This window comes from Janthinobacterium sp. FW305-128 (genome assembly GCF_020858135.1).
In the GTDB taxonomy this organism is placed as follows: Bacteria; Pseudomonadota; Gammaproteobacteria; order Burkholderiales; family Burkholderiaceae_D; genus Janthinobacterium.
This window is the reverse complement of the sequence record NZ_JACYMK010000003.1, coordinates 395,449-490,809: the sequence shown is the minus strand read 5'-3', so window position 1 is coordinate 490,809 and position 95,361 is coordinate 395,449. Positions and strand designations below refer to the sequence as shown.

Sequence of the window (95,361 nt, the reverse complement as noted above, 5' to 3'; positions counted from 1 at the left end):
GTTCGACTTGCATGTGTAAGGCATGCCGCCAGCGTTCAATCTGAGCCAGGATCAAACTCTTCAGTTTAATCTCTGTTACTTTGCCATTTTATTGGCACCGTCATTGCTGACGGGTCGCTCACTTCAAAAACAACTGACAGGCCACTTCTTGCGAAGCGTCCTATTTCATTTATTTATTCGTGAACATTTGATATTTTAAGTTTTACAGCGATCCGAAGATCACTGCTGCACTTACATCAAATGCCCACACTTATCGACTGTTAATTGTTAAAGAACTGTATTCGGTACTGCTTTCGCGCTATCGACAAAGCGTTGTGTTTGTCAGCTGCGAAGAAGGAAGAGTATGAAGCGTTTCGGCTCATTCGTCAACCTTCTTTTTTCACCCTACTTTACTCGGCATTTGCATGCGTCGTTCAGCGAGGGGGCGAATTATAGCCCTGCCCCGCGCGGCCCGCAAGCGCTATTTTCCCACGCTCACCGCCCAGCAAGCCTTGTCTTCACTTCAAGCGCCTTTTTGTGCAGCCTGTCGCAATCGGCTGGCGTAGTTCGTGGTCTTTAGGCACAGTGGCAATATCAGACTCTGACGCTACTCAACAAGGGGTTAAACTTGCCCGCTGCGTCGATTAAACTCTAGTACTTGAAAGTGCCCCCTCATGCTTCCGATTTCCAGCCTGCCCCAATTGTTGAAAACCATCCTCGCTTGGTTACAACGGGCATTCGACGCGACGACGACCTGGGTCACCCAACTGTCTTGGTGGAAATTCTTCCTGTTCGCTGCACTGGCTCTGATCGCCGGCTCCATTTTGCAAGATGAGCTGTTCTCGTCCAGCCCGGACGAAGAAGTGGTCATCAAGTCGCATAAACGCAGCAGCAAGGGTTCGGGGGAAACCAATATCCTGATCGACGATACGGGCATCCATTTCAATCCCCGCAGTGGCAAGAATCGCCGCAGCAGCGCGGCCGAGGCGGCCAGCGATCCAGCCGATGCCGCCGAGGCGGACGCAAAAGCCAGTGCCGTGCCGCCGGAACCGCCGCAACCACCAGCCGCCCCCGCCAAGCCCAACTATCCGGTGACCACCAATGCTTCAGGGGAAGAAGTCCATATCGAATTGCCGCCGCAAATCGGCGAAGAGTTGTCGAATGCCATCGAAGAAGCGGTCGATGATGCCGCCGAGCAAAAAGTGTCGCGCTACCACCAGCAAGCCTCGACATGGTTCAAGAGTTTTGTCTCCTTGCTGGTGTTGGCCCTGTTCGCCATGAAGGCCCTGGTCGGCGGCAAGAAGCGGGCCGAAGCGGAAACCGTCACCGCAAATGAGGCGGCCGAGCGCGAATCCATGCAGCGCCAGCTCAGCGAGGCGAAGATGCAGATGATGCAGGCGCAAGTCGAGCCGCACTTCCTGTTCAATACGCTGGCCTCCGTCGAACACCTGATCCAGGTCGATCCGCCGCGCGCGGCCAAGATGCAGCGCAGCCTGATCCAGTATCTGCGCGCCGTGCTGCCGCAAATGCGCGACAACGCCCTGATTACCAACCTGGGCCGTGAGGCGGACATGGTGCAAGCGTACTTGAACCTGCTGAAAATGCGGATGGAAGAACGCCTGACCGTCGACTTCCAGATTCCCGACGGCCTGCGCAGCGCCGCCTTCCCGCCCATGATGCTGCAATCGATGGTGGAAAATGCCATCAAGCACGGCCTGGAAGTCAAACCGGAAGGCGGCACCCTGCGCATCGTGGCCGAAGTGGCGCACAGCAAGCTGCGCGTGACCGTCACCGATGACGGCCTGGGCTTTGGCGTAGTGCCCAGCGATGGCACGGGACTGGGTTTGCCCACCATACGCGAACGCCTGAAGCTGTTGCATGGCGACGAGGGCAGCCTGACCATTACGCCAAATCAACCGTCCGGCGTGTGCGCCGTGATCGAAGTGCCATATCAATTGTCCAAGTAAGACAGAGTAGTTGATAAAAACGCTAAATCATTGAATAATCAATCTTCGCCTGTTCACACTTGAGACCTATGCCTACCGCTATTATTGCCGACGACGAAAGACTGATGCGCGACCAGCTACGCCTGCGCCTGGGCCAGGCCTGGCCTGAACTGGAAATCATCGGCGAAGCCAAGAATGGCGACGAGGCGATCGAACTGGTGGAACAACTCAAACCCGATTTTGCCTTCCTCGATATCCGCATGCCGGGCAAGACGGGCATGGAGGCGGCGCAAGCAATAGGCAACAAGACGCATATCGTCTTCGTCACGGCCTATGACAGTCACGCCGTCGAAGCCTTCGAGCGGGGCGCCGTCGACTACGTGCTCAAGCCGCCCGAGCATGAGCGTCTGCTGGTGACGGTGGAGCGCCTGAAAACGCACTTGAACAAGCCGGCCCTGGACGTCAACAGCAGCGTCACGGCCATGCTGTCGCAACTGGCGGAAAAAATCACGGCCAAGCCCACCTACCTGCAATGGATACAGGCCAGCATCGGCCAGGACTTGCGCATGATCCCCGTGGAAGAGATCCTGTTCTTCCGTTCTGACGAGAAATACACGTGCGTGCAGACGGCCAAGTATGAAGCGCTGATCCGCAAGCCCGTGCGCGACCTGGCCGAAGAGCTCGACCCTTCGCTGTTCTGGCAAATCCACCGCGCCACCCTGGTCAACGTGAATGCCATCGAAGGCGTGACGCGCGACATCCGCGGCCGTCACCTGGTACTCATCAAAGGCAAATCCGACAAGCTCGAAGTGAGCCGCAGTTTCCTGCACCTGTTCAAGCAAATGTAAGACTCCGCCGCCGCCCGGCCCAGGCCGGTGCGGCGCCTTGATCTCTTCCTTTCCCCTTCCTGCGCCACATCAAGCCGCGCCGCACCAGCAGGCATAGGCTAGATAAAGTCCAACTCTCCATCGCTGTCCTGTCTGCCTTCGTACACGTTCGCAAGGAGAAGCCCCATGCCCGACCGAGGCAGTCCTGCACTGCTGCGCATCTTGCCGCTGGGTATGGCGGCAGCGCTTTTGCTGTGCCTGTTTCCGCCACTGAAAGCCCGCCGGCAGCAGCAGGCGCGCGGACAAGCCATCATCGACAGCGCCAGCGACGCCATCATCAGCATCGACAGCCAGCAAATCATCCTGCATGCAAACGCGGCAGCGGCCAGATTGTTCGACGACACGCCGGCCGGCATGCGCGGCATGCGCCTGGGTCACTACATCCTGCGCGACTTGCGCACCCTCGGCGGCCTGGGCCAGCACGATGGCGAGCCGCCGTTTGGCGATATCAGCCAGGAACTGCGCCTGACGGGCCGGCGCGCCACCGATTACACCTTGACGGGACGGCGCAGCGATGGCGTCATGTTTCCCCTCGAAGGATCGCTCTCGGCCATGCAGGAAGACGGCCACAGCGTCTTTACCATCATCGTGCGCGACATTACGGCGCGTCAGCAGATGCATGAACAGCTGGCCCGCTCCTTTTCGCAATTGCGTGAATTGTCGAGCGCGCTGCAAACCATCCGCGAAGAAGAACGCAAGCATATCGCGCGCGAACTGCATGATGACCTGGGGCAATTGCTGGCCACCTTGCGCGTCGACCTGACCCTGGTGCGCCAGCACACGGACACCACCGCGCCCCTGCATGCCCTGCTGCAAAGCATGGACGGCTTGCTGGTGACGGCCATTACCTCGCTGCGGCGCATCGCCAGCAACCTGCGCCCGCGCGCGCTCGATGAAGGGGGATTGTATTTTGCGCTGCAAAAACTGCGCCACGACTTCCTGCTGCGCCGCGCCATCCATTTCGACTTGCTGGCCGACGAGGCTGACCTCGTGCTCGACGATGCGCGCAGCACGGCCATCTACCGCATCGTGCAGGAAGCACTGACGAATATCGCGCGCCATGCCGAAGCCAGCCACATCACCATCGCCCTGCACCGCATCGACTCCTCGCTGGCCATCACCATCCAGGATGACGGCCGCGGCATTGCCGAACACGACCTGGAAAAAGCCACGGCACTGGGGCTGCTGGGCATGCGCGAACGGGTATGGGGCTTGAACGGCAGCATCCATATCGGCGCCGATAGCGAACTGGGAGGCACGCGCATCGACATCTCGCTGCCCATGAATGCCGAGGCGGCATCCGCGGCGATGCAATAAAAAAAGGCGCCCACAGGCGCCTTTGCTTCGTCACATCGAATGATGCTTAGAATTTGTGTGCCAGACCGATCTGGTACGAAGTCAGCGACTTGACGCGCTCGCGGCCAGCGTAAGCGTACACGTCGGTGCGCTTCGACAGGTGGTAGTCGTAACCGACGCCGAATTCCTTGATGGTGTCCTGATCCTTGAACTTGTTGTTGCTTTGCTCTTGCTTGCCATACGACACTTTGGCATCGCCGCCGCCCACCGTGTAGTTCAGGCCGATCAGGTAGGACTTGAATTCGCCAGTCGTCGCAACCTTGGTGTCGCCTTTCGAGTAGGCGGCCGTGATCTTGGCCGGGCCGAATTTATAGCCGCCACCGATGGACCACAGGTCAGGCTTGGCGGCCGTTGCCGTTGCTTGCACGGCTTTTTCGTAGCCGGCGTGCAGGCTGATCGGGCCATTGTCGTAGGTTGCCAGGCCAATCACACCCGCGTCAGCGCTGTTGACTTCGCTCAGCACGTATTGCAGGCTGCCCACGAAACCTTCAAAGCTTGGGCTGTTGTAGGTGACGGCGTTGTTGACGCGCGACGAGCCGACGCCCGAACGCAGCAGGGTTTCATTGTTCTTGCCGACCACGCCGTAGGTGTTGAATGGGTCGACGCGGGCGATGGTGCCATCGACCAGATTCTTAGTGCGGCCCAGGATGGCGGTACCGAAAGCGCCTTTCAAGCCCACGTACGCTTGACGGTCGAACAACACGCCTTTTTGCGCGCCGGTGTCAGCCAGGAATTCACTTTCCAGGTTGAAAATTGCGGACAGGCCGCCACCCAGATCTTCCGTACCCTTGAAACCGAGGCGCGACGCATTGTTTTCGCGTTGTACCGTCGGCTGGCCAGTGGTCTTGGCAATACCGAGGTCAACCAGGCCGTACACGGTGACGTTCGATTGTGCTTGCGCCGTAGCTGCTGCGAAGGTGCCGATGATCAATGCTGCCAGAGTAATTTTTTTCACTTGAGATTCTCTACATTAGGTTGGACAAGAATGGTGCTGCTTAGCTGCTGAACCGAATCATGCCCACGAAATACTTCAACAATATGACATCGACAAGATGTTGTTTTTTGGAACAACATCTTGTCAGATAAAAACAACAGGCGAAAAAAAACCGCCCGGAGGCGGTTCATGCGGCGGCAAGGCCTATTTACCGTAGGTCGGATTAGCGGGGCAAGGCCACGCGTAATCCGACTAGCACCTTCGGCAACGCCTGTCGGATTGCGCCCTACGGGCTAATCCGACCTACCGCTACCATATAGACAGATCAGCCTTACTTCAGACGGCAGCTCAACAGCCAGTAGTATTCCAGGCGCTTCATGCGGATTTCGCGGGCCGAGTGGGCAAACTTCTTGCGCAGGTGGCTATCCGATGGGAAATTCTTCAGCACTTCATAGCGCTCGCCCGCCTCCGTCGTGCGGAACTGGTGCGTATTGCCTTCCAGGTCGGTGCGCGCGATCACGGTGCTGCTGCCATCGACATACGAGTTGTCGATCAGCACCAGCAGGATGTCCTTGCCCAGCTTCGTGCGCAATTGCTTCAGATATTTGTCCTGGTCTTCGCGCTTGACGTGCGACCACCAGAAGCCCGCGAACACGGCCGTGAACTTGCCCAGCATGTCGTCGGGCAAGTTGAAGGCATCGAGCTTGGCGAAGGTGACGTTGTCGGGCAAGCCGCGTGCCTGGGCCAGCGCCAGCATTTCATCGTTGATATCGGTGGCCAGTACGGACTCGGCCGACTCGGCGACCACTTCCGTCCAGTAGCCGGTGCCGCAAGCCAGTTCCAGCACGGTGTGGCCTTCCAGCACGTCGGCGACCTTGTCGCGCAACACTTCCAGGTCTTCCTGGCGTTCGGGCTTGTCATAGACGCGCTCGTACTGCTGCGCGATGGTGGCGTAATATTTGGCAAGCTGATCGGTAATCATTGTTTCTTCTCTTCTTAAATAATCTTGGCCAGGCACCTCGCCCGGCCGACTTCATGCATTGTTATAGTTCGTAGTGCTCTTTATCACCGCTCATCGCCTGCTCGATGAGCTTGCGGTTCAAGGTCGGCGTCAGCAACTCGATAAAGGTATAAATATAGCTGCGCAAATACGCGCCCTGCTTGACGGCCACGCGCGACACATTCATGCCGAACAGGTGCCCGACAGGGATGGCGCGCAAGCCTTTGTCGCGCTCGGCATCGAAGGCCATACCCGCTATGATACCAATCCCCATGCCCAACTCGACATAAGTCTTGATCACGTCGGCGTCGATGGCCTCGAGCAAGATGTCCGGCTTCAGGCCGCGCAGCACGAAAGCGTGGTCGATCTTGTTGCGTCCGGCGAACGCGCTGTCATAGGTAATCAGGGGGAAGGCGGCGATTTCTTCCAGGGTCACGGACTTCGATTTGAGCAGCGGATGGTCGACGGGCACCACCACCACGTGTTCCCATTGATAGCATGGCAAGGTGATCAGGCCATCGATGGCGGCGATCGATTCCGTGGCGATGGCGAGATCCGCCTGGTCGCGCTGCACCATCTCGGCGATCTGGCGCGGATTTCCTTGCAGCAATGACAATCTGACCTTCGGGAACTTCAGCATGAAGGCTTGCACCACCTTGGGCAAGGTGTAGCGCGCCTGGGTATGCGTAGTGGCAATGGTAAAGCTGCCGCTGTCCTGCGCCGCGAATTCCTTGCCGATGCGCTTCATGCTGTCGATTTCCTGCATAATCAGCTCGACGGACTCCAGCACCAGGCGGCCCGGCTCCGTCAAGCCGCGGATGCGCTTGCCGTGGCGCGTAAAAATATCCACGCCCAGCTCTTCCTCCAGCTCGATGATGGCTTTCGATACGCCCGGTTGCGACGTGAACAAGGCCTTGGCGGCGTCCGTCAGGTTGTAGTTCTGCCGGACCGCTTCGCGCACGAAGCGCAGTTGATGGAGATTCATTGCTGGTTTGCCCTAGATTGCCGTGATTTGCCGAGTTTCCGCCCCACCCATGATTTTGCATGCATGCATATACGCATATCGCATATAAGCAAATGCGTACTTAGTAGTTTGGAATAAACACTAAGTTTATTACTATTGCGAGTACTTTGGGGGTGCAAGCATGACTTTGTCTTATATAGTCTCAGGATTTGCCGTAGGATTACTCGTAGGAATGACCGGCGTGGGCGGCGGCTCGCTGATGACGCCGCTGTTAACCCTGCTGTTTGGCGTACCGCCTTCCGTGGCGGTGGGTACCGACCTGGCCTTCGCCTCGATCACCAAGAGCGCCGGCACCCTGACGCACCGCCTGCGCGGCACCATCCGCTGGGATATCGTCAAGCGCCTGTGCATCGGCGCCCTGCCCGCCGCCGTCCTCGCGACCCTGGCGCTCAAATCGTTCGGCACCCTGTCGCCGCAAATCGGCCAGATCATCCGTTACTCGATCGCCGGTTCCGTGCTGCTGACCGTCGTGGCATTGATTTTCAAGGGCCGCATGCTGGCCTGGATCAATGCCCACCCCGAGAAACAATTACAAGGCAACAAGCTTTCCGCCGCGACCATCATTGCCGGCGCCGTGCTGGGCGTGCTGGTGACGGTATCGTCGATCGGCGCCGGCGCCATCGGCGCGACCTTGCTGGTGATGCTGTATCCACGCATGAGCTCGGCCGAAGTGGCGGGCACCGACATCGCCTACGCCGTGCCCCTGACAGCCATCGCCGCGCTGGGCCACTGGTGGCTCGGCTCCATCCACTGGGAATTGCTGGCTTCCTTGCTGGTCGGCTCCCTGCCCGGCATCACGCTCGGCTCCTGGGTCGCGCGATCCGTGCCGGAACAGTTTTTACGCGTGCTGCTGGCGATGACCTTGACCGGCGTGGCAGTAAAGCTAATCTATTAAGTGGCAAGAGCAGTATCAAGAACATCATCCCAGGCAGTCTTCCAGCACCCCGGCTTTTTTAGGAATTGATATGTACCATTACGATCAGTACGACCACCTCATCATCAAAGAACGCATCGCCCAGTACCGAGACCAGGTTGCGCGCCGTATCGCCAATGAACTGACGGAAGAGGAATTCATTCCGCTGCGCCTGCAAAACGGCCTGTACATGCAACGCCACGCCTACATGCTGCGCATCGCCGTGCCGTACGGCTTGCTGTCGTCCAAGCAGATGCGCATGTTCGCGCACATCGCGCGCAAGTACGACCGCGGCTATGGCCACTTCACCACGCGCCAGAACATCCAGTTCAACTGGATCGAGCTGGAACAGACGCCCGATATCCTGACGGACCTCGCTTCCGTGGAAATGCACGCGATCCAGACTTCCGGCAACTGTATCCGTAATACAACATCGGACCCGTTCGCCGGCGTCGCCGCCGACGAAATCATCGATCCGCGCCCGTACGCGGAAGTACTGCGCCAGTGGAGCACCTTCCACCCCGAGTTCATCGCCCTGCCCCGTAAATTCAAGGTCGCCATCAATGGCGCCGAGGAAGACCGCGCCGCCATCGCCGTGCACGACATCGGCCTGACGGCCGTGCGCAACGAGGCTGGCGAGGTGGGCTTCAAGGTGATGGCCGGCGGCGGCATGGGCCGCACGCCGATCCTGGGCAGCGTCGTGCGCGACTTCCTGCCGTGGCAGCACTTGCTCACGTATATCCAGGCGATCATGCGCGTGTACAACCTGCACGGCCGCCGCGACAACAAATACAAGGCGCGCATCAAGATTTTGCTGAAAGCCATCGGCGTGGAAGAATTCACGCGCCAGGTGGAAGCGGAGTGGGTCGATTTGAAGGATGGTCCGGAAACCTTGACGGCCGAGGAAATGCAGCGCGTGGCGGACTTCTTCAATCCGCCCGCCTACCTTGCCCTGCCGGAACTCGACTACCAGGCCGAACATGCGGACAACAAGGCGTATGTGAACTGGCTGGCGCGCAACGTCAAGCCGCACCAACGCCCAGGCTACGTGGCCGTGGTACTGTCCCTGAAGAAAACGGGCGTGCCGCCAGGCGACGCGACGGCCGAGCAGATCGACTTCGTGGCCGATCTGGCCGACCGCTACAGCTTTGGCGAACTGCGCGTGACGCATGAACAAAACCTGGTGCTGGCCGACGTGGAACAGTCGAAACTGTTTGCACTGTGGCAGGAAGCCAAGGCGCACGGCCTGGCCACGCCGAACATCGGCTTGCTGACGGACATGATCTGCTGCCCGGGCGGCGATTTCTGCTCGCTGGCGAACGCCAAGTCGCTGCCGATCGCGGCCGCCATCGCGGAGCGCTTCGACAGCATCGACTTCCAGCACGACATCGGCGAGATCGAACTGAATATTTCCGGCTGCATCAATGCCTGCGGTCACCATCACGTGGGCAGCATCGGCATCCTCGGCGTCGACAAGGATGGCAGCGAATGGTATCAAGTGTCGATCGGCGGCGCGCAAGGCAACAACGCGGCCATCGGCAAGATCATCGGACCATCGTTCTCTTCCCTGCAGATGCCTGAAGTCATCGGCCGCCTGCTGCACGTCTACGTGCGCGACCGCCATGAAGGCGAGCGCTTCGTCGATACGGCCCAGCGCCTGGGCCTGGCGCCGTTCAAGGAACACGTATATGCAACGCCGATCACGGTCGGCAACCTGGTGGGAGAAGACGAATATGTTTGAAGTACGCGAAGAAATCATCAAGAACGCCGCCGTGGTGCCGAATACCTGGGGCTTGCTGCGCCTCGATGAGACCGACACGCCGGAAACGGTGGTCGTGCCTGCCGGCAAGGTCATCGTCCCCCTGCCCGTGTGGCAAGCCCAGCGCGAGACCCTGCTGGCGCGCCTGCCCGACATCGGCGTGTGGCTGGCCAGCGACGAACGGCCGGAAGACCTGGCGGCCGACGTGGCGCAACTGCCCGTCATCGGCGTGGACTTTCCGAAATTCACGGATGGCCGCGGCTATTCCATCGCGTTCAATTTGCGCGCCCGCCTGGGTTTCCAGGGTGAATTGCGCGCCATCGGCGACGTGCTGCGCGACCAGCTGTTTTCCATGCACCGCGTCGGCTTCGATGCCTATGCGACGCGTCCGGACCGCAGCATCCATGACGCCCTGAAAGGTTTGTCCGTCTTTTCGGAAACCTACCAGGCCTCGTGGGACCAGAAATCGCCGCTGTTCCGCCGCCACCACCGCGAAGGCCAGAATCCTGACCTCGACAACGCGGCCGGCATCTGAGGACCCATCATGAGCGATCTGACTTCTTTGATTCACGCCACCGAGCAAACGCTGACACGCATCGCCGCGGACTTTTCGCCGGCCGTGTTCGCGTCCAGCCTGGCAGCCGAAGACATGGTGCTGACCGACATGATTCTCAAGGCAAAGCTGCCGATCGGCATCTTTTCCCTGGAAACGGGCCGGCTGCACCAGGAAACCCTGGCCGTGCTCGACAAGGTGAAAACCCGCTACGACCACGACATCACCCTGTACCGCCCGCAGCCGGAGCTTGTCGCTTCCTACGTGGAACAGAACGGCCTCAACGCCTTCTACAACAGCGTCGAGATGCGCCGCGAATGCTGCCGCATCCGCAAGGTCGAGCCGCTGGGCCGCGCCCTGGCCGGCAACAAGGCCTGGATCACGGGCCAACGCCGCGCCCAGTCCACCACGCGCGCCGAATTGCACGTGCAGGAAGACGACGCGGCGCATGCGATGACGAAATTCAATCCGCTGGCCGACTGGTCCGAGCAGGATGTGTGGGACTATATCCGCGCGAACGACGTGCCGTACAACGCGCTGCACGACCAGGGCTACCCGTCCATCGGCTGCGAACCATGCACGCGTGCCGTGCAGCCGGGCGAAGATGTGCGCGCCGGGCGTTGGTGGTGGGAAAACCCGGATTCCAAGGAATGCGGCCTGCACATGGTGGACGGCAAACTGATACGCATCAAATCCGTGGCAGCCTGAACAGACACACAGAACAAGAAAGCATCCTATATGAGCAATATTTTGAACCAGCGTCACCTCGACAGCCTTGAATCGGAAGCCATCCACATCATGCGCGAAGTGGCGGCCGAATCGGCCAATCCCGCCCTGCTGTTTTCCGGCGGCAAGGATTCCGTCGTCCTGCTGCGTTTGGCGGAGAAAGCCTTCCGCCCAGGCAAGTTCCCGTTTCCCCTCGTGCATATCGACACGGGCCATAACTTCCCGGAAGTCATCACTTTCCGCGACAAGAAAGTGGCCGAGCTGGGCGAGCGCCTGATCGTCGGCTCCGTCGAAGACTCGATCAAGCGCGGCACCGTGCGCCTGCGCAACCCGGCCACGGATTCGCGCAATGCGGCCCAAGCCGTGACCTTGCTGGAAACCATCGCCGAACATGGCTTTGACGCCTGCATCGGCGGCGCGCGCCGCGATGAAGAGAAGGCCCGCGCCAAGGAACGCATTTTTTCCTTCCGCGACGAATTCGGCGCCTGGGACCCGAAAGCCCAGCGTCCCGAGCTGTGGGACTTGTATAACACGCGCGTGCATCCCGGTGAAAACATGCGTGTCTTCCCCATCTCGAACTGGACGGAGCTGGACGTGTGGCAATACATCGCCCGCGAGAAACTGGAATTGCCGCCGATCTACTTCGCGCACGAGCGCCAGGTGATCCCGCGCAACGGCCTGCTGGTGCCGCTGACGGATCTGACACCGCCGCGCGACGGCGAAACGGTGGAAACGCAAGTCGTGCGCTTCCGCACGGTGGGCGATATCTCGTGCACCTGCCCCGTGTCGTCCGACGCGGCGACGGTGGACGCCATCATCGCCGAGACGGCAATCACGCAAATCACGGAACGTGGCGCCACCCGCATGGATGACCAGACTTCCGAAGCCTCGATGGAAAAACGCAAGAAAGCAGGGTATTTCTAATGAACGCAGCAATCTCCAGCACCACTCTCACCGACAGCGTTGAACGCGGCATGTTGCGTTTTATTACAGCCGGTTCCGTCGATGACGGCAAGAGCACCCTGATCGGCCGTTTGCTGTTCGACAGCAAGGGCATCTTCGCCGACCAGCTCGACGCCATGTCGCGCTCCAAGCACAAGCGCACGGTGGGCGACACGGTCGACCTGTCCTTGCTGACGGACGGCCTGGAAGCGGAACGCGAGCAAGGCATCACCATCGATGTGGCCTACCGCTACTTTGCCACGCCGAAGCGCAAGTTCATCATCGCCGACACGCCGGGCCATGAACAGTACACGCGCAACATGGTCACGGGAGCGTCCACGGCCGACGCCGTCATCATCCTGATCGACGTGTCGAAAGTCAAACTCGGTGACGACGGCAGCGTGGAACTGCTGATCCAGACCAAACGTCATTCGACGATTGCCCATTTGCTGCAGATCGAGCACGTGGTCGTGGCCGTCAACAAGATGGACCTGGTCGATTATGATGAAACGGTGTACAACCGCATCGTCGCCGCCTACCGCGAATTTGCCCAGTCGCTGGGCCTGAAGGACATCACGCCGATTCCATTGTCCGCCTTGACGGGCGACAATGTCGTCGAGCGCGGCGACAAGCTGGGCTGGTACACGGGCCCGACCCTGATCGAGCTGCTTGAGTCCTTGTCCGTCTACGACGAATCGCACGACACGCCATTCCGCTTCCCCGTGCAGCTGGTGGCGCGCCACAACGGCCACGAAGCGAACGACTTCCGCGGCTACATGGGCCGCATCGAGGCGGGCAAGGTCAGCATCGGCGACACCCTGGTGGTGCAGCCATCGGGCCAGACGGCAACCGTCAAGGATATCGTCACCCTCGACGGTTCGCTGCCGACGGCCGTGGTGGGCCAGTCCGTGACCCTGCTGCTCAATGAATATCTGGACATTTCGCGCGGCGACTTGCTGGCCAGCAGCGAGCGCCCCGCCACTTTGCTGAAACAGGTAGTGGCCGACGTGTGCTGGCTGTCGGAAGACGCGCTGGACCTGCGCCGCAAGTACTGGATCAAGCACGGCACCAAGCAGACGGCGGCCAAGGTGACGGCGATCGAGTCGATTCTCGACATCAATACGCAGCAGCGCCATCCTGCCGAAGGCTTGAAGCTCAACGACATTGCCCGCATCAGCCTGAACGTGCAGCAGGCGCTGGCGGCCGATGCGTATGCCGATATCCGCGCCACGGGGGCATTCATCCTGATCGATGAAGTCACCCACCAGACCGTGGCCGCGGGCATGGTTCGGCTGTAACCCGTATCTCGACTGAAGAAGGCTAGCATGAACAACTCCGCATCTCTCCCCGGCAAGGTCTACCTGATCGGCGCAGGCCCCGGCGCGCAAGACCTGATGACCTTGCGCGGCGCCCGCCTGCTGGCGCAGGCCGACGTCGTGCTGCACGACGCGCTGGTCACCGAAGAGATGCTGGAGCTGTGCCCGCAGGCGCAAAAAATCCTGGTCGGCAAGCGCTGCGGCCAATTGTCGACGGCGCAGGCGTTTATTAACAAGCAACTGGTCGACAACGCGCGCAAGCACGCCATCGTCGTGCGGCTGAAAGGGGGCGATCCCATGCTGTTCGGCCGTGCCGACGAGGAATTGCGGGCGCTGGAAGAAGCGGGCATCGCCGTCGAAGTGGTGCCCGGCATTACCACGGCGCTGGCGGCGGCGGCCGCAACACAGCAGCCGCTGACCAAGCGGGGCGTGTCGCGCAGCGTGGCCTTTTTCACATCCAGCACGGCGCCGGGCGAACCGGACCAGACGCGCATTCCCGACTGCGACACCCTGGTGCAATACATGGGTGGCCGCGAAGCCATTGCCACGGCGCAGCGCTTGCTGGCCCAGGGCCGCCGTGCCGACACCCCGGTGGTGGTGATAGAAAACTGCAGCCGCCCGGACCAGCGCATCGTGCGCCTGACGCTGAGCGCCCTGGCGCACGGCCTGGGCGACACCCACGGCCCCGTGCTGGTGATGCTGGGCGACGCCATGGCCGCGCGCACGCACCAGGCCATCGAAGAAACGGCCGCCATTCTGGCGCGCCATGCTTGAATAAACACAGCGTATTTTACCGACTTTAAAGTCAGTAACCGACGTCTTCCGGGGAAACATGATACGATGCTCACGCATCTTTTCTCGAGAAGTTGTTGCGTGATAGCAATAAATTCACGCTTCGCCCCGCCATAGCGCTTGCCGTGCGGTATCCCGGCTGACCCTCCCCGAAAAAAGCTGCGCCCGCAGGCTGCAATACCGCGCCGCGCAACTTTAGCCTTACGACCACACATGAATTTCACCTCCATGCGCGAAGCCCTGACTTCGCTCAGCCGCAGCAATGTCGGCGTCGCCAGCGCCGTGCTGCTCAGCATGCTCGCCTCCATCGCCCTGTGGACGGTCTTCCCGAATATCGACGACGAAAACCATTTGCTGGAATGGCTGCAGGCGCTGTTCCTGGCCCTGGCTTGCACCGTGCACGGCGTGCGCGCCTGGCAAGAGACTGAACGCCAGTCCCTGCGCTTCCTCATGCATGCGGGCCTGTGCGCGCTGCTGTTCGGCTTCCTGCTGCGCGAACTCGATATCGATCAGTTCGGCACGGCGCCCGCCTGGGCGCAGCTGGAAAAAGCCCTGCGTCTGGTGGAGTTGCTGATCCTGATACGCTTGCTGATCTTCTTCGCGCCGCGCGCGCGCAAGGTGTTTGCCCATGCGCCGCAGATTTTCAGCATGCGCATCACCATCCTGACGGCCATCGGCGGCTTGCTGATGGTCGCTGGCTGGCCTTTCGACAAGAAGGTCTTTCATGGCATGCCGGACGCCTACGCGCTGCTCGGTGAGGAAGTGCTCGAATTGGGCGCCTATTTGCTGCTGTTCCTCGCTTCGCTGTCCGACAGCACGGCCGCCGCCCGCATCAGCCTGGCGCCGAAGAAGAAAGCGGCTTAAGCAACTTCAAACGATGACGGCAGCGGCAGCAGCCGCTGCAAGGTAGCGGCCACGCGCAGCAGGCGCGGGTCGTCGTCGCCGGCCTCGTCGCAGGTATCGTTGATGCAGAAAAACGGCAAGCTGCCGAAACGCGCCGCCAGTTCCTCAAGCTGCCGCGGCGCCTGCGCATCGCCGCTGGCGATATGCAGCGGGTCGAGCATGCGCGAGCGCGCAATCCCCTGATGCACCATCCAGCGCGGCACCAGGTCGGGCAGCAATGCCGGCACCTGCCACGAACGGAACACCGTCTCGCGCACAGCGGCAAACATGGCCGGCGCCAGCCCTTCCAGCGCATGCAGCGCGCTTTTCAGCATGGGCCGCGGCGCATGCGCATACAGGCGCGGTTCATGCAGGTAAGCGGGGTACTGCGACGACAGCCATTGCCGCGACAAGGTCGCGCAATTGACGGGCGCAGCCACGTCGGCGCGCAAGCCCGGCACATCATCGTGCAGCGCGCTCTCCGTGAAAACACTCAAACGCCGGTCCCCTTCTCCGCCAAACCAGAATGCAGGCTCGAACGGCGCGCCGAAAAATACGTCGTCGTTCAGATACAGGAAGCGTTCGGACAATCCCGGAATATGGTGCAGGTACGATTCGATATGACCGGAGTCGAACACCGGCAGAGAGGCATCGGGCATCAGGCTCGCATGGTCGATCACCGTCAGGCGCTTTGATGCGCGCAGCCAGCGGGGCACTTGCCGGTCCGTCAGCAGATAGATGTGGCCATGGCCGGGAAAGAAGCGCTCGAGCGCGCGCAGGTTGTAGCGCAGTTCGCCGTTGTCGCGGTAGCGCCCCGCCACGTTGCCGTGCAGGGCCAGCTGGCCGGGATGCGCCTGCGCCCAGGCGGCATAGGCGTGCCGCCGGCGCGCGCGCCAGGCGGGATCGGCGCCGTCTACCCATAGGTAGACGATGTCGATCCCGCTCAAGGCAAAGGGCTGGAACCTGGCGCCGCCACGCAGTAATCGGCGATGGCGGCGAGCACGCTGGCGTTCTCGCCCACCGCCTCGACCACCTTCAGGCGCAGTGCCGGATGCTGCTGGCGCAGTTCTTCCAGCAGCAACGGCAAGTCGCGCAGCACATGCCCGCCCTGCCCCAGGAACACGGGTACCACGGTGACGTCGAGGATAGCGCCGGCGGGCAGCTCGGCCAGCAGGCTCGCCACCAGCTCGGGCAGGCGTGGCGTCATCAGTTCCAGGAAGGCCAGGTGCACGCTGGCGCCGGGCATGCGCGCCTGGGTCAGGTCGCGCAGCCGCTCGAAGGGGGCGGCCCACGATGCGGCGCGCGCGCCATGGGCAAACAAGATCAATGCCTGTTTCACGTTCGTCTCCATCAGTGCCGCTCCACCCACCACAGGGCGCCCAGCGCCAGCAGCAGATACAGGGCGCTCGGCGCCACCGCCGTCAGGAAGGCGGGCCAGGTGCTGAGCAAGCCAAGATGCGAGAACAGGGTGTTGACCAGCATGAAGCTCACGCCGATCATGATGCCAATGAAGATCTTCAGGCTGATGCCGCCGCTGCGCGTATGCATGTAGGCGAACGGCAGCGCCAGCGCCATCAGCACGAAGATGGCCAGCGGATCGATCAGCTTTTTCCAGAAAGCGATGCGGAAACGCTCGGTTTCCTGCTTGTTCTCGGCCAGGTGGCGCGTGTACACGGCCAGTTCGCTGGCCGACATGCGCTCGGGGTCGGACGCCGACACCGTCAGGATCTTCGGCGTCACCTCCGACGTCATGTCCTTGCTGGCGCTCTGCACCGTGCGCACCAGGCTCGTTTCCTGCCCATAGTAGTTCGCCAGCTTTGGCTCGAAGCCGGGCGAGGTGGCCGCGCTGTTCGAGAACGAGGTTTCCGTCACATCGGTCAGACGCCAGATATTATTGCCCTGATACGTCGCGCCTTTGGCCACGGTCAGGGTGCGCAAACGCATATCGGTGTCGAATTCATACAGCTTGACGTTTTTCAGCTGGCCGTCCGCACGCGCTTCGCCTACATTGAAAAAGCGCGAGCCGGTGACGGTACCCGTCAGGCCGTCGCTCTTGACCATGTCCTTGGTCCACAGGCCCGAGCGAAACTCGCTCGACACGGCCGCGCCGCGCGACGTCAGCTTGAGGCGCTCGGCCAGCGGCTCCGTGCGCGGCGTGATCACCTCGCCGAAGATGAAGGTGATGACGACGAAAACGATACCGATGCGGAACAGGAAACCGGCGGCCATCGCCGTCGACATGCTCGATGCCCGCATGATGGTAAATTCGGAACTGGCGGCAAACTGCGCCATCGTGTAGATGGTGCCGATCAGCGCCGCGATCGGCATCACCTCGTACACGTGCCCCGGCACCAGCACCAGCACATACAGGAAGGCATACTGGATGGTGTAGCCGTTGCGGCCCACCTTGGGCAGCTCGCCCGTCAGGTCGATGAAGGCTTGCAGTGCCAAAAAGGCCAGCAGCACGAACAGCACCGCCTGGAATATCGAGACCGCAAAATAGCGCTGTAAAATCTTCATTTCGGTACCGCTTTACTTATATTGCCGGCGCGGCGCGCGCGCTTGAAAGCCGCCAGCAGGACCAGCGGATGATAGCGGTGGTTCACATTCAGGCGCCACGCAAACAGCGCCACCACGGCCAGCGCCGCCAGCAGGTGCAGCGGCCACCAGGCCAGACCGAAGGTCAGGCGCCCCTGTTTCACGCTCGCTTCGACGACCTTGATCAGATTGCTGTAGGTGAAGAAAATCAGCAGGGCGATGATCAGATTGGCCGAACTGCCGGCACGCGGATTGACAAAGCCCAGCGGAATGGCCAGCAGGATCAGCATCAGGCCGATCAACGGCGCACTGACCCGCCACAGCAACTCGGCCATGGTGTAGGGATTCGGATCGGCGACCAGGGCCATGGTGCTCATGGCGCGCACGCCCAGTTCCGCGCCCAGTTCCTGCTGCTTGCTCTCGATGCGCATGATGTACTGCTCGAACTCCATGGTCTGGAAGTCCGCCTGTGTCGGCACGCCCTGGTAGCGGCGGCCGCTCTTGAGCACCAGGAAGCGTTCGCCCTTGGCGTCGGTATTGATCACGCCTTCCTTCGCGACGACGACGACGGCGCTGCCTTTTTCATCGACGGTATTGACGAAGACGTTCTGCACCACGTTCTTTTCGCCGCTGGCGCCCTCGACGAAAAAGATGCGGTTGCTGCCGGCCGATTCGCGGAACTGGCCCGGCGTGACTTTCTGCAGGTCTTCGCGCTTTTCAAAGCGCGCCACATATTCATCGCTTTTCTTTTGCGCCCACGGCGTGGCGTACAAACTCAGGACGCCGGTGGCCAGCACCAGCGGCAGGCCGAAGCTGAGCACGGGCCAGATCCAGCGCGACAGGCTCAGGCCCGAGGCGAACCACACCACCATCTCCGACTCCTTGTAGCTGCGCGTGACGACCATCAGCACCGAAATGAATCCGGTGAGGATGATGATGGTGGGCAGCTGCATCAGGGCGGAAAAGACCATCAGGGACATGACGTCGGCCGACGCGATCTTGCCGCCCGCCGCCTTGCCGAGAATACCGATCAGCATCCAGGTGAGCAGGATGCTGAACAAAACAGTGAAGGTGGCCCCGGCGGCACTAGCCAATTCACGTCGAAGGGCGCGTTGAAAGATCATTCGGAGTTTATAATTCGGGTCAGTTAGTTGAGTAACACGTTACTAGTAAATGAAAACGGAGAACCAAATGGACTTTAGCATAAAAGCATTCGATACCAAGAGCACCCTCGGCACGGCCAAAAGCGGATGCATCGCGGTTGCGGTATTCGAAAACAAAAAACTGTCGCCAGCGGCAAAATCGCTGGACAGCAAGGGTGCGATTTCGGCTGCGCTGAAGTCCGGCGACATCAGCGGCAAGCCTGGCAGCACCTTGCTGCTGCGCGCAGTCGATGGCGTCGCCGCCGAACGTGTTCTGCTGGTAGGCATGGGCAGCGATGACACTGTCAGCGAAAAAAGCTTCGCAACCGGCGTACAAGCCGCGCTGAAGGCCTTCGGCTCGCTGGGCGCTGCGGACGCCATTATCGCATTACCGCTGGCTGAAGTGAAAGAGCGCGACGTAAATTGGGCAATCCGTTGCGTGGTGCAAGCAGCACATGACAGCGAATACCGCTGCGACTCGCAAAAAAGCAAAAAAGATCCGGCGCCGGCAGGCGTGCGCAAGATCGTCCTGGCAGCGCCGGCAACGGCAGCCACGCGCGGCGCGCTGGCGCAAGCCATCGCCATCGCCAACGGTTCCGACCTGACGCGCAAGCTGGGCGACCTGCCGGCGAACATCGCCAATCCGACCTACCTGGCCAGCACGGCCAAGCAGCTGGCCAAGGATTACAAGTTCGAAGTCGAAGTGCTGGACCGCAAACAGCTCGAAGCGCTGAAAATGGGCAGCTTCCTGTCCGTCACCAACGGCAGCGAGCAGCCGCCGAAATTCATCGTCCTGAAACACATGGGCGGCAAGGCCAAGGATGCGCCGGTGGTCCTGGTCGGCAAGGGCATCACCTTCGACACGGGCGGCATTTCGATCAAGGCCGGTCCCGGCATGGATGAAATGAAGTACGACATGTGCGGCGCCGCCTCGGTACTGGGCACCTTCCGCGCCATCGGCGAAATGAACCTGAAGCTGAACGTCATCGGCGTCATCGCCGCATGCGAAAACATGCCGTCGGGCCGCGCCACCAAGCCGGGCGACATCGTCACCTCCATGAACGGCCTGACCATTGAAGTGCTGAACACGGACGCCGAAGGCCGTCTGGTGCTGTGCGACGCGCTGACCTATGCCGAACGCTTCAAGCCGGCAGCCGTGGTCGATATCGCCACCCTGACGGGCGCTTGCGTCGTCGCCCTGGGCCACCACAACAGCGGCCTGTTTACGCGCAGCGATGCGGCGCATGACCAGCTGGCCAATGAACTGCTGGCAGCGGGCAAGCAATCGAGCGACACGGCATGGCGCATGCCGATCGAAGAGGCGTACAACGAACAGCTGAAGTCGAACTTCGCCGACCTGGCCAACATCGGCACGCCAGGCGGCGGCTCGGTAACGGCAGCGGCCTTCCTGGAAAACTTCACCAAGAAGTACACCTGGGCGCATCTGGACATCGCCGGCACGGCATGGAAATCGGGCGGATCGAAGGGCGCGACCGGCCGTCCAGTACCACTCTTGACCACGTTCCTGATCAACCGCGTCTAAGAGAACGCCGGATCAAACCTGCTGCGCGGGGCGATTGGCGGCCGGCGATGCTCGCTGTACATAAAGTACAGCTGCGCTTCTCGGCCACCACTAGCTCCCGCTCGCTACGGTTTTGTCAGGCGTCGTTACGCAAGAAGACAGCCGCCACGGTCACTGACCCTGGCGGTTTTTTCATGCGTAGCGTATTAATCAGTAGACGACGGGATTGGGCAACGGCGACGGTGCCACCTTGGGCTGCACCACCGTTTCCGGCACGGCGGCCGGCGGCGGCTTCACGGCGACGGGTGCGGGCGGCGGCGCCAGACGGGCCGGGTCTTGCATGACGATGGTCAGGATCGATGGGTAGTCGAAGCCGGCGCCCGTGTTGCGGTCGACGAAATAGCCGACGCCCAGGGTCAGGATGACATTGCCCCATACGCTGCCATTGAGCTTGGGATCGATGTGGTCGTCCGTCGCGATGGCGGGCGAACCGTGCTTGCGGCAATCGACTTTCAACGGTTCCTGGCTCTTGCGGATGGTGATGCGTCCCGGCGTGGTGACGAACCACTTGCCCACGTCGTTGCTGAGGATGCAGCCGGCGCCCGTCAGTTCGCGGTTGTCCTGGATGGTTTGCACCAGCACCATCTGGTCCGTGTTGCCCGTCAGGGTGGCGCAGCCGCCCAGGCCAAACAGCAGCAGCGTCCTGGCGGCAAAGGCGGCAAGGGCGGCAGACGATGGCACGCGCATGGGAAGCTCGCTTAACGGACGGGGATCGGCTGGTCGCCAGGCACGGCGACGGCGGTGACGCTGTTTTTCGGGCTGCCCTCGATCAGGCGGTCGGAATACACGAGGTAGACCAGCGCATTGCGCTTGCTGTCGACCATGCGCACGACGCGCACGTGCTTGAAGAAGATCGAGGCGCGCTCGGTGAACACTTCTTCCTGGCGCGGCAGCTTGCCCTTGAATTGCAGCGGCCCCACCTGGCGGCAAGCCACGGCCGCATCGGCCTTGTCTTCGGCCAGGCCGACGGCGCCCTTGATGCCGCCCGTCTTGGCGCGCGACAGATAGCAGCTGACGCCGGCGACGCGCGGATCATCATACGCTTCAACGACGATTTTATGGTCAGGGCCGATCAGTTTGAAGACCGTATCGACCGAACCGATGGTTTCGGCATGCGCCGCGGCGCAGGCAAAGCCCAGCACCAAAGCGGCAGGCAGCAATTTACGCATGAAATAATCCCGGGCACGCACGCAGGCGGCCATCAGTTGATGGGAGCGAAACGCTGGACCATGACGCCTTCGACTTCGATCAGTTGAAAAAACACGTCTTTCGGACGGGTCCAGATGGAACCGTCGGCGGCGCGATAGACGATCATCGGCGTCAGATCCGCTTCCAGCGTGGCTTCGCACACGAGTTCATAAATGCCGCCCTTATAGTGCCGATAACGCATCGCCGTCCCCTCAAGCCGTTGAATCTTCGCTCTTGTCGTCGGCCAGCGCCTTCTGCTTCTGCTTCAGGCCCTGGATCACTTTCAGTATGCCTTCCATGCCGGCCGCGCCATCGGCGCCGCTGAAGGCGTCGAGCACCTCATTGAGCACCTTGTTGCGTACGGTCGCTTCATCGGAGGACATTTCCAGCGCGCGCTGGGCTTTCGCCGCCTTTTCGGCCGCGCTCACGCGCGGCTTGGTCGCCGTCTTGCCATGCGTCAGAGCTGCCTGCCAGATAACCCAGCGGCGCTGGGTCTCGAAAATCAGGTACTCATCCGGTTTGTCTTCTCTTCGCCGCACAATGTGGCCGTCACGCTGCGCCCACGCTTCAAATGCAGTTCGCATTTTCTTCCTTTGCAAATGCTACGCGCAAGTCTCACTATTAAAACTGCAACATTTCAAAATAGTACCATCTATTGATGTCGCAAAACAGTCTCATAGATACAGTACTGCAATTTATATAACAAGTCTGGCGGCGCCAGGGACGGAATTAACGTTCCATCCCCGGCACAGTGGTCATGTAATCGGAATAGCAATTACAACTAATTACAACTGCTTCCTGTTCGGTTCTTAACTTGGCTGTAACAAAGCCATGTGACACAGTTGTTACATTGTGCCATTTTAGTAGTTTTTATCGCGTTTTAGCGAGAAACTTTACACCTTTGTCGCGCCCAACGGCAAGACGCAGCCTGCCATGCCAGCCACTTATGCCAAATCAAACATAGGGGTTGATCAATGATACACAAAAACATAATATTCATGCGCCACGATTGGTTAAATGCAAATACTTTGTTAACACGGCTTTTTCCCCGCCCGTCAATCAAGCCCATGCCCGGCAGGCGGGACAGGACGCCATCGACACGCATGCGGTAAGATTCGCGCCTATCGTCACCTACTCAAGCAAGGATTTTTCCCATGAAACTCGCCACCTGGAACGTCAACTCGCTCAAAGTGCGCCTGCCGCAAGTGCTGCAGTGGCTGACCGACAACCCGGTCGACATACTGTGCCTGCAAGAAACCAAGCTAACGGATGACAAGTTCCCCGTCGCCGAGATCGAGGCGGCCGGCTACCAGGTGGTCTTCAGCGGCCAGAAGACCTACAACGGCGTGGCCATCCTGTCGAAGCTGCCGATCACCGACGTGGTAAAGAACAACCCGCGCTATGACGATGCGCAGCAGCGCATCCTGGCCGCCACCATAGGCGGCGTGCGGGTCGTCTGCGCCTACGTGCCGAACGGCCAGAGCGTCGACTCGGACAAATACGAATACAAGCTGGGCTGGCTGTCCGCCCTGCACGACTGGCTGGCCGAAGAAGCGCAGCAGCACCCGCAGCTGGCCGTCGTCGGCGACTACAATATCGCGCCCGACGACCGCGACGTGCACGATCCCGTCGCTTGGGCAGGCCAGGTGCTGGTCTCGGACAAGGAACGCGCCGCCCTGCAGCGCCTGTTCGACATCGGCTTGACGGACGCTTTCCGCCTGTTCGAACAGGCGGAAAAATCGTTCAGCTGGTGGGATTACCGCCAGCTGGGCTTCCGCCTGAACAAGGGCCTGCGCATCGACCACATCCTGCTCTCGCCCGCTCTCGCAGGCCGCTGCACGGCCTGCGTGATCGACCGCGTGCCGCGCAAGTGGGAACAGCCGTCCGATCATGCGCCGGTGGTGGCGACGATTGATTGAGCACCTAACATAACCTACTGCGCGTCGCGATTTGCGGCCTCCGATGCTCACTGTGCATTCGCACAGCTCCGCTTCTCAGCCACAACTCACTGCCGCTCGCTACGGTTCTGTTAGGCGCTCGAAGTCTTAACAACGCGTTCCAGCAAGGCCTGCGCATTGACCGCCGGCACGGGCGCGGAAAACAGATAGCCCTGCGCATAGCGGCAGCCGTTCGCCTGCAGCAGCGCGAACTGCTCCTCCGTTTCCACGCCCTCGGCCACGGCCAACAATTGCAGGCTGTCGGCCAGCGCGATGATGGCCGACACGATGGCGCGGTCTTCCGCGCTGTGCTCGAGGTCCTTGATGAAGGCGCGGTCGATCTTGACCTTCTTCACGGGGAAGCGCTTCAGGTAGGCCAGGCTGGAATAACCGGTGCCGAAATCGTCGATCGACAGGCGCAGGCCCATGCCGTTGATCTGCCGCAGAATCTCCAGGGTATGCTCGCCGTGCTGCATCAGCGCCGTCTCGGTGATCTCGAATTCCAGCAGCGACGGATCGATCCCCGTTTCCCGCACCACGGCGCCAATCGCCGCCACCAGGCCCTTGTGCATGAACTGGCGCGGCGACAGATTCACGGCCAGCGGCACCGGCTGCAAGCCCTGGCGCTGCCAGGCCATGCTTTGCTCGCACGCCTGGCGCATCACCCACTCGCCCACCGGCACGATCAAGCCGTTTTCTTCCATGATGGGAATGAAGCGGTCCGGCAGCACCAGGCCGTGGCCGGGGCGGCGCCAGCGCAGCAGCACTTCCATGCCGTGCAGCCGGCGCGTGGCGATATCGATGACGGGCTGGTAAAACAGTTCGAACTGCTGCAGCGCCAGCGCCGTGCGCAAGCTGCTTTCCAAATCGAAGTGCAGGGCCGCCGCCTGGTTCATCGTCTGCGTGAAGAACTGGTAGTTGTTGCGGCCATTGCCCTTGGCGTGATACATGGCCGCATCGGCATGGCGCATCAGGGCGTCGACATCGCCGCCGTCGTCCGGATACACGCAGATGCCGATCGACGGCGTCACGTGCAGCACGTGGCCGTCGAGCGGAAAGGCGGGCGTGAGCGCCTCGATGATCTTCTCGGCCACGCGCGCCGCTTCCTCGCCGCCACGGATGCCCGGCACCAGCACGACGAATTCATCGCCGCCCAGGCGCGCCACCGTGTCGCTGGCGCGCACGGCGCCGCACAGCCGCGCGGCCACTTCCTTGAGCAGCAGATCGCCCGTCATGTGGCCCAGCGAATCGTTGATGGTCTTGAAACGATCGAGGTCGATGAACATCACGGCCAGCTTGCGCTCCGAGCGCTGCGAGGCCAGCATGGCCCGTTCCAGCCGGTCCGACAGCAGCGCGCGGTTCGGCAAGCCCGTCAGGTTGTCGTGGTAAGCCATGTGGTGCACCCGCGCCTCAGCCTGGCGCCGCTCGACGATTTCGCCCTGCAGCAGCAGGTTGGCGCCGGCCAGTTCGGCCGTGCGTTCCTGCACGCGCAATTCCAGTTCGTCGCGCGCGCGGCGCACCGCCTCGGCCGCCTCGCGGCGCGCCGTCACGTCGTCGACCAGCCACACGGAACGGCCATGCGCATGCGCCAGGTCGAACGGCCGGCCGGACAGGCGCGCCCAGAAGCGGCTGCCATCCTTGCGCACCAGCTGGTATTCCGACATGTGCACCCTGCCCGCATCGAAATCGCGCGCCGTCTCGCCGCGCGCCACCTTCCACGCGGCCACGTCCGGATACAGGGCCCGCACGGACAGGCCGTTGATCTCGCCCGGTCCATAGCCGAACAGCTCTTCCATCTTGCTGTTGGCGCGCAAATTGTAGCCCCCCTCTATCACCGAGATGCCCAGCACGGCGCTGTCGAGGATGGCCTGGTTTTCCAGCAGCGCGTTGCGCAGCGATTCTTCGGCGCGCTTGGCTTCCGTGCGGTCCTCGATAATCCAGATGGTACCGGCCGCGGGATCGTCGGGATTGACGACGTAGGCGATCAGTTGCGCCCACAAGGTCGTGCCGTCGCGGCGCATCATTTCCACTTCTGTCTGGAAGGGCTTGCCCACCGACAGGAAGGGAAAGGCCGCCGCGCCCAGCAGGTCGTAGGATTGCTGCGACACGTACAGGGCGCGCCCAGGCAAGCCCAGCGCCTCGTCGCCGCTGTAGCCGAACATCGCGGCAAAGCCCAGGTTGTAGCGCGTGATCTGGCGGTTCTTGGTGTACAGGATGCTGACCGAGGCATTCGTCATGATGGCCGCCACCTCCATCTGCGCCTGGCGGCTGGCCGTGATGTCTTCGAGGATCCAGATGGCGCCCTGCTCGCTGTGCGCCTGGTCGACGGCCTTGGCGCGGATGCGGCACCAGAACAGGCTGCCGTCGCGGCGGCGGAACAGCGATTCGTCCTGCTCGTACGGCAAGCCCTGTCCCAGCAGCGGCGTCGCTTGCACGCCGAATGCCTCGTAGGCGGCCGGCGAGGGAAACAGTTCGGCGGCGGGCATGCCCGTCATCTCCTCCTGCGCATAGCCGAACATTTCGGCGAAGCGGGGATTGCAGCGCAGGATCAGGCGTGAACGCGAAAACAGGATGCCGACGGAGGCATTATCGAGGATGGCCTGCTGCTCGAGCATCAGCTGGCGCGTCGCCTCCTCGGCCGCCTTTTGCGCGCTGCGGTCATCGAACAGCCAGATCGTGTCGCGCAGCGCGCGGTCGGGCTGGTTTTCCCGGTTCAGCACATAGCCGTAGGCCAGCGCCCAGAAGGTCGAACCGTCGCGGCGGCGCATCTCCATCTCGCCCTGAAACGGCAGGCCGCGCCGCAGCAGGGGCGCAGCCTGCCGCACGACGTTCTCGTAGGCCGCGCGCGACGGATACAGGTCGGCGACGGCCAGGCCCACGCCGCTGTCGCCGTCGAAGCCGAAGCATTCGGCGAAGCGCCTGTTGTAGCGCAGCACGCCCTTGTCGCGCTGGAAGCCGATGGCCAGCGGCGCGTTGTCCATCACGGCCTGCATTTCCAGCATGGCGCGGCGCAGCTGGTCTTCATCGCGCCGGTGGTCGCTGATATCCTCAATGATCCAGACCGTGCCGTCATGCGTATTCAAGGGATCGACGGCGCGCCCGTGCAGGCGGCTCCAGAACAGGGTGCCGTCCTGGCGCCGCAATTCCAGCTCCGTGCGGTATGGCTTGCCCTTCGACAGCAGCGGCGCCGCTTCCAGTCCCAGCGCGCGGCAATGCTCGGCGGAGCGGTACAGCACCGCGCCCGGCATGCCCGTCAACTGGTGGCGCGCATAGCCAAGCATCTCGGCGGCGCGGATATTGCATTCCTCGATAAAGCCACCCTTGGAAAAGATGATGCCGACGGCCGCGCTTTCCAGGATAGCCTGCTGTTCCAGCAAGGTCTTGCGCAGGGCTTGCTGGTCGCGCTGCTGCACGCGGATGTCGGCAAACACGAGGGTCGCGCCCGGCAAGCCATCGTCCACCAGCAGCGGCCTCGACCATACCTGCACGGCGATGGCGCCCGCCTCCCCTTGCAGGCTGCTGTCCCACTGTCGCTCGCGCCCGGCCGCGCCGAGCGCGCCGCGCAGCATGCTGGTGCTCGACGCGCGGTAGGCGTCCGTAAAACAGTCGGCCAGCAGCCGGCCCGATATATCCCTGCCCAGCAAGGACTGCAAGGCGCCATTCGCGGCCACCACCATGCCGCAGGCATCGCAGGCGCAAGCAGGCAAGGCGATCAGCTGCAAGGCATCGGCGATGAAATCGGGACTGGTCGGTACGCGGTTCATGGACACCATGGTTCGGTTGTTGGCGGTCGAAATGCACCTGGGCAATATATTCATCAGGCATCATAGTGCTGTTAGATCATAAACCAGTTTCCCGGGGTTTTTTCATATTCCTTACTGGCAATATCTGAAACGCCACAGACCACTTGCAACGCGCTTGTTGCAACGCCGTTGCACAGCAAAAATATGAAACAAATCGTTTAGAATAAAGCATGCGCCGCCCTCCCCAACCTCCGCTCGACCACCGCGACAAACCCGTCATCTGGACCGTCTCCGTCTCGCGGCTGTTCGACCTGTTCCGCGACATCACGCTCGAATACGACGACCTGGCGACGATCGAGCCGATCAACCTGGGCTTCGACGACGCCGTGCGCCACATCCGCGAACGCATGGCCACGGAGCGCTGCGACGCCGTCATCGCGGCCGGCTCCAACGGCGCCTACCTGAAAGGCCGGCTGTCGGTACCCGTCATCATCGCCAAGGCCAGCGGCTATGACGTGATGCAGGCGCTGGCGCGCGCGCGGCGCATTTCGCCGCACATCGGCGTCGTCACCTACCAGGACCCGATGCCGGAACTGGGCGAATTTGCCGCCACCTTCGGCTTCCAGATCGCGCAGCGCACCTACGCCACCGAGGAAGACGCGCGCGCGCAGATCAATGAACTGAAGGCCGAGGGCGTCAAAGCCGTCGTCGGTGCTGGCCTCGTCACCGACCTGGCCGAAGAGGCGGGACTGGCAGCCGTCTTCGTGTATTCGGCCACGGCCATCCGGCGCGCCTTCGACGACGCGCTGGAACTGGCGCGCCTGACCCAGATCGAATCGAACCGGGGGCGGCGCACGGTGGTGGCCGACACTCTGCGCGCGCGCCACGGCCTGCACGATTTGCGCGGCGAATCGGAGGCGATGGAAGCGCTGCGCCAGTCGGTGGTGCTGTATGCGCGGTCGCCGGCGACGGTGCTGATCCAGGGCGAGACGGGCAGCGGCAAGGAACTGGTGGCGCAGGCCATCCACCGCGAAAGCCCGCGCAGCCTGGGCGCGAACCGGCCCTTTATTGCCATCAATTGCGGCGCCATCGCCGAGTCCTTGCTGGAATCGGAACTGTTCGGCCACGAGGACGGGGCGTTTACGGGCGCGCGCCGGGGCGGCCATGCGGGCCTGTTCGAAGCGGCCAACCACGGCACCCTGTTCCTCGACGAAATCGGCGAAATGCCGCTGGCCCTGCAAACGCGCTTGCTGCGCGTGCTGGAAGAGCGTGAAGTGGTGCGCGTGGGCGGCACGCGCCCCATCGCCATCAATGTGCGCATCATCAGCGCCACGCATTGCGACCTGGAGCAGCGCATCCGCGAAGGCCGCTTCCGCGCCGACCTGTTCTACCGCCTGGCCGTGCTGCGCCTGCATTTGCCCGCCTTGCGCGAACGCGCCAGCGACATTCCCGGCCTGGCCGAATGGTCGCTGAAAAACGCGCTGGCCGCGCTGGGCGCCCGTCCGCACCCCAATCTGCACGCGGAAGTCCAGGCTTGCGCGCCGCTGCTGCGCCGCTACGACTGGCCCGGCAACGTGCGCGAACTGCGCAACCTGGCCGAGCGCCTGGCCCTGTTCCTGGCAGCCGAACCGCTGCAGGCGCTCACGCCCGCCTTCGTGCTGGGCGTGGCGCCGGAACTGGCCAACGCCGCAGGCACGCCGGCGCTGCCGCCGGCGCCTGCCGCCACCGCGCCGCCGCGCCTGGAAGACGAAAGCGCCAGCGCCGTACTGGCGCGCTTCGGCGGGCGCCGCGACGCCGCCGCCCAATACCTCGGCATCAGCCGCACCACGCTGTGGCGCCGCCTGCGCGCCGGCTGATTTTTCGGCCATACAAAAAAACCGTGGACGGCAGGCCTCACCCGCACGATCTATGGCAGCGCGGCACGGGACACGGCGGCGCGGGCGGCACCAGCGGACTGCCTTGCACCAGGACGTGCCGTCCACCGCCGACCTGCGCCATCACGAGCAGTACGGCTATCTGGTGCCACGCGTCAAGACCGCCTGCAGCCTGTAACGGAATTACTTCAACGCGGGGATCGGCTGCGCCTGGAACGCGGGGCGCGGCTGCTCCTTGAGCTTTTTCGCCAGCATGTCGAGCGCCACTTCCAGCTGGCGGTCGGCGCCATTGAAGGTGGCGTGCGGCGGGTTTTCCACCTCGACGTCCGGCACTACGCCCACGCCTTCGATCAGCCACTGTCCATCGATGCCGAACTGGCCGTTTTCCGCCACGCGCGCCATGCCATTGTCGGCCAGGCGCGTATTGTCGCTGAGCCAGACGCCGGCGCCGGCCGTGCGCTTGCCCACCAGCGGCGCCAGTTTCAATGCCTTGATGCCGGCCGCGAAGGTCTCGCCATCGGAATACGTGAGTTCATCGACCAGCACCACCAGGTGGCCGCGGAAGGTGTTCTGCATGTTCGACGACGGCTGCACGCCCGGCGGCGCCCAGTAGGCCCAGGCCTTGCGCAGCAGCTTTTCGATGATCCAGCTGTCGATATTGCCGCCGTTATTGCGCCGCACGTCGATGATCAGGCCTTCGCGGTTGATGTTGGCGTAAAAATCGCGCGCGAACGAGGCGATGTCGTTGGCGCCCATGGCGCGCAGGTGCAGGTAGCCGATGCGCCCCTGCGAGGCGGCGGCCACCTGCTCGGCGCGGCTCAATTCCCAGTCGCCATAGCGCAGCGCCGTCTGTTTCGCCATGTTGACGGGCGTGACGATGACGGCGCGCGGCGCGCCCTTGCCACGTTTGACTTGCAGCAGCACCTGCTTGTCGGCCTGGTTCAGCAGCAGGTCGCTGATGTCGCGCGCGGCCAGCACGTCCTTGCCGTTGACGGCCGTGATCACGTCGCCCTCCTTCACATCCACCTCGGGCCGCGACAGCGGAGCGCGCGCCGAGGGCAGTTCCGCTTCGCTGCGGTAGACATGCTCGACCCGGTAGCCCTCGCTGGTGCGCGCCAGCACGGCGCCCAGACCAGCCGGCGCGCCTTCCTGCTCCGTGCGGCGCAATTCACCGGGACGTATCTGCGAATGCAGGGCGCCCACTTCGGCCACCATCATGCCCAGCACGTCATTGAGCTCGGCCCGGTCCGTGACCCGCTCGACCAGCGGCGCATACTTGTCGCGCACCGCCTTCCAGTCCACGCCGCGCATTTTCGCGTCGTACAGGAAATCGCGGTGCAGACGCCACGCATCGTTGAACATCTGCTTCCACTCCAGACGCGGGTTCGACACAAACGTCCAGTCGTCGACTTTTACTTTCGCCTTCGACAGGTCGGACGGCAGCTTGGCGCCCGCCTCGATCACCAGCATCTCGCCCGGGCCGGTGGCTGCCGCGCTGGTTGCCGTCCTGTAATACAAATGCTTTTTATCCTGTGCCAGGTCGAATTCGCGCACATTGGCCACCAGCAGTTCCGGCTTGGAACCCGCATTGCCTATGGCCAAGGTTTTCAGGCTGAACTTGTTCTCGCCGCTGTCGCGCTCGAGGAAATACAGGCGCTTGTCATCGATGGCCAGCGCACTGTAATTGCCGGCCGCTAGCGGCACTTCATACAGGCGCTCGGCCAGTCCCTTGAAGACGACGTCCGGCAGGGCGGCCGGCGTTTTCTTCACGGCCGACTTGCCGCCGGCCTTTTCCAATGCCTTTTCCGCCGCCGATTCGGCCGCCTTTTCATCATCCGTTTCGGCCGGCTTCACTCCCGGGCGGCTCAGCTCATCGTCGGGCTGGAACGGAAAACGGTTGCCCGGCTGCAGCGCCAGCGCATACACGCCGATGCGCTTGTCGAACACGGGGCCCATGTTGCGATCGCCCCAAGGCGAGCCATTGGCCAGCTGAAAATTGCGCGCCGACATGAAATACAGCCAGCGCCCGTCCGGCGAAAACACGGGCGAGCCGGAGGTATAGCGGTCGCTGGTGACGAACTGCAGCTGCTTCGATGCGAGGTTGTACAAGCCGATCTGCTCGCGCTGCTCGTTGCTGGCCACGCGCACGATGGCCAGGTTGCGGCTGTCGGGCGACCATTGCACTTCGTCGTGCTTGTCCACGCCCGCCTTGCCCGCATCGTCGATCAGCTGATTGCCCCTGGTCGCCAGGTCCAGCAGCCAGAAACGGCCCTTCTTGTCCGTGTGCGCCAGCCAACGCCCGTCCGGCGACGGATACAGCTTCCAGCGGTGATTATCTCCGTGCGTCGTAAGCTGCTCGCCCTTGCCCGAGCCGTCGGCCGCGTACTTCCAGATTTCGTTTTCTCCGCTCGTGTCGACGATGGCGAACACGGATTTCTCGTCGCTGGAAAAGACGGCATCGCGCGCCCGCGCCCCGTCGGGAATGGCGATGTCGACTCTGCGCAGGCGGCCCGTGCCGGCGATGCTGACCTTGCCGCGCGCCGTCAGGATGATGCGCTCGTCCTTGCCCGACAGCTGCACATTGCTCAAGGTGTCGAGCGGCGAGCGGATCTGGCGCGCGCGCTGCTGGTCGAAATCGGAGACAAGGCTGATCGGCAATGGCGATGAATCCGTCCCTGCGACCAGGTCCAGCACCCGCAGGTCTGCGCCCAATTGATACACAATCTTGCCGTCGCCCAGCTGCGCGTTGCGCACGTCCCACTGCGTGTGGCTGGTCAACGCGCGGCGGTCGGAGCCGTCGGGCAGCATGCTCCACAGGTTGTCGCTGCCGCCCTCGTCACTGATGTAATACACGCGGCCCTGCCACCACATGGGGCGCTTGTTGTTGCCTGCCAACACAGCGGGCTCCGCGTGCATGCGCACGGCCTCGCCCTTGCCGTCGAGCTCATAGCGCCACAAGGTGGCATGCGCGCCGCCCCGGTAGTTGCGCACATTGTCATTCGTCATGGCCAGGCCGAAACGCGTGAAGAACAGGGTCTTGCCGGCGTCGTCGAGCACGGCGTCGTTGGCGTCGGCCACGGGAAACACGCGCCGCGTCTGTTTCACGGGATCGATGGCGGCGACGATGCGGCGCGAGGCGGGACCGTCCGTATTTTGCGTGCTGACCAGCACCTCGCCCTGCGCCGTCCAGCCCAGCACCAGCACGCCGCCATTGTCAAATGAAATACGGCGCGGCAAGCCACCGGCCAGCGGCATCACATACGCTTCCTGCGCCCCCTCATAGGCGGCGGAAAACGCCAGCCACTGGCCGTCGCGAGAAATCGCCGCGTTCGTTTCATAGCCGGGATGCGTGGTCAGACGCTGGGCCGCGCCACCGCGCAGATTGCTTTTCCACAAATCGCCTTCGGCCGTGAAGACGACGGTATCGCCGCGCACGGCGGGAAAGCGGAAATAACTGCCGGCGGGCGCGGCAGCGGCGGCGTTGCCCAGCAAGCCGGCGGACAACAGGAGCAAGGAGAGATTGCGGGAAATTTTCATGTGGCATCCAGATAGCGGTCAGGTGGCATGGACATCATGTCGATACCGGACAGCAATTCTGGCATAACTACGACCAAAGAAAACCTTCTTAAAACCTTCTTTATTGCCCATAAAAACGTAAAAAAACCCGCGCCACTTGCGTGGGCGGGTTTTTCGTTGACGGCAGGAAGCTTACTCGACTTCCACCGTTTCCGGTGCTGCCGTCGGCGCCGCGTCTGGCGGTTCCGGGAATTCCAGCAAGACCTGGTCCTTGTCGTCGAGGTCGACGGTGACCCGTCCACCCGTGACCAGGCGGCCGAACAGCAGTTCGTCGGCCAGCGCCTTGCGGATCATGTCCTGGATCAAACGCGCCATCGGCCGCGCACCCATGAGCGGATCGAAACCTTTCTTGCCGAGGAAAGCACGCAGCTTCTCGGTAAACACGGCTTCGACCTTTTTCTCGTGCAACTGTTCTTCCAGTTGCATCAGGAACTTGTCGACCACGCGCAGGATGATTTCCTGGTCCAGCGCGCGGAAGCTGATGGTCGCGTCGATGCGGTTGCGGAACTCCGGCGTAAACATGCGCTTGATGTCGGCCATCTCGTCGCCCGCCTGCTTCGAATTCGTGAAGCCGATCGACGTCTTTTGCAAGCTTTCCGCGCCCGCATTCGTCGTCATGATGATGATCACGTTGCGGAAATCGGCTTTGCGGCCATTGTTGTCCGTCAAGGTGCCATGGTCCATGACTTGCAGCAGGATATTGAAAATGTCCGGATGGGCTTTTTCAATTTCATCGAGCAGCAAGACCGCATGCGGTTTCTTGGTGATCGCTTCCGTCAGCAGGCCGCCCTGGTCGAAACCGACGTAGCCCGGCGGCGCGCCGATCAGGCGGCTGACGGCGTGGCGTTCCATGTATTCCGACATGTCGAAACGGATCAGCTCGATGCCGAGGATGAAGGCCAATTGCTTGGCCACCTCGGTCTTGCCGACGCCGGTCGGACCGGAGAACAGGAAGGAGCCGATCGGCTTGTCCGTCTTGCCCAGGCCGGCACGGGCCATCTTGATGGCCGAGGCCAGCGCGTCGATGGCAGGATCTTGCCCGAACACGACATTGCGCAAGTCGCGGTCGATCGTCTGCAGCTTGCTGCGGTCGTCCTGGTTGACCGTTTGCGGCGGAATGCGGGCGATCTTGGCGATGATGTCCTCGATCTCGGCCTTGCCGATGGTTTTCTTTTGCTTCGACTTCGGCAGGATGCGCTGCGCCGCGCCCGCTTCATCGATGACGTCGATCGCCTTGTCGGGCAGATGGCGGTCGTTGATGAAGCGCGCCGCCAGTTCGGCCGCCGTCGACAGGGCCGAGGCCGAGTATTTGACGCCGTGGTGCTCTTCGAAGCGCGACTTGAGGCCGCGCAAGATCTGCACGGTTTGCTCGACGGTCGGCTCGTTGACGTCCACTTTCTGGAAGCGGCGGGAGAGCGCATGGTCTTTCTCGAACACGCCGCGGAATTCCGTGTACGTGGTCGCGCCGATGCACTTCAATTGACCATTCGCCAGTGCCGGTTTCAGCAGGTTGGATGCATCGAGGGTACCGCCCGACGCCGAGCCCGCACCGATGATGGTGTGGATCTCGTCGATGAACAGGATGCCGTTCGGATTGTCCTTCAACTGTTTCAGCACGGCTTTCAGGCGCTGCTCGAAGTCGCCGCGGTATTTGGTACCGGCCAGCAAGGCGCCCATGTCCAGCGAATACACGACGGCATTCTGCAGGATTTCCGGCACATCGCTTTGCGTGATGCGGTAAGCGAGGCCTTCGGCGATGGCCGTCTTGCCCACGCCCGCCTCGCCGACCAGCAGCGGATTGTTCTTGCGGCGGCGGCACAGGATCTGGATCACGCGGTCGACTTCTTCCTCGCGCCCGATCAGCGGGTCGATCTTGCCTTCGGCAGCGGCCTTGTTCAGGTTTTGCGTGAACTGGTCGAGCGGGCTTTCCTTCGGCTGGCCATCGACGGGCGCTTCTTCCACGCCTTCGGAGGCTTTCGCGCTTTCCGTCGACTGGTCCTTGCGCACGCCGTGCGAGATGAAATTGACCACGTCCAGGCGTGTCACGCCCTGCTGGTGCAGGTAGTAGACCGCATGCGAATCCTTTTCGCCGAAGATGGCCACCAGCACATTGGCGCCCGTGACTTCCTTCTTGCCGTTCGAGGCGGACTGGACGTGCATGATGGCGCGCTGAATCACGCGCTGGAAACCAAGCGTCGGCTGGGTGTCGACTTCGCCCGTGCCAGGCACGGTCGGCGTGTTATCGCCGATGAAATTGGTGAGGGTCTTGCGCAGGTCTTCTATATTGACCGCGCAGGCACGCAATACCTCGGCAGCGGAGGGATTGTCCAGCAGTGCCAGCAGTAAATGCTCAACCGTGATGAATTCGTGCCGTGCCTGCCGAGCTTCGACAAACGCCATGTGCAAACTTACTTCTAATTCCTGCGCAATCATACTTCCTCCATCACGCACTGCAGGGGGTGCCCCGCCTTGCGCGCATGCGTTAAAACGAACTCCACTTTGGTACACGCTATATCTTTAGAGAACACGCCGCACACTCCTTTGCCGTAGCGATGAACACTGAGCATGATTTGCGTCGCCGTTTCACGGTCCTTGTTGAAATACTCCTGAATGATGGCCACCACAAATTCCATCGGGGTGTAGTCGTCATTGAGCAAGGCTACCTGATAGAGCGGCGGCGGCTTCAGCACTTGCCGCTCCAGCAGGGTTTCTGAGTCGTGCTTGGTTGCCATACGCTTATTCTAATGCTTTCACAGTGGTTGTCATGCGCAATATCTACGCCTTTCCAATTGTTTTCAATCTTACGCGTTTTCTTAATAGTGCGCAGATGGCGACCTTGCTGTCAAAATCAAGAGTTGCTTTTTTGGTCGTCGTGAAGAATTTGTCAATATCGATGGAAAAGCGCTTGACTTCATTATTTATTCCGCCAACAATGCTGTATCGACTGTTGCAGTAATGTACAGCTTGATAAGAAGTGAGACGTCGAGGAGGGGGCAAGAAGCTTCTTGCTTTTATGGCTCGTGTGATTTGTTTTAATTTTGAAAGTTCTTTTTATGGCAACAGGTACAGTTAAGTGGTTCAATGATTCCAAAGGTTTTGGCTTCATCACTCCAGATGATGGCGGCGAAGATTTGTTTGCTCATTTCTCCGCAATCAACATGAACGGTTTCAAGACCCTCAAAGAAGGTCAAAAAGTTCAATTCGAAGTCACGCAAGGCCCTAAAGGCAAGCAAGCTTCCAACATCCAAGCAGCCTAAGCATCGCCGGCCCTCAGATGTGAAAAGCCCCGTTGTCAAACGGGGTTTTTTTTCGTCCGCAGGGTGCCCAGCACCCTGCCCCCGCTTATTACATGTGCTCGATCATCACGTCGCCGAAACCGGAACACGACACTTGCGTCGCGCCTTCCATCAGGCGGGCGAAATCGTAGGTGACGCGCTTCGAGGCGATCGACTTTTGCATCGAAGAAATGATCAGGTCGGCCGCTTCCAGCCAGCCCATGTGGCGCAGCATCATTTCCGCCGACAGGATCAGCGAACCGGGGTTCACGTAATCCTTGCCCGCGTACTTCGGCGCCGTGCCGTGCGTCGCTTCGAACATGGCAACGGAATCGGACAGGTTCGCGCCCGGCGCGATGCCGATGCCGCCCACTTGCGCCGCCAGCGCGTCGGAAATGTAATCGCCGTTCAGATTCAGGGTCGCGATGACGCTGTATTCGGCCGGACGCAGCAAAATCTGTTGCAGGAACGCGTCAGCGATCGAATCCTTGACGATGATGTCGCGGCCCGTCTTCGGATTCTTGAACTTGCACCATGGGCCGCCATCGATCAGCTCGGCGCCGAATTCCTTTTGCGCCAGCGCATACGCCCAGTCGCGGAAACCGCCTTCCGTGTATTTCATGATGTTGCCTTTGTGCACGATCGTCACGGAAGGCTTGTCATTGTCGATCGCGTACTGGATGGCCTTGCGCACGAGGCGCTCCGTGCCTTCGATGGACACGGGCTTGATGCCCAGGCCCGAGGTGGCCGGGAAGCGGATTTTCGTCACGCCCATTTCATTGACGAGGAAATCCATCAGTTTCTTCGCTTCGGGCGAGCCCTGCTGGTACTCGATGCCGGCGTAGATATCTTCCGAATTTTCGCGGAAAATCACCATGTCCGTCTTTTCCGGCTCTTTCACGGGCGATGGCACGCCTGTGAAGTAGCGCACGGGACGCAGGCAGACGTACAGATCGAGCTGTTGGCGCAGCGCCACGTTCAGCGAGCGGATGCCGCCGCCGACGGGCGTCGTCAGCGGGCCCTTGATGGAGACCACGTAATCTTTCAGCACTTGCAAGGTTTCTTCCGGCAGCCACACATCGGGGCCGTACACATTCGTCGATTTCTCGCCCGCGTAGATTTCCATCCAGCTGATCTTGCGTGCGCCGCCGTAGGCCTTGGCCACGGCAGCGTCGATCACCTTGATCATGACCGGGCTGATATCGATGCCCGTGCCATCGCCTTCAATGAAGGGAACGATGGGATTATCTGGTACATTCAGCGAAAAATCGGCGTTGACGGTGATTTTTTGGCCGTCAGCAGGTACAGTGATATGTTGATACATCGTGATCTCCGAAGTGGGACACACCGCTGGCGGGTAACACTGGCCGGCGACGCGCTCTGCGGTTGCAGAGTTTACAAAAACAAGTCCGAACAGGGCGGCAATAAGGCACTTTAGCAGGGAAAGAACAGCCGGGTCATCCGCGGCGCCAAAGAACCTCGTTGCCATATCGCCTACGTCTTCTATAAGACATAAGACTAACGTTTCACATTATGCACCAGTATCTTACAGGGCGCCACGCTTTTGCGGCGCCGACCAGCAGCCACCCTCGTTTGCATCAATTTATCCAGCATGCCACTCATTCTCTTCAATAAACCATTCCAGGTCCTGTGCCAGTTTTCGCCGCAGGAAGGCCGCGCCACCCTGGCCGACCACATCACGATTCCCGGCATCTATCCGGCCGGCCGGCTCGACGCCGACAGCGAAGGCTTGCTGCTGCTGACGGACGACGGCCGCCTGCAGCACGAGATCAGCCACCCGGACCGCAAGGAAGCGAAAACCTATCTGGTGCAGGTCGATGGCGTGCCCGACGCGGCCAGCCTGGCGCGCCTGCAGGCGCCGCTGGACCTGGGCGACTTCATCACCAAGCCGTGCAAGGCCGTGCGCATCGCCGAGCCCGACTGGCTGTGGCCGCGCAACCCGCCGATCCGCGCGCGCGCCGACAAGCCCACCTCCTGGCTGGCGATCACTTTGAAAGAAGGAAAAAACCGGCAAGTGCGGCGCATGACGGCGGCCGTCGGCCTGCCCACCCTGCGCCTGGTGCGCAGCGCCATCGGCCCGTTTTCTCTGGCCAGCCACCCGCTGATGCCCGGCGAATGGTGCGAAGTGCCGGCCGATAACATTGGGAAAACGTGAACGGCACAAGAAAAACGGTTTTCCTTGCTGAAATTTTTCCAATAAGCACTATTTATTTTTAGATAATGCATTAAAATCATCTGACCTTCACATGACGGAAAGGAAAGATGATGACAAAAGTAATATTCACACTGGCCGCCTCCCTGCTTGCCGGCGCCGCACTGGCCCAGTCGGGCGCCCAGGTGCACGCTTCCGCCGCGACCGATGCCGTCAAGCCGCCACCCGCATCGGCAGCCAGCCAGGCTTCGGCCGCCACCGATGCCAGCAAGCCCGTGCCGCCGGCGTCGGCTTCCGTCAACGCGTCCGCCGCGACGGACGCGTCGCGCCTGATTCCCCAGGCGCGCAAGACGAAGCAGCCGGCCGCTGAAACAGGCAAGCCGGTGAAATAAACGTCATTCCCGGGGTGACGGCAGCGACTATGTTGTTGTCACCCCACGCTTTTGACGCGGCCAGGCCGCATGCTTGACCAGGCGGCCGCCAGCATGGCTTAATCGCCGCTTCGCAGCCACCCATCCCGTCCCATGAAAAATCCCCTTCGCCGTCTCTGCCTGTCCATCGCCCTGTTGTCTTGCGCCAGCATGGTCCAGGCGCAAACAAAAAGCGTGCAGCTGTCGGCCGGCATGCATTTGATCCAGGCGGAAGTGGCGGCGACAGAAGAGCAACGCGAACAGGGCTTGATGTACCGTGAAAAAATGCCGGCGAATGCGGGCATGCTGTTTGTCTTTGACAATCCCTCGACGCAATGCATGTGGATGAAAAACACGCCGCTGCCCCTGTCGGTGGCCTTTCTCGATGCCAGCGGCAAGATCGTCAACATCGAAGACATGCAGCCGCATACGCTCGACAGCCATTGCTCCACGAAGACCGTGCCCGTGCGCTATGCGCTGGAAATGCATCTGGGCTGGTTCAAGCAAAAGAATATCAAGCCGGGCATGAGCATCGGTAACTTGCCGGCGCTGCGCTAGACAGTGGCGGCCGGCAGCAAGGCGCTGCCGGAAAACGACTGCCGCGGATAGCCGAAAAAGCATGTGCGCACGCGAAAAAACCCGCTAGAACGAATCTGCGGGTTTTTGCTTTTCAACCAGTGCCAGCGTACCGGCACAGGCAAGGCCACCGTGGTGGCTTGCCTGCTGGCGAATATTAAGCGGACAGTGCTTTCAAAGCAGCTGCCAGACGGCTCTTATGGCGAGCTGCCTTGTTTTTGTGGATGATCTTCTTGTCAGCGATACGGTCGATGGTCGACACGGATGCCTGGAAGATTGCAGCAGCAGCTGCCTTGTCGCCGCCCTGGATCGCTTTGCGAGCAGCTTTGATAGCCGTGCGCAAGGTCGAACGTTGGGACGAATTGTGTGCGTTTTGCTTAACTGCTTGACGAGCGCGTTTGCGCGCTTGTGCGGTATTTGCCATGGAATTTCCTAAAACAGGGTCAAAGTGCGTTTGCAAACATTAGTGTTTGCCAACCGGTGCGTTCTGTGCGTCTGCCGAACCATGTGTGCCAAACCAGTGCCTGTCAAACATTAGTGTCTGCGTAACAGAATTCTGTACAGCCTTCGATTATAGCGATATTTTCAAGCGGGGGCAAATCAAAAAACCGTGTATCACGCCAAAAACACCTGAAAATGGGGCTGGCAAGGGCGAATGCGCAGCTAATCGGCAGCGTTTGTTACCATATTTTAAGCGTTTAACGGTACCGCGCCCGGCTATAATCTCCCCCCATGAACTTGCTTAAAACCCTCGCCGCCATTTCCAGCATGACCATGCTGTCCCGTGTAACCGGATTATTGCGCGAAAGCCTGTTCGCGCGCGCCTTTGGCGCCGGCGCCTACACGGACGCTTTCATTGTTGCCTTCCGCATCCCCAACCTGTTGCGCCGATTGTTTGCCGAGGGGGCGTTCTCGCAAGCGTTCGTACCGATCTTGTCTGAATACAAGAACCAGCACGGCCAGGAAGCGAGCAAGCAATTGGCCGACCATGTGGCCACGACCCTCGTCTGGGCCACCCTGCTCGTGTCCGCCATCGGCATCGTCGGCGCACCGTGGTTCGTCTACGTGATCGCCACGGGCCTGTCCAAGGACCCGGGCGCTTTTGACGCGGCCGTGTGGATGACGCGACTGATGTTCCCTTATATTACCTGCATGTCGTTCGTGGCCCTGGCCGGCGGCATCTTGAATACCTGGCGCGAATTCAAGATTCCCGCGTTCACGCCGGTGCTGCTGAACCTGTCCTTCATCGCCGCCTCGCTGTTCCTCGCGCCATACTTGAAACAGCCGATCTACGCCATGGCCATCGCCGTGTTCGCCGGCGGCCTGCTGCAGGTGGCCATCCAGATTCCCGCGCTGATCAAGATCGGCATGCTGCCGCGGCTGTCGATCAATCCCGCCATCGGCCTGTCCGACGGCGGCGTGCGCCGCGTGCTGAAAAAGATGGGCCCAGCCGTGTTCGCCGTGTCTGCTGCGCAGATCAGCCTGATGATCAACACGAGCATCGCCTCGCGCCTGGCCGAAGGCAGTATTTCCTGGCTGTCGTATGCGGACCGCCTGATGGAGTTCCCGACCGCCATGCTGGGCGTGGCCCTGGGCACCATCTTGCTGCCCAGCCTGTCGAAAGCGAACGTGGACGGCGACAAGACGGAATACTCGGCCCTGCTGGACTGGGGCTTGCGCCTGACCTTCCTGCTGGCCCTGCCCGCCGCCGTCGGCATGGCGACCCTGGCCACGCCGCTGATCGCGACATTGTTTCACTACGGCAAGTTCACAGCCGAATCCGTCACCATGTCGACGCAGCCGCTGGTGGCCTACAGCCTGGGCCTGATCGGCATCATCCTCGTCAAAACCCTGGCGCCCGCCTTCTATGCGCGCCAGGACATCCGCACGCCCGTGAAAATCGCCATCGGCGTGCTGATCGCCACGCAGCTGATGAATCTGCTGTTCGTGCCCTACATCGCCGTGGCCGGCCTGGCCCTGTCGATCGGCCTGGGCGCCTGCCTGAATGCCAGTTTCCTGTACTGGGGCTTGCGCAAGCGCGGCATCTACCAGCCGAAACCGGGCTGGGCCAAATTCTTCGCGCGCCTGCTGCCGGCACTCATCGTGATGGGCGGCGTGGCGTATGCTGGCGCCATGCGCATCGACTGGATCGCCATGCAAGCCCATCCGCTGCTGCGGGCCGGTGCCCTGGCCCTGGTGGTGGCCCTGTGCGGCGTGGCGTACTTTGCGACGTTATTTGCAGTTGGCTTCCGCTTCCGCGACTTCAAGCGCCACGCGTGACAAGCTGCACAGGACGTTGTTGCCGGCGTCTCGCCGTACTGGCGTACTGTCTTCGACTTGGCGCCTAGTCCTGCGCAGCTTGTCCAGATTGCGCAGGATGTTGTTGCAGGCGTGTCGCGTACTCGCATACTGTCTTCGACTTGGTACCTGGCCCTGCGCGGCTTGTCCAGATTGCGCAGGACGTTGTTGCCGGCGTCTCGCCGTACTGGCGTACTGTCTTCGACTTGGCACCTGGTCCTGCGCAGCTTGCCCATATTGCGCAGGATGTTGATGCCGGCGTACTGCCTTGCACAAATGATCCAGACGAAAAAAAACCCGCCGGAGCGGGTTTTTTTCATTGCAGCGAAAGCTTATGCAGCTTTCTTGGCGCGGCGGCGTGCCACGGCGCCAACCAATGCCAGGCCGCCCAGCAGCATGCCATAGGTTTCTGGTTCTGGTACTGGCAGGGCCGAAACCGTGCCTACGTACTGAACATTTTTCACCAGGGTCAGACCCGTGACTTGCACCGTGTAGGTGCCAGCGGCCAATTCGCCTGCCCAGCTCAGATTCTGGATACCGCTAGCCGTGCTCTTGGCCAGATCGCCATAGCCGACCAGGGTAGCGGCGAAATCCTTGATCGCGCCGTTAGCAACGGAGAACGTTTGCAGTGCACCGAACGAAGTCGACGATGGAGCCAGCAACTGGAAGGTCCACGAATCATTGATCTGCGAATTGATCGCGAACTTGGTCGTGAAAGCCGACAGGGTATCGGAACCGGCTGGGTCCAGAATGCCCAGGTCGTAGGTTGCTGCCGACGCGCTGAACGATGCTGCTGCCATGATGCCTGCAGCGATAAATTTCAATTTCATAGCTTATCCCTTAAAAAGTAATTTATGGCTGCAATGCGCAGGCCACCAATAGTTTATTAGTACCGGAAGTACTGAACAGAATGGTAACATAATTGCATTGAATTACTTATAAATTTTTTATCTAAGTTTCACCAAGGATAACTATTTTCGAAATGAACTATTTGCCGGCATCTATGAATTTCCAGGGAAAAATAGTTACCGAGGCATACATTTATTTTTTCCATGTTTTAAGGTAAAACCGTCTATTCGGCAGTGTTTTCGGCGGAATTTTGCGGTTCAAGCTGTTCATTTGGCTCTGGTGGCGTTTGTTCTTGCGGTGGGGTAACAGGGCGAAAAAACAACGGTGACGCGGGCAAGGCGGGCGCGATGCTGTCCTCATCACTCGCTGGCACAGCTGCCGGTCCCGCAGACGGCACGGATGACACCCGTGCATCGACCATGAAGCGCCATTCCGAGAAATGCGCCTTGCCTTCGAAGCCGGCGAACCGGGCCTCGAAGTTGCCAACCTTTAATGGCGCAGCCTGGGACAGGCTGTACACGCCGATGATGCCGTTGCTGCCCGGCTGATACAGCAAGCCCCACTCGGCGCGGCCCGTGATGGGATCGACAAACAACTTGCGCAGGTGCCGGCGCAGCTGGGGCGTACGGGGATCGCGCAGCAAGGCGGCCAGGGTCGGCGGCTGTTGCGGCTGGCCCGGCGGCGTGGCCGCCGCATAACTGTACAGGGCGTCTGAAAACTGCGCGCCGATATCGAGCAATTCCTGCTCGGCCGCCTGGCGCTGCAGCAAGGAGCCCATCTTCAGCCCGGCCGCCCCTACCAGGCCCAGAATAGCCACCAGAATGATCAGGCCCAGGTAAGTAAAACCGCGCTGGCGGCGCGCAGAACGGTACATGGCCGCTACCAGTCGGCGAACGGCGTGCCACTGCGGTCCTTGCCGGGCGCGCCGCTTTTCACGTCATACACCTGGCCCGGCGTGTCGTCCGGTGGCGGCACGATCAGCCAGCTGCTGTCGCTGTCCGTGATGGGATCGATGGGCATGGCGCGCAGGTATTTCTTTTCCACCAGTTGCTCCAGCGAATCGGGGTAGCGCCCCGTATCGCCGTGGAACTGGTCGATGGTGGTGCGCAGGTTGCGCAAGTTATCCGCCAGCACGGTTTCCTTCGCCTTGTCGAGACTGGGAAAGTAGCGCGGCACGGCCAGGGTCAGCAGCAGCGCCACGATGCCGAGCACCACCAGCAATTCGATCAGGGTAAAGCCGCGCCTGCGGCGTGGGGCGTTTTCAGCGGGCATGGTTCACCATAAACGGTAAGGCACGTTGTTCAAGCCCGTCTTGCCGGACGTGCAATACACATCGTAGACATCGTCGCCCTCGCGCGGCTCGGCCGCTTCGCTGGCGTAGCTGCGCTTGCCCCACGTTTGCGCGTCGCTCAGACCAGCGTCGCCGTTGAACGGGTCGCGCGGCACGCGGCGCAGGAAAAACAGTTTGCTGCGCTTCGGGTTGCGCTGGTCCGGCACGCCCTCGACCAGCAGTTCCAGGCTTTTCGGATAACCGCTGGCGTCGGGCGCGCGCAGGATGCGGCCCTCGTCGCCAGCCCGTTTATAGGCGTCGAGCCCCTGGCGGATGTCGCGCAGCGCGCGCCGCAATTCCTGCTCCTGGCGCCGCTGCATCGTCACCTGCGTGACGGGGATCACCAGGGTGGCCAGCACGCCCAGGATGGCCAGGGTCACCAGCAGTTCGATCAGGGTGAATCCGCCCTGCGCGCGCGTCACGCTCATTTGGCGGGCGGCGGCACCACCGGCACCGGCTGGCTCGACGACAGCGGCAAGGGTGCCGCCTGCAGCGGTACGGGCTGGCCCGACGATATCGGCAAAGGCGACGCGGCCGGCTCGGGCGACGGCGCCACTTCCGGCGCCGCCACGCTCTGCGGCAAGGTCGATGGCACCTGGCCCGGCGTCATCATCGGCTGCGCCGGCGCCGGCTGCATGCCGACGGCCGACGGGCCGGAACGCACGATGACCGTGCCCGGCATCTGCGTGGGCGCCTTGGCCGCCATGTCGGGACGGCGGCGGAAGCTGCCTTCCGTGCCGGCCGAGAATTCCGATTCCTTCGCTTCCGGACGCTGCACGGTGCGCACCAGGTGCGGCGTGATCGACAGCACGATTTCCGTCTTCTGGCTGTCGTCCTTGCTGCTGCCGAACAGCCGTCCCAGCACGGGGATGTCGCCCAGGCCCGGCACCTTGTTGCCCGAGCTGCGCTCCTCATTGTTGATCAGGCCAGCCAGCACCTGGTTTTCGCCATCCTTCAGTTGCAGCATGGTCGAGGCCTGGCGCGTGCCGATCTGATACAGGGTCGAGCCGCTGCGGGTGGTGGTGGCCGCCCCCAGGTTGCTCACTTCGAGCGAAATGCGGATGCCCACTTCATTATTCAAATAGATGGTCGGCTCGGCGTTCACCGTCAAGCCCACGTCCAGGTAGCTGATCGACTCGGAAGCGAAGCCGCCCGTGCCCGGCGAAATCGTGGTGGTCACCACGGGCACCCTGTCGCCGATGACGAACTTCGCCTTTTCCCGGTTGCGCACGCGGATGCGCGGATTGGCCAGGATATTCGCGTCGCCATCCGTCTTCTTGGCATTCGCCGTCACGGACAGGTCGCTCACGCCGATGGTGCGCTGGTTCAGGTTATTCAGGTCGTTGATGGTCAGCCCCACGCCGCCCGAGGTGGAAAGTGGCGTCAGGGTCAGGCTCGATGGCCAGGCCACGCCCAGTTCCATCAGGCGGCTGCGCTTGACTTCGAGGATTTCCAGTTCCAGCACCACTTCCGCTTCGGGCACGTCCTGCAGCGCGATCAGGCGCTCGGCCAGGCGGATCGCCTCGGGCGTGTCGCGCACGATGACGAGGTTGAGCTTTTCATCGGCCACCACGTCGCGCGTCTTCAAAATGGTCTTGAGCGTGTTGGCCACCTGCTTGGCATCCGCGTTCGCCAGGAAGAAGGTCTTTACCAGCACTTCCTGGTACTCCTTCAATTTTGCCGCCACGTTCGGGTAGATCAAAATCGTGTTCGCATCCATCACCTGCTGCTCCAGCTGGTTCGTCACCAGCAGGAAGTAGACGGCCGATTCCACCGTGCTGTTTTTCAGGAAGATCGAGGTTTTCGCGTCCGCCTTGACGTCCTTGTCGAAGACGAAATTGAGTCCCGAGCGGCGCGCGATCAGCTCGAACACCTGTTTTAACGGCGCGTCGCGAAATTCGATCGTGATCGGCTGCTTGTACGATTTGGCCAGGCCCGATTCGACCACGGGCGGCGCCGTTTTTTCATCGACCTCGCGCAGCAGCGCGCGCGCGCCGGCGTGATTCGGCTGCTCCGTGAGGATGGCGTTCAGGCGCTGGCGCGCGGGGTCGTAGCGCTTGGCGTCAAGATCCTTCTGCGCTTCGGCCAGCAGCTTGCCCTGGCGCTGCTCTCGTTCGAGCGCGCGCAAGCCGCTGCTGGCCCGCTCGTTCTGCGCATCGATTTCCAGCACGCTCATGAAGGAGGTGCGCGCCAGGTCGCCCTTTCCCGCCTGCGCCTGGCGCTCGGCCTGCTGCAAGCGGCTGCTGGTGGCCCGTTCGCGCGCCTGTAGATACGCGCTGCGGTATTGCGCGTTGCCGGGGTCCTGCTGCAGCGCCTCCTGCAGTTTTTGCAGGCCGGCCGGGATCTGATCTTGCGCAATCAGCTCGCGCCCGTCGCGGTAAGCTTGCTGCCCCGCGCAGCCGGACAGCAGCACCAGCAACGCCAGCAAAGGCGCCGGTGAAAAGGAACGAGACATCACTCGAGTACTCCAATGTTGAGCTGCTGAACCTGGTTCAACGGCAGATAGGTGAGCGTCATGACGGGCGGCGCGATCGTCACGACCTTGTAGGCGCCATCGATGACGGTATTGGCGCGCACGATATACGTCTTGTCGGCGCGCGACAAAAACACTTCCCAGGCGCCGTCGGCGGCCGCCTTGCCCAGGTAGACGAAGGGCAGCGGCGGCGCCGTCGGCGGCGGTGGCGGCGGCGCAGCCGTCACCGCCATTTTCGGCGGCGGCGGATTCCAGTTCTGGCTCTGGAAGACAGCGCCGGCGCCGCCAAAGGTGTCACCATCCTCGCCCGCCACTTCGCTGCGCGGCAGCAGGGCCAGGATGGCCGGCTGCGCTGCCTCCGCTTTGCCGGCCGGCTTACGCGCGGGCGCGACGGCCCGCTCCACGGCTTCCGCCACGTCGGCCACGGGCTGACGCTCGCCGAACAGCAGCAAGGCGCCCGCGCCCAGCACGCCGGCCAGCATGAGCCAATGGCGCGGGGTCATGGTGTTTCTCCCGCAACGCCAGGCGTATCGGTCAGATAAAAGGTCAGGCGCAGGCGCGCTTCGAGTTGCGTATCGGCGATCTGCTCGCGGCGAAAACTCAGTTCGTCGAGCGAGGCAAAGGGGACGGCGCGCAGCGCTTGCAGCGCGAACTGCCACACGGCCGCATAACTGCCCTTCAGCGGCAAGGTCACCTGCCAGGTGGCGACCCGGCTGGCCTTGTCGTAACCGCTCTTGTATTCGCCCTGCGCCAGCAGCAAGCCGTTTTTCGCGGCCAGGTCGAACAGCTGCTTGACCTGCTGCTCCGCATGGCGCTGCGGCCCCAGCGCGGCATAAAAACGGGCCAGGTTCTCGCTGGCCGTCGCCGGCGGCGCCAGAGCAGCCACGGCCAGCGCCGGCTGCGGCAAGGGCCGCGCTTCCAGCAGCGCCGCCACGGCGCGCTGCTGCCAGGCCCACGCCCAGGCGGCGATCCCCAGTGCGAGCAAAAGCACGGCCAGGCAGGCGGGCACGCCCAGGCGACGCAGCAGCAATTGCGCGCGCAGGCGCAAGATATTGATATCGATGGCCGTCATGGCGTGCCCCACTGCGCTTGAAGCTGGAAGCGCAAGGGTTTGTTCGGATCGAGCGCGTTGATTTCATGGCGCAGCAGCTGCACGCGGGAGCCGAACAGCTCCTGCTGCTTCAATTGCGCGATATAGGCCACCATGGCGTCGCTGCCGGTCGTTTCGGCCGTGATCTTCAGCACGCGCTTGCGCGCGTCCGGCTCCAGCGCCAGCAGCGCGATGGCGGGCGGCGTGGCGCTGGCCAGCGCATCCTGCAGGTCGCGCCACGGCAGGTTCAATTGCAGGATGGCCGCATTCACGGCCGCCGCCTGCGCCGGTGCGATGGCCATTTGCGGCGCAGGCGCCGGGCCCAGCGTGGCGGCCAGCACGCGTTGCTGCGCGCGCTGCAACTGCCCCTCGCGCAGCTGCTGGCGCTGCAGCGCAGCGCTGCCGCTGTACGCCGCCGTGACGACCAGCACCATGCCCAGCGCCCCCGTGCCCCATGCCCAGGCGGGCACGCGGTGCAGGCTGCGGCGCCAGCCAGGCGGCGCGAAATCGATATCGAGGCGCGTCATGCCACGCCTCCGCTGTGGGCCAGCCGGGCGGCCGGCGACAAAGCGCCTTCCCCGTCCGGCGTGGAAAAAACCTGGCAGTGGAACTCTTGTGTCGGCGTCAGCCATGCGGGCGGCGGCGTGCCGCACAGCTGCAGCAGCGCCGGTGCGGTCACGCCTTGCAGCAGCGCCTCGCGCGCCAGCGTCTGCACCAGCCAGTCCCTGCCGGCACCAGCCGGCACGGGCAGCGCGCGCACGGCGCACAGGCGGCCATCGTGCCGCACGCCCAGGGTCAAGGCGTTTTCCTGCAACTGGCCGAACCAGGCGCCCGGTTTCAATGCGCCGTGCCAGCGGTTCCAGTGGCGCGCGAATTGCGGCGTAATAAAAATCAGAGCCAGCTTGCGGTCGGCCGCCACACGCGTCAGCTGCGCCAGCAGCGCACGGGGCACGGCGCAGAAAAACGGCACGCGCGCATCCCAGGCACTGCTGCTGTGCCACAGGCCGGGCGCATCGCCATACAGCGACTGGAAGCGCAGCGCGGCGGCCGCCTCGATGTCGGCCAGACGCGCGGCGCCCTGCGGCAAGTCCACCTGCCACAGGCGCGCCAAAGCGTCGTCGAGCACCACGGACAAGGGCCAGCCCGCGTATTGGTCCGTCGGCAGCAGCCGCTCCAGCAACTGCGCCAGCGCCTGGCCCAGGGCGGAAAAATCGCCATGCAGGCCTTGACCGGCGTCCGGCACATACGCGGCTTCGCCCAACGGCGTCCAGGCGGGCGCGCGCCAGCGGCTGCCGCGCCACAAGCTCAAGCCATCCGCCGCCACGCCCAAGCGCAATGCCTGTCCAAATCTCTCAAATCTCAACTTCGCAAAACCGCTACGCATGCAGGGTGACCCTCTTGATTTCCGTGATGGTGGTGGCGCCCCGCTTGACCAGTTCCAGCGCCGCCAGGCGCAAGCTGCGCGTGCCGTTCGCATACGCGGCCGCCTTGATCTGGCGGATCGGTTTTTTATCGACGATCAGTTCGCGGATTTCATCGGTCAGCACGAGAATCTCGGCGATCGAGCGGCGTCCCTTGTAGCCCGTTCCGCGGCAGTCGCCGCAGCCCTTGCCCTGCTTGAATTCATAGCCTGCCACGTCGGCGCGCGCCAGGCCCACGCTGGCCAGTTCTCCATCGTCGGGCGTGTAGTCGGTGGCGCAATGGGGGCAGTTGGTGCGGATCAGGCGCTGTGCCCAGATGCCGTTCAGGGCCGAGACGAAAGCATACGGATCGATGCCCATGTGCGTAAAGCGGCCAAAAACGTCGAACACATTATTCGCATGCACGGTGGTGAGCACCAGATGGCCCGTGAGGGCCGATTGCACGGCGATTTCCGCCGTCTCGCGGTCGCGGATCTCGCCCACCATGATTTTATCGGGGTCGTGGCGCAGGATCGAGCGCAATCCCTTGGCGAAGGTCAGCCCCTTCTTTTCATTCACGGGGATTTGCAGGATGCCGGGCAGCTGGTATTCGACGGGGTCTTCGATGGTGATGATCTTTTCGCGCCCGTTATGGATTTCCGTCAGCGCCGCGTACAGGGTCGTCGTCTTGCCCGAGCCCGTGGGACCGGTCACGAGCAGCATGCCGTAGGCTTCCTGGGCCAGCGCGCGCAGGGCTTCGAGCGAGGGCGCGTCAAAGCCCAGCGCTTCCAGGGTCAGCGCGCCGTAGGCCTCGATCATGGCGCGCTTGTCGAGGATGCGGATGACGGCGTCCTCGCCATGGATGCTGGGCATGATGGAGACGCGCAAATCGATTTCGCGCCCGCCCGCCTCGACGCGGAAGCTGCCGTCCTGCGGCACGCGGCGCTCGGCGATATCGAGTTCGGCCAGCACTTTCAGGCGCGAGATGATGTGCTCGGCCACTTCGATGCCGTTGACGGACGTGGCGTGATCGAGCACGCCGTCGACGCGGTATTTGACGGCCAGGCCGCCGGCCGTGCTTTCCAGGTGGATGTCCGAGGCGCCCGCCTTCAGGGCGTCATACAGGGTCGAGTTGACCAGCTTGACGGCGGGGCTGGCCGCTTCCGACACGCTGGCGAACGACAGCACGGCGGCCGTCTTGCCGTCGCGCCGCGCATCGTTCGCCGCGCCGGGCAGCAGGCTGTCGACGGCGCGCGCCGATTCTTCCTGCTTCGACAGGTAGGCGCCGATGTCGGCCTGCAGCGCCAGGCGCACGTCCAACACGCCCTGCCCCGCGCGCGCGCCGAGCCAGGTTTGCAGGTCGAGGTCGAAGGGGTCGGCGATCACGCCCAGCAGCTGACCGTCGGCGGCGCGCAGCAGCACGCTGTGGCGCGCCAGTGCCTGCGACAGGGGCAGCACATCGAAGGCGGGAGACAAGGCCAGCATGTCGGCCGTTTCCAGCACGTCCAGGCCGAACGGGCGCGCCAGTGCGCGCACCACGGCGCGCGCCTCGATGCCGCTCAGCTCCTGCAATTCCTCGACCAGGCTGCGCTTCGATTGCCGGCTCAGCATGCGCGCGCGCTGCAGCAGCGCGGGGTCGATGGCCGCGATGGCTGCGGTGGATTCGGCTGCGGATGGCATCATGAAATATCGCCGGCAAGGTCAAAGATGGGCATGTACAGCAGGATCACGATGGCGCCCACGACCAGGCCGATGGCGGCCATCAGCAAGGGTTCGAAGGTGCGCGTAAAACGGTCGATCCAGCGGCTGATTTCGCCGTCGTAAAAGGCGGCCGACTGCGTCAGCATGGGCCCCATGTCGCCCGTGCGCTCGCCCACGCGCAGCATGCGCAGGGAAATCGGCGTCGTCAATTGATGCTGCTCGAAGGCGGACGACAGCGGCTGGCCCGCCTCGATGGCGCCGCGCGCGCCTTGCAAGGAGGCCTGCATGCCCGGCGAGACCATCGCTTGCACGGTGGCAATCGCCTGCACGATGGTAATGCCCCCTTCGGCCAGCATGCCCAGGGTCAGGTACAGGCGCGACAGTTCATAGATGCGCACGCGCTCGCCGATGCCCGGCAACTTCGCCAGCAGGCGCGCCACGCCGCCATGGCGCAGCGCGCGCCGCACGGCAGTGAACACGCCGCTGCCGGTGATCAGCAGTCCGAGCAACAGCAGCACGCCATGCTGCGTGACGAACTGGCCCCAGCTGAGCATCACTTGCGACATCCACGGCAGATTGCGCCCGGCGCCCTGGTAGACCTCGGCGAAACGGGGCACCACATAGCTGATCAGAAAGGCGCTGACGCCGCCGCCCACGGCCAGCAAAATAGTCGGATAGATGGCGGCGCTGACGATCTTGCCACGCACCGTATCGATGCGCTGCTGGTAGTCGATGTAGCGCGACAGCGCGCGCGGCAAGTCGCTCGTGCCCTCGGCCGCCTTGACGATGCCGATATACAAGGGGGGAAACAGTTCGGCCTGCTCTGCCAGCACGGCGGAAAAGCGCTTGCCTTCGCGCAAGCCTTCCAGCAGGCGCGTGAGCACGCTGCGCGTGGCCGGCGACGCTTCCTTTTCCAGCAAGGCTTCCAGCGCTTCGACGATGCCCAGGCCCGCTTGCAGCAGCGCCAGCAATTCCTGGCTGAACAGCAGCAGGGGCAAGGCCCGCGCCCGCTGGCGCCCGGCCGCGCTGAACGGCGTGGCCCGCACGGGGCGGATGGCGCTGACGAACAGGCCGCGCGCCTCGGCCTGGCGGCGCGCGTCCGCCTCGTCGCGGCCGTCGATCACGCACGTATGCAAGGTAGCTACGGCCTGGTCCGTGGAAAGCGCGCGTACTTCAAACTGCATGATGGCTTGTCCGTAGGAAAAAGAATGGCGCTGGCGTTATTGCGAGCTGATGTCGGCGTTTTCGCCGCTGCCGCCGGGCTGGCCATCCTTGCCCATCGAGACAATGTCATATTCGCCCTTGCTGCCGGGCGCGCGGTATTGATACGCATGGCCCCAGGGGTCGAGCGGCACGGCTTTTTTCAGGTAAGGGCCATTCCAGCGCGTGCCGGCGGCGGGCGGCGCGGCCAGCAGCGCGGCCAGGCCTTCTTCCGTGGTCGGATAGCGGCCCACGTCGAGGCGGTAGGTGTCGAGCGATTTTTCAAACGCCTCGATCTGCGCCTTGGCCACCGTCACTTCGGATTTGCCCAGCTGGGCGAAATACTTGGGGCCGACATATGCGGCCAGCAAGCCGATGATCACGATGACCACCAGCAGTTCGAGCAAGGTAAAGCCGCGCGCATGGCGCGTTGCCGCAAGGTTCTGCCTGTGTGCTGCATGCATCCGGTAACTCCTTATTGCCTACCTTCAATACATTGCGTCGCTGTGCGCGGCGGATGACCACGCACGGGCGACACGCGCTTGCCTGATGCTTATCAGCCTACCATGCCGGTTATGGTTAATACAATCTTTTCTTTGCTCTGTGAACAACAAATTCCTGCGGAAACCATCCAGTGTGTACGAAAGGGCCACGGCGCCGCGCGCGCCTGGCTGGCTAGTCAATTATTCAACTATTTTCAATGCGGAAACTATCTACTTTTGGTTGTCAAACCATAGTAAATGATGAATTTTATTCATTCATTATTTGTAACTTTCAAATTAAATTTGAAAGAATATCAAACAATGAAATTGCCTCTTTTGCTATAGTAAAAATCAATTTTCTACGCATGGGTCCGCGTTGATCCTATCCGGCCGCGCAGGAGAGAGCATCCAAGACAGCATCCAAGACGCAAAACATATTGCATCCGACATAATCACCAAGGGAAAATTCATGACTCGTATTGTGCATCCGAAGGCAACTGCCGCAGCAAGTCCTTTCTCGGCCAAGCAGTGGACCGGCGCCGCCATCCTGGCCCTGTCCGCCGCCTGGGCTCCCGCCGCCGTCGCGGACGTGATCAACTTCGATAATCTCGACAGCCAGTTCGTCGGCCACGGCGACTCGCTGGAATTCAAAAATTTCCTGCTGACGGGCCTCTCAAATGCCGACGGCGCCAGTAATGGCGACTTGGTCGGCGCAGTCTTCGACGGCACGGACCCGGCCGCCTGCGGCATGGCGTGCCCGACCAACAATACGAGCAATTACTATGCGGCCCTCAACGACGGCATCGTCTACCTGGACCCGCTGAAGACGGGCGGCAGCGTCAGCCTGCAAGGTTTCGATGCCAGCTTCATCGGCTATGCCCAGGGCGTCACCTATCCGGCCGTGGCCGGCCTGCTGCGCGTGCAAGGCTTCTATGCGGACGGCTCTTACATGTATGAAACGTACCAGCTGGGCGGCCCGCTCGGCGGCAACTTCCAGTTCCAGCGCTACAACACCAGCGCCAACTTCGGCAGCCAGCAGTTCGCGTCGCTGGCCTTCTTCGGTTTCACTTGCAACACAGCCGGCAGTTGCAACGCCTTCAACAGCAACAAGGGCCAGTTTGCGCTCGACAATATCGTCGCCTCGGTACCGGAGCCATCGACCTACGCGATGCTGCTGCTGGGCCTGGCAGGCATCGGTTTCGCGGCGCGCCGCCGCAGCAAGCAAGCCTGATTGCCGCCTCTTTTTGACTCCGATACCGATACAGGAAACCCTTACATGACATTCCGTCCCGCCTTGCGTCCCATTTCGCTCGCCGTGCTGAGCCTGTTTGCCAGCCTCAGCTTCCAGGCCCACGCCGACGACCTGCGCCGCCCCTACATCGTGCAACTGACCGACAAACCGATCGCCTCCTACACCGGCTCGGTGGAAGGCCTGAGCGCCACCCAGCCTGCCGCCGGCGGCCGCCTCGACCTGGCCAGCGCGCAAGTGCAGCTGTACGGCGACTACCTTGAGCAGAAACAGGCCCGGGTACAAGCACTCGTCGCCGCCGCGCCCGTGCAATACCAGTACAAGATCGTCCTCAACGGTTTCTCCGCCCTGCTGACGGACGCCGAAGTGCGCCAGCTGCAAGCGAGCGGCGAGGTGGCCAGCATCGCCCCCGACGAGCCGCGCGCCCTGCAGACGAACTACACGCCCACCTTCCTGGGCCTGGACCAGCCGGGCGGCCTATGGAGCCAGCTGGGCGGCAAGCAGCATGCGGGCGAAGACATCATCATCGGCATCGTCGATGGCGGCGTGTGGCCGGAAAATCTGTCGTATGCGGACAAGGTCGACGCCAACGGCGCACCGACCTTCGACCCGAACGCCACCCTGGCCTACGGCGCTCCGCCAGCCGCCTGGAAAGGCAGCTGCCAGACGGGCGAAGGCTTTACGCAAGACCATTGCAACAACAAGCTGCTCGGCGCGCAGTATTTCAACGCCGTGCGCCTGACCGAGACGGACAAGATCCAGCACTGGAGCGAATACACCTCGCCGCGCGATTCCATCGGCGACCCGAATGGCGAAGGCGGCCACGGCACGCATACCTCATCCACCGCGGGCGGCAATGCGGGCGTGCCCGTCACCGTCGGCGGTTCGCCGCTGGGCGCCATTTCCGGCGTGGCGCCGCGCGCCCGCCTGTCCGTCTACAAGGTGTGCTGGTCGTACAACCTGGCCACCCAGCCGACCGGCGCGAAAAACGGCTGCTACGGCGGCGACAGCGTGGCGGCGATCGAAAAAGCCGTACAGGACGGCGTACACGTGATCAATTACTCGATCAGCGGCGGCGGCACCGTCAACGACCCGGTCGAGCAAGCGTTCCTGCACGCGTCGAACGCGGGCGTCTTCGTTGCCGCGTCCGCCGGCAATGCGGGGCCAGCCAATACCGTGGCCCACGTCAGCCCATGGATCACCACCGTGGCCGCTTCGACGCACAACCGCGCCAACCAGGCCAAAGTGACTCTTAGCAACGGCGCCAGCTACACAGGCGCCTCGCTCAACTACAACCCGCTGCCGGCCACCACCCTGATCCGCGCCCAGGATGCGGGCTTGCCCGGCGCCGATGCGCAAAAACTGGCCCTGTGCTACCGCGCCGGCGACAACGGCGGCGTGGCCCTGCTGGACCCGGCCAAGGTGGCCGGCAAGGTCGTCAGCTGCCTGCGCGGCACCACGGCGCGTACCGACAAGGGCGTCGCCGTGCTCGAAGCGGGCGGCGCCGGCATGGTGCTGGTCGACACGGGCATCGGTCTGGTATCCGACCCGCACGTGCTGCCGGCCGTGCACGTGAGCGCCGCCGATGGCGCGCTGATCAATGCCCAGGCGCAAACGGGCACGGCCACGGCCGCCATCTCGCGTTTCGTCACCAACGGCAACGGCCCCGCCGCCCCCGTGGTGGCCGACTTCTCGTCACGCGGCCCGAACCTGTACGACGCCAACCTGCTCAAGCCGGACGTCACGGCCCCTGGCGTGGACATCCTGGCCGGCGGCACGCCTGCCCTGTCGCGCGCCCAGCGCGACGCCGTGCAGGATGGCAGCCTGGTGCCGCCGCAAGCCTACATCTTCCTGCAAGGCACTTCGATGGCCAGCCCGCACGTGGCCGGCCTGGCCGCCCTGCTGCGCCAGCAGCATCCGGACTGGAGCCCGGCCGCCATCAAATCGGCCCTGATGACGACCGGCAGCACCACCCTGCCCGACATCCAGGCGGGCGACGCGCGCGGCATCCTGCCTTGGGGCCAGGGCGCCGGCCACGTGACGCCGAACAAGGCGACCGATCCCGGCCTCGTGTATGACGCCAGCCTGGTCGACTACAAGAAATACATGTGCGGCGTCGGCATGACGGCCGAATGCGCGGGCGGCACCCTGGCCGGCTACAACCTGAACATGCCGTCCATCACCATCGGCAACGTGCTGGGCACGCAAACGGTGACGCGCCGCGTCACCAACGTGGGCAGCAGCAGCGCCACCTACACGGCCAGCGCTTCGGTCAGCGGCTACAGCGTGGCGGTTTCGCCTGCCACCCTGCTGCTCGCGCCCGGCGAAACCAAGTCCTTCACCGTGACCCTGACGCGCACCACGGCGCCGGACAATGCCTGGCAGTACGGCGCCCTCGTGTGGAGCGACGGCGTGCACACGGTGCGCAGCCCCGTCACGGCCCGCTCGGGCCGCGCGGTACAGTCGCCGGCATTGCTGCAGGCCGACAAGGTCAGCGGCCTGCGTTCGCTGACGCTGTCCACCGGCTTTGCCGGCAAGGTGGGCGCGGCGACGGGCGGCCTGAAGGAAGTGGCGCGCAGCGAGCAAACCATCAGCCAGGCCGCGCCGGGCAGCGTCGACACGCTGGAACAGATGGCTGCCGCGTGCAAGGCGGGCGGCAGCGGCGTGCGCGCGGTCAATGTCAGCATTCCCGCCAGCACCGTCGTGGCGCGCTTCGAAATTTTCGACCGCGACACCACGGAAGGCGCCGGCAATGACCTCGACCTGCTGCTGCTCAACAGTACCGGCGCAACCGTCGCCACCTCGGCCACGGCCGGTTCGAACGAGTCCATCACCTTGACCACCCCGGCGGCGGGCAGCTACAAGGTGTGCGTGATCGGCTACGAAGTGGCAAATGGCGTGTCGACCGGCTTCGGCCTGTCGTCGGCCGTCGTCACGACAGCCGACAAGGGCGGCAACCTGAAAGCCACCCTGCCCAGCAAGGTGTACGTGGGCGGCAGCGCCACAGCCGGCGTCAGCTGGTCGGGCCTGGAAACGGGCAAGCGCTACCTGGGCGGCGTAGTCTTCCTTGATGGCAACAATGCGGCCGCGTCCACCACCGTGCTGTCGGTGGAGACCAACAACCCGCTGCCGCTGGCCGTCCCCAGCCAGCGCAACGTGAAGGTGGATGCCAAGCTGTAACGGTATCGCTCCAGGCAATAACACGGCGCGCCCTGCGGGGCGCGTTTTTTTTGCGCGACGCGCGTACAATCGGCGCATGGGCGCCATGCGCCAAGGGAGCTTGCATGTCCGCATTTCGCCTCAGTATTGCCATCCTGGCCGACCTGGCCAGCGTCCATGCGCTGCCTGTCGCGGCGCAGGCCGCCGCGGCGCGGCTATCGTATCTGGTGCAATTGCGCGCCCCGCCGCTGGCCTCGCAGGCGGATGGCGTACATGGGCTCGATACGAACAGCGACGCCGCGCGGCGCTACACGGCCCAGCTGGAAGCGCAGCAGCGCGCGGTGCTGGCGCTGGTACCGGACGCCCCGGTGCAATACCGCTACACGGTGGCTTTCAACGGCTTTGCCGCCATGCTGACGGCGGACGAAGTGGCGCGCCTGCAAGCGAGCCCCGACGTGGCGCGGGTGTCGCCCGGCAGCATCGAACACACGCAGGATGGCGGCGGCAACGGCAAGAATACAATACAGGATCAGCGTTAATGGCTGAGCAGGCGCAGCGCGATGCCGCGCGAGACGGCTTGCGTGCGGTTGCTCACGCCCAATAATTTATAGATGCGCTGCAAATGGCTTTTCACGGTGGTGCCGCTGATGCCGAGGATTTGCCCCACCTCGTCATTGCTCTTCCCCTCGCGCACCCAATGCAGTACTTCCAGCTCGCGCGCACTGGCCGCGCGCGTGGCGCCCGGCCCGGCCAGGGGCGCACGTGTACTGCCTGGCAGCGCCAGCCAGTGCAGGTGCAGGTAGGGCAGCAGCAATTCCAGCGCGTATGCCTGGCGTGCCGCGTCCACGGTTCCCATGGCGAACAGGGCAAAAAAGCTGCCGCCCCCCTCACCCACGCTGCCGTGCACCAGCACGCCATCGATGACGCCCGCCCTTTGGCCGCCCGCGCACCAGGCCAGCGCCAGGCGCGCCAGCTGGCCCTGGCGCTCGCGCAACTGCGCGTGATCGGGCACGATGCTGTGCCAGGCTTCGCTGCGCAGCACGGCCCCGTCGGCGCCCAGCTGCGCGCAGATTAATAGGTCGTGCGGCAACAGCGTTTGCAACGGCCCTTGGCTCCACAGAAAGAAATCGCCGGACTCGGCGATGCCATGCGCGCCGAGTATGGCGTGCAGCAGGTATTCCTGCTCCCGCCCCGTCAGCAGCATCATGCGCGCACGGCGGCGTTGGCGGCATCGGCGGCCAGGTAACGGTAGCCGCTGCCGCGCACGGTTTCGATGCGGTGGCCGCAGCCGCCCGGCTGCAGCGCGTGGCGCAAGCGCCCAACGTGGGCATCGACCGTGCGTTCGTCAAGATACGCCGCATGGCCCCACACCTGGTCCAGCAGGTGCGCGCGGCTATGCACGCGTCCGGGATGGTCCATGAGGAAATGCAGCAGCTTGAATTCCACGCGGCCCAGGCTGACGGGCACGCTGCCGGCCGTCACGCGCTGGGTATGCGGGTCGAGCCGCAAGACGGTGGCGCCGGCCGTGTTTGCGCCTGGGCGCCAGGCCGATGGGGTGCGCCGGCGCAGCAGCGCGTGCACGCGGGCCAGCATTTCACGGGGACCGAAAGGCTTGCACAGATAGTCGTCGGCACCGCTTTCCAGCGCCAGTACCTTGTCCTGTTCGCTGTCGCGCGCGCTGGCCATGATGATGGGCAAGTCGCACAGCTGGCCATCCTGGCGCAACTGGCGCAGCAAGGTAATACCCGAGGCGTCCGGCAACTCCCATTCCAGCAGCAGCAAGTCGGGCGCATCCACGGCCATCAGCGCCTGCGCGCCGCGCGCGTCCGGGGCGCAGCTGACCCGGTAGCCGGCACCTTCAAGGTTATGCAGCAACAAGGCTTGCATGGCGGGCGCGGGATCGAGCAGCAGAATATGACGGCGCATGATGCATCCTTCCGAAAAAGTTGGCGGCCCTCCATGAAAACTAGACGGCCCGACAAGTTTTTTACTATGCATCAAGCGTAAAACGGTGACCAATACAATTTAGTTTCCTGATTTATAGCTATTGCGACTAAATAGGCGAAGCACAGCGGCCCGCAGGCGCGCTGTGTTCTGCTTGGCAAGACTATGCGCGCGTGACAGGCTGGCGGCGGCGCAGGGCAAAGCCGATCAGCGCCAGGCCGCCCGTCAGCATCATCCATTCCGACGCTTCCGGCACGGCCGAGATCGACGCGATGCTGGCATACGTGCTGCCGGCGATGCTGGCAGGCAAGCCGCCATTGAGCGGCGTCAATTCGAATTGCACGAGGTTGCCGTTCACATTGCCCAGGTAGGCCGTGCCGCTGGCGTCGAGCAAGCCCACGCCAAACGTCGTGCCCGCGTTGCCGGCCGTGTTCAGGAAGTCGCCGCCAAAAACGACGTTGAAACCGAACTTGCCGCCCAGGGTCACGTTGTGAAACCAGTCGTTGTATGCACCGCTATTGCCGAAGGTCAAGGTGCCCGGCAAGCTGCCGCTGACATTGCCTTCCTGCGACGCCAGCGCGCCAAAGGCGCCCGAGAAATTGCTGAGCACGGCGCTGGCGCCCGGTGCCGGGCTGTTGCCGGCGATAAAGGCGAAGTCGAGGAAACCGGCGCCCGAGAACTGGCGCGTGTCGATTTCCACGTGGTAGCCGAGCGGGTCCGCCAGTGCCACGCTGGAACTGGCGGCCAGCACGGCGGCCAGGACGGCGCGGTGCAGGGTAAGGTTGAATTTCGTTGTCAACATGGTCAAGTCCTTAGAAGTTGCCGGCAAAAATGCTGGCGGAGTAATTGATCGTCACTTTAGACGGATTGGTGAAGCTGACGGCGAACGACGCCGTCGCACCGGGCGCCAGGCTGGCCGCGTTGACGGTGACATAGGCCGCGCCCGCATGGCTGCCCGTGGCATTCGCCAGGCTGACTCCTGCCGGCAAGCCGCCGAACACCACCTGGAACGGACCGCTGATGGCCGCCGTGCCCGTGTTGGTGAAGGCGAACGTGCCCGTGTACTTTTGCGTCGCGCGGTTGAACGTCAGGCCTGAGCTAGACGTCGAGACGGCGGCCGTGATGTCGCGGTAGGCGGGCTGCAGGTCCAGGCTGACGACGACGGGGTCGTGGTCCGAGGCGCGGTAGGGCAAGGCGTTGTACAGGTCTTGCGGCTTGGCCGCATCGATGTTGTAGTCGATCACTTCCGGCTCGTCCGCATTCACATGCCATTCGGCCACGCCCGCCACTTGCGGACTCAGCGAAGCGCTGGCCAGGGCATGGTCGAGGTAGCCGCTCTGGCCGCCGAATACGTAGGAATACGGCATGCCGGACGGGCGCACGAAACGCTCGAGTTCATTGACGAAGCCGGCGCCCGTGATGACCTGGATCGGGTCTTCCGCGCCATACGAATTCAAGTCGCCGATGACGAGCACGTCCGCGTCGCCGGCAGCGGCCGCCACCTGCGGCACGAAGCTGCCCACCAGGCGCTGGGCCTGCTGCACGCGGGTGGCGTTCCAGCAGCTCTGGCTATCGTTCTGGTCCGCGTCCAGCCCGCTCGAAGGGCAGCTGCCCTTCGATTTCAGGTGGTTGACGACCAGCGAGAATTTCTCGCCGTTGGCGGCCTTGAACGTTTGCGCCATCGGCGGACGGTTGTTGATGGCGTTGGCGTCCGACAGGGCGCCGCCCACCAGGCCCAGCTTGGCTGGCTTGTAGATCATGGCCACGCGGATGGCGTCCGTGCCCGTCGCGGCCGGCTTCGGCACCACGGCATACGTGACGCCGCCGATGGCAGCGTTCAATTGCTCGACCAGGTAAGTGACGGCCGTTTCGCCATTGTTCTGGATTTCCATCAAGCCCACCACGTCCGCATCGATGGCTTTCAGTTCGGCCACGATCTTGTCGCGCTGGCGCACGAACTCGGCCAGGTTGTCGGCGCCGCGGCAGTTCGACTTGGTGGTCGACGAACCCACGGTGCAGCCCTGCCCCGTCTGGCCAAACACGTTATTGCCATTCGTAAAGGTCGTAAAGAAATTCAGCACGTTGGCGCTGGCTACCTTGACGTTACCGGATGGCAGTTCAGGGCTGCCCGTGCGCGGGTTGTCGCGCGAGAATTGCGGCGTCTGCGTCGGCTGCAATTTGTAGGCGGCGCCGCCACCGCCGATGGCACCGAAATCCACCACGCCCGTCAGGTCGGCCACCGTGTCGCCGCTGCGCACGGTGTTGTCCTGGCCGATGTACGGTATCGTCGGCGGCGCCACGAAAATGCCATCATCGAGCACGATCAGGTTGTTCGCATTGGCGGCGATCAAGGCTTGCGCTTCGTTCGATCCAGCCGGATAGCGGTTGGTCGGCACTTCGCGCCGTCCCGCCGACAAGGTCAGTTCGCCGCGCGCGCCCAGGTAGGCGTTTTGCGAGACGGTCAGCGGTTGCGTGAAACGCACCAGCATGCCTTCCACGGCTGCCAGGTTGTCGTTCGGCAAGGTCACATTCGCCGGCACGATGCTGTGGCCCGCGCTTTGCGTGAGGATGGCCGTCACGTCCTTCAGTTCCGTATAGGAATTTTTCGCGCCCGACGGCGTATATTCGAACACCGTGCCCGTCACGCGTACCAGCTCGCCCGGCTGCACGGTGGTAACGGCCGCGCCCGTGTACACGAAGATGCCGTCCGAGGTCGACGGGTCGCCGTCGCCGGCCGCGTCCTGCATGAAGAAACCCGTGCCCACCTTCAGGGTGACGACGCCCTCGGTCGTCTGCACGGAATTGGCGTAGGGGCTGCTTGCACCGCTGCCCTGGATTTGCGGGATCGTGTGGCTGATGGCGGCCAGGCCTTGCACGGCCACGTCGATCTTGCAGCTGGCGCTTTGCTGCTGGTCGTTGCCGAACTGGACGATGACAGGATAATTGCCCACCGGCACGCCAGCGGCCACCAGCAGGCTCACGCTGGCGCTCTCGCCCGCCACGCCGGCCGCGCTGAAATTGGCCAGGCTGATGCCGGCCACGGCCGGCGAGCTCAAGGTAGCAGCATTCACCACGCCATCCGCGTCGGACGCGCGCAGTACGGCGCTGCCGCCACTGCCCAGCGCCAGCGCCAGGCTGGCCGGGCAGCTGGTGATGATCTGGTGCACGACGGGGCCGCCGCAGACGTGGCGCTCGAAAGCGGTGTTGCGCGGCGTCACGCTGCCGGCGGCGAAGTCCACGCTGTTATCGTCCGTGTCGCCGCAGCCGCCATTCGCGCGCGCAATCGACAGGGTATTCGATGGCGCGGGCGCGACGGCGCCCTCAAAACCGTTGGCCGTGCCGAAACCGACGAGGTCGACGACGGCGGCGCCCGTGGGGCTGGTGCCCGTCTGGGCCGTCTTGTTATTACTCAGCAACACCTTGCCGGCCGTTCCAGACATGGCCAGGCTGCCCGAGGCATCCGGCGCGGGCAAGTCCTGCGTGCCGCCCGTCCCCTTGGCTTGCTGGACCAGCAAATACTGGCCCGGTTGCAAATCGATAGCCGGCAAGGCCGTCACGGCCCAGCTCGAACCGGCGGCGGACGCGTATTGCACGCTCCAGTTACTCAGGTTCACGGGGCTGGCGCCGCGGTTGAACAGTTCGATGAAATCGTTGCGATACAGCGCGCCATTGTTGCCGCCACCGCCATACACCTGGCTGATGACGATATCGGAAGCCGCCAGGGCCGGCACGGACAGGCTGGCCAGCAGGGTAGCCAGGACGGTCAGGCGCAGCGGCGTGCGCAAGGGGGAAAACGAGGTGTGCATGAGGATCCCGGTCGGTAAATAGATGGCGCCGGTCCCGCAGGATGGGCCGGCGCGCCACAATTAACAAAAGTATTTCAGACTTGTTATTTGCATATTAAAGGCCGGGGATGACGACTTGATGACATTTGATTAAGCCGAATGGAGTAAGATGGCGTCCATTAAAGTGGCGACCAAGCAACAAATATAATTCTGCAGGACATCAGCTCAGCAGCCACAAGCAAAATATGATATATTTCCTACAAATAAGTTTAATTACTTGCAACGATTAAGTGTTGTCAGCCCATACTTCAGGTGCCAGCAATACAGTCGGAAACGTATCGGGCCCAATCCATGCCTGTTTTTCAGCTATGCACAGCAACGGCGATGTGCGGCATTGGCCCAACGAAGACAGCACACGCTGTCAGCAATAACTCCGCGAGATCAAACATGACCACACCGATCAGTTTCAAATTTTCACTCTTGCTCGTCACGCTGCTGTCCGTGACACACGCGACAGTTAACGCGCAAAACGCGCGCGCGCAACCAGCGGCGGAACAACAGAAACGGTGCGAGGCTGCCGGCGGCAATAGCGCCGGCGGCAAGGCGAACAAAAATGATGATATGGATAGCACATATAGTTCATGCCGTCTGATCGACGGCTATATCGGCATTGATGTCCGCAGCAACGACGGCGTCGGCGAGACAAAGCAATATGGCAGCGATGAAGCAGTCCCCGACCTGAGCAAACCAGCACAGTCCGGACGCACGCATTCGCTTGGCCTGCTCGACGATACCGGGTTGAGCGGCATGAATGGCGGTCAGGGTGGCAAAGGCTTAAAGAACAGCAACTCTGTCAGCAATATCGACCAGTTTACTTCCGTAGCGGCTGCGGACGAGTTTCCCAGCTGGGATGGCTACCACGCGCCAGGCCTCGTGCGTCAGAACATGCCGGAAGACGTTCCGCAATTGCTGAGCTCGGCCTCAAGCAGCGGTAACAGCTTCCCAGCGGGCAGCGGCGTGGGTGGCGGTGGCAGCGGCGGTGGTATCGATACGGGCCGCAATACAGTACCCGCACCATTGGTCCCCACCATTCCTGCCGTTCCTGAGCCACAAACATGGGCCATGCTGATGGCTGGGCTGGCCTTGCTGGGCTTTGCCGCACGCCGCAAGGCATAATAAAAAAGCTCGCAAGAGCCTCTTTCCTCTATCAGCACCATCTCATCGCCGGAAGGCGGCATACGGCGCCGCCAGTGGATCACCGATGAATAATCCCTGCGCCGGCCACGCCACGCTGCCCCAGTAAGCTTCCAACGCCGTCATACCTGTCAGATAGCGACGTAGCAGCACTGTCGGATTGGGAAATTTTTGCCAGTAATTGCATGGCTCGCTGACGGTACCGTAGCTGGCCGTCGCGCCCGCCTCCAGCCAGCGCTGGCTGCTCATTTGCGCCGTCCCCTGCAAATCGCCACCAAACGAAGTCAGGTGGTCTGCGAGGGCACCAGGCAGGAAGCGCAAGGTGTCGAGCTTGGCGACCTTGGCCATGCCCGTCTGATACACCATGATGTCCTGTGCGCCATCGAGTACATCGACCTTCAGGTTCTTGACGGTCAGCTTGCGCTGGCGCACGATCCCGGCAGGCGGGAAAAAAGCGGCACGGCTGTTGCGCGCATTTTCGCTGGTGGTCAGATAATACGCGCTGGCGGCGGGCACGGAAAAACCGCTGACCGTCCCGCGGTCCACCACGGCCTTGGCCTCTTCCACATAGTCGACGGGCAGCAGCATGGACAGGCGCATGCCCATCTGCGTGAATGGTTGCGGCACATTGCTGTTGAAATAAGTACTGGGCTTGCCGGCGTCACACGTCTTCGCGCATTGCGCCGCATCGTAGCCCAGGGTATAGGCGGAAGTGATGGAATTGCATTCGACCGCGTAGGGCGCGCTCCACACCATCAGCACGGCCTGGATATGGGGTGTCAATTGCGCGTCGATACGTTCCTTCAGCTGCGCAAACTGAGCCACGCTGAGCTTGCGCGGGCGGTTCGGGATATTCACGTGCACAACATTTGCAGGAGGAATGCCATGCGCCTGGCGATAATATTCGCCCACCGCGATGCTGTTCGGTTCCGCATCATTGATCACGACAGCCAATTGGAGCGCATTCAATCCTGGCGGCATGGATGGCGCATCGGCATGGGCAATGCCGGCAGCCAATGCCAGCAAAAGGAAGAGAGAGTTATGCAAGGTCAATTTCGTCATTGAAGAAAATCGAAGCAGCCATGCCGCAGCCACCCACTGTGCGTGACGATTATAGCCCCACGTCGGCCGGCGGCAAAAAAAAACGGAGGCCGCAGCCTCCGCTTCATGTACAGAATTTTTTATCTTCAGGCTTGCAGCTTGCGGCGGCGTGCCATGAAGCCGACGAAACCCAGGCCCGCCAGCAGCATGCCGTAGGTTTCCGGTTCCGGCACCGGCGTGACGGCCAGGATGCCGCTGTAGCTGCCGCCAGTTGGCGAGGCAACATAACCGTCAATTTGCAGGAAGTAATTGCCTGCAGCCAAAGGCGCGGAACCGGACTGCAGCGACCATGCCTGGTCTTGCGCCGTGAAATTGATCAAGTCTAGCGCGCCATGAAACAGAATGCCGCTGGCATTGCCCAGGCTGAAGCCGGTCAGCGTGAGGCCGGAGTTGGCGCTCGGCTTGAGCGAGGTCGCCAGTGCGCTCAGGTCGTTAAAACCCGTCACGCTGAACGTGAATTTGTCGCTGAAAAAGTTATTGCCCGCGCCGGCCAACTGGCCTGGGGCCAGCGAAAACGAGCCCAGCAACTCGCTGCTGGAATAATCGAGCAAATCTTGCGTCAGATCCACCGCCGCGTGGCTGATGTCAACCGGCGCCGCATGGGCTGCCAGGCTGCTGCCGGCAAACATGGCGGCCACGAACAGGGATTTCAGGAATTTTTTCATACTTTTCACCAAGATGACTGCAACTGGTTCATGCCAGTTGCGGGATGGAAACGCAAACGAGGATACCAATCAGACAGAGCCGGCTCAGGCCGCCTTCTGACGACGGCGTGCCATGAAGCCCAGCAAGCCCAGGCCCGCCAGCAACATCGCATACGTACCAGGTTCCGGCACGGCCGATACCAGGCTACCGTTCGCGCTGAAGGCCGCGCCCGTGTTCGACACCACGTTGCCGCTGACTTTCAGATAGTAGGACCCGGCAGCCAGATTGGCATACGACAGGCTCCATTTATCATCGATGCCGGTCAACAACTGATTGCCGCCCAGCAGTAAGGTATTGCCGACACTGCTGTACAAGCCGAAACCCGTCAGGTTCAAGCCATTCGTCGCGCTGCTGCTGCGCGAGTTCAGTACCACGCTCAGGTCGCTAGTCTTGCTCACGTTAAATGCGAACAGGTCATTGAAAAAATTGCTTTTTTGATTGTTTTTAAACTTGTCGCCAAAGGTCAGCGAACCGCCCGCAGCCAGATTGACGGCGCCAGGCGTGGAACTGATGTCGACGGGCGCGGCACAGGCTGCCTGCGCGAATAAAGCTGAACCGGCAAAAGCGAGCGCGGCCAGCACTGAATACGTATTTTTCTTCATGCGATTCCACTCAACGTGAATGCGGACGCGATAATGCGTCCGCATGAGTTATCTGATCAAACCAGGCAGAATCATAGCATAAAGTAATTCTATGTGTTAACTATTGTTTAATGAAAAGTTACTTTATAGCATCATTCTTAAAGCCAATAGTTTCACTGAGCTGATATCATGAAGCCGCACATCAGGCGCGTTGATAAACATCCTCCAGGCGCACGATGTCGTCTTCGCCCAAATAGCTGCCCGACTGCACTTCGATCAGGTGCAAGGGCAACTTGCCCGGGTTTTCCAGCCGGTGCGTCATGCCGATGGGAATATAGGTCGATTCATTTTCCGTCAGCAAGGTCACCTTCTCACCGCACGTGACGCTGGCCGTGCCGCTGACCACCACCCAATGCTCGGCCCGGTGATGATGCATCTGCAGCGACAACTTGCCGCCCGGATTGACGGTGATGCGCTTGACCTGGAAGCGCTCGCCGATATCGATGCCTTCATAACTGCCCCACGGGCGGTACACCTTGCGGTGCTGCACGTGTTCACTGCGTCCCGCCTGCTTCAGGTGGTCGACCACCTGTTTCACGCGCTGCACCTGGTCCTTGTGCGCCACCAGGATGGCGTCGTCCGTTTCCACCACGATCAAGTCCTGCACACCCAGCACGGCCACCATGCGGCGCTCGGCGCGCACCAGGCAATTGCTCACGCCATCGAGATACACGTCGCCGCGCACGACGTTGCCGTTGGCATCGCCCTGCTGCACGTCCCACAATGCCGACCAGGAACCGACGTCGCTCCAGCCGATGGCGGCCGGCAGCACCACCGCATGCGACGTATGCTCCATGACGGCATAGTCGATCGAATCGGACGGGCTGGCGGCGAAGGCCTTCTCTTCCAGGCGGCAGAAATCAAGATCGCGGTAGCCGTCGCGCACGGCCGCCTCGCAGGCGGCCAGCATGGCGGGCTGGAATGCCGCCAATTCGCCCAGATAGCGTTCCGCGCGAAACATGAACATGCCGCTATTCCAGAAATAATTACCAGCGGCAAGGAATGACTGCGCCGTGGCCAGGTCGGGCTTTTCCACGAAGCGCTCGACCTGGCAACCCGCGGCACCAGGGCTCACGGGCGCACCGCTGCGGATGTAGCCATAGCCCGTCTCCGGCGCCGTCGGCACGATGCCGAAGGTGGCCAGCGCGCCACCGGCCGCCAGCAGGGCCGCTTCGGCGATAGACTGGTGAAACGCAGCCACGTCGGTGATGACGTGGTCAGCCGGCAAGACCAGCATCAGCGCCTGCGGATCGATGGCCAGCAGGTATTGCGCCGCCACCGCCACTGCCGGCGCCGTGTTGCGCCCCACAGGTTCGAGCAAAATGCCCAGCGGCGACAGGCCGATCTCGCGCAACTGCTCGGCCACCATGAAACGGTGCTCATTGCCACACACCACCAGCGGCGGCATGACTTCGAATTCGGCCAGCGCACTGTCGCCGGCGCGGCGGTTAGGCAGGCTCTGCACGCGCAGCGCCGTTTCCTGCAACATGGTCTTGTCCGTTACCAGCGGCAACAATTGCTTGGGCAATACGGCGCGCGACAGAGGCCATAAACGGGTGCCCGAACCGCCGGACAGGATGACTGGGTAAATTTTCATGGTTTCACTTCGCAAACAGTTTATTGAGGAGCATGCACGCTCGACACTATGAGCGTTCAGGCGATCAGCACGCCGCGTGCGGCGCTTTTGTCCGGCGCTATCAGCGGCCGTCCTTGCTCAAGGTCACCGGAGCGGCGGGCACGGCGGCGGGAAACAGGCGCGCATACGCGGCCAGCAGCTTGGGCGCTTCATATTCCCACTCCAGCTCGTTGATCACGCGATGGCGGCCGAACGCGCCCATCTGCTCGCGGCGGGCCGGGTCGTCCAGCAACTCGACGATCTTGCGCGCCATGTCGACAGGATCATTCTTCAATGCATACAAGGATGCCTGCTGTGCGGAAACCTTACCCTCGACCAGATCAAACTGCACGATCGGCTTGCCCAAAGCCATGTATTCCATGATCTTGTTCATGGTCGACTTGTCGTTCATGTCGTTGGCCACGTCGGGATTGACGCAGACATCGGACGTATTGAGCATTTCCAGCAATTGCTGATCCGGTACGCGCCCCGTAAACGTCACGTAGTCGCCGATGCCCAGGTCGTGCGCCATCTGCTTCATCTGCTCGAGCGAGGTGCCGCCCCCGACCAGGCCAAACTGCACGTCCTCGCGCTTCAAGGTTTGCACGATGTATTGCGCCGCCTGCAGCAGCAGGTCGATGCCTTCCTGCGCGCCCATCACGCCCACGTAACCGACCAGGTAGGTGCGGCCCTTCTTGAGTTCCGGCACGGGCGGCAGCACGCGCAGACGGTCCAGCTTGGGTCCGCTGCGCACCACGTAGACATCCTCGGGCTTCATGCCGCCCCGCTCGATGGCGATCTTCTTGTACGACTCGTTGGTGGCGATCGACACGTCGGCGCTCTGGAACGACCAGCGCTCGAACAGCACCATCAGCTTGTAAAAGAAATCGCGGCGGCCGAACTTGGCTTCGTACAGCTCCGGATTGATGTCATGGTGGTCGAACAGGAAACGCTTGCCCATCGTCAACTTGAAGAAGCCGCCGATGAGGAACAGCAAGTCAGGCGGATTGCAGGCGTGAATCACGTCAAAGCCGCGCGCGAAATGCACTTTCCATGCCAGGCGGAAAGTGTGGAACAGCGCCAGCGAATACTCGACCAGATAGCCCTTCGCCCCTTCCGCTTCCAGCGGCAGGTGGTAGCGGTAGATATGGATGCCGTCGATGGCTTCGTAGCGCGACTCGTAGCCCTTGCCCGTCGGGCAGATGATCGACACTTCGTAGCCATTCGCATGCAGGGTGGTCGCTTCCTGCCACACGCGCCGGTCGAACGGCGACGGCAGGTTTTCCACCAGGATCAGGACACGGCGCGGCTGCCCTGCTACCTTGTTACCAGCAGATGCCGTCATATTGCTCTCCACTTTGTTCTTGGCTGATGCGCACCAGGTCGACGATGTGCTGGTGCGGTTGCAGGCTGGCGGGCACGGTCTTGAATTCGGCCGCGCCATTGCCGATGACGATGGTGTCGGCAAAATCGAGCACGTCCTGCATGTTCGTCACCATCAGCTTGGAAATGTGCGGGATGTGATTGAGGATGTAATCCTGGTTCGCGCCCGTCAAGGCGGCCAGGTTGACGTTCTTGTCGTACAGTTTCAGCTCGTAGCCCTTGCCCAGCAGATATTCGATCACATCGACCAGCGGCGACTCGCGCAAGTCGTCCGTGCCGGCCTTGAACGAAAAGCCCAGGATGCCCACCTTGCGCGCCCCCTTGTCGACGATCATCTTGATGCCCTTTTCCACTTGCCGCTGGTTCGACGGCAGGATGGAGTTAAGCAAGGGCAAATCGAGGTCCAGGCTGCGCGCCTTGTAGGTCAGCGCGCGCACGTCTTTCGGCAGGCACGAGCCGCCGAAGGCAAAGCCCGGCTTCATGTAGTAGGGCGACAGGTTCAGCTTGGTATCCTGGCAGAAGATTTCCATCACCTTGTGGCCATCGATGCCGACGGCCTTGCAGATATTGCCGATCTCGTTGGCGAACGCCACTTTGACGGCGTGCCAGGTGTTGTCCGTGTACTTGACCATCTCGGCCGTCTCGACGTCCGTGCGCACCAGCGGCGCATCCATCTTTTCATACAGCTGCACCAGCAGCGCGCCCGCCTTTTCATCGGATTCGCCGATGACCGTCTTCGGCGGATTGTAGTAATCGTAGACGGCCGTGCCTTCGCGCAGGAATTCCGGGTTGTTGCACACGCCGAAATCGACGCCGGCCACCTTGCCCGATGCCGCTTCCAGAGTCGGAATGACGAGCGCGCGCATGGAACCCGGCAGCATGGTCGAGCGCGCCACGACGACGTGGAAGCTGTCCTTCTCGGCGATGGCGGCGCCGATTTCCTGGCATACCTTGCGCACGTGGCTCAGGTCCAGATTGCCATTCAGTTGCGATGGCGTGCCCACGCAGATGAGCGACATGTCGGAGCCGAAGACGGCGTCGCGCACGTCCGCCGTGGCGCGCAAATGGCCGCTTTTCACGGTGGCGGCGATCATCTCGCCGATGTCTTTTTCGATGATGGGCGTGGTGCCCTGGTTGATCAGATCGACCTTGGTCTTGTTCGGATCGACGCCGATCACTTCATGCCCATCGGTTGCCAGGCAACCGGCCGATACGGCACCCACATAACCCAAACCAAATATGCTAATTTTCATGTTTTCCTCGTATTTTCTGACAGATCAGGGGTAGCTAAACTCAAGCGTAACTCGGTGCGCAAGGCGGTCGTGCCTTGCACCTGTGCGCGCCAGACCAGGGTCGGCGCGGCTTGCTTTTCATCAAAATGATGCGATATCCATCCCAGCGGCGGATTGTCGCTGCCGTGCACCAGTTGCAGGGAGGCATCTGGCAACGATGGCAAATGCATTTCCAGCGAGAAGGCATCGCCGGCCACGCGCAGCACCTGGCCATCCAGCTGCACGCGGCAGCGGGGATCGACGTGCCAGAACAGCTCCACTGCATGCGCGCCCTCGCATTCGAGCACGTCGTCAACCACGATCAGTGCTGCGCCGGGCGCCACGCGCACGTCGCGCCGATGTAGCACAGCATCTTTCAAGCCCAAGTAGCCGTCATGGCTGGCGCTCCAGAATTGCCCCTCAACATCGTCACGCCAGGCCAGACATCGCGCGCGGGCCTTGCGCAGCCACAAGAAGTTGCCGCCCGACTCGGACTGGTCACGGCCATCGATGCGCACGGTGTTGTGCGCGCTGGTGCCGCGGAAATAATCGCGCCACCGCTTTTGCGTGTGGTACGCATAGGTGCCCGGGTCGACCAGCACCATCTGCCCCGCCACCGACAAGGTCAGCGCCAGCGCATCGGCGTGGCCGTGCGCGGCGATGCCCAGGTAACCCAGCGGACCTGCGTCGGCGGTCAAGCGCACTTCGGCCGGCGTATCGAAGCGCGCGCCCATTAGGTAATAACCGCCATCGGGGAAGGCACGCGGCAAGGTATCGGGCACAGCGTCCGGCAAGGCATCAAATGCCTGGCGCCCCGTCTCGCCCAGCAGCCAGGCGCTTTTCTCGTCGAAGATACGCGCCTTGGCCTTGAAGTCGGCGCGGCCAAACAGGGCCGCACCGCTGGCCAGCAGCGAGGTATAGGGATTCGCGCCGGGCGCCTTGTCCCAGTGCGCCAGCAATGCGTCATCGGCGTCGCCGATCATCGGCAGCTCGCCCGCCACGGTCGTCATGGCAGCGATAAAGACCAGTATGGCTTCCAGGCGCTGTAAAAAGGCAGCCGAGCGGGGCCGGCCGTTGGCCCGGCCTGCCAGGACGCACAGCAGCATTTCGTCGGCCACCGTGTGCTGGTAATAAATGGCTTGCTCGCGGTTCACACCGTCCGGACCGTTCTGTTTCAACGCTTCCGCTTCCAGCTCGCGCTCCGTCTGCGACAGCCAGCCTGCACTTTCCGGCCAGCACGGCCATGTGAGCGCGGCGATGTGCAAGCCCGTCAACTCGCCAAACAGGTGGTTGTTGGCCGACGAGTGGCGCGAAAAATGTCCGGCGATGAAATGGCAATGCTGGTAGATGCTGTCGAGCCAGCGCTGCAGGAACGCCTGCCCTTGCGCCCCCTCAAACAGGGGACTATTCATGCCGCCGAGCAAGTGCCACGCGTGCGACCAGCTGACCAGACGCAAGGCCAGTTCCAGCGCGCTGCTCCAGTTCGGCCCCAGCGGATACGGGCACTGCTGCCACCACGATTCCAGCAGCGCTTGCGCGCCGTGCGCATGGCGCAGCTCGCCGCCCAGCCGGTATGCCATCGCGAGGTCGGCCACGGCCAGGTGGCGGTTCGGTTCCCACAGGCATTTGATGTCGCCCACCACCGCTTCATCGCGGTAATTGAGCGTCTTGCCAAAGCCCAGCGGCACCACGGTGCCCGTCTTCGGATCGCGGTTCCATTGGGGCGGGAAACCCAAGTCCGCATCGCGCAGGGCGAAAACATCGAAGCGGCCCGCCAGGATGCGTTCGGCCGCCGCCAGGTGCGGCGCCGCGTCGACGGGTAGTCCCAGCCATGGCGCGCCGAAACGCTGGCGCGCGGCCTCTGGCGGCACCAGGGCCAGGCCATAGCCGCGTGCCTGCAGACGTTGCCTCACGGCATCGTGCACGCGGTGTGCCACCTCGGGCGCGCCCATGGCGCGCAGGCGGTTCAGTTTCCAGGACAGATTGCTCAGCATGCGCATGTCACAGATACTGGCGGTGCCAGATTTCCAGGGTGAGCAAGCTCCACAGCAGCTTCTCGTGGTTTTGCCGCCCGGCCACGTGCTCGGCCAGCACCTGCTGCAGGGCTTGCGCATGGTAGTAGTGACGCGTGCGCGAATCGGCGCCCGTCAAGTGTTCATACAGATAATCCTTCATGGGGCCGCGGAACCATTCGTTGACGGGCACGCGAAAGCCCACCTTCGGCCGTTCCAGGATGGCTTGCGGCAGCAGCTGTTTCATGGCTTCGCGCAAGATCCACTTGGTGGTACGGCCGCGCACGCGGTACTCGTCCGGCAGGCTCGACACATATGCGGCCAGTTCGTGGTCCATGAAAGGCATGCGCGCCTCGAGCGAGGCAGCCATGGTCATGCGGTCACCCCGCTCGAGCAGATTGTCGGGCAGCCAGCTCAGCTGATCGAAGCACAGGATGCGGCGCAAGGCGCTGTTGCCGGCGCTGCCGCAGCCCAGCGAAGGATCGCGCTGGCGCGCCGGCGCCGGCATGGCCACCAGACGCGCGCGCTCCTGGTCGGACATCATGCCGAACCAGCGCGGCATGCGCTCGTCGAACGCTTCCAGGCCCAGGTTCACGATGGCCGTCTTGGCGCGGCGGAAACGATACGGCAAGGCGCCGATGGCCGGTTCGATCAGGCCGCGGCGCAGCAGGCCCGGCAGCATCTGGTAGTTGCCCGCATAGCGCTCGTACACGTGCTTCGGGTAGCCGCCGAGGATTTCATCGGAGCCTTCACCCGTCAAGACCATCTTCACGGTCTTGCGCGATTCTTTTGCCAGCAGATAAATGGGGATGTCGGACGGCTCGGCCACCGGGGCGTCGCGGAAGCGCACAAGGTCGGGCAGCAGCGCGATGACCTGGTCAACCGATACTTCCAGTTCATGGTGATCGGTCTTGAACTGGCGGGCGATATCGGCCGCATATGCCAGTTCGCTGAAGCCGCCCTCCTTGAAGCCAACGGAGAAGGTCTTGACCGGCAATTCCGTATGGCGCGACATCAGCGCCACCACGGCCGACGAATCGATGCCGCCGGACAGGAAAGCGCCGAAAGGCACGTCGGAAATCATGCGGATGCGCACCGATTCATCGAGCTTGTCGAGGAAGGTGACGACAGGATCGGCGGGCAACGGGGCCGCCACGCGCGACCGGCTGTCGGCAGGCGTGAAATACACCTGTTCGCGCAGTGCGCCGTTTTCCCATGTCAGGGTGGAACCAGGCGCCAGTTTGCGAATACCCTGGAACAGGGTTGCCGGGCCCGGCACGTAGCGGTAGGCGAAATAATCCCAAATGGCGGACTCGTCAGCTTGCGCGGCGACACCAGGAACGGCCAGCAAGGCCTTGATTTCCGAGGCAAACAGCAAGCCGCCCGCGTGTTCGCACAGAAACAGCGGTTTCTTGCCGAACGGATCGCGCGCGATAAACAGACGGTCGTGGCGCGCATCCCATATGGCGAAGGCAAACATGCCGCGGAAATGCCGCACGCACTCTTCGCCCCACTGCACATACGCGTGCACGATGGTTTCCGTATCGGACGCGGTTTTGAAGATATGCCCCAAGGCAATTAACTCTTCCCGCAGTGACTGGAAATTGTAGATTTCGCCGTTAAAAATCACTTGCACCGAGCCGTCGGCATTGCCCAGCGGCTGGTGGCCGGTGGCCAGATCGATGATCGACAGGCGCCGGTGCACCAGGCCCACGCGATACTGCGCGTCGCTGCTGACGACATCGAGGATGCCGGTATCGTCAGGACCCCGATGGGCAATTGCCGCCCCCATCGCGGTCATGATGTCACGCTGTCCAGGAACAGATACGGGGAGAATGAAGCCAGCAATACCACACATGAATAACAGCCTCTTGAAAAGTAATCTTATCGACGCAGTGCGCCATAGGTATCGCGAAAATCCTGTGCCAGGCGCTCCAGCGAATACTGGCTTTCGATACGCAAGCGGCAGGCCTGGCCCATGCTTTGCAGCAAGGCACGGTCCCCATCGAGCCGTAAAATAGCCTGCGCCAGTGCCTGTGGATCGCGCAATGCCACGAAAAATCCGTGCACGCCATCCTGCATCACATCGGGAATGGCGCCCACCGGACACACCAGCGCCGGCGTACGGGCCGCCATACTCTCCAACAAGGCATAGGGCAGGCCCTCATGATGCGTTGGAAACCCAAATACATCCGCACATTTCCACAACTGGTCTTTCTCCTTGCCAAACACCGGCCCGAGGAAGCTCACGGCGTCCTGCAAGCCCAATTCGACGACTTTCGCCCGCAAGGAGACCTCGGCTGGGCCACTACCAGCGATCTTCAACGTCGCGGTGACGCCGGCAGAGCGAACCATAGCCAGAGCCGAAAGCAATTCGAATAGGCCCTTGCTTTCCGCCAGCCTTCCCACATAGACCAGCAGCAAGGGACGGACATGCATTCGTTTGTCCTGCGGATCATCGGCGATATCGATGGCATTCGGTATCACCGCCAACGGCAGTGCGTCATCAAAATGTTGATAGGCGCGCAATTCCGTTTGTGCCAGCAACACAACCTTGTCAACAGAACGCAGCACCTTGCGCAACAGGCCTGTAAGCAACGGCCGGTTGCCAAAAAAATTCTCTGGCAGCGCGCCGCCATGGACCTGATAGACGACTTGTTTGCCCATCAGTTTGGCGATAAATACATACACAATATCGCGCCAGTAACTCTTTTGCTCCATCGACGTGTTTACATGGACAATGTCGGGACGTTTCCGCAACAACGATACGGCAAATTGAAACGGGCTGATCATAAGACGCAGCAATTTTCCTGATGCGGACTCCCCGCGCCCTTCGCTGCCCACCTGGAAATGTACAAGATGAAAATCTCGCGACAAGCTGGAACGGTACATTTGATTCAGATGGGTACTGACCCCACTGACCGCATCAAGGGACGGTCCAAGCAACATCACAGTAATCATTTTCATATTATAAATTATTTTTTTGCAATCTAGTTAATCATGTAACCAGTGTGCGCGCGATATCACTTTGCGCAGCGAGAAAAACTGGCGCAAGCATAAAAAACCTGCTTTTCAGGCATGATTCTCAATCGCGTATGCCGGCGGCATGGAGAAAAGCCTCAAAGGATGCGAACTGCGCCTTGTGATTCGCCACATACCGCGGATAGGCCCGGTCCAGTTGGCGTTTCACCGGCACGCGGTCGTCCAGCTGGTCGCCATCCATGAACAACGGAAATTCTTCCCAGAAATCTTCCACCACAGGGCGCCGCCCCAGACGCTCCTGGATGCTGCGCGCATACTCAAAGGCTTCAGCCACACATTTGACTTTGCGCTTTTCATAATATTGCTCGACATTTCCGACAATCCGCGCCGGATTGCCCGCTACGATCGCGCCGGACGGTACGTCCCTGGTGACGACAGCGCCATAGCCGATCACGCAGTTATCGCCGATGGTCACACCCTTGAGTACAGTGCAGTTGCGGGCAAAATACACGTTTCGGCCGATCACCACCTTACCCGAAGAATTAACGAAGTCGCCATGCAAATCCAGGAACAGGTTGGTGACGAAATCATGCGTCAGAATCTCCGTGCCAGAATTGATCGTCGTTCCCGCGCCAATTTCCAGCAAGGTTGGGCGCGTGACATCGATACTGATGGTCTTCAAATTTCCCCAACGAATGTTTTCACCAAGCGCAACGCCGCGCCCGCGAAGCATCTGCTCAAAACGACGTACCCGCCGCGCAGCAAGAATTTTTTTTATGGAAGCAAGCATACCGATTATCCCAAGTCATTAATAACAGAACTATCCACAAGATGCGGGACAGTCGTGCAACTTACAAAATATAGCGCCAGCGTCGCGCCAACAGCACCAGCGGCAGGCTGGCAAGCAACGACAGGAACAGTCCTGCCAAGGTCAGGCTTCCCCAGTCTTGCCATCCCCAATAGACCCCCAAGGCCAGGCAAGCAGGATGAATAAAGTAGACTGCGGATGACATTCTGGAGGCCAGCATGCTGCCGTGCGGGGGGGCATGCAGTGCTGCCATGAAGCATGCTGGTGCTGCCAGGGCCAGCGCAAACACCATGTCGAAACCTTTCTTGGTCGCGCCTTGCAAGAGATAGTTCGCATGCGCCTCCAGCAGAACAAGAAGCAATGCTGCAGCGGCAACGCTCACCATCGCCGCCTGGCTTCGCGGACGCCAGGCATGTCTGGCGATCAAGAAGCCCGCACACAGGAAAGGGAAGCCAAAAAACAAAAAGTTACGGGACATCCAGTTCAGCGCCACGATATTTTGCAGCAGAGAGGATGAGAAATTGTGATAAACACGACAATATTGCAGACAGCCCCCCATCACAAACAAGATGGCGGCCATGGCAGCAAGACGGGCGCTTGCCTGCTTACGCAAGCAATATAGCAAGATACCGGCACAGATCAGGCCCGACATATACCAGAGGTGGTGATACCCCATCACCACCGTGGCAAACAGCATGGCCCAGGCAGTCATACCGGAGAGTGCCTGCGGATGCAGGTAGCATGGCAAATACAGCACCATCCAGAATGCGTAAATACCGGCAGATTTTTTCAACCAAGAAAGAAAAGTGGCTCTGCTCGTACATGCCTTGCTGAAATAATAGCCATTCATAATGAAAAAGACGGGTACCGCTATGCGGAAGAGGCCATTGACCGTCAAATAGGCGCCTTCGCCAACCGCCTCGCTTCCGGCATGCAAAGCCAGTACCATGACGGCCAGCACCATGCGAAATCCATCGAGCACCCCGTCACGCGGGGGGGCACTATTTGCTGGTGACAAAGTTCCCATCCATTGATCTCCTTTGCCTTCGGTACTTGGCAAAAGCCTAGGCGGCTGCGATATGGCGATACTGTTGAGCAACATGCTCAGCAATGATGGCATAGCTGCGCGCGCTGGCAATATACGCCGGCCCATGGCTGGCGCGCAAACGGGCGCGTTCCGGGTTGGCCAGCACCTCGTCCATGGCGCTGGCCATGGCGGCCGGCATGCTAACCGTCAGCCAGCCGGCCTGACTGGCCTCCAGCACCTGCACCTGGTCGGGGCTGTCATTGCCGACGGCGGGCATTGCCAGGGCCAGGTATTCCAGTAATTTGGTAGGAGAACTGACATCGTAGCGGACTCCGCGTGGAATATAGGACAGCGCCAGATCGGCGCCCAACAGCAATTCCCAGGCCTGCGCCGAAGGCAGCCACCCGGTAATGCGGACAGCGTCGGACAGGCCGGCACGCTCCGCGTACTGCAGCAAGTCCTGCTCGTCCTGTACATAGGGAGAACCACCGATCAATAACAGACAGGCACGCGGAACCGTTACGCGCAACAACTGGAGCGCCTCGATCAGGCGTTCGACATTACGCGATTTGTCCAGGGTCCCCAGATAGGCGAGCAGCGGTACGTCCTGCCAGCCTTCCGGACGCCTGCTCGATCGGGGGGCGCCTTCCATGAGTTCCATGTCCACGCCCATCGGCACGGCACTCAGGCGCTCGGCAGGAATTCCTTTTGCGATCATATAGTCACGCATGGCATCGCTTTGCACGAAAATGTGCTTGGCACCCGGCAAGACGAGCCGGTATAGAAGTTGCGCCTCCAACAATCCTTTGACCAGTACCAGCCGCTGACGCAGACTGGGCTGGCGAGCCAGCTGATGGCGCGCGTTTTCTATGCGGCCTTCGCACATCAGGTAGGATACCCAATAGGTAAATGGAATTTTCTTGAAGCGGGCAATACACATTGCAAGCAGGCCGATCGACACCATGTCACGTACCTGGATAATATGGCAGTCGCCACGCCGGGCTGACAGCAGACTACGAAGGCTCAGCTTGATGAACGACCATTCGCGCCGCAAGCGGCTGGAGTGATAAAGGGGACGCTGCGCCGAGGCAAAGTTCTGTTCCTGGAATGGCGCACTGTCCGCCGTCCCCACCAGATCACATACGACTTGATGGCGGGGCAAATATTTACCGAACAGGACAGCCACATCCGGACGAAAGGTCGGCAATGCCTCAGGCACGAGCTGTAGTATTTTGAGAAACATGTATGAAGAGTCGCAGAGGCAAGGTGAATCAATCGTCGAGGACGAAAAATATTATCATAAATGGCATAGAATTATTATAATTGTACCATCCATGCCTGCGAACAATGTCAGTTACACCATATCTTCGGCAGAATGACTCGTACTGCCAGAATAAAGTGTACAGGGCAACAGGCCATACATCCGATATTTCATTGCAATGTCACCAGCTATCCGGTTACGCTGCCGTCTGCCGTCTGCCGTCTGCCGTCTGCCGTCTGCCGTCTGCCGTCTGCCGTCTGCCGTCTGCCGTCTGCCGTCGCCACGCCGCCGTACATACACCGCCAACTTGAAAAGGCCGCGCTCCCCATGCTAAAAATATTTCGCCTGTCTGCTTGGCTACACCGCCATCGCATCCCGTTCCTGCCAAGAATTCTCTACGTGCTCAACCGCATGCTCTTTGCCGTGGTGTTGCCGCCAGGCGTAACAATGGGCAAGGACGTATTGCTGGCATATAGCGGGCTGGGTACCGTTGTGCATGCACGTGCCGTCATTGGCGACCGCGTCAAGATATCGCAGAACGTCACCATCGGTGGGCGCGCTGGATTGCTGAAGGTTCCGGTGATCGAAGATGATGTGGAAATTGGTGCGGGCGCCTGTGTCCTGGGGCCCATTACGATAGGCCGCAGCGCGAAGATAGGTGCCAATGCGGTAGTGCTGCATGACGTGCCAGCCGGTGCCACCGCGGTCGGCATCCCGGCGCGCCCCGTTTTTTAGAACCGCAAGCGAGCTTGCAACACTGCCGGCATGGCGCCGGCAGTGTCATCAAGTTTGCATCAAGGCAAGACGATAGACTGCGTACCCACGGTGAGTTGTCGTCCTGTCGACGTTTGCGTCAGCTGCGATTTGATTCCCTTGCAACCCACATCGAGCACCACCAGAAACTCGCCTTTCAATGCCGCAGCCGGTTTGACGAAGGCCGCGTGGTCTTCTATCGTACCGACCTTCGGTGGCGGACTCAAACGCTTGGCCAGCGCCGTACCGTCAGTCGATAATGATTGCAGACACAGGCTGCGATCAACGTTGACGATCTTTGCCGCATTGGCAGTGGTAAAGGTAATGGGCGCGGCAGCATGCAGGTTCCATTCGAAAATACGCGGTGTCGCCGAAGCGAGCGTATCAAGCACAACTACCATATCCTGACCTCGCAAATACCAGACCTTGCGTAAAGCCGTCGTCAACAATCCGTTGTAAGCGGGCAAGGCATCGCCTTCGGCATAGTCCAGCGTCGGCGACGTGTGGAAGGCAGTAATGCGCCCCTTGCGATCCAGCAACTCCAGCGTGCCGGCGACTGGTTGGCCCAGCCCGCCATCGACCGTCACAGCATTGTGCGCCTTGGTGGTGCGATACCAGCTCATCGCTTGCGGCGATGCAAAATAATCCTGATAACCCGCCTCCGTCAGCAGTTTGCGGCCACCGCTGTTGATCACGATGCTATTTTGGTCACCATGACTATGGTTATAGGAGCCATACGGACTGGACTTGAAGAAAACGGAAGTGCGCGCCCGGTCGGCCATACTGCTATGCATGGCCACCCAGCCGATACTTGGAAACAGCATCGCATTCGGCGGCGGCGCCGGGGCGGTCACTGTTGCCACTGGCAGGGGATACGGCGCCTGCAGCAACGTAATCGGATTTTCCTCTCCCACCGTGTTGTTGACAAACCACGCCGCAGCGGGCGTTTTCTGGCGCGAGATGAACGCTTTCATCAATGCCTGATCAGGCACGCCTTCATGTACGTCGCCAAACACATGGCTAGGGGTGCCAGGCGGAGTGAATTGCATGAAGAAACTGGCAAAGCCCGCTGCCCATGGTTTTTCAAACAGGTTGATGCCGGTTGCCTGGGCCAGTGGCTGCCACACTTGCATCTGCATGTCGATCGTGTACTGCGCATACGCCGTGCCATTGGAATAGCCCCCTTCGGCGCCACTCCAGACATGGATCAAGTGCGCATATGAGCGCACTGCAAAATCGAGCCAGACCTTCGCTTCAGGTGATTCGCCCAGTGCCAGGACAGAAATCAGGCTTAGGTAGCCAAGTGCCTCGATACCGTGCGAGTCCAGCGGTGTCTGGTCAAGCCGGCCATTGCCCACCGCCAGATTATCGTAGATTGGGCGCGCGCGCAGAATCGCCATGTCCATCCAGACCTTGCGCCGTGGGGTATCCAGCTCATTCCAGAGCAAGTCGGCCCCCTTGGCCAGCACCAGCGACATCATGCGCGCCACCTGGTCTTGCGCCGCAAAGCTGGTTGCGCCCTCGGGATCGAGCGAAGCGATCTGGTCGCCTCGCGCAATGGCTTCCTGCAGATACTTCTTGTCGAGGGTGAGTCGATACATGAGCGCCGCAGCTTCCATCTGCCGTATCACGCTCCCCATCGTATTCGACACCAGCACATATTGGGCGGAAATTGCCGCGGCGCCTGCCGTCGATGACAAGGGGGGGAAGTTCGCATTAGATACCGGCGCCAGTGAAATCATGCGCGTATTCACTTCGGTAGTGAGCTTGGCAAGGGCACCGCCGCGATCTGCGCGCATTGCAGCGGACCAGTTGCTTGCCAACTGGAAGTTGGTCGCCAGTTGCCGCGGACGTGGGTGAGCAAGTATCGCCGTACCAATATTATTATTCTCGGGCACGACAAATTGTTTGGATGTCGCATCAATCATGAAACCACGCCAATCCGACCATTCGATAACCGAACTCAGAGGGCGCACCCGCCACGCATACTGGCCAGCCTCAAGGGGCTGCGCTAGCAGGATGAAATTGCGGCTGACCGTATAGGAGGTAGTCGTCCCGCCCTTACGTTGGATTTCAACCACATATTGCGCCGGATAAGTCCGATGACGCGCCCATGTGATGGAAGGGGGATTTTGCGGCTGAGTCTGCAATTGATCTGGCGCAGGGCGTACGATGCCTGGCGTGGCCGACATGACCCAGTCTGCACGGCTGGGCAAACAAGTCACCAGCAGGCTGGCCAGCAACAAGCCCGAACTGGTCATTATTCTTGTAGGCATTTGATATCTCCTGATATAGAGGTGAAGGGCATGATAAGCGCCTCCCAGACTGCAGTCAGGCTTGCCGGTGTCAACTCACCAGTGAACATATCGGACTCAAGGGGGAACTTCTTCAATTAAAACAACGGCAACAGGGAAAAACGGCAGCGCCAGAAACACCTGATTAATGTTGCATTCAGCCGTCACTATACACCAAGGAATTGTAAATAACTGTCGCTTAGAGACAACCACCCCCACAAAAATCATATATGCGCAAAGCCGCTTAGAATGCGACTTAAGCAACCATTTACGAAAATGAAATGTGAAATATGGATAAATATAGCGCTTTAAGCATGACTAACCAACAAGCGAACAAATATCAAAATATTAATTCCAGTTTCCCGGAAAAGGATTGAAGGAAATCTGCCATTTACGGCGAATAGCAAATTTTGCCAAGGCACGGGATAGCAGCCGCTGCAGGCGCCCATCGGCCCAGGAACCATGTAATCCATAGTGATGTACGCCATAGGTTTCCGCCGTAACGTCCGCATACATGAATTGCCGGGGATTGCGCGCGATATCGGGATCATACGGATTAAACGGATAAAACGACTTGGGCGCCAGAATCCTGCTATGGTCCTCGCCTGCCAGGGCGACCGCGCGTTTGAGGATATGCGGTGAAGTGGCAAACATCTGGCGCCTGCTTAGCTCATCAGCAATAAGACTGCGCGCATGCTGCATCGTCAAATCACCAGCCTGACAGGCGATAAATGCGGTGGCGATAGAACGCTTGCTTTCGCGTGCCAGCAGGCAGTCCACGCCAATTAGTAACTCATCAATCGGACGGATCAATTCGAGATCGGTATCCAGATAAATGCCGCCATGCGCCACCAGTGCGTCAAAACGAACCCAATCGGCGACAAATGCCCATTTTTTTTGCCTGATCGCCGCGCGACAATAGGCATTATCTAAATTGGAATTACTCTCATTCCATAGCTTGATTTCATAATCGGGACAGTATTTTCTCCATGATGCCACGCACCGCTCGTGCAAGCCATTCATCTGTCCATCGCCAAACCAGCAATAATGTATTAGCTTAGGTATCATATTTATTGAGGCATCAAACGCCGTAGTAAGAATATTTTTAATATGGCCACAAGAGAAACATGCACGAGAAATGCGCTGACACTGCCAAGCAGGCCGTAGTGCGAAGTCAGCAGCCATAACATCATCAGGTAAAAGACATTCGACCCTATCGCGATAATAGTCGTCTGCCGCAACTTGCCAAGCGACCAATATAGGGCATGAGTCGTTACAAAGGTTCCCGCCAGCATGGCGCTGGCCAGCACCACGGCGAACTCCCATGGATAACTCTGCAGGCCAGAAAATATCAACGGCATCCATAATTTTTGGCTGGCAAAGCACAGCGCTCCGGCGACCAGCGAAACGCCTGAAAGCACGCGCAGCGTTTTCAGCCAGAGCGTAAAAGCACCGCGCACGTCGCCCGCGTTGACGCGTGAAGCAAATTCGGGAATGGAGGCTGAATAGAACGGGGCACTGGCCATATTCACCAGGGCATAAATCCGCTTCAGGATACTAAATACGCCGAGGTACTCTCCCGACAGCGAAAAACCCAGTATCACGCGGTCCAGCTGAGCCACAGGCAAGTCACAGATCGCCTGGAAAGTACTCCAGCGCCCAGCTCTGACTATGCGCCTCTGATCCACGGTGCTGGCCTCGAGGCTGCCATCGAGTCCCTTCCTGGCCAGGTGAATATATAAGAAGAGGCCCGCACAGCGCAGTGCTTCCGGCACAAAATAGGCCAGCACCAGCATAAATGCGCTTGGCGAAAAATGCGCTGCCAAAAATAGTGACAGCAGGCGTAACAGACTGCTCAGCAAACCAGCCAGCATCAACACCTGATATTTGTTAATCAGGCGAAAATAAGCCGTGGGGGTACCCACAATAGGAAAGATGGCCGCCAAGGCCAGCAATATCAGCTGAGACAAAGAAAAGGTACTTAGCTGGCTTAGCTGAAACAGCTTAAGTATCAGCATCACGGCCATGACCCCGCACACCGCGAGCAGCTCGAAACGCGCACTTTTCCAGACAGCCGCACTGAGTGCCTGCGGCAACAAGCGGCGGCCGGGCAACTCAATCAGCAATCCCTGCCAATACTGAAAATTGCACACGGTGAATACGGCCAGCGCAATTGACTGCACCAACACGAGGTGACCGAATGCGGCGATACCGATGATCTTCAGGCTGAGTGGAATGGCAAGTACGCTGACGCCTGCTGAAGCTATGTTCAGCAGAAACATCATCGAACTGTTTTTAAGCAAATTATTAAAACTGCTGCGCGAATGGCTCATCGTCCCGGCAGTGCCCCGGCACGCGCTGTGCGCGGCTTCTGAAGCGGCTGAACAGCTGCCGCATCCGCATGACGGTAACGGCAGAAATGCACAATGCAGCCCAGGCTGAAAAACATCAGCAATTGCAATGTGGATTCATCAAGCAAGGCACGGTTGTAGATCACTGTCGTACTGAGCATGATCATTGTAACCGTACTGACATCCACTATCGCCAGCCGTTCCGGATCGGCCCCCGAGAATTTCACGTAACGCAGACCCGCCACGATACCCGTCAGCGGGATGGCAAGGAAGGCCAGCAAGCCGAGGACGCCGACATCCCATAGCAACGCGGAAATGGCCGTGGCGTTGATGGCCAGGCGACGATAACGCACCGCGACAATACCTTGTCCCGTACCTGCATTCGTCGCGCTTGCGCCCGGCCCGTAGCCGACCAGGCGCTCCACCAGGGTCGGCATGGGGTCGCGATACCAAAGATACATGGAGGCGCCGCGCCCCACCTCGCCGGTGGTGTAGTTGACGCTGCGCGGATCAAAGAAATACCCGCCCGTCCGGTCGAGCTTTTCTTCCACCGTCTTGCCGCCACCGATCACGTCGCCCCAGTACAGTGCCTTGTAGGCGCCATATGTGCCCCCCATAAACAGGCCAATAAACAGGCCAAAGGTAACAAAGGCAAAGATGTTTTTCAGCACGCGCTGGCGCAGGATCAAAAAGAGGGCCAAAGGCAGCCAGACAAAAACTGCTTTAACTTCACCCAGGATACTGATTGCCAGAACCACCGCCAGCATGCCAGCCGGCAGCAAAGGCCCGCTCAGGCCGCGCACCCAGCGCGCCACCACATACAGCAGGCCGCTCGTGCTGAACAAGACCAACGTAGCGCTCATGCCCAGTCCGAAAGAGCCAACGACCCCATCCCAACCCAGGCTGCTTATCATGAAGAAATGCTGGTAAATTACAATTGGCAATTGGATCACTGTGATGATGGCGATCAGTTTCCAAAGCGTCTGGAGTCGGTTCAACGGCCATTCAAACCAGTACAGCGCAAACAACACGCCGAACATGGGTACGCAAAAGCGAAAGGCGGAAATCATCTTGGGCAAACTCAGGTGCCCAATGGCCATGCCGAAGAAAAAGAAGGACAAGTAGAGGAATGAGGCAACGATGACGGCGCTGGCGCCGAAAGCGGGCTTCGGCGCCAGTTCGCGGCGTCCATTGAAGGAACTCAACTCAAGAACGGCTCGGGCGAAAAACAGGGCGCCGAGGCCACTGCCTAGCCACGCCGCCAAACGCAGGTTGAACGCATACTGCGCCATGCCCTGCACCAGGAAAGTAAACACAAACAGGACCGGCAGCAAATTTTTCGTGTTGACCACCGCGACTACCGGCACGATCAGCATGATACCGGCAAGAATGAGGGTCAATTGATTCGAACCGAGCGCCACCACAGCACCGAGCAGCAGCGCCAGGAAAGCCACGCCTAGCGCAATCAATACGGTAGAGGCGCCCGGCATGCGCAAGCCCGCGTTTTTGCGGCGGGAGGAATTCGTTTGCGGCACACCTGCCGGGCTCAACTTAGCTCGAAAAAAACTCATCTTGATTCCAATTTGGGTGCAAGCTCGCACCACAATGATAGTTTGGGCTGCAAACCAGGCAACCTCGCCAGGCAAGCGTTAGCTGCCCTGGCCCGAGAAATGACGACGATGCGCCGGTGTCATGGAAGACAGCATCTGATTGACAAAATCCTGGGCTAAAGTAAAGCCATGCTCATTATCCTGCGTAATCGTCGATACGCGCATCAGAGTAGCGTCAGGAATGCGGCCATCCAGCGCATAGGCCAGCTTGACCTTTTTCATCTGCCAGATGTCGTTAACAGCCTTCTCGCCAACCACGACCCAATAAATGATCGGCTCATTGCGATTATTTAAAGCCGCTACCAGACGCGAGGCTGGAATGCTGCCTGCTACCGTATCCAGTGGTTCATGCGTGGTGGGGCCGACCGCGAAGCCCTGACCACCATAACAGCCTTCGGGGAAGTGAATCGACAAATTGTCGCTCTGATCAGTTCCATAGGCAATCGATAGCATGATGCGTTCGCCTTCACGATTGACATAGGTGCGCGTCAGGGTCTGGTTATAAATTTTGTTGATTTCCTCAAGCGCCGTTGGATTGACAACGGCGGAAATCTGCGCACGGTCTTCCTGCCAGTCGCCGAATGCAGCAGGAATCGCCGTTTCCAGCATAATTTTCGGCCGGCTGTCGGCGATGCGGATCGTGGGGGTAGCTCGCTGCCCGAGCCATAATGCGAACAACATGCACAAGCCCAGTATCACGCCGCTGATCCAGGCCTTGCTCACTTGTGTATGCGTATTCATGGCTGGCCTTCCTGGCTGCGTTTGCTATTGCCGCGGCGCACTATCCATTGCAGCAAGGTGTCTAGACTAATAATCAATATCAATGCGCTGATGAAGAGCACCATGCCGGCAAAACCATGCAGGAAACCTTGACCTGCGGCATCACCAAAATAATATGTAATGAGCGTGAGCGTCATGACGCGTATCACATTGGCGGTAAAGGAAATCGGAATGATCAGCGTCGCCAGGACGATATTACGGAACGGTGAAGTATGGCGCACCAGATTCAGGTAGAACAGGCCCAGTGCCTCAAGCGTCAACAATGTCTGCAAACCGGCACAGGCATCGGCAACCAGCAATTGATATTGTCCGATCTGCAGAATCACGCCACTGCGTGCAATGGGATAGCCGGCCCAGAACAACAGGTGTTCCGTGACATAGGAAACGGCGATTTTCATTGGCAGCGTCAATGCCGAGACGATAGCGCTAGGCAATGGGATCATGAAAAACATGAAGAAAAACGGGAACCACACGGCGCGCAGCGACGCCGCGCCAAACTTGAAGCAGACAATCGACATCGTAACGACGACAAAGGAGCCTATCTCAAACGCCAGGATCTGTTGCGAGACGCCGACGACATACAGCAGCAGGCCAAAGATGAACATGAACGAACCCAGCACAGGAGAGCCGCGGGGATCGGCACGTTCCAGAAGCTTGGCACGCTGGTGATACAGCAGCCACACGGACAGCGCCAAAATGATCGGCCCATGCGCCTGGTCTTCTGTCGCCCAAATGCCATGGAAAAGCGAGTAAAAAGATGGCAGGTACAGCGCCAGGAAGCCAATAATGATCGGCAACCATTCCAGAATGATCGCGCGCGACGGCAACTTGTCACGCACCGATGCAGGATGGCTAAGCGCACTCATCAAAAATCTACCAGCACGGAACCAACGACTTCGACGCCACTTTGTACCATTTGCTCCGTCATCGCATGGATATCATGCAATAGCGTGTAATTCTTGCGCGCCACCAGCAGCACGCCTCCAGCCCGGGTTGCCGTGATCAAGGCATCGGAACCAACGGAAAAAGCGGAGGTATCGTAAAGCACGACATCATAGCGTGACTCCAGCTGCGCATTGAGTCCGCTAAACGGCGAACGACTCAGCATCTCCTGCGGGTTTGGAGGAAGCGTGCCGGCTCCCAGTACGGACAGATCGACAAAAGAGTCGATTTTAGTAACGGCCCCCTGATCAGCGCGTCCGGCCAGCATGTCCGACAGCCCCTGCCGGCCTTTCAAATCAAAGATCTCATGCTGACGCGGCGTACGCAGGTTGGCATCCACCAGCAAGGTATGCTCCCCAAGCTGTGAAAATACCACGGCCAGGTTAGCGGCGAACAGGCTCGCACCTTCACCTGGGTTAACCGACATCACGACCAGCGCCTTATGGCCGCGCGCAAACCAGCGCAACATGAGTTGACTGCGCACAGCGCGCAACGTTTCCACTTGGGCACTGAATGGCTGATAGGCCGCCACCAGCTTGTCGGAAAAATCCCCCTGCCCCGCTTGCAGATAAGGGTAGTCAAACTGGCGCGCCAGAACTTGCTGGATATCGGCTTCCGTCACAAGCCCAAGGCGCTGCGCGGCTTCGCCAAAACGAATGCCCAGCTCTTTTTGCATGCGCAATACGCGCTCGGCATTTTCAGGCGAAATCTTGCCCGATTCAAGCAGCAAGCCGCCAATGCTCGAGTCGCCGCCACGCGGCAGGGTTGGGGTGGTCTGAACAGAATGTGGGACTGGATTCATGATGCTTTCCAAGAAAAATTAATTTGCGCGCAAAGAGCGCGGCAACAGCGACCAGAAACGATTCCCCCGTGTGCGGGCTGGCGCATTCCAGGCAATGCTGCCAAGCATGGGCAACTGCAAGGCATCGGAAAGATCATTTTCAGAACGCACGCGGCGATCCAGCATTTCAGCCAGCAAGGCCACACCGATACCGAACATTGTGCCAAGGAACAGGGCTAGTACCGTATTCAACAAGACCTTGGGGCCCGCCGGCTGGCTGGGTGGCACTGCCGGATTCAACAGCGAGATATCAGACTGCTCAGATTGCCCTTCCAGGCGCGTCTGGGACAAGCGCTGCGACGTCGCCTCGAAAGCACGCTGGGCACTTTCCACATCCTTTTGCAAAACGCCCATCTCGTCCCGGGTACGGTTCAATTCCAGCACTTTCGCCTTTTGCGCGGCAAGCGCGGCACGAATGGCACCTTCGCGCTGCGACATGATCTGCGCATTATTGCCGACACTGTTTGACGTGACGCGCAAGCTTTCCTTCAGGTCGCTGCGTAATTTATCGACTTCAGCCTTTGCAGACTGATACTGCGGGTGATTGGTGCCCAGTCGCTGGCCAATCTCGGCAAGCTTGGATTCAGCGCTACCCAGCCCCACCTTCAGGCTTTGGATCAGCGGGTTGGCCGCCACGTCGGGCGATTCGGCAAAGGCACCGCCCTGTGCCATGCGCTGGCGCGACGTCGCTTCCATTGCCAACCCTTGTGCCGCGACCAACTGCGCCGACAGGTCGTTGAGGCGGTTCGACTCGACATCGAGACGGTTATCAAGGCTAACGATGCCATTTTTTTGTTGATACTCGGACAGACGGCTTTGCGCGCTCTCCAGGGCATCGCGCAACAGCTTCGTCTGTTCCGTGAAATACGTCGATGCCTTTCTCATGGGATCGACTTTAAGTTGAATACTGGTCTTTTGATATTCGTCAGCAAAGGCATTGGCTACAGCTGCAACAAATTGCGGATCGCTGCCCTTGAAACTGATGTCGACCACGCTACTTTCGTGCGACGGAACAATTTCCAGCTTGGCCAACAGTAACTCGGCAAGCCAGTCACGCACATTGCCTACGCCCTTCGAGGCCTCATTAAACTGCGCAATCACGGCTGGACTTTCCGCCAGGTGCAATTGATCGACTACACGCAGTGCAACATTCTTGCTGCTGATAATATCAATCTGCGTTGCCATGTAGCCGGGTAACAACTGTCCAGGCATCGCCATCCCGGTAACGGGATCAATACCTTTGTAGTTCATCAATACCGACGCCGATGCCTTGTATGTCTTGGGCAGCAGCGCGCTGACGATAACGGTCGCCCCCACCGTAATCAGCAAGGTAATGATCAATATCCATTTGCGCGCACGCAGGATCAGTAAAAATTGTGAAAAATTCATGGTACAGCTCTCATATCAGAGAAATCGATTCAGACAAATTATCCGGACGTGCGCGACGCAAATTAAAACAGGCTTTCCCTGACATAAACGACGTCGTCTGTTTGCAGAAGATCATCGTGCTTCGCTTCAATCGTTTCCAATTTACCTGCGCCATCGCGACGCTTGATGCGCATGCTGCGCTCCGTGCCACGCTGCGTCAGGCCGCCACCGACAGACAGCGCCTGCAGGACGGTCATTCCCCGTTCGAGGCGGAAGGTCCCAGGTCGCTGTACCTCTCCATAGATATAGAAACGCGGCGTGCGTTCCACGTAAATCACGTCATTGCCAGTCAGATCAACGTCACGGTCCAGTGAACCGGCGCGCACCATTTCGATAATGTCGATCACTTCCTTGCTGGTCTTGCCATCGCGCTTACGGATCAGATTGATGGTATCGCCCGCTTCGGCTGTAAAGCCGCCCGCCATTGCCAGCACATCCATCAGGCTGCGCTTGCCTTCGAGCGGATAGCGTCCAGGGCGATTCACCTGTCCCAACACGGATACCTGCTGGCTCTGCAACGACGTTACGATGATATTGACCTGTGCCTTGCGCAGAAAACCGCCACCTTCAAGAAGGTTGCCAATTTTCTTTTCTGCAGCGGCAACGGAAAGCCCCCCGATGGGTACGGCGCCAACCAGAGGAAACGTGATCTCACCCGCTTCGCTGACGCGGGTTTCCAGACCAAGGTCCGGGCTACCGTACACGGAGATTTTCAGCACATCGCCTGCACCGAGCAAAACATCGGCGGCACCGGCCACACCAGCGGTCAGCGCAAAAAAGGCTGCCATTATCCACATTGCAAGTCGTTTCATGATTTGCCTGCTTCCATAAAAATTTGCGTTCATCTTATACCTGGCATCACTTCAGCCCGGCTGCTCCACGTTCATTCACGTCGTTCGACACTGCGGCCGGCCCGGCAGGCGCTGACGCCGGCGTCGCCGGCGTAACTGTCGAGGCCGCGTCCTTGCCCGCCGCAGGCTGGTTCAAATATTCGATCTTTGCCGTTGCGCGCAAACGCTTGAGCTCAGCATCGGCCACATCCTTGGTTTTCTTATTAGTAAGAAACTGTTCGATTTGCGGCGCCGCCTGGGCCAAGGTCACAGGACTATCCTTGATATCGGCCAGCGAAATCAGCAAGGTACGGTCACCTTCGCGAATAATGAATAACTGCCCTTTCGGCATGGCCAGCAACTTCCCGCTCAGCTCTGGCGCCAAGTCGGCGCTCGAACGGGATAGTTGCGTACGACCATACTTCACCTGATGCGTATCGAGCCAGGCTGCCACCTCATCGAGCGACTTGGCCGCGTCCATTGCGGCCTTCAGCGCATCATTCATATCGGCGCTGGCAATAATCAACTCGCGCATATCGAACTGCTTGCGCTGGGTGAAATATTGCGGATTCTTTTCAAAATACGCTTCCACCTCGGCCTTGCCCGGACGGGGCAGCGATCCGATCTTTTTCTGCATATAGGCCTGCGCAATGATCAAGGACTTCGCGCGCTCGACCGCCTGCACGACCTTGGGATCGCGGTCCATTTTCTCCTTGACTGCTTCATTCAACAGCAGTTGGCGATCAATCAACGATTCCAGCAGTTGTTTGCTCGCAGCATCTTGCTGCGCAGCCTGTACATTGGCACGCTGCATCTCTTCATTGAGCTGAAGAACAGTAATTTCCTCGCCATTCACACTTGCCAGTGCCTGCCCGGCCTTCTTTTCCTTGTTGCCACACGCGGCCATACCTACAGCGGTCAGCAAGACCAAGGCCGAACACAGCATACGAGAGTTCAGTCCCGGCACGTGCACACTCCAACGTTGTTTATGCAAGAGGTTCAAAATTACTCCTTTAGTTCAGAAAAGAAATCGCTCACGACAATTTAATGACAAAAAATACAACTATACTATCAAAAAATATTGCCAAAATAGCAGATTTCTCATGGAATTATGGGACTAGACCACACAATTGTCAATATTATAAATATGATACACAATGTACAAGAGCTGCCGGAAACTATTTGCTTAAAAATCCATTAAGCAGATTTAAAAACAACTGTTTCCAAGAAAACTTACAGCCAGACGCCTGTCATTCTTTATCTGCTCAGGCTTAAAAATAGCATTTCTTGTACTTGGTACGAATTTAGTTTTCCTGTAAGAACGCTGTAGCGACGCGTTCCCGTGCAGGATCGGCGAGGATGGGGCCGTAGTCTGAAGCGCAGCATGGACAAACACCGGTGCGTGAGATGGCGAAGCCGTGCGAACCAAGCCGGCGGCCGGTAAGGCAACCGAAGCAATACGCGTCGCCAACTGCCGCTACATGATGCTGTCGCGCCTTCTGCTATTGTTCTTTGCATTACGCCCGATTCGCCGGTACAGACCATGGGTCCGTACTTCGAATGCTTGCTTCATTTTAACGCGTATTGATCTGACGCAAAACAAATTCCATGCAGTGTTGCTCGGTCACTTCACTCAATGGGCATTGTCCCGTTTAAGCACAACCTTCACCGTGCGCATGATAATCCACAGATCCAGCCAGAGTGACCAGTTGCGCAGGTAGTCGAGGTCAAAATGAATGCGCGCTTCCATCTTGTCCAGGGTTTCTGTCTCGCCGCGCAAACCATTTACCTGCGCCCATCCCGTGATGCCGGGCTTGACCTTGTGACGCAGCATGTAGCCTTTGATCAACTTACGATACTGCTCATTGTGCGCCACAGCATGGGGACGCGGCCCGACTATGCTCATGCGGCCCTGTAGCACATTGATAAATTGCGGCAATTCATCGAGTGAACTGCGGCGCAGGAAACCGCCGATGCGCGTGACGCGCTGGTCGTTTTTCGTGGCCTGCACCACCTTGTCGCCATCCTCGCTGACCGTCATCGAGCGGAATTTATACACAATAATTTCCTCGCCATACAAGCCGTAGCGGCGCTGGCGGAAAATCACGGGACCTTTCGAGGTCATCTTCACGGCGATGGCGATGACGAGCATCACTGGCAACAACATGATCTGGATCAGCAGGCCCAGCACGATGTCGCTGCCACGTTTGACCATGCTGTTAAAGCCCGTGAACGGCGACTCGCGGATGGCGATCACCGGCATGCCGCCTACGTTGTCGAAACGCGCCTGCATCAGATCGAAGATATAGATATCCGGCAGGAAATACACGGATGCCGTCGTATCCTGCAATTCATCGAGCATCTTGCGGATGCGCGGCTGGGCTGAAATCGGCTGGCTGATGAATATCATCTTGATATTGTGTTCGCGCACATAGGCGGCAATATCGGCCATCTTCCCCAGCATGGGTTCACGCATTTTCTCCGGCCAGCGGTCATCGGTACGGTCGTCGAAGAACCCCCGCACGTTCATGAACAGGTTCGGATTGCGCTCTACGGTCGTGGCAAACTTCAGGCTGGCGTCATTGGCCCCGATGATGACGACCGAGCGCACTTCGCTGTCGCGGCCGGGATCGGCCACCATGCGCCGTGCGGCAAGATGACTGAGCAGCAATATGAATGGCGTCAGCAGAAACCAGGCCAGTACCAGCTCGCGGTCGAAATGGAACGCCAGCCCCGTCGCCGAGCCAAGAAAGATCAGAATCAGGGCGGTAATGGTCCAGCTGACAAAGATATCGCGCGCGTAGGCGAGCATGCGGCCACTACGCCACGTACGGTACGGATCAACATATTGAAACACCGACGATGAAATAAAAAACGCCAGTATCATCAGTACCAGCGAATAACCGGTAAAGGGCGAGCCCGACAAGGCGGACAACAAATACAGCGTGCCCATGATGATCAAAGGATCGAGGATGCGCTGGAAAAACGAAATCAGGGGTATATCATTGACCGTCATAATACTCATCAGAACTGAATGCTGGCGTTAATGGAAGCGCCTTTGGCACGGTAACTACCTGTGTTGATAATGGGAGCGCCTCTGCGCGTATCGCGGAATGCGCTGACGCCCAATTGAATATTTGGCCGCGGCACATACGTCAGACCGATGCTGGCCGTTTTCGTGGTGTCGTCGACATTGACGGGCAGCACCAAGCCGCTCGCCGCGGAAAAATCGCGTTTCTCGCGCCGCAGTTGCGCATCCATGCGCACTTTGGCCGAGATATCCCAGGCAGCAGCGAGGCTGGCGCCATTGTTCAAGCTACTGGTAATCAGGGAATTTTCCACTGCTGCAAATTCATGCCACAGGCTACCCGTAAAACGCACCTTGCCAAGCGGGGCCCAGTTCACAGTGATGCGCCCATTGGCGCCGCTGGAATCACGCCCGGAAAATAGCTCGTTCTTGCGTTTCACCCAGCCGCCAAGCAACTGCATTTGCGTCACGCCGCTGAGATTCCAATAAATATTCGCCTTCACTTCGTCCTGCTCATACCCCTGCTCGATACCGAACGCGGCCAGGTTTGCCCGGTTCGGAAAGCTCCCTTTCAAATGGCGCAGCTGTATGCCGATCCGGCTTCCGCTGGCAGGCAAATAATCGAAGCCCAGTTCAATGGCATCTTCTTGCCTATTGGAAAATCTTTGCGCAATCGAATCATAACTATATCGATCGCGTGAGAATCCCCCCCGCACGCGCCAGCTGGGGTGAAAGCGCCAGCCGCCATTCGCATACTCGCGGCGTATCGTGCGCAGGTTACGTTCCGAGCTTCGCAAATCGCTGAACGGCGTCAGTGTCTGTGCATAGCTGGCGCCCAGGTGGCCTTCGAGGTGATTCGCAATATGCCACTCGAGATCAGCCAGATAGTCTTTGCCCGTGTAATCGAGCTGGTCAAAATGATCAAAGTAGACGCGTGACCACTTTACCTGCCCCGTCAGCAACTGCCGGCCGATGGGACGATTGATCCGGAATCCCGCTTGCACCTGGCGCGAGGTGTCGGAACGCTGCCCATCAAAACCGGGCACATTGTCATCGATGCGGAACAAATTATCGTCATACGAGTACGACGTCGCAATAAAAGGCGAAATCGTATCGCTGATGGCGGCACCAGCCGGCAAACTGCATGCCGCGCCACCGGCTGCCAACAGCGTAGCGGGCAATATGCGGGCCAGAACCGAGGCCAAACGGTTGCGCTGCAATCCGGATTGCCCGATATGGGCCTGGCAATGATACGGTGAAGTCAACATGGGCATTGTCTTTGAAAGAGCAAACAGTTGGTTGGCAATATTACCAGTAAGTCCAGTGGCCGCCAGAAATAATCCAGAGGCCCAACACGCCGTTCGTCACACCATGGGCGAGGATGGGCGACCACAGGTTCTGGCTGCGCATGTACAGCAAACTGTAGGCGGCGCCGGCAACGATACCGGCCAGCCACAAATTGTGTTCGAAGCCAAACAGTACCACGCTGACAACAAAAGCCTTGGCACTGGCCAGGCGTGGCTGAAATTTCAGGAAATCAGGGGCATCGATCCAACGCAGCAGGAAAGAGCGCCAGAACAGCTCTTCCATCACTGGCACCACGAGAGCCGCGCCGGCGATGCGCAGCACCACCAGACTCCATTCGACCTGGCCATCATTGCGCGGGTCGAATCCGTCCGCATTGCCGATCGTCATCCAGCCTGCATCGAGGTTGATCCACAGCAGAAAAACAACAATGCCGGTGGCCAGCGCCGCGGCCAGCGCACGCGCGCCCAATGGCACCCAGGCCAGTTCCGTGTAGCTGCGGCGCCAGTACAGCAACATACCCAGCACGACGCCGATCTTGACGGCGTACAGCCAGCGCAAGTCCTGCGCGGCGAAGCCCGCCCGGCCCAGCATGTCTGCGATAAAGATAAAGGAGAGATAGGCCAGGAATGGCGCTACCCGGGGCAAGGCGGCGCGGTCAAACATACTGATGCGCACCGGAGATGAAACCACGCGCCGGACGCGGTGGTCCGGAGCGCGTGTTTTTGATAACAAACATGCATCCCCCGATGTAAAAAATATAATTATATAATTATATCAAGCAGAACCGTTGCCGTGGCAAATAATCCTAACTTAATTACAACAGGAGAGGCAGAAAACAATCAACCGTTGGCGCGCGCCTCGATCTGCTCCCACTTTTCCAGCGCTTCCAGCAGTTCGCCTTCGATCTCGGCCACGCGCGCATTCAGGCGCTTGCCTTCGGCCGGCGTCTTCTTGTAGAAGTCCGGATGCGACAGTTCGGCGGCCAGCACCGATTGCTCGTCTTCCAGCTTGGCGATCAATTTCGGCAACTCTTCCAGCTCGCGCTGCTCCTTGTAGCTGAGCTTTTTCTGCTTGGCAACGGGTATGGCGGCCTCGACCTTCACGGCCGGCTTGCTGGCCGGCGCTGTGGCGATCGGCAAGGTGCGCACGCGCTCCCAGTCCGTGTAGCCACCGACGAATTCGCGCCACTTGCCCTCGCCTTCGGCGACGATCA

83 protein-coding genes and 1 rRNA gene (1 of these 84 only partly in view) are annotated in these 95,361 nt (G+C 60.9%); 24 read left to right on the top strand and 60 right to left on the bottom strand.

Features of this window, described 5'->3' with window-relative positions; genetic code table 11:
- Positions 1–67, bottom strand: a 16S ribosomal RNA gene (locus IGS60_RS09835); the annotation flags it as partial.
- A 586-nt stretch (positions 68–653) separates the two neighbouring features.
- On the opposite strand from IGS60_RS09835, the gene IGS60_RS09830 reads away from it, so the two are divergent.
- The 3 genes from IGS60_RS09830 (at position 654) to IGS60_RS09820 (ending at position 4,129) form a co-directional block, all read left to right on the top strand.
- On the top strand, positions 654–1,946 hold the full coding sequence (locus IGS60_RS09830; RefSeq protein ID WP_121668793.1) for a sensor histidine kinase: 1,293 nt from the start codon (positions 654–656) through the stop codon (positions 1,944–1,946).
- Between the two features lie 68 nt (positions 1,947–2,014).
- Positions 2,015–2,773 carry a LytTR family DNA-binding domain-containing protein gene (locus tag IGS60_RS09825; protein ID WP_070219462.1) on the top strand — a complete coding sequence of 253 codons (759 nt, stop codon included), beginning with the start codon at positions 2,015–2,017 and terminating at the stop codon, positions 2,771–2,773.
- Positions 2,774–2,938: 165 nt separating this feature from the next.
- A complete protein-coding gene (locus IGS60_RS09820) occupies positions 2,939–4,129 on the top strand; it encodes a PAS domain-containing sensor histidine kinase (RefSeq protein WP_230504060.1) in 1,191 nt (396 codons plus the stop codon).
- 46 nt (positions 4,130–4,175) lie between these two features.
- On the opposite strand, the gene IGS60_RS09815 is transcribed toward IGS60_RS09820, so the two are convergent.
- The 3 genes from IGS60_RS09815 to IGS60_RS09805 all read right to left on the bottom strand — a co-directional run bounded on the left by IGS60_RS09815 (position 4,176) and on the right by IGS60_RS09805 (position 7,087).
- Positions 4,176–5,123: a porin gene (locus IGS60_RS09815; RefSeq protein ID WP_046682561.1), complete on the bottom strand. Its 948-nt coding sequence runs from the start codon at positions 5,121–5,123 to the stop codon at positions 4,176–4,178.
- A gap of 310 nt (positions 5,124–5,433) precedes the next feature.
- The gene (locus tag IGS60_RS09810) at positions 5,434–6,084 is read right to left on the bottom strand and encodes a class I SAM-dependent methyltransferase (protein WP_070219464.1); all 651 of its coding nucleotides are present in this window, start codon (positions 6,082–6,084) and stop codon (positions 5,434–5,436) included.
- A gap of 61 nt (positions 6,085–6,145) precedes the next feature.
- Complete coding sequence (locus IGS60_RS09805; RefSeq protein ID WP_034751505.1) at positions 6,146–7,087, bottom strand: CysB family HTH-type transcriptional regulator; 942 nt, start codon at positions 7,085–7,087, stop codon at positions 6,146–6,148.
- A 160-nt stretch (positions 7,088–7,247) separates the two neighbouring features.
- On the opposite strand from IGS60_RS09805, the gene IGS60_RS09800 reads away from it, so the two are divergent.
- The 8 genes from IGS60_RS09800 to IGS60_RS09765 all read left to right on the top strand — a co-directional run bounded on the left by IGS60_RS09800 (position 7,248) and on the right by IGS60_RS09765 (position 14,991).
- Entirely contained in the window at positions 7,248–8,021 is a 774-nt protein-coding gene (locus IGS60_RS09800; protein ID WP_230504058.1) for a sulfite exporter TauE/SafE family protein, read from the top strand.
- A 70-nt stretch (positions 8,022–8,091) separates the two neighbouring features.
- Complete coding sequence (locus IGS60_RS09795; protein ID WP_070219466.1) at positions 8,092–9,780, top strand: nitrite/sulfite reductase; 1,689 nt, start codon at positions 8,092–8,094, stop codon at positions 9,778–9,780.
- A complete protein-coding gene (locus IGS60_RS09790; protein ID WP_070312124.1) occupies positions 9,773–10,333 on the top strand; it encodes a DUF934 domain-containing protein in 561 nt (186 codons plus the stop codon). The genes IGS60_RS09795 and IGS60_RS09790 overlap by 8 nt, the downstream gene beginning before the upstream one ends.
- Positions 10,334–10,342: 9 nt before the next feature.
- Entirely contained in the window at positions 10,343–11,059 is a 717-nt protein-coding gene (locus IGS60_RS09785; RefSeq protein WP_230504056.1) for a phosphoadenylyl-sulfate reductase, read from the top strand.
- A gap of 30 nt (positions 11,060–11,089) precedes the next feature.
- Positions 11,090–12,001 (top strand): sulfate adenylyltransferase subunit CysD, encoded by a 912-nt coding sequence (gene cysD, locus IGS60_RS09780; protein ID WP_230504054.1) that lies wholly within the window; start codon positions 11,090–11,092, stop codon positions 11,999–12,001.
- Positions 12,001–13,317: a sulfate adenylyltransferase subunit 1 gene (locus tag IGS60_RS09775; RefSeq protein ID WP_121668790.1), complete on the top strand. Its 1,317-nt coding sequence runs from the start codon at positions 12,001–12,003 to the stop codon at positions 13,315–13,317. The genes cysD and IGS60_RS09775 overlap by 1 nt, the downstream gene beginning before the upstream one ends.
- 27 nt (positions 13,318–13,344) lie before the next feature.
- The gene (gene cobA / locus IGS60_RS09770; RefSeq protein WP_070290522.1) at positions 13,345–14,109 is read left to right on the top strand and encodes a uroporphyrinogen-III C-methyltransferase; all 765 of its coding nucleotides are present in this window, start codon (positions 13,345–13,347) and stop codon (positions 14,107–14,109) included.
- 231 nt (positions 14,110–14,340) lie between these two features.
- Positions 14,341–14,991: a hypothetical protein gene (locus tag IGS60_RS09765; RefSeq protein WP_230504052.1), complete on the top strand. Its 651-nt coding sequence runs from the start codon at positions 14,341–14,343 to the stop codon at positions 14,989–14,991.
- Here IGS60_RS09765 and IGS60_RS09760 read toward each other — a convergent pair.
- Genes IGS60_RS09760 through lptF form a run of 4 tightly spaced genes read right to left on the bottom strand, consistent with a single transcriptional unit; the run spans position 14,988 to position 18,671 of the window.
- Positions 14,988–15,956, bottom strand: coding sequence for a Stealth CR1 domain-containing protein (locus IGS60_RS09760; RefSeq protein WP_230504050.1), 969 nt, complete (start codon positions 15,954–15,956; stop codon positions 14,988–14,990). The two genes, IGS60_RS09765 and IGS60_RS09760, sit on opposite strands and share 4 nt — an antisense overlap.
- Positions 15,953–16,360, bottom strand: a complete 408-nt coding sequence (locus IGS60_RS09755) for a sirohydrochlorin chelatase (RefSeq protein WP_070219474.1) — start codon at positions 16,358–16,360, stop codon at positions 15,953–15,955. Before IGS60_RS09755 ends, IGS60_RS09760 begins: the two co-directional genes overlap by 4 nt.
- On the bottom strand, positions 16,360–17,529 hold the full coding sequence (lptG, locus tag IGS60_RS09750; RefSeq protein WP_070219475.1) for an LPS export ABC transporter permease LptG: 1,170 nt from the start codon (positions 17,527–17,529) through the stop codon (positions 16,360–16,362). Before lptG ends, IGS60_RS09755 begins: the two co-directional genes overlap by 1 nt.
- Complete coding sequence (gene lptF, locus IGS60_RS09745; protein WP_230504047.1) at positions 17,526–18,671, bottom strand: LPS export ABC transporter permease LptF; 1,146 nt, start codon at positions 18,669–18,671, stop codon at positions 17,526–17,528. Before lptF ends, lptG begins: the two co-directional genes overlap by 4 nt.
- Before the next feature lie 67 nt (positions 18,672–18,738).
- Here lptF and IGS60_RS09740 point away from each other — a divergent pair, with 67 nt between their 5' ends.
- Positions 18,739–20,232: a leucyl aminopeptidase gene (locus tag IGS60_RS09740; protein WP_230504045.1), complete on the top strand. Its 1,494-nt coding sequence runs from the start codon at positions 18,739–18,741 to the stop codon at positions 20,230–20,232.
- 189 nt (positions 20,233–20,421) lie between these two features.
- Here the strand turns inward: IGS60_RS09740 and IGS60_RS09735 are convergent, their stop codons facing one another.
- The 4 genes from IGS60_RS09735 to IGS60_RS09720 are packed head-to-tail and all read right to left on the bottom strand — an operon-like array spanning position 20,422 to position 22,043.
- A complete protein-coding gene (locus tag IGS60_RS09735) occupies positions 20,422–20,958 on the bottom strand; it encodes a hypothetical protein (protein ID WP_070290518.1) in 537 nt (178 codons plus the stop codon).
- 11 nt (positions 20,959–20,969) lie between these two features.
- A complete protein-coding gene (locus IGS60_RS09730; protein WP_070219479.1) occupies positions 20,970–21,440 on the bottom strand; it encodes a CreA family protein in 471 nt (156 codons plus the stop codon).
- A 32-nt stretch (positions 21,441–21,472) separates the two neighbouring features.
- A complete protein-coding gene (locus IGS60_RS09725; RefSeq protein ID WP_034782199.1) occupies positions 21,473–21,661 on the bottom strand; it encodes a DUF1653 domain-containing protein in 189 nt (62 codons plus the stop codon).
- Positions 21,662–21,671: 10 nt separating this feature from the next.
- Complete coding sequence (locus IGS60_RS09720) at positions 21,672–22,043, bottom strand: hypothetical protein (protein WP_070219480.1); 372 nt, start codon at positions 22,041–22,043, stop codon at positions 21,672–21,674.
- A 570-nt stretch (positions 22,044–22,613) separates the two neighbouring features.
- Between IGS60_RS09720 and xth the strand changes: the two genes are divergently transcribed.
- Complete coding sequence (gene xth, locus IGS60_RS09715) at positions 22,614–23,378, top strand: exodeoxyribonuclease III (protein WP_230504043.1); 765 nt, start codon at positions 22,614–22,616, stop codon at positions 23,376–23,378.
- 110 nt (positions 23,379–23,488) lie between these two features.
- Here the strand turns inward: xth and IGS60_RS09710 are convergent, their stop codons facing one another.
- Positions 23,489–27,160 (bottom strand): bifunctional diguanylate cyclase/phosphodiesterase, encoded by a 3,672-nt coding sequence (locus tag IGS60_RS09710; RefSeq protein WP_230504041.1) that lies wholly within the window; start codon positions 27,158–27,160, stop codon positions 23,489–23,491.
- 209 nt (positions 27,161–27,369) lie between these two features.
- On the opposite strand from IGS60_RS09710, the gene prpR reads away from it, so the two are divergent.
- The gene (gene prpR / locus IGS60_RS09705; protein WP_230504039.1) at positions 27,370–28,995 is read left to right on the top strand and encodes a propionate catabolism operon regulatory protein PrpR; all 1,626 of its coding nucleotides are present in this window, start codon (positions 27,370–27,372) and stop codon (positions 28,993–28,995) included.
- 201 nt (positions 28,996–29,196) lie between these two features.
- Here prpR and IGS60_RS09700 read toward each other — a convergent pair whose 3' ends face one another.
- From IGS60_RS09700 to clpS, 3 genes are all read right to left on the bottom strand, one after another.
- A complete protein-coding gene (locus IGS60_RS09700) occupies positions 29,197–32,550 on the bottom strand; it encodes a S41 family peptidase (RefSeq protein WP_230504037.1) in 3,354 nt (1,117 codons plus the stop codon).
- Positions 32,551–32,721: 171 nt separating this feature from the next.
- Positions 32,722–35,022 (bottom strand): ATP-dependent Clp protease ATP-binding subunit ClpA, encoded by a 2,301-nt coding sequence (clpA, locus tag IGS60_RS09695; RefSeq protein ID WP_034751575.1) that lies wholly within the window; start codon positions 35,020–35,022, stop codon positions 32,722–32,724.
- On the bottom strand, positions 35,019–35,321 hold the full coding sequence (clpS, locus tag IGS60_RS09690; protein WP_070221390.1) for an ATP-dependent Clp protease adapter ClpS: 303 nt from the start codon (positions 35,319–35,321) through the stop codon (positions 35,019–35,021). The genes clpA and clpS overlap by 4 nt, the downstream gene beginning before the upstream one ends.
- Before the next feature lie 321 nt (positions 35,322–35,642).
- On the opposite strand from clpS, the gene IGS60_RS09685 reads away from it, so the two are divergent.
- The gene (locus IGS60_RS09685) at positions 35,643–35,846 is read left to right on the top strand and encodes a cold-shock protein (RefSeq protein WP_010395943.1); all 204 of its coding nucleotides are present in this window, start codon (positions 35,643–35,645) and stop codon (positions 35,844–35,846) included.
- Between the two features lie 88 nt (positions 35,847–35,934).
- Here the strand turns inward: IGS60_RS09685 and icd are convergent, their stop codons facing one another.
- Positions 35,935–37,188: an NADP-dependent isocitrate dehydrogenase gene (gene icd / locus IGS60_RS09680; protein WP_070221389.1), complete on the bottom strand. Its 1,254-nt coding sequence runs from the start codon at positions 37,186–37,188 to the stop codon at positions 35,935–35,937.
- A gap of 288 nt (positions 37,189–37,476) precedes the next feature.
- Here icd and IGS60_RS09675 point away from each other — a divergent pair, with 288 nt between their 5' ends.
- The 3 genes from IGS60_RS09675 (at position 37,477) to IGS60_RS09665 (ending at position 39,005) form a co-directional block, all read left to right on the top strand.
- Positions 37,477–38,040: a pseudouridine synthase gene (locus tag IGS60_RS09675; protein WP_230504035.1), complete on the top strand. Its 564-nt coding sequence runs from the start codon at positions 37,477–37,479 to the stop codon at positions 38,038–38,040.
- A 107-nt stretch (positions 38,041–38,147) separates the two neighbouring features.
- On the top strand, positions 38,148–38,429 hold the full coding sequence (locus IGS60_RS09670) for a hypothetical protein (RefSeq protein ID WP_139143060.1): 282 nt from the start codon (positions 38,148–38,150) through the stop codon (positions 38,427–38,429).
- Positions 38,430–38,561: 132 nt separating this feature from the next.
- The gene (locus tag IGS60_RS09665) at positions 38,562–39,005 is read left to right on the top strand and encodes a DUF192 domain-containing protein (protein WP_230504032.1); all 444 of its coding nucleotides are present in this window, start codon (positions 38,562–38,564) and stop codon (positions 39,003–39,005) included.
- Between the two features lie 175 nt (positions 39,006–39,180).
- On the opposite strand, the gene rpsT is transcribed toward IGS60_RS09665, so the two are convergent.
- Positions 39,181–39,447: a 30S ribosomal protein S20 gene (rpsT, locus tag IGS60_RS09660; RefSeq protein WP_010395935.1), complete on the bottom strand. Its 267-nt coding sequence runs from the start codon at positions 39,445–39,447 to the stop codon at positions 39,181–39,183.
- A 308-nt stretch (positions 39,448–39,755) separates the two neighbouring features.
- Here rpsT and murJ point away from each other — a divergent pair, with 308 nt between their 5' ends.
- Positions 39,756–41,303: a murein biosynthesis integral membrane protein MurJ gene (gene murJ / locus IGS60_RS09655; RefSeq protein ID WP_230504031.1), complete on the top strand. Its 1,548-nt coding sequence runs from the start codon at positions 39,756–39,758 to the stop codon at positions 41,301–41,303.
- A gap of 350 nt (positions 41,304–41,653) precedes the next feature.
- Here the strand turns inward: murJ and IGS60_RS09650 are convergent, their stop codons facing one another.
- From IGS60_RS09650 to gspG, 12 genes are all read right to left on the bottom strand, one after another.
- Positions 41,654–42,151, bottom strand: a complete 498-nt coding sequence (locus tag IGS60_RS09650) for an FxDxF family PEP-CTERM protein (protein ID WP_070221384.1) — start codon at positions 42,149–42,151, stop codon at positions 41,654–41,656.
- Between the two features lie 242 nt (positions 42,152–42,393).
- A complete protein-coding gene (locus IGS60_RS09645) occupies positions 42,394–43,044 on the bottom strand; it encodes a type II secretion system protein (protein ID WP_230504029.1) in 651 nt (216 codons plus the stop codon).
- A 5-nt stretch (positions 43,045–43,049) separates the two neighbouring features.
- On the bottom strand, positions 43,050–43,442 hold the full coding sequence (locus tag IGS60_RS09640) for a type II secretion system protein (RefSeq protein ID WP_230504027.1): 393 nt from the start codon (positions 43,440–43,442) through the stop codon (positions 43,050–43,052).
- Positions 43,443–43,445: 3 nt separating this feature from the next.
- Entirely contained in the window at positions 43,446–43,928 is a 483-nt protein-coding gene (locus IGS60_RS09635; protein ID WP_070221381.1) for a type II secretion system protein, read from the bottom strand.
- Positions 43,925–45,955: a secretin N-terminal domain-containing protein gene (locus IGS60_RS09630; protein WP_230504077.1), complete on the bottom strand. Its 2,031-nt coding sequence runs from the start codon at positions 45,953–45,955 to the stop codon at positions 43,925–43,927. Before IGS60_RS09630 ends, IGS60_RS09635 begins: the two co-directional genes overlap by 4 nt.
- Complete coding sequence (locus IGS60_RS09625; RefSeq protein WP_070308447.1) at positions 45,955–46,476, bottom strand: hypothetical protein; 522 nt, start codon at positions 46,474–46,476, stop codon at positions 45,955–45,957. Before IGS60_RS09625 ends, IGS60_RS09630 begins: the two co-directional genes overlap by 1 nt.
- Positions 46,473–47,045, bottom strand: a complete 573-nt coding sequence (locus tag IGS60_RS09620; protein ID WP_230504025.1) for a hypothetical protein — start codon at positions 47,043–47,045, stop codon at positions 46,473–46,475. The genes IGS60_RS09625 and IGS60_RS09620 overlap by 4 nt, the downstream gene beginning before the upstream one ends.
- Positions 47,042–47,590 carry a hypothetical protein gene (locus tag IGS60_RS09615; protein ID WP_070289628.1) on the bottom strand — a complete coding sequence of 183 codons (549 nt, stop codon included), beginning with the start codon at positions 47,588–47,590 and terminating at the stop codon, positions 47,042–47,044. The genes IGS60_RS09620 and IGS60_RS09615 overlap by 4 nt, the downstream gene beginning before the upstream one ends.
- Entirely contained in the window at positions 47,587–48,372 is a 786-nt protein-coding gene (locus IGS60_RS09610; RefSeq protein ID WP_230504022.1) for a hypothetical protein, read from the bottom strand. The genes IGS60_RS09615 and IGS60_RS09610 overlap by 4 nt, the downstream gene beginning before the upstream one ends.
- Positions 48,373–48,439: 67 nt before the next feature.
- Positions 48,440–50,146, bottom strand: a complete 1,707-nt coding sequence (locus tag IGS60_RS09605; protein ID WP_230504020.1) for a GspE/PulE family protein — start codon at positions 50,144–50,146, stop codon at positions 48,440–48,442.
- Positions 50,143–51,348: a type II secretion system F family protein gene (locus tag IGS60_RS09600; RefSeq protein ID WP_070224740.1), complete on the bottom strand. Its 1,206-nt coding sequence runs from the start codon at positions 51,346–51,348 to the stop codon at positions 50,143–50,145. Before IGS60_RS09600 ends, IGS60_RS09605 begins: the two co-directional genes overlap by 4 nt.
- 36 nt (positions 51,349–51,384) lie before the next feature.
- Positions 51,385–51,828, bottom strand: a complete 444-nt coding sequence (gene gspG, locus IGS60_RS09595; protein WP_034782166.1) for a type II secretion system major pseudopilin GspG — start codon at positions 51,826–51,828, stop codon at positions 51,385–51,387.
- Positions 51,829–52,315: 487 nt separating this feature from the next.
- Between gspG and IGS60_RS09590 the strand changes: the two genes are divergently transcribed.
- From IGS60_RS09590 to IGS60_RS09580, 3 genes are all read left to right on the top strand, one after another.
- Complete coding sequence (locus IGS60_RS09590) at positions 52,316–53,077, top strand: NF038120 family PEP-CTERM protein (protein ID WP_230504018.1); 762 nt, start codon at positions 52,316–52,318, stop codon at positions 53,075–53,077.
- Between the two features lie 45 nt (positions 53,078–53,122).
- Positions 53,123–56,275, top strand: coding sequence for a S8 family peptidase (locus IGS60_RS09585; protein ID WP_230504016.1), 3,153 nt, complete (start codon positions 53,123–53,125; stop codon positions 56,273–56,275).
- Positions 56,276–56,379: 104 nt separating this feature from the next.
- Positions 56,380–56,793 (top strand): protease inhibitor I9 family protein, encoded by a 414-nt coding sequence (locus tag IGS60_RS09580; RefSeq protein ID WP_230504014.1) that lies wholly within the window; start codon positions 56,380–56,382, stop codon positions 56,791–56,793.
- On the opposite strand, the gene IGS60_RS09575 is transcribed toward IGS60_RS09580, so the two are convergent.
- The 4 genes from IGS60_RS09575 to IGS60_RS09560 form a co-directional block, all read right to left on the bottom strand.
- Positions 56,790–57,461 (bottom strand): LuxR C-terminal-related transcriptional regulator, encoded by a 672-nt coding sequence (locus IGS60_RS09575; RefSeq protein WP_230504012.1) that lies wholly within the window; start codon positions 57,459–57,461, stop codon positions 56,790–56,792. The two genes, IGS60_RS09580 and IGS60_RS09575, sit on opposite strands and share 4 nt — an antisense overlap.
- Positions 57,458–58,180 carry a winged helix-turn-helix domain-containing protein gene (locus IGS60_RS09570; RefSeq protein WP_230504010.1) on the bottom strand — a complete coding sequence of 241 codons (723 nt, stop codon included), beginning with the start codon at positions 58,178–58,180 and terminating at the stop codon, positions 57,458–57,460. Before IGS60_RS09570 ends, IGS60_RS09575 begins: the two co-directional genes overlap by 4 nt.
- Positions 58,181–58,361: 181 nt before the next feature.
- Complete coding sequence (locus IGS60_RS09565; protein ID WP_230504008.1) at positions 58,362–59,000, bottom strand: NF038129 family PEP-CTERM protein; 639 nt, start codon at positions 58,998–59,000, stop codon at positions 58,362–58,364.
- Between the two features lie 10 nt (positions 59,001–59,010).
- Positions 59,011–62,004 carry an ExeM/NucH family extracellular endonuclease gene (locus tag IGS60_RS09560; RefSeq protein WP_230504007.1) on the bottom strand — a complete coding sequence of 998 codons (2,994 nt, stop codon included), beginning with the start codon at positions 62,002–62,004 and terminating at the stop codon, positions 59,011–59,013.
- A gap of 426 nt (positions 62,005–62,430) precedes the next feature.
- Here IGS60_RS09560 and IGS60_RS09555 point away from each other — a divergent pair, with 426 nt between their 5' ends.
- Entirely contained in the window at positions 62,431–63,159 is a 729-nt protein-coding gene (locus tag IGS60_RS09555) for a PEPxxWA-CTERM sorting domain-containing protein (RefSeq protein ID WP_230504005.1), read from the top strand.
- A 42-nt stretch (positions 63,160–63,201) separates the two neighbouring features.
- Here the strand turns inward: IGS60_RS09555 and IGS60_RS09550 are convergent, their stop codons facing one another.
- The 12 genes from IGS60_RS09550 to IGS60_RS09495 all read right to left on the bottom strand — a co-directional run bounded on the left by IGS60_RS09550 (position 63,202) and on the right by IGS60_RS09495 (position 77,965).
- Positions 63,202–64,224, bottom strand: a complete 1,023-nt coding sequence (locus IGS60_RS09550; protein ID WP_306798476.1) for a TIGR03790 family protein — start codon at positions 64,222–64,224, stop codon at positions 63,202–63,204.
- Between the two features lie 140 nt (positions 64,225–64,364).
- Complete coding sequence (locus IGS60_RS09545) at positions 64,365–64,943, bottom strand: FxDxF family PEP-CTERM protein (RefSeq protein WP_230504003.1); 579 nt, start codon at positions 64,941–64,943, stop codon at positions 64,365–64,367.
- Positions 64,944–65,027: 84 nt separating this feature from the next.
- Entirely contained in the window at positions 65,028–65,585 is a 558-nt protein-coding gene (locus tag IGS60_RS09540) for an FxDxF family PEP-CTERM protein (RefSeq protein WP_230504001.1), read from the bottom strand.
- Positions 65,586–65,766: 181 nt separating this feature from the next.
- Positions 65,767–67,221, bottom strand: coding sequence for a mannose-1-phosphate guanylyltransferase/mannose-6-phosphate isomerase (locus IGS60_RS09535; RefSeq protein WP_099410444.1), 1,455 nt, complete (start codon positions 67,219–67,221; stop codon positions 65,767–65,769).
- 100 nt (positions 67,222–67,321) lie between these two features.
- Positions 67,322–68,584 (bottom strand): glycosyltransferase family 4 protein, encoded by a 1,263-nt coding sequence (locus IGS60_RS09530; RefSeq protein WP_230503999.1) that lies wholly within the window; start codon positions 68,582–68,584, stop codon positions 67,322–67,324.
- Positions 68,565–69,875, bottom strand: coding sequence for a nucleotide sugar dehydrogenase (locus IGS60_RS09525; protein WP_230503996.1), 1,311 nt, complete (start codon positions 69,873–69,875; stop codon positions 68,565–68,567). The genes IGS60_RS09530 and IGS60_RS09525 overlap by 20 nt, the downstream gene beginning before the upstream one ends.
- On the bottom strand, positions 69,872–71,887 hold the full coding sequence (locus IGS60_RS09520) for an alginate lyase family protein (RefSeq protein WP_230503994.1): 2,016 nt from the start codon (positions 71,885–71,887) through the stop codon (positions 69,872–69,874). The genes IGS60_RS09525 and IGS60_RS09520 overlap by 4 nt, the downstream gene beginning before the upstream one ends.
- A 7-nt stretch (positions 71,888–71,894) precedes the next feature.
- Positions 71,895–73,763 (bottom strand): asparagine synthase (glutamine-hydrolyzing), encoded by a 1,869-nt coding sequence (gene asnB / locus IGS60_RS09515; protein WP_268994000.1) that lies wholly within the window; start codon positions 73,761–73,763, stop codon positions 71,895–71,897.
- Positions 73,764–73,789: 26 nt separating this feature from the next.
- Entirely contained in the window at positions 73,790–74,872 is a 1,083-nt protein-coding gene (locus IGS60_RS09510; protein WP_230503991.1) for a glycosyltransferase family 4 protein, read from the bottom strand.
- 118 nt (positions 74,873–74,990) lie between these two features.
- Positions 74,991–75,677 carry an acyltransferase gene (locus tag IGS60_RS09505; protein WP_230503989.1) on the bottom strand — a complete coding sequence of 229 codons (687 nt, stop codon included), beginning with the start codon at positions 75,675–75,677 and terminating at the stop codon, positions 74,991–74,993.
- Between the two features lie 61 nt (positions 75,678–75,738).
- Entirely contained in the window at positions 75,739–76,722 is a 984-nt protein-coding gene (locus IGS60_RS09500) for an acyltransferase family protein (protein ID WP_268993999.1), read from the bottom strand.
- Positions 76,723–76,759: 37 nt separating this feature from the next.
- The gene (locus IGS60_RS09495) at positions 76,760–77,965 is read right to left on the bottom strand and encodes a glycosyltransferase family 4 protein (RefSeq protein WP_230503985.1); all 1,206 of its coding nucleotides are present in this window, start codon (positions 77,963–77,965) and stop codon (positions 76,760–76,762) included.
- Positions 77,966–78,310: 345 nt separating this feature from the next.
- On the opposite strand from IGS60_RS09495, the gene IGS60_RS09490 reads away from it, so the two are divergent.
- A complete protein-coding gene (locus IGS60_RS09490) occupies positions 78,311–78,718 on the top strand; it encodes a serine O-acetyltransferase (RefSeq protein ID WP_099410436.1) in 408 nt (135 codons plus the stop codon).
- A gap of 59 nt (positions 78,719–78,777) precedes the next feature.
- Here IGS60_RS09490 and IGS60_RS09485 read toward each other — a convergent pair whose 3' ends face one another.
- The 14 genes from IGS60_RS09485 to IGS60_RS09420 all read right to left on the bottom strand — a co-directional run.
- Positions 78,778–80,997 carry a heparinase II/III family protein gene (locus tag IGS60_RS09485; RefSeq protein ID WP_230503983.1) on the bottom strand — a complete coding sequence of 740 codons (2,220 nt, stop codon included), beginning with the start codon at positions 80,995–80,997 and terminating at the stop codon, positions 78,778–78,780.
- A 381-nt stretch (positions 80,998–81,378) separates the two neighbouring features.
- A complete protein-coding gene (locus tag IGS60_RS09480) occupies positions 81,379–82,053 on the bottom strand; it encodes a glycosyltransferase family 32 protein (protein ID WP_218963616.1) in 675 nt (224 codons plus the stop codon).
- A gap of 47 nt (positions 82,054–82,100) precedes the next feature.
- Complete coding sequence (locus IGS60_RS09475; protein WP_099410434.1) at positions 82,101–83,363, bottom strand: lipopolysaccharide biosynthesis protein; 1,263 nt, start codon at positions 83,361–83,363, stop codon at positions 82,101–82,103.
- Entirely contained in the window at positions 83,360–84,952 is a 1,593-nt protein-coding gene (locus IGS60_RS09470) for a hypothetical protein (protein WP_230503981.1), read from the bottom strand. The genes IGS60_RS09475 and IGS60_RS09470 overlap by 4 nt, the downstream gene beginning before the upstream one ends.
- Positions 84,953–85,030: 78 nt before the next feature.
- Positions 85,031–85,732 (bottom strand): exosortase-associated protein EpsI, B-type, encoded by a 702-nt coding sequence (gene epsI / locus IGS60_RS09465; RefSeq protein ID WP_230503979.1) that lies wholly within the window; start codon positions 85,730–85,732, stop codon positions 85,031–85,033.
- Complete coding sequence (gene xrtB, locus IGS60_RS09460; protein WP_230503977.1) at positions 85,729–86,637, bottom strand: exosortase B; 909 nt, start codon at positions 86,635–86,637, stop codon at positions 85,729–85,731. Before xrtB ends, epsI begins: the two co-directional genes overlap by 4 nt.
- On the bottom strand, positions 86,637–87,515 hold the full coding sequence (epsG, locus tag IGS60_RS09455; protein ID WP_099410430.1) for a chain length determinant protein tyrosine kinase EpsG: 879 nt from the start codon (positions 87,513–87,515) through the stop codon (positions 86,637–86,639). The genes xrtB and epsG overlap by 1 nt, the downstream gene beginning before the upstream one ends.
- 18 nt (positions 87,516–87,533) lie before the next feature.
- The gene (gene epsF / locus IGS60_RS09450) at positions 87,534–88,943 is read right to left on the bottom strand and encodes a chain length determinant protein EpsF (RefSeq protein ID WP_099410429.1); all 1,410 of its coding nucleotides are present in this window, start codon (positions 88,941–88,943) and stop codon (positions 87,534–87,536) included.
- A 62-nt stretch (positions 88,944–89,005) separates the two neighbouring features.
- Positions 89,006–89,794, bottom strand: a complete 789-nt coding sequence (epsE, locus tag IGS60_RS09445; RefSeq protein WP_180279087.1) for a polysaccharide export protein EpsE — start codon at positions 89,792–89,794, stop codon at positions 89,006–89,008.
- 46 nt (positions 89,795–89,840) lie between these two features.
- Positions 89,841–90,758, bottom strand: a complete 918-nt coding sequence (locus IGS60_RS09440; protein WP_099410427.1) for an EpsD family peptidyl-prolyl cis-trans isomerase — start codon at positions 90,756–90,758, stop codon at positions 89,841–89,843.
- A gap of 687 nt (positions 90,759–91,445) precedes the next feature.
- The gene (locus IGS60_RS09435; protein WP_230503975.1) at positions 91,446–92,828 is read right to left on the bottom strand and encodes an undecaprenyl-phosphate glucose phosphotransferase; all 1,383 of its coding nucleotides are present in this window, start codon (positions 92,826–92,828) and stop codon (positions 91,446–91,448) included.
- 8 nt (positions 92,829–92,836) lie between these two features.
- Positions 92,837–94,108 (bottom strand): XrtB/PEP-CTERM-associated polysaccharide biosynthesis outer membrane protein EpsL, encoded by a 1,272-nt coding sequence (gene epsL, locus IGS60_RS09430; RefSeq protein ID WP_099410485.1) that lies wholly within the window; start codon positions 94,106–94,108, stop codon positions 92,837–92,839.
- A 40-nt stretch (positions 94,109–94,148) separates the two neighbouring features.
- Positions 94,149–94,811 (bottom strand): CAAX prenyl protease-related protein, encoded by a 663-nt coding sequence (locus IGS60_RS09425; RefSeq protein ID WP_180279086.1) that lies wholly within the window; start codon positions 94,809–94,811, stop codon positions 94,149–94,151.
- A gap of 176 nt (positions 94,812–94,987) precedes the next feature.
- On the bottom strand, positions 94,988–95,361 hold the 3' end of the coding sequence (locus IGS60_RS09420) for an ATP-binding cassette domain-containing protein (RefSeq protein WP_230503972.1). 1,519 nt of this gene lie beyond the right edge of the window; the window shows 374 of its 1,893 coding nt (coding positions 1,520–1,893); the start codon falls outside the window, past its right edge; the stop codon is at positions 94,988–94,990.

Bases quoted from the DNA above. Each gene is read 5' to 3' on its own strand.
- IGS60_RS09820 (WP_230504060.1), top strand. From the start codon at position 2,939: ATGCCCGACCGAGGCAGTCCTGCACTGCTGCGCATCTTGCCGCTGGGT.
- IGS60_RS09790 (WP_070312124.1), top strand. From the start codon at position 9,773: ATGTTTGAAGTACGCGAAGAAATCATCAAGAACGCCGCCGTGGTGCCG.
- IGS60_RS09495 (WP_230503985.1), bottom strand. From the start codon at position 77,965: ATGTTTCTCAAAATACTACAGCTCGTGCCTGAGGCATTGCCGACCTTT.
- asnB (WP_268994000.1), bottom strand. From the start codon at position 73,763: ATGTGTGGTATTGCTGGCTTCATTCTCCCCGTATCTGTTCCTGGACAG.
- clpA (WP_034751575.1), bottom strand. From the start codon at position 35,022: ATGATTGCGCAGGAATTAGAAGTAAGTTTGCACATGGCGTTTGTCGAA.
- IGS60_RS09615 (WP_070289628.1), bottom strand. From the start codon at position 47,590: ATGACGCGCCTCGATATCGATTTCGCGCCGCCTGGCTGGCGCCGCAGC.
- gspG (WP_034782166.1), bottom strand. From the start codon at position 51,828: ATGCATGCAGCACACAGGCAGAACCTTGCGGCAACGCGCCATGCGCGC.
- IGS60_RS09570 (WP_230504010.1), bottom strand. From the start codon at position 58,180: ATGCGCCGTCATATTCTGCTGCTCGATCCCGCGCCCGCCATGCAAGCC.
- epsE (WP_180279087.1), bottom strand. From the start codon at position 89,794: ATGAAACGACTTGCAATGTGGATAATGGCAGCCTTTTTTGCGCTGACC.
- IGS60_RS09470 (WP_230503981.1), bottom strand. From the start codon at position 84,952: ATGAGTTTTTTTCGAGCTAAGTTGAGCCCGGCAGGTGTGCCGCAAACG.
- IGS60_RS09755 (WP_070219474.1), bottom strand. From the start codon at position 16,360: ATGGAGACGAACGTGAAACAGGCATTGATCTTGTTTGCCCATGGCGCG.
- IGS60_RS09645 (WP_230504029.1), bottom strand. From the start codon at position 43,044: ATGTACCGTTCTGCGCGCCGCCAGCGCGGTTTTACTTACCTGGGCCTG.
- IGS60_RS09585 (WP_230504016.1), top strand. From the start codon at position 53,123: ATGACATTCCGTCCCGCCTTGCGTCCCATTTCGCTCGCCGTGCTGAGC.
- IGS60_RS09785 (WP_230504056.1), top strand. From the start codon at position 10,343: ATGAGCGATCTGACTTCTTTGATTCACGCCACCGAGCAAACGCTGACA.
- IGS60_RS09740 (WP_230504045.1), top strand. From the start codon at position 18,739: ATGGACTTTAGCATAAAAGCATTCGATACCAAGAGCACCCTCGGCACG.
- IGS60_RS09560 (WP_230504007.1), bottom strand. From the start codon at position 62,004: ATGCACACCTCGTTTTCCCCCTTGCGCACGCCGCTGCGCCTGACCGTC.
- epsI (WP_230503979.1), bottom strand. From the start codon at position 85,732: ATGAATACGCATACACAAGTGAGCAAGGCCTGGATCAGCGGCGTGATA.
- IGS60_RS09825 (WP_070219462.1), top strand. From the start codon at position 2,015: ATGCCTACCGCTATTATTGCCGACGACGAAAGACTGATGCGCGACCAG.
- IGS60_RS09735 (WP_070290518.1), bottom strand. From the start codon at position 20,958: ATGCGCGTGCCATCGTCTGCCGCCCTTGCCGCCTTTGCCGCCAGGACG.
- IGS60_RS09620 (WP_230504025.1), bottom strand. From the start codon at position 47,045: ATGACGGCCATCGATATCAATATCTTGCGCCTGCGCGCGCAATTGCTG.
- clpS (WP_070221390.1), bottom strand. From the start codon at position 35,321: ATGGCAACCAAGCACGACTCAGAAACCCTGCTGGAGCGGCAAGTGCTG.
- IGS60_RS09635 (WP_070221381.1), bottom strand. From the start codon at position 43,928: ATGAGCGTGACGCGCGCGCAGGGCGGATTCACCCTGATCGAACTGCTG.
- IGS60_RS09435 (WP_230503975.1), bottom strand. From the start codon at position 92,828: ATGACGGTCAATGATATACCCCTGATTTCGTTTTTCCAGCGCATCCTC.
- IGS60_RS09540 (WP_230504001.1), bottom strand. From the start codon at position 65,585: ATGAAGAAAAATACGTATTCAGTGCTGGCCGCGCTCGCTTTTGCCGGT.
- cobA (WP_070290522.1), top strand. From the start codon at position 13,345: ATGAACAACTCCGCATCTCTCCCCGGCAAGGTCTACCTGATCGGCGCA.
- IGS60_RS09675 (WP_230504035.1), top strand. From the start codon at position 37,477: ATGCCACTCATTCTCTTCAATAAACCATTCCAGGTCCTGTGCCAGTTT.
- IGS60_RS09475 (WP_099410434.1), bottom strand. From the start codon at position 83,363: ATGAGCCATTCGCGCAGCAGTTTTAATAATTTGCTTAAAAACAGTTCG.
- IGS60_RS09670 (WP_139143060.1), top strand. From the start codon at position 38,148: ATGATGACAAAAGTAATATTCACACTGGCCGCCTCCCTGCTTGCCGGC.
- epsF (WP_099410429.1), bottom strand. From the start codon at position 88,943: ATGAATTTTTCACAATTTTTACTGATCCTGCGTGCGCGCAAATGGATA.
- IGS60_RS09640 (WP_230504027.1), bottom strand. From the start codon at position 43,442: ATGCCCGCTGAAAACGCCCCACGCCGCAGGCGCGGCTTTACCCTGATC.
- IGS60_RS09535 (WP_099410444.1), bottom strand. From the start codon at position 67,221: ATGAAAATTTACCCAGTCATCCTGTCCGGCGGTTCGGGCACCCGTTTA.
- IGS60_RS09485 (WP_230503983.1), bottom strand. From the start codon at position 80,997: ATGACCAGTTCGGGCTTGTTGCTGGCCAGCCTGCTGGTGACTTGTTTG.
- IGS60_RS09810 (WP_070219464.1), bottom strand. From the start codon at position 6,084: ATGATTACCGATCAGCTTGCCAAATATTACGCCACCATCGCGCAGCAG.
- IGS60_RS09720 (WP_070219480.1), bottom strand. From the start codon at position 22,043: ATGCGAACTGCATTTGAAGCGTGGGCGCAGCGTGACGGCCACATTGTG.
- IGS60_RS09805 (WP_034751505.1), bottom strand. From the start codon at position 7,087: ATGAATCTCCATCAACTGCGCTTCGTGCGCGAAGCGGTCCGGCAGAAC.
- IGS60_RS09480 (WP_218963616.1), bottom strand. From the start codon at position 82,053: ATGAATGGCTTGCACGAGCGGTGCGTGGCATCATGGAGAAAATACTGT.
- IGS60_RS09590 (WP_230504018.1), top strand. From the start codon at position 52,316: ATGACTCGTATTGTGCATCCGAAGGCAACTGCCGCAGCAAGTCCTTTC.
- IGS60_RS09795 (WP_070219466.1), top strand. From the start codon at position 8,092: ATGTACCATTACGATCAGTACGACCACCTCATCATCAAAGAACGCATC.
- IGS60_RS09555 (WP_230504005.1), top strand. From the start codon at position 62,431: ATGACCACACCGATCAGTTTCAAATTTTCACTCTTGCTCGTCACGCTG.
- icd (WP_070221389.1), bottom strand. From the start codon at position 37,188: ATGTATCAACATATCACTGTACCTGCTGACGGCCAAAAAATCACCGTC.
- IGS60_RS09545 (WP_230504003.1), bottom strand. From the start codon at position 64,943: ATGAAAAAATTCCTGAAATCCCTGTTCGTGGCCGCCATGTTTGCCGGC.
- IGS60_RS09500 (WP_268993999.1), bottom strand. From the start codon at position 76,722: ATGGGAACTTTGTCACCAGCAAATAGTGCCCCCCCGCGTGACGGGGTG.
- IGS60_RS09510 (WP_230503991.1), bottom strand. From the start codon at position 74,872: ATGAAAATGATTACTGTGATGTTGCTTGGACCGTCCCTTGATGCGGTC.
- IGS60_RS09700 (WP_230504037.1), bottom strand. From the start codon at position 32,550: ATGAAAATTTCCCGCAATCTCTCCTTGCTCCTGTTGTCCGCCGGCTTG.
- epsG (WP_099410430.1), bottom strand. From the start codon at position 87,515: ATGAATCCAGTCCCACATTCTGTTCAGACCACCCCAACCCTGCCGCGT.
- IGS60_RS09625 (WP_070308447.1), bottom strand. From the start codon at position 46,476: ATGACCCCGCGCCATTGGCTCATGCTGGCCGGCGTGCTGGGCGCGGGC.
- IGS60_RS09725 (WP_034782199.1), bottom strand. From the start codon at position 21,661: ATGCGTTATCGGCACTATAAGGGCGGCATTTATGAACTCGTGTGCGAA.
- cysD (WP_230504054.1), top strand. From the start codon at position 11,090: ATGAGCAATATTTTGAACCAGCGTCACCTCGACAGCCTTGAATCGGAA.
- prpR (WP_230504039.1), top strand. From the start codon at position 27,370: ATGCGCCGCCCTCCCCAACCTCCGCTCGACCACCGCGACAAACCCGTC.
- IGS60_RS09600 (WP_070224740.1), bottom strand. From the start codon at position 51,348: ATGCAGTTTGAAGTACGCGCGCTTTCCACGGACCAGGCCGTAGCTACC.
- rpsT (WP_010395935.1), bottom strand. From the start codon at position 39,447: ATGGCAAATACCGCACAAGCGCGCAAACGCGCTCGTCAAGCAGTTAAG.
- IGS60_RS09605 (WP_230504020.1), bottom strand. From the start codon at position 50,146: ATGATGCCATCCGCAGCCGAATCCACCGCAGCCATCGCGGCCATCGAC.
- lptF (WP_230504047.1), bottom strand. From the start codon at position 18,671: ATGATCTTTCAACGCGCCCTTCGACGTGAATTGGCTAGTGCCGCCGGG.
- IGS60_RS09630 (WP_230504077.1), bottom strand. From the start codon at position 45,955: ATGTCTCGTTCCTTTTCACCGGCGCCTTTGCTGGCGTTGCTGGTGCTG.
- IGS60_RS09650 (WP_070221384.1), bottom strand. From the start codon at position 42,151: ATGAAATTGAAATTTATCGCTGCAGGCATCATGGCAGCAGCATCGTTC.
- IGS60_RS09525 (WP_230503996.1), bottom strand. From the start codon at position 69,875: ATGAAAATTAGCATATTTGGTTTGGGTTATGTGGGTGCCGTATCGGCC.
- IGS60_RS09765 (WP_230504052.1), top strand. From the start codon at position 14,341: ATGAATTTCACCTCCATGCGCGAAGCCCTGACTTCGCTCAGCCGCAGC.
- IGS60_RS09575 (WP_230504012.1), bottom strand. From the start codon at position 57,461: ATGATGCTGCTGACGGGGCGGGAGCAGGAATACCTGCTGCACGCCATA.
- lptG (WP_070219475.1), bottom strand. From the start codon at position 17,529: ATGAAGATTTTACAGCGCTATTTTGCGGTCTCGATATTCCAGGCGGTG.
- IGS60_RS09730 (WP_070219479.1), bottom strand. From the start codon at position 21,440: ATGCGTAAATTGCTGCCTGCCGCTTTGGTGCTGGGCTTTGCCTGCGCC.
- IGS60_RS09685 (WP_010395943.1), top strand. From the start codon at position 35,643: ATGGCAACAGGTACAGTTAAGTGGTTCAATGATTCCAAAGGTTTTGGC.
- IGS60_RS09520 (WP_230503994.1), bottom strand. From the start codon at position 71,887: ATGCTGAGCAATCTGTCCTGGAAACTGAACCGCCTGCGCGCCATGGGC.
- IGS60_RS09530 (WP_230503999.1), bottom strand. From the start codon at position 68,584: ATGACGGCATCTGCTGGTAACAAGGTAGCAGGGCAGCCGCGCCGTGTC.
- IGS60_RS09565 (WP_230504008.1), bottom strand. From the start codon at position 59,000: ATGTTGACAACGAAATTCAACCTTACCCTGCACCGCGCCGTCCTGGCC.
- IGS60_RS09440 (WP_099410427.1), bottom strand. From the start codon at position 90,758: ATGCTGTGTTCGGCCTTGGTCTTGCTGACCGCTGTAGGTATGGCCGCG.
- xrtB (WP_230503977.1), bottom strand. From the start codon at position 86,637: ATGAGTGCGCTTAGCCATCCTGCATCGGTGCGTGACAAGTTGCCGTCG.
- IGS60_RS09800 (WP_230504058.1), top strand. From the start codon at position 7,248: ATGACTTTGTCTTATATAGTCTCAGGATTTGCCGTAGGATTACTCGTA.
- IGS60_RS09580 (WP_230504014.1), top strand. From the start codon at position 56,380: ATGTCCGCATTTCGCCTCAGTATTGCCATCCTGGCCGACCTGGCCAGC.
- xth (WP_230504043.1), top strand. From the start codon at position 22,614: ATGAAACTCGCCACCTGGAACGTCAACTCGCTCAAAGTGCGCCTGCCG.
- IGS60_RS09710 (WP_230504041.1), bottom strand. From the start codon at position 27,160: ATGAACCGCGTACCGACCAGTCCCGATTTCATCGCCGATGCCTTGCAG.
- epsL (WP_099410485.1), bottom strand. From the start codon at position 94,108: ATGTTGACTTCACCGTATCATTGCCAGGCCCATATCGGGCAATCCGGA.
- IGS60_RS09775 (WP_121668790.1), top strand. From the start codon at position 12,001: ATGAACGCAGCAATCTCCAGCACCACTCTCACCGACAGCGTTGAACGC.
- murJ (WP_230504031.1), top strand. From the start codon at position 39,756: ATGAACTTGCTTAAAACCCTCGCCGCCATTTCCAGCATGACCATGCTG.
- IGS60_RS09490 (WP_099410436.1), top strand. From the start codon at position 78,311: ATGCTAAAAATATTTCGCCTGTCTGCTTGGCTACACCGCCATCGCATC.
- IGS60_RS09425 (WP_180279086.1), bottom strand. From the start codon at position 94,811: ATGTTTGACCGCGCCGCCTTGCCCCGGGTAGCGCCATTCCTGGCCTAT.
- IGS60_RS09665 (WP_230504032.1), top strand. From the start codon at position 38,562: ATGAAAAATCCCCTTCGCCGTCTCTGCCTGTCCATCGCCCTGTTGTCT.
- IGS60_RS09505 (WP_230503989.1), bottom strand. From the start codon at position 75,677: ATGCTTGCTTCCATAAAAAAAATTCTTGCTGCGCGGCGGGTACGTCGT.
- IGS60_RS09830 (WP_121668793.1), top strand. From the start codon at position 654: ATGCTTCCGATTTCCAGCCTGCCCCAATTGTTGAAAACCATCCTCGCT.